We start from the raw sequence: 111511 nt of genomic DNA, 5'->3' as shown, positions 1-111511 counted from the left end.
CCGTCCACGCACAGTGCCGTAGCTCCCGCCGGCGAGGCCTGCTGCTGCTGAGCTGCCTGCTGGGCGGCCGCTTGCGCGTCAGCAGCCGCCTGCGCGTCAGCACCAGCCTGCGCGTCAGCAGCAGCCTTGGCATCGGCTGCCGCCTTCGCATCAGCAGCAGCCTTGGCATCGGCCGCGGCCTTCGCGTCAGCTGCGGCCTTCTCCGCGGCGAGATCGGCAGTGAGCTTGTCGGCCTTGGACTTGGTCATCCACACGATCGAACCGTCGCGGTCCTTCGTGCAGGCCAGATCCGCCCCTGCCAGGGTGTACCGCTCCCCCACGTTGGTGCAGGCGTCACCGTCTGAGTAGAGCGCAGCCACCACGGTCGCGGTCGAAGTCGGGCAACCCAAGGACGTCGCTTCCGGAGTCGAGGTAGCCGAAGGCTCGACCGAGGAATCGGTTGAAGCCGGCGTGGCCTTGACCGTCACTGTGATGGTCGGCATCGGTGAAGGACATGCGGTCGTCGCGGTCGCGCTCGGACTCGCCGAGGCAGCGTTCCCGACCGAAGCGGTCGGGTGCGCCGAACATCCCGTCAAGGCCAATGCGCTCAGCGCGACGGCTGCCAGAACCTTTTTCATACTGCCCCTAAGATCGAACTTTCCGCATTCACTTCAGAAGGCCGCTGGGGGCTTGTGGGAATGCGTCTTGGGACAGCAGATCATATTGGTATTTGACATGTAAAATGACTTCGCCGCAGAAACCCTCGGGAGACGCCTGCTCGAGGTGAGGCTCGGTCTCAAGCTCCCTTGAGGAAGGCACCCAAGAGTGTCACGGGGCACTGGGAGTCCACGTATCCGGATTGATCCGGCCCTGGTACATCGGAAGCTCGATCGGCTGCTCGCCGGGCCGGAACTGGGACCACATGCGGTTTACCCCGGCAGTGCCGTGCGTCCGGACGCGGCCAACGGCGGCCAGATCCAGATCTACGGCCATCAGCGCGGGGGCTGCGTCCGGAGCTTCCGCGAGGACAATGCCTTCGGGATCGACCACGATGCTGCGGCCTTGGCCAGTGGGCCCGGCGCAGTTGACGCTCACGATGAATACCTGGTTGACGATCGCGTTGGCCCGGGCGAGAACCAGCTCCTGGGCCCGGTCCGGCGTTGTCGTCTTGACGACATTGAGGATCACCTCCGCACCCATCCACGCGAGCTGGCGCGAGGTCTCGGGGAACCAGGCGTCGTAGCAGATGTTCAGCCCGACCCGCCCAATACCCGGCAGGTCGACGACGACGAACCGGTCGCCGGGGTCGTAGGGCTCGTGCGGGCGCCACGGGAAGACCTTGCGGTAGCTTCCGGCGAGATGTCCCTCGGGTGAGAGGACGATCTGGGTGTTGTACAGCTGGCCGTGGGGGCCGAGCTCGCACACGCTGCCGGGGACGAGCCAGACACCGAGATCCTGCGCGAGCTGGCGCAGTGCGTGGACCCGCGGACCGCCGAGGGGCTCGGCCGCCGACCGCAGGACCTCGGTCCGCTGGAGGTCGGGTGTTCCGTCGCCGAAGAGATGGAGTTCGGGAAAGACCAGGAGCTTGGCCTCCGGGTGGAGCTCGAGCACGCTGCGGGCTTCGTCGGCGAAGCCCCCCAATGGGCTGCCGATCTGACGCGGGGGCGCCTGAACGGCCACCAGGGGAAGTTGTCGCGGCATGGCTGACCTCACTTTCGTCGCAGAGAACCCGCATCAAGGTGCGCTGCGTGACCCATGATGCCGACTTCGGGATCCACCGAGGTCCACCGACTGATCGACCGCCGCATGCTTCTCGAGACCTCGGTGGCACATTACACGGCGCTGAACGCGACACGGGCCAGCTCTCGGAGCTCGCCGCCCGGCAGCGCCGCCGTTCGCGCACGACGCGCACCGCTGAGATGAGTGGTGGTTCCTCGCCCTTCGGCTGGGAACCACCACTCATCACGCGGTCAGGAAGGAGGTCCGGGCACGCTGCGCCTACGCGCCGCTGAACCACCTCGTCGGCGGCCAGATGCGGTTCAGCAGGCCACGCTTCCCGCCGGTGCCGTCAGTCTCGCTGCGCCACCGTGCATCGTCACAGACGCGCAGGCCAATGACCTCCGCCGGACCGGCGAGGTCGCCGAGGAGCTCGACCACCCAGGGGGCGAAGCTCCAGGCGTCCTCAAAGGCCTCGGCATCCAGGCTGAAGCCGACGCCGATCTCAGGCATCTCGGAGTCAGGCGAGAAGCTGAACGTCTCAGCCCCAGCCTCCGTCAGCGGCCCCATGACGGCCATGACCCTCTCCACCGGGCTCGGCGAGGGATCGCCAGGAACGGGGAGGAGACGGATGTCCGCCGAGATGTGCCACACGCTGTTCATGCTGGTGTCCTTTCACGGTAGGACCGCCGGTCATCCGGGTGACTCCCGGACGCAGGGCGGTCGGCCGCCCGCGGCACCAGCACTGGGGACACAGCGTGAATTCCTCGTCATGGGCTCATCAGAGCACACCCCACCGACAGAACTGGCGAGCGGACGACGGCGGGGGCGCACCCGCCGTCGTCCGCGTCGCCTCACCCGAAGTACAGGTGCCGGTGCGCCGCGCACCGCTCGTTGAACAGAGCGCCGCAGCTCGGGCACGACGCGGTCGCCAGATAGTCCTCGATGGCCATCTCGCCCTTGCAGACCCCGCACAGAACTGCCGGCTCCGACCACTGCTCCGGCGGCCAAGTCAGCGCCTCGTGGTCCGCGTCCTCCGCGTGGCAGAGGTGGCACGGGTAGTACCGCCCGCAGCAGGCGAACTTCATCGCCACCACGTCCACCTCGGTGCGGTAGTGGACGCACCGGGTCTCATCGTCCACGGTGGCGCCGAACACCCGCACGCCCCGCACTCCCCCGCTCACTTCACTCGCCTCACTTGACCCGGCGCACGAGCACGTCCGGGAACGCCCGGTGCACGGCCACCGCGGCGACCGCCGCGACGGCGTCCTTGAGGAGGTCGCCCGGGTAGAAGACGAGGTCCGCGGCGAAGGCCGCCTGCCAGGAGAGCTTGAGGTTGAGCATCATGCCCAGCACGCCCGGCAGGTGCGAGGCGACCACGGTGACCACGGCCGCGGCGAGGAAGAACCACACCGCCCGGCGCTTGGCCGAGATGCGCCGGATGACCTGCTCGGCGGCGACACCCACGAGGAACGCGGCGAGGACGAACCCGACGATGTACCCGGCGGACCCGCCGGCCATGACCTGCAGCCCCGCCCGGCCGCCGGAGAAGATCGGCAGTCCGGCGAACGCCACGACGAGGTAGAGCCCCACCGCGGCGGCGCCGCGGGCCCCGCCGAGGACCAGGCCGGTGAGCATGATCGCAAAGGTCTGCAGCGTGATCGGCACCCCGAAGCTGCCCACCGGGATGCCCGGGACCACAGCCGAGGCCGCGATGAGCGCAGCGAACACGGAGACGAGGGCCAGTGACTGCGAGTCCCACATCCGGCGGGGCTTGCGGGGGCTCTCGGCCGGGCGGTGGGGCGCGGGGGCGGGCGTCGTCGGGTTGCTCATGGTTCCTCCAGCAGGTCCGGGAAAGCGTGCTGGAAGAAGGCTACGAAGCTCGGTCCGCGTCCGTTTTGTAGGGAATCCACCACGCGCGCTGCCGCTCTGTGGGCCGAACGCTACAACGTGACGTGGCGCACCGCTCCGACGTGCGACCCATGGCTAATTGGCGATGCCCTGGCAGCCGTGGCGGACTGCCCCCCGGCCACACGTAGCCGCCGCTGCAGATGATCGTTGCGTCCATTTTGTAGGGCGCAGGAGAGACGCCCCTCAGCGCCGCGCGCAGGTACGGTCCGCGATACTCGATTCATGGTCTTCAACATCAGGATCATCGAACGGCAGACTGCCGACAGCGATGACCCGCTCGGGCGTGACTGGTACGGCTACGACCCCGACGCAACACCTCAAGAACTCTGGGAGAACAATCGCGGCGACTGGGACCCGAACGGGGACCGCGTCTCAGAAGAAAAATGGGCAGCCTTGAGCTACCAGGGCCGCATCATCCTGGTCGCAGAACTCCACCGCCCCAACCACGAGATCCTCGCCGCGAACTCAAAAGGGCAACGAAAGAAGGCGCTCCTCGGCCACCCCCTATCACCCGGACACCCCGTCCACGAAGCATTGATCGGGAGCCCCGTTAAACCGGCCAGGCGGTTCACCTACGACCCGGACCCCGAGATTCCCGAGCCAGCAGACTCAGCAAACTCCGACTTGTCGGAGGTCTTGGATGAACCCGGTGCGCGAGGCCAAGGACTCCAGATGGACGCAGCAGTCCGCAAAGAGATCGAGAATGCCGCGCAGGACCGCCTGATGAGCGTCTACCGTGACGAAGGTTGGACCGTCACGGACACTCGGCAGAACCGTCCCTATGATGCCGTTGCTGTGAAGGGCGCGGAGAAGATCTACCTCGAGGCAAAGGGCACGCAGAGCCAAGGCAATTCCGTCATCGTCACTCGCAACGAAGTTGATCACGCCCGCCAGCATCCTGGGCAGTGCAGGATGGGCGTGTGGTCCGGTATGCGCCTAGTGAATGGGGAGGTAGACCTCGAAGCGGGCGAATTCGGCATCATTGATTTCGATCCCGAGGACAAGGACCTGCGCCCCCGGGACTTCGACTGGACTGTCCCTAGCACCCCTACCTGACGGGTCTTGGTCCCCGGCATCAGATGGGGCCACCGGGGGTCCGATCGGCGCCACCCGGCAACGCAAGCGGACGACGGCGGGCCCCCACCCGCCGTCGTCCGCCCCCCAACATGAGCGAGAACTCAGGCGAGCGAGCCCGCCCGCCGGCCGAACACGACCCCGGCCGCGAGGCCGGACCCGCCCGGGTAGTTGCCCGCGAACAGGCCGCCGAGCATCTCCCCGCACGCGAACAGGCCCTCGATCGGCTCGCCCGCGGGGTCCAGGACCCGGCCGTGGGTGTCCGACTTCAGCCCGCCGAACGTGAACGTGATGCCGCACGTGACCGGGTAGGCGTAGAACGGGCCCTCAGTGAGCGGTGTGGCCCAGTTGCTCTTGACCGGGGTGGTGCGGGCGCGGCGGCCGTCCTTGACGTTGGGGTCGAAGGGGACGGAGAGGTCGATCGAGGTGTTGTAGTCGTTGACCGTCTTGGCCAGCGACTCCGGGTCCACCCCGATCCGCTCCGCGAGCGCCTCGAGCGTGGGAGCGGTCTCGACCGAGACGCCCGGCATGTCGTACTCCTCGGAGCGCAGCATGGGCCGCAGGGCCGCGTCGAAGATCTGGTAAGCCACCGAGCCCGGCTGCTCGAGCACCGCTCTGCCCAGCTTGGCGTAGGTGTAGTTGCGGAAGTCCTCCCCCTCGTCCACGAACCGCTCCCCCTGGGCGTTGACGATAATGCCCAGCGGGTAGCTCTGGCGCGTGAGCCGGTTGGTCAGCTCGCGGTTGGACTCGTTGCCGGGCGTGAACGCGTCCCACTGGGTGGAGTGGCACGTGGCCCAGTCCCCCGCCCGGCCCGCGCCGAGCTCGAGGGCCGCGGTGAGCATCTGGCCGGTGTTGAACGGGGTGCCGCGCACCTTGGCGTTCTCCCAGCCGGGCCCGAGGTGCTCGGCGCGCAGCTCCCGGCTGGCCTCGAAGCCGCCCGCGCCGAGGACCACCGAGTCGGCGCGCAGCTGCACCTCAGTGCCGTCCGCCTCGCGGACGGTCACGCCTACCACGGCGCCGCCCTCGCTCACGAGCCCCACCACGTCCTGCCCGAACCGCACCTCGGCGCCGAGCCGCTGCGCGACCGCGAGGTGGTCCTGCATGAGGCCCTCGCCGCCGCCCACGTTGCCCACGTGCAGCCCGCCCCAGAAGAGGTACGTGCCGTCGGCGCGCTCGTAGGCCTGCCGCTCGTACATGAGCCGGTACTTCAGGCCCAGGGAGTGCAGCCAGCGCAGGCCGGGCGCGGCCTCGGCGGCGAGCACCTCGGTCAGGGCCGGGTCGTTGCGCCCATCGGTGACCTTCTCCATGTCCTGCACGTAGTCGGCCTCGCTGTACGGGGGGACCTCGGTGACCGCGTGCCGACCGTCCGGCTCGATGAAGTCCACCAGGTCCGGCAGCCCAGCGTGGGCGATCCGGGTGGCACCGGCGGTGTAGTAGCTGTTGCCGCCGAAGAGCTCGCGGGGCGCCTTCTCGAGCAGGAGGACCTTTCGGCCCCGCATGGCGGCGGCGTGGGCCGCGGTGAAGGCGGCGTTGCCGCCCCCGACCACGATCACGTCCGCTGCCTTGGCCTGGGTGCGGGGCAGGTTCGACTCAGTCACAGAGATGTTCCGTTCTATCCGGGTGGGGCGGTGCTTTCGGGTGGGGGCGGGGGTGCCTGGCCCTAGGCGGGCGAGGACTCCGCGCGAACGGGGGCCGCGGAGCCGGGGAGGCCCACGCCCTCCTCGGAGACCTCCTCGAGCGGCCGCCGGCCGGTGCGCGGGCCGAAGACGGCCACGGCCACCGCGACGATCAGCCAGCACGCGGCGATGTAGACGAACACCGCCTGGTAGCCGAAGGAGGAGAAGATCGCGGCCACGATCATCGGCCCGAAGATGTTCGCCAGGCGCCCGGTGCCGTACACGAGGCCGTGCCCGGCGTTGCGGAGGGCGGTGGGGAACAGCTCGGGGCTGTAGGTGTAGAGCAGGGTCGCGAAGGTCTGGATGAGCAGGTTCACGCAGAAGCCGAACACCACGATGGCCACGGGGTTGAACGTCAGCCCGTAGGCGAGGCCGCTCGCCGCGGTGGCGAGGCTGACGACGACGATCGGCAGCTTCCGCCCGAACCTGTCCGTCACCGGCCACGCCAGCAGGGCACCGGGGACGGCGCCGATGGTGGTCAGCGCGGAGAACCCGAGCGACTCGGCCACGCTGAAGCCGTGCTGGGCCAGCAGCGTCGGCACCCAGGCCACGAACCCGTAGAAGCCCAGGGTCTGGAAGATCCACACCACGGCGAGGAAGAGCGTGGTCCGGCCCGTCTTGCCGGTGAACAGCGCGCGGTAGCTGGACGCGCCCGCGGCACCGGCCGGCGTCGTCCGCTCCGGGACGGCGGCGAGCGGCGGGAGCTGCCCGGCGCCGGCCTCGAGCCGGGCGAGCGAGGCCTCGGCGGCGTCGAGGCGGTTGCGGTGGACGAGCCAGCGCGGGCTCTCGGGGAGGACGAGGAGCGCGGGGACCGCGAACAGGGCCAGGCTGCCGAGCACGAACACCCAGCGCCACGTGTCGTGGCCGAGCGGGACGATGGCGCGGGCGAAGAAGGACATCGCCGGGATGCCGGCCAGCCCCACGGCCATGACGGCGGCCTGCATGCGGCCGCGGCGCGCCCCCGGCATCACCTCGGAGATGTAGGTGGTGGCGGCCACGACCATGGCGGAGAGGCCCACGCCGGTGAGGAAGCGGAAGAGGAAGAACGTGGGCACGTTGATCCCGGCGGCGTTGACGAGCGAGAACGTCGAGAACATCAGCGTCGAGAAGAGAAGGGCCCGCTTGCGGCCGATCAGGTCGGAGATGCGGCCGCCGAAGATCGCGCCGATGGCCATGCCGAGGAAGGCCGCCGAGGTGACCGTGGCGACGTCCTGGACGGAGAACGCGAGGTGCTTGACGAGGGCCGGGGCCACGTAGGCGAAGGTGTTCAGGTCCCCGAACTCGAAGAGGAACACGAAGGCCAGGGTGACGAGCGCAATCTTGTGCGCTCTGGTGATGGGCAGGCGGTCCACGCGGGCGGCCGCCGAAGATGCGGTGAGCAACTCTATCCTCCTTGATAGAAGCGTTCAGTTTGATGGAAGCAGCCCGGGGTGGGCTGCGCCAGTGGTGCGGGTCAGGAAGGCCGGTCAGGCCGGGACGGCGAGGGGCGCCGCGGCGGGGCGGTGCTGGGCTCCTTCCGCTGGGGCTACCGGCTGGCCGGCGGCGCCGGCGGTCGGCACGTGCAGCACCGCCGTGGCGAGGCGGCGGGCGGCGCGGTGGAGCGACACGGCCTCGACCGTCCCGTCCGGAGCGGTGGTCCACGAGGCCTCGACGACGCCGGACGCCGTGCCGATCCGCACCGTGCGGGTGTCCGCCGGCAGGTAGCGGCTGACCACCGTCCCCGGGGTCGCGGCGGCGACGGCCACCGCGACGGCGGAGGTGAGGCCGATCGCCGGGTGCGGGGCGTGCATGGAGAGCATGCGCACGGAGACGTCGTACTCCCCCGCGGCCACGGCGGATCCGTCCGAGGCGACGTAGTCGCGGGCGGGGCCCACGACGCCGGTCTTCGGCACCGCGTTCGGCGCCGGCTCCCCGGGGGCGATGATGCCGTGGAGCACGGCGCCCTCGGCGCGGAAGGGGGTGAGCATCGGCACGCGCTCGGTGAGCTCCGCGATGACCTCGGCCCCGGTGAGGCCGAGGCCCGCGGCGTCGAGGAGCAGGGCGGGCGCGCCGGCGCTGACAATGGTGGCCTCGCCGGTGCGGCCGCCCGCCCGGACGGCCTCGGACGTGCGGCCGGTGGGGAACGCGCGGTCCCGGGTGAACGGGCCCTCGAAGGTGAGGTCCACGGGGATCCCGCCGGAGGCGACGCCGGGCACGTGCGCGTCGCCGCGCTCGGGGGCACGGCCTCCGGGCGTGGGGACGGAGGTGCGCAGGATGGCGCCGGTGTTGACGTTGCGGAGCCGGACGGTGGTCTGCTCGGCGCCGAGCGGGACCAGACCCTCCTGGACCGCGTAGAGCCCCACCGCGGTGGCGCAGTTGCCGCAGTTGCTGCCCCACTCCACCACGCGGTCAGCGATGCCGACCTGGCCGAAGAGGTAGTCCACATCCGCCCCAGCGTGCTCCGAGCGGGCGACCACCGCGATCTTGGACGTGGTGGACGTCGCCCCGCCCACGCCGTCGATCTGCCGCGCGTCGCCCGCGCCGAGCGCGTTCTCCAGCAGCGTCTCCAGGGCCAGCGGCGCGGCGTCGACGGCCTCGGCGGCGAAGATCCAGCACTTGCTGGTCCCTCCGCGCACCCACGCCGCCGCGACCTCGACGGTCCCGTTCAGTTCCTCCACCGGTGTACTCCTTCAGGCTCTTGGGCTGTTCCTCACTTCATCGTGGGACCGCGGCTGAATCCGCACCAGCTAAAGTTTCTGAAGGCTCTTTAAGCACTGCTGTAGGCTGAACGCATGGCGATGGACATCCGGCGGATGCTGGTGCTGGTCGAGGTCGCGCGGGCCGGGTCGCTCACGGCCGCGGCCGCGCGGCTGAACTACACGGTCTCGGCGGTCTCACAGCAGATCGGCCAGCTCGAGGACGAAGCGGGCCAGCCGCTCGTGGAGCGCCGCCCCCGCGGGGTGACGCTCACCGAGTCCGGGCGCGCAGTGGTGCGCCACGCGGAGCAGATCGAGCGGGCGGTGCAGGCCGCGCACGAGGAGCTCGAGGAGATCGCCGGCCTGCGCACCGGGACGCTGCGCCTGGGCACGATCCCCACGGTCACGGAGTCCTTCCTGCCCGCGGCCATCGCCGCGTTCCGCGAGCGCCACCCGCGCGTGGACCTGCGGATCCACAGCGCCCAGCGCTCCGGGATCGGGCACCTGCTCGAGGCGCGCGAGATCGACCTCGCGATCACGTGGATGCGGGAGGTGCAGGACACCTCGGACACCGCCGGGACGAGCACCGAGCTGATCTTCCGCGAGCCCAACGTGCTCCTGGTGCCCGCGGGCCACGAGCTCGCGCAGCGGCGCACTGTGCAGATGGAGGACCTCCGGCACGAGCCCTGGATCATCCGCACCTCCCCCAACGTCCTGGCGGTGCTCGAGGAGGCGTGCGAGGCCGCAGGCTTCGCACCGCTCGTCTCCTTCGAGGCGCGCAGCTACCAGGAGGCGCAGGCCATGGTGGCCGTCGGCATGGGCATCGCGCTCGTCCCGCAGCTGTCCCTCTACAGCCTGCGCGAGGACATCGCGGTGATCACCGCCGTCTCCCCCCGCCCGCCGACGCGCCGGATCGTCCTCGCCCGCCGGCGCGGCGAGCGCCTCTCCCCCGCGGGGGCGGCCATGGGGCAGATCCTCATGGAGGCCGGGCGCGCGTGGAAGGCCGCGCAGGGCTGAGGCCCTAGGCGGACGCTCGGCCCATCCCCCGCCGGACTCCGTGTGGCGCGGCTCGGGCCGGGTAATCCTCAGGAGGACGCCGTGGCACGGCGCCCGAGGTACGTCCGATCCCAAGGGTGAGAAGCAGTGCTGACGGCGCGTATGGACCTGTGGCAGATGATCCTCTGCCTCGCGGCCGCGCTGGTGCTCTCCACCGCGGTGGGCCTCGAGCGCGAGATCCGGCAGAAGTCGGCCGGCCTGCGCACCCACACCCTGGTCGGAGCCGGCGCGGCCCTGTTCACGATCGTGAGCAAGTACGGATTCTCGGATGTGCTCCAGCCCGGGCTCGTCGGCCTGGACCCGTCCCGCATGGCCGCCCAGATCGTCTCCGGCATCGGCTTCGTCGGGGCCGGAGTGGTCTTCGTCCAGCGGAACAAGGTGCGCGGGCTCACCACGGCGGCGTCGATCTGGCTCGCCGCGGCCATCGGGTCCTCCGCCGGCGCGGGCCTGCTGGTGCCGGCGGCCGCCACCACCGTCGCCTACTTCGTGGTGGTGCTCGGCTACCCGCTGGTGCTGCAGCGGACCGCCCTCACGGCCGGCCGGGAGCACCTGGTCCGGGTGCGCTACGAGGACCGCACGGGCGCGCTGCGCCGGATCCTGACCGCGTGCACCCAGCTGTCCCTGGCCGTCCACGGGTTCGAGGTGCGGCCCGTGGCCGGCACGAAGGGCACTCCCCTCCACCGGCTCGCCCCGGGCGAGGAGCCGGAAGAAGGCGGGGCGCCGGTCGTCGAGGTCGAGCTCGAACTGGTGGGTGCCGTCGCGCCGTCGCGGATCGTGCAGACCCTCGGGGCCGTCGAGGGCGTCTACTCGGTGGCCACGGACGAGGCGGACTGACCGCCGGCCGGGACGCTTCCCGGCCACCCCCGGCGGCGGGCGGACGACGGCGGGTGCGCGCCCGCCGTCGTCCGCCCGCCTCCCCGGGAGGGAGCCTCAGCCGCGCAGGCTCGCCTCGGCCTGGTGCCGCGGGCTGTCCGGGTTCATGAGCGAGTGCTTGCGCCCGTAGGTGAAGTAGATGACCAGCCCGATCGCGAGCCAGACCACGAAGCGCAGCCAGGTCTCCCAGTGCAGCTGGGAGATGAGGAACAGCGAGGCCAGCACGCCGAAGGCGGGCACCACCGGCATCCACGGCAGGCGGAAGGTGCGCGGGGCGTGGGGCTTGGTGCGGCGGAACACGATCACGGAGACGCAGACCACCACGAAGGCGGCGAGGATGCCGATGTTGGTCAGGTCGGCGACGGCGCGGATCGGGAAGACTCCGGCGAGGAACGCGGAGCCCAGGCCCGCGATCCACGTGACGCGCTGCGGGGTGCCGCCGCGGTCCACCTTGGAGAACCACTTCGGCAGGAGGCCGTCGCGGCTCATGGAGAACCAGACGCGGGTCACGCCGAGGAGGAAGGTCAGCATGACGGTGAGGATGGAGAGCACCGCGAAGACCGAGATGATGCTCGCGATCACCGGCAGGCCCACCCCGGCGAAGGCGGAGGCGAAGCCGGCCTTGGGGTCGATGTCCTTGTAGTTCTGCATGCCGGTCAGCACGAGGGTCGCGGCGACGTAGAGGAGCATCGCGATGATGAGGGACAGGATGATCGCCTTGGGCATGTGCTTCTTGCCCTCGGTGGCTTCCTCGGCGGCGGTGCTCATCGCGTCGTAGCCGAACACGGCGAAGAAGACCGTGGCGGCGCCGCTCATCACCGGGCCGAAGCCGCTGGGCATGAACGGGGTGTAGTTGTTGGTGTTGATGTAGAAGATGCCCAGGCCCACGATGAACAGGATCAGGACCACCTTGATGGCCACGACCGCGAGCTCGAAGCGGCCGAACGCCTTGGTGCCGCGGCTGAGGATCAGCGTCACGAGCAGGCAGATGAGGATGGCCGGCAGGTTGATGAGGCCGCCCTTGCCCTCATCCACGGTCGAGGCCATCCACGCCGGCAGGTGCACGCCGAAGCCGCCCAGGAACGCGTCCAGGTAGCCCGAGATGCCGATGGCCACGACCGCCACGATGGCGATGTACTCGAGCAGCAGGTCCCAGCCGATGAACCAGCCGGTGATCTCCCCCAGCGCCACGTAGCCGTAGGTGTACGCCGACCCGGCGCGCGGGATCATGCCGGCGAACTCCGCGTAGGAGAGCGCCGCCGCGGCCGAGGCCAGGCCCGCGACGAGGAACGAGATCAGCACCGCCGGGCCCACCCCGGGGTTGTCGGCGTCGCCGTGCGCCACGAGCCCGGCGAGGGAGAAGATGCCGACGCCGATGATCCCGCCCACGCCGATCGCCGTGAGCTGCCAGAGCCCCAGGCTCCTGAACAGCCCGCTCTTGCCGGTCTCGTCTTCCATCTCCTCCAGCGGCTTGCGGCGCCACACTGATTGAGGATTGTGCCCACTCATCGAGAACTCCCACCTGTGCTCCGGGCCCGCGGTTCGGACCCTTACGAACTACGCGGTCTGCGCGGGCGGCGGCTTCCCCATTGAACGTGACGCCGGCCACATCGACCCCGAACAGTATCCGGAGATCCATCCCATCAGGTAAAGCAACTTTTTCCGAACACTATCGGTCGGTTTTGCTGACGGGTGCCCTGCGGGCGGTGGAAGACCCTTGACGCGTGTGGCGCGCATCACCATACTGAGCTGAGTGAATGAATCTTCATTCACTCTGAACGGCAATTCACACGGAGGACTCCTGTGCAGACCAGCGATGCCGCGGTGGCGGCCCGCACCGCCCTCGTCGACACCCGGAGGAGGCAGCTGCTCAATGCCGCGGCCCGGCTCCTGGGCCGCGCCGGATCCCACTCGGTGTCGATGCAGAACGTCGCGGACGAGGCTGGCGTGAGCGTCGGGCTCATCTACCGCTACTTCGGCAACAAGCAGGAGCTCGTGCAGGCCGTCATCGAGGATGTGCTGAACGAGTTCAGCCTCCGCGTCGCCGAGCCCGTCCAGGAGGAGGCCGACCCGGTCCGCCGCCTCGCCGCGGCGTTCGCCGGCTACTGCTCAGTGGTGCAGGAGCTGCGGGATGCGGCCGTTCTCGCCTACCAGGAGTCCAAGACGCTCGAGCCCGAGGGCCGCGAGAGGATCAAGGCCCTGGAGGTGGAGAGCGCCGAGCCGCTCATCGCCGCCGCCCGGGAGGCCATCGACGCGGGGCTCCTCGGCGACGTGGACCCGAGGGTCCTGGCCTACGGCCTCCTGACGACGGCCCATCTCTGGGCGCTCAAGCACTGGTACTTCAGCCGCTTCATGACCCACGAGCAGTACGTGGCCGAGCACACGGCCCTCGCCCTCTCCTCCGTGGTCCGGCCCGAACACCGGGCCGCCTACTCCGACCTCCTCGGCCCCCTCGCCTGAAAGGACAGTTCCATGACCGGCCAGACCACCGCCCCCAGCAGCACGACCGCCCCCGCGGTCCCCGCCTTCGAGGACATCCTCTACGAACGCCGCAACGCCGCCGCGATCATCACCATCAACCGGCCCGAGCGCTACAACGCCTTCCGTGGCAGGACGGTCGAGGAGCTCATCAAGGCCTTCCGCCTCGCGTGGGCCGACCACGGCGTCCAGGCCGTGATCCTCACCGGCACCGGGGAGAAGGCGTTCTGCACGGGCGGCGACGTCAAGCAGCGGGCCGAGACCGGCGACTACGGGCCGACCGAGTCCGGGATGTTCGAGATCGGGAACCTCCACAAGCTCATCCGCGACATCCCGAAGCCCGTCATCGCCGCCGTCAACGGCGTCGCGGTGGGTGGCGGACACGTGCTGCACGTCCTGTGCGACCTGACGATCGCCTCCTCGACGGCCCGGTTCGGACAGGCCGGCCCGCGCGTCGGATCGTTCGACGCCGGGTTCGGCTCGGCGTACCTCGCCCGCGTCGTCGGGGAGAAGCGGGCCCGCGAGATCTGGTACCTGTGCCGCCAGTACGACGCCGCCACCGCCGAACGCTGGGGCCTCGCCAACACGGTGGTCGAGCCGGAACGGCTCATGGACGAGGCGATGGCCTGGGCCGACGAGATCGCCGCGAAGAGCCCCACGGCGCTCCGCTTCCTCAAGCAGTCCTTCAATGCCGACACCGACCACCAGGCCGGGCTGAGCAACCTCGCGATGTCCGCCCTCGACCTGTTCGTCGCCTCGCCCGAGGGCGCCGAGGGCGCCGCCGCCTTCGCCGAGAAGCGCACGCCCGACTTCGCCAGCAAGGTCCAGTACCACTAGCAGCCCCCACCGCTTCCGCCCCACCTCAGCGTCGAGAGAAGAGCAGCGATCCATGGACTTCACGGTCACGGAATCCCAGCAGCAGTACATCAAGGAAGCCCGCGAGGTCGCCGGGCAGATCGCCCCCGGCTACCGGCAGCGCGAGGCCGAGCGCCGCATCGAGCCGGAGGTGCGCCGCGAGATGGGCGCCCGGGGCCTCATCGCCCCCGAGCTGCCGGAGGAGCTGGGCGGACGCGGCGAGCAGCGCCTCACCTCCGGCCTCATCACGGAGGAGATCGCCCGCGGCGACTTCAATGTCGCCTACGTCCAGGTGGTCGGCTCCCTCGTGGGCCAGATCCTCGCAGCCAATGCGGCGCCCCAGGTCGCGGCGCACTGGGTCCCGCGGATCACGAGCGGCGAGGGGATCGTGGCGATCGGGCTCTCCGAGCCCAACGCCGGCTCCGATGCCGGCAGCCCCTCCCTCACCGCCCGGCGGGAACGCGGCGGCTGGGTGCTCAACGGGACGAAGTCGATGTCCTTCGCCCTCCAGGCGGACGCCGCGGTGGTCTTCGCGAAGACGAACCCCGAGCAGGGCCGCGGCCGGGGCATCAGCGCCTTCGTCACCGACCTGGCCGCCGACGGCGTGGAGCTCGAGGCCGTCGACGACATGGGCACGAAGGCCGTGACCCGAGGGTACGCGCACTACACGGAGGCGTGGATCCCCGACGAGCACCTGCTCGGCGCCGAGGGCCAGGGCTTCACCCAGGTCATGCAGGGCTTCGACTTCTCCCGGGCGCTCATCGGACTGCAGTGCATCGGCACCGCGGCCGTCACGCTCGAGGAGACGTGGGAGTACGTCAAGGGCCGGGCCGCCTTCGACCGTCCGCTGAGCACCTTCCAAGGGGTCGCCTTCCCGCTCGCCGAGAACGAGACCCTCCTGGCCGCGGCCCGACTCCTGTGCCACCAGACACTCTGGCTCAAGGACAACGGGCTGCCCCACACCGCCCAGGCCGCCATGTGCAAGTGGTGGGCGCCCAAGACCGCCTACGACGTCATCAACGCGTGCCTCCTCCTCCACGGCCAGTTCGGCTACCGGACGGACAAGCCGATCGAGCAGCGCCTCCGGGACGTCCTCGGCCTGCAGATCGGCGACGGAACCGCCCAGATCATGAAGATGATCATCGCCAGGAACATCGCGGGCCGCGCCTACGCGCCCTGACCTGCCCCCTCTTCGAAGGAGAATCATGGGAAAGCTCGAGAACAAGATCGCCATCGTCACCGGCGGAGCCTCCGGCATCGGCAAGGGCATCGCCACCAAGCTCGCCGCCGAGCGCGCGACCGTGGTGGTGAGCGACCTCAACGAGCCCGCGGCGAAGGAGACCGCCGCCGCGCTCGGGAACCAGTCCATCGGCGTGCGGACCGACGTCACCTCCCGCGAGTCGGTCGACGAGATGGTCCGTGCCGTCCACGCCGAGTTCGGCCGGATCGATGTGCTGGTCAACAACGCCGGCTGGGACAAGGTCGGCCCGTTCGTGGACAGCGACGTCGCGGACTGGGACCGCGTCGTCGCCATCAACCTGTACGGCACCCTGCACTGCAGCCAGGCCTTCCTGCGCGCGGTCGCGGACCAGGAGCGCGCCACGATCGTGAACATCGCCTCCGACGCCGGCCGGGTCGGGTCCTCGGGAGAAGCCGTCTACTCCGCGGCGAAGGGCGGCATCATCTCCTTCAGCAAGACCCTCGCCCGCGAGACCGCCCGCCAGGGGTTCACCGTGAACTGCGTGTCCCCGGGTCCCGCGGACACCCCCCTCTTCGCCGGGATCAGCGCCGACAACCCCAAGCTGCGCTCGGCGCTGGAGAAGGCCATCCCCCTGCGCCGCCTGGCCCAGCCCGAGGACCTCGCCAACGCCGTCGCCTTCCTCGCCTCGGACGAGGCGGCGTACATCACCGGCCAGACCCTCTCGGTCTCCGGTGGACTCACGATGGCCTGAGCCGCACCCCCGCCTCCACTAGCCGAACGGACACCACCATGAGCTCGCCCTTCGAGATGCTTCCGCTGCCACAGGGTGCGGCCGACTTCCGCGCCAAGGGGTACTGGAAGAACCGTCTCCTCCTCGACTACTTCGACGACGCCGTCGCGGCAGACCCGGACAAGATCGCCTCAATCGACGCCGCCGGCCCCACCACGTACCGGGAGATGGCTGCCGAGGTCGAGGCCATCGCCGCGGGCCTGATCTCCCTGGGCGTCGAGGCGGGTGACACGGTCTCGATCCAGCTGCCCAACCGGCACGAGTGGATCGTCGCCCACCTCGCCGCAGAGCGGGTCGGTGCGGTGACCAACGCGCTTATCCCCATCTACCGGGACCGCGAGATCGAGTACATGGCGAGCAAGGCCCGGGCCAAGGTCATCTTCATCCCGGACACGTTCCGGAACTTCGACTACGTGGCGATGATCGGACGGCTGCGCGGCTCGCTGCCCCAGCTGCGCCACGCCGTCGTCCTCGGAACGGGCCCCGCGGCGCCGGCCGCGGACGGCTTCCTCTCCTGGGCCGACCTGGCCGAGCGCGGCAGGGTCCGCGGCCTCACCGCCGCGGAGGCCGCCGGCCGCCGGCCCGACCCGGACGACCTGGCGCTGGTCATGTTCACCTCCGGGACCACCGGCCGGCCCAAGGGCGCCATGCACAGCCACAACACCGTGCTCTCCGGCGCCCTGCCCTGGCCGGACCGGCTCGGGATGGACAGCACCTCGGTGATCCACATGGCCTCGACGTTTGGCCACCTCACCGGCTACCTGTTCGGCGTCGCGCTCCCGATCATGCTCGGCGCCACGGGGGTCTTCCAGGAGGTCTGGCAGCCCGCGGAGTTCGTCGAACTCGTCGAGGAGCACGGCATCCAGCACACCTCCGGCGCCACGCCGTTCCTCCAGGACATCCTCACCGCGCCCAACCTTGCCGACCACGACGTCTCGAGCCTCGCCCGGTTCTGCTGCATGGGAGCGCCGATCCCCCGCGCTGTGGTCCACGCCGCCAAGGAGAAGCTCCCCGGCCTGAACGTCTTCGGCGGATGGGGCCAGACCGAGTGCTGCCTCGTCACCATGGGCAGCCCGGAGGACCCGGTCGAGAAGGTCCTCGACTCCGACGGGCGCGTGCTCCCCGGCATGGAGCTGCGCCTCGTCGACTACGCCGGCGAGCCCGTGCCCACGGGCTCCGAGGGCCGCATCCAGATCCGCGGCTCCTTCCTCTTCCGCGGCTACCTCGAGCAGCTCGACACCACGCTCAGCGAGTTCGACGGCGAGTGGTTCGACACCGGCGACCTGGGCACCCAGGACGAGGACTCGTACGTCCGGCTCGCAGGGCGCACCAAGGACATCATCATGCGCGGCGGCGAGAACGTCCCCGTCGCCTACGTGGAGAACGTCCTCTACGAGCACCCGCGCGTCGCCGCCGTGGCACTCGTCGCCGTCCCGCACCCGCGCCTCCAGGAGATCGGCGGCGCCGTCGTCCAGCTCAACGACTCCGACCCGTTCACGCTCGAGGACCTCAGGGCCTTCCTCGAGGCCAAGGGGCTCGCCAAGCCGTACTGGCCCGAGATCCTCAAGGTCGTCCCCGAGCTGCCCCGGACCCCGAGCGGCAAGATCCAGAAGTACAAGATCCGGCAGGAGCTGTCGGAAGAGTTCAGCCAGGAGGCCACGGCGTGACCACCATGACCACCCTCAGTTCCGTGTTCGGCCCCGCCGACCTCACCGGCCTCGACGGCCAGCTCAGCACCGAGGAGAAGGACCTCGCCCTCGCGGTCCGGGGGCTCGTCGACGAACACATCCGCCCCAACATCGCCGGGTGGTACGAGCAGGCGGTCTTCCCCCGGGAGATCATCCCCGAGCTCGCCAGGCTCGGCCTCCTCGGCATGCACCTCACCGGCTACGGCTGCGCGGGGCGCTCCGCGGTGATGTACGGCCTCGCCGCCTCCGAGCTCGAGGCCGGCGACTCGGGGCTGCGCACGTTCGTCTCGGTCCAGGGCTCGCTCGCCATGTCCGCGATCCACAAGCACGGATCCGAGGAGCAGAAGCAGCGCTGGCTGCCCGAGATGGCGGCCGGCCGCGCCGTGGGCTGCTTCGGGCTCACCGAGCCCACGGCGGGCTCGGACCCGGCCTCGATGCGCACCACGGCGGTCCAGCAGCCCGGCGGGGACTGGGTGCTCAACGGCGCCAAGCGGTGGATCGGGCTCGCCACGATCGCCGACGTCGCCATCATCTGGGCGCAGACGGGCGAGCACGGCGACGCCCGCGGCGTGCGCGGGTTCGTGGTCCCCACCGGCACCCCGGGGTTCACGGCCACGGCGATCGAGCCCAAGCTCTCGATGCGCGCGTCCGTGCAGTGCGACATCACGCTCGAGGACGTGCGCCTGCCCGCGGACGCGGTCCTCCCGGCGGACAGCGCGATCGGCCTCAAGGGCCCCTTCTCGTGCCTCAACGAGGCCCGCTACGGGATCATCTGGGGCGTCATGGGCGCCGCGCGGGACAGCTTCGAGGAGGTGCTGCGGTACAGCTCCGAGCGCACCCAGTTCGGCCAGCCGCTGGCCGCCTTCCAGCTGACCCAGGCCAAGCTCGCGGACATGGCCGTGGAGATCACCAAGGGCTACCTCCTCGCGCTGCAGATCGGCCGCGCGAAGGACGCCGGGACCCTCTCCCCCACCATGATCTCGGTGGGCAAGCTCAACAACTGCCGCGAGGCCATCCAGATCGCCCGCGAGGCGCGCGAGATGCTCGGCGGCAACGGCATCACCCTCGACTACTCGCCGCTGCGGCACGCCAACAACCTCGAGTCGGTGCGCACGTACGAGGGCACCGACGAGGTCCACCAGCTCATCCTCGGCCGCGCGCTGACCGGCCTCGGTGCCTTCCAGGCAGCGGGGAGGTAGGCCCGTGGAAACCCTGGAGACCGTCACCGCCTCGCTCGACGGCGCCGTCGGCACCATCACGGTCAATCGGCCAGAGGTGCGCAACGCCCTCTCCAAGGCCGTGCTCTCCGAGATCGGAGCCGTCCTGGACGCGTGGGAGGACGACGGCGCGGTCGGCGCGGTCGTGTTCACCGGCGCCGGCGAGAAGGCCTTCGTGGCCGGCGCCGACATCGGCCAGCTCGCCGGCTACGACCTCGCCTACGGGCTCGCCGCCCAGATGCAGAAGCTCTTCGACCGCATCGAGGAGTATCCCAAGCCGACCATCGCCGCGATCAACGGCGTCGCGATGGGCGGGGGCCTCGAGCTCGCCATGAGCTGCGACATCCGCATCGCCGCCGACGGCGCAAAGATGGGGCTGCCCGAGGCCACCCTCGGCGTCCTCCCGGGCGCCGGCGGGACCCAGCGCCTCACCCGGCTCGTCGGGACGGGCCGCGCCGTCGAGATGATCCTCACGAGCCGGGCACTGACGGCGGCCGAGGCCGAGCGCTACGGGCTCGTGACCGCCGTCGTGCCCCGCGAGGAGCTCGCGGCGACTGCCGCCGCGACCGCCGCCACGATCCTGTCCAAGGGCCCGCTCGCGGTGCGGCTGGGCAAGCTGGTGATCCGCCAGGGCGCCCAGACGGACCAGAAGACCGGCCTGCTGCTCGAGCGGCTCGCGCAGACGCTGCTGTACACGACCGAGGACAAGGCCGAGGGCGCCGCGGCGTTCCTTGCCAAGCGCCGGCCGGAATTCGTGGGGCGGTGACCGCGGTGGACGTGCGGAAGATCCTCGTGGTCGGGTCGGGGGCGATGGGCCGCCAGATCGGCATGGCAGCGGCCGTCGCGGGATTCACGACGGCGGTGCGGGACGTGAGGGCCGACGCCGCCGCGGCAGCGGAGGCGGACATGCGCCGCTGGCTCGACGGGCGGGTCGCGAAGGGCCGGCTCACGGCGGCCGACGCCGCGGACGCGTGGGAGCGGCTCACGTTCACCACCGATCTGGCCGGTGCGGCCCTGGACGCGGACCTCGTGATCGAGGCGGCGACCGAGCGGCTCGACGTCAAGCGGTCCATCTTCGCCGAGCTCGACGCCCTTGCGCCGGCGCACGCTGTCCTCGCGACCAACTCCTCGACGCTGGCCTCATCGACGGTCGCCGACGCGACGGGACGCCCCGACAAAATCTGCAACCTGCACTTCTTCAACCCGGCCCTCATCATGAAGGCCGTGGAGATCGTGCGGAACCCGCAGACCTCGGACGAGACCGTCGCGACCGTCACCGAGGTGGCCCGGGCCATGGGCAAGTCCCCAGTGCTGCTCAACCGCGAGATCCCGGGGTTCGTGGCGAACCGGCTCATGGGCGCGGTGCGGGACGAGGCGCTCGCCCTGTACGCCGGCGGCGTCGCCTCCCTCGAGGACATCGACATCGCGGCGAAGGACGCGCTCGGCTACCCGATGGGCCCCTTCGAGCTCATGGACCTCGTGGGCCTCGACGTCACCTACCTGATCCGCCAGGCCGCCTACGCGCAGACCGGGGACGAGAAGGACCTCCCCCATCCGCTCGTGGCTGCCAAGTACGAGGCCGGCGAGTTCGGCCGCAAGACCGGGAAGGGCTGGTACACGTATGGATGAGCTGCTCGACGCCGGGCCGAGGGCCGGCTTCGCCGAGACGGACGAGTACCTCGCGGCGCTCCGCGAGCGCCTCACGGTCCCGCGGGACACGGACTACCTCCTCCTCGCCGAGGACCTGCCGGACGACGCCGCGGCCGCCCGGGCCCGCATGCGCGACTTCGTCGACGCGAAGGTGCTGCCCGTGATCAACGGCTACTGGGAGCGCGCGGAGTTCCCGTGGGAGCTCCTGCCCGACCTCGCCGCGACTGGCCTCGTGGGCGGGGTGATCCACGGGCATGGCGCCGCAGGCCTCTCCCGGCTGGCCGCCGGTCTCGCCACCGTGGAGCTCGCCCGCGGCGACGGGTCGATGAACACGTTCCTCGGCGTCCAGGCCAACCTGACCATGGGCACCATCAACCTGCTCGGCTCCGAGGAGCAGAAGGAGCGCTGGCTCCCCGGCATGGTCCGGCTCGAGAAGATCGGCGCGTTCGCGCTCACCGAGCCGCGCCACGGCTCCGACTCGGCGCAGCTCGAGACCACCGCGCGCCGCGACGGGGACTCCTGGATCCTCAACGGAGCCAAGCGCTGGATCGGCAACGGCTCGATGGCGCACGTGACGGTCGTCTGGGCCCGCGACGAGGCCGACGGCGAGGTGAAGGCCTTCGTCCTCGAGCGCGAGGATCCGCGCGATCCGCAGAACCTGCCCGCGGGGTTCTCGGCCCGGACCATCGACGGCAAGATCGGCAAGCGCGCCATCCTCCAGGCGGACCTCGCCTTCGAGAACGTGCGCGTCCCGGAGGCGAACCGGCTCCCCGGGGCGAACAGCTTCCGCGATACGTCCCGGGTGCTCGCCACGACCCGTGGCGGCGCGAGCTGGGAGGCCCTGGGCCACGCGGTCGCCTGCTTCGAGGCCGCCGTGGCCTACACCGAGGTCCGCGAGCAGTTCGGGCACCCCATCGCGAACTACCAGCTCGTCCAGTCCACCCTGGCCTCGATGCTCTCCGAGCTCACCGCGATGCAGCTGATCTGCTTCCGCATGGCGGAGCTCCAGGAGGCCGGGACGTGGAGCGGAACCATGGCCTCGATCGCGAAGATGCACACCTCGAACAAGGCCCGCACCATCGCCCAGCAGGCCCGTGACCTCCTCGGCGGCAACGGCCTCCTCCTCGACTTCCACGTGGCCCGCCACCTCACGGACATGGAGGTGGTCCACACCTACGAGGGCACCGAGTTCATCCAGTCGCTCCTCATCGGGCGGAAGGTCACGGGGAGGTCGGCGTTCTGATGCCGCGCGAGGATCCAGCCTTCGCGGACCGGAGGGTCCTGCTCGTGGGCACGGGCGGCATCGGGGCCGCGGTCGCCGCTCGGCTGGCGGGCGAGGGCGCCCGCATCTTCGGGACCTACCGCCGCGACCACGAGGGGGCGGCGGCCCTCGGCGCACGGCTCCCGGCCGGCACCTGGGCCGGAACCGCGCCGCTCGACGCGGCGGATCCAGCGTCCGTGGCCGACGTCGTCGGGCCGGGCGGGAGCGCGGCCGCCGCCCTGGGCGGCATCGACACCCTCGTGGTCACCGCCGGGCACCGCCACCCGCTGGCACCCCTGACGGCGACGGACGCGGCGACCCTCGAGGAGATCGTCCGCACCGAGCTCGTGGGCCCGATGCTCCTCGTCCGCGCGGTCCTGCCCGTCATGCTCGAGGCCGGGTTCGGCCGGATCGTGCTGGTGGGGTCGGACAGCGGCAAGGCCGGCACCCTCGGCGACGCCGCGTCGTCCGCGGCGCGCGCGGGCCTCCACGGCCTCGCCCGGTCAGTGGCCCGCGAGACGGCCAGGACCGACGTCACCATCAACGTCGTCTCCCCCGGCCCCACCGACACCGGGCTCCTCGCCGGCATGCTCGGGGCCGACGGCCTCACCGGCAAGGTCATGGCCGGGACCGTCAGGGCCGTGCCCAAGGGCAGGGCCGCACGCGCCGAGGAGGTCGCGGCCGCCGTCGCCTACCTCGCCTCCCGGGATGCAGGCTTCACCACCGGCCAGGTGCTCTCCGTATCGGGCGGCCTCACCATGTAGCGCCCGGCGACGCGCTGACCACCCGAGGACACCACCAGGAGGAGACCCATGGACCAGGCCCCGTTCGATCCAGACCACGTGGCGGTCTTCCGCAAGACCGTCACCGAGACGGACCTCGTGCTGTTCGCCGGGATCACCGGCGACTTCGCGAGCAACCACACCGACGAGGAGTACATGCGGGCCACGCCCTTCGGCACGCGGCAGATCCACGGCGCGCTCCTCGTCGGATTCATGTCCGCCGTCGCGGCCCGTGCCCTCGAGGATGCACGTCCGGAAGGGCTCACGCCCGTCTCCCTCGGCTACGACCGCATCCGCTTCATCCGGCCGGTGTTCCCTGGGCAGACCCTCTCCTTCCGCCACGAATGGGACAGCTACGACCCTGAGTCCCGCCGTGCCGTCGCCGCCGTGCAGGCGTACCGGCAGGACGAGCTCGTGGCGGTCGCCCGCCACGTGGTCACCTGGGTGCGCGACCGCGATCGTCCGGCCGGGGTTCCGACTCCGCTCAGCCACCGTCGCGATTCCGCTCCACCGCCCGCGTGAGGTAGGCGGTCTCCGCCGCGTTGCCCGGCAGCTGGAGGGCCGACTCGTACGCCGCGCGCGCCTCGGCAGTCCGGCCCAGGCGGCGCAGCAGCTCGGCGCGGGCAGCGTGGTAGGTCCGGTACCCGGCCAAGGCGTCCCCCAGCGGCCCGAGGAGCGCGAGCCCCAGCTGGGGTCCGTCCAGCTCGGCGACCGCCACGGCCCGGTTGAGCGCGACCACCGGGGAGGGGTCGAGCCGGACGAGCTGGTCATAGAGGGCCACGATCTGCCGCCAGTCCGTGTCCGCCGCGGTGCGGGCCGAGGTGTGCACGGCGTTGACGGCCGCGAGGAGCTGGTACCGGCCCGGCGCCGCGCCCGAGGCCAGTCGCTCCCGCACCAGCCGGTGCCCCTCGGCGATGAGCGCCGCATCCCACGCGGAGCGGTCCTGCTCGCCCAAGGGGACCAGCGCGCCGTCGGCCGCCACCCGCGCGGGGCGGCGCGCCTCCGTCAGGAGCATGAGCGCGAGCAGGCCGGCCGCCTCACCGTGGTCCGGAAGGAGCTCCCGGACGAGGCGGGCGAGCCGGATCGCCTCGGCAGTGAGCGCCGGGCGCACGGGATCGGCGTCGGGCCCGGTGGCGAGGTAGCCCTCGTTGAAGACGAGGAACAGGACCGAGAGCACGCCGGAGACGCGGGCCGGGAGGTCCTCGGCGGAGGGCACGCGGTACGGGATGCGCGCGTCGGCGATCTTGGTCTTCGCGCGCGTGATCCGGCGCGCCATCGCGCCCTCCTGCACGAGGAACGCGCGGGCGATCTCGGGCACCGTCAGGCCGCCGACCAGCCGCAGCGTGAGCGCCACCCGGGCCTCCATCGCCAGCGCCGGGTGGCAGCAGGTGAAGACGAGCCGGAGCCTGTCGTCGCCCACCGCGCCGAGCGGGTCGGGCGGCCTGTCGTCGAGCAGGCGGCTTCGGCTCCGCTCGACCAGCGGGCGCTTCTTCTCGCGGCGGATCCGGTCGATCGCCTTGCGGTTCGCGGTGGTCGTGAGCCACGCGCCGGGGTTGGGCGGCACGCCGTCGGCCCTCCAGCGTTCGACGGCGGTCGCGAACGCCTCGGCGGCCGCGTCCTCGGCGAGGTCGAGGTCGCCGAAGCGCCGGGCCAGCGAGGCGACCACCCGGGCCCACTCCTCGCGGTGGGCCCGGGCGAGCGCCTCCCCCGGGTCGCGTCCGCCGGCGGCGCTCACAGGAACGGCCGGACCTCGATCCTGCGGTTGCAGGCCTTGGAGCCCTCGGCGGCGAGCCTGAGCGCCACGTCCAGGTCAGGGGCCTCCATGATCCAGAAGCCCACGATCCACTCCTTGGTCTCCACGAACGGTCCGTCGGTCATCACGGCCTCGCCGTTGCGGTTGTCGATGACGATGGCCGAGGCGGGCGCGCTGAGGCCGCCGGCCAAGACCCAGTGCCCCTCGGCCTGAAGCCGGTCGTTGAAGACGTCGATCGCGGCTGCCTCCTCGTCGGTGGCGAGGTCGCTGGTGTCGTTGAGGACGGATACCAGGTACTGCATGAGGATCATCTCCTGTGGTTCGGTGGCGCCCGGCGCGGGCGGCCGCTCACCCCTGCAACGAACGGGCCTGCCCCTATCGGACACCGGAGGCCGGACGGGTTCAAGCCGCCGCACGGGGCGCGGCGCCGCGGGACCTTGGGCACTTCAGCCCGGGGGCCCGGCGGCGCACGATGAGGGGTAACGCAGCCCGAGGAGGAGCCGGCATGAGCAAGGTCCTGGTGGCCTACAGCACGCACGAAGGGCAGACGGCGAAGATCGCCGACTTCATCGCCGGGGTCCTGCGCGGCAGGGGCCTCGACGTCGACACCTGCGACGTCAAGGAGAGCGCCGACCCCGCGCTCATCGACTACGACGGCGTGATCGTAGGCGGATCGGTCCACGTGGGCAAGCACGACAAGCACGTGGTCGACTACGTCCGCGGCAACCGCCACGCGCTGACCGGGCTGCCCTCGGCGTTCTTCTCCGTCAGCCTCTCCTCCGCCAGCGGCGACACGCAGGAGGCGGAGGGCTACGTCGAGAAGTTCGAGGAGGAGACGGGCTGGCTCCCCAAGAGGATCGCCCTGTTCGGCGGCGGGCTGCCGTACAAGCACCTCAACTTCGTCAGCCGGCACATGATGAAGCGGATCGTGGAGGGCAAGCCGGGGAACCTGGGCACCGACCTCTCGCGCGACTACGTGTACACCGAGTGGGACGGCGTGCGCCGGTTCGCCGAGGACTTCGCGGCAGAGCTGGAGGCGGCGCACCGGTAGGGACGCCGCCTCCTGCCCGGCGTCAGTCGACGGTCAGGACCACTCGGAAGCGGGCCTTGCCGGACATCATGCGCTCGAACCCGTCCGCCGCCTTCTCGAGCGGGTACGTCTCGATGAGCGGGCGCACGCCGGTCAGGGCCGCGAACCTGAGGGTGTCCTCGGAGTCCTTGGCCGACCCGGACGCGTGCCCGGCCACGGCCTGGCTGCCGCCGATGATCGCCCCGGCGTGGACGGCGAGGGGCTCCTGCGGGACGCCGAGCACCACGAGCTTCCCGCGCGGCGCGAGGCCGCCGATCGTGGCGGTCATCGCCTCCGCGTCCGTCACGGTGGCGAGCACCACCTTCGCGCCGCCGAGCGCCGCGAGCGAGCCCGCGACGTCGTCCGCCGTGCTGTCGATGTAGTGGTGCGCGCCGAGCTCGCGGGCGAACTTCTCCTTCTCCGCGCCACGGGCGATCGCGACCGTCTCGAAGCCCATGCGGGCCGCGAACTGCACGCCGAGGTGGCCGAGTCCGCCGAGGCCCAGGACCGCCACGACGTCGCCGGGGCGGGCGCCGCTCTCGCGGAGCCCGTTGAACGTGGTGACGCCGGCGCACATGAGCGGGGCGGCCTCGGCGTCGCTGAGCCCGTCCGGGACGGCGGCGAGCGCGTCCGCGGGGGCGACGACGAACTCGGCGTACCCGCCGTCCGAGGTCAGCCCGGTGACCTTGCCGACGCGGCAGGAGATGAAGTCGCCGTCGCGGCAGGCGTCGCACACGAAGCACGCGCCGCCGAACCAGCCCACGCCCACGCGCTGGCCCGGCTCCCACTGCTCCACGCCCTCGCCGACGGTCTCGACGGTGCCGGCCACCCCGTGGCCGGGGATCCGCGGGTAGGACGAGGCCAGGCCGGCGCCCGCCATCACGTCGCTGTGGCAGACGCCGCACGCCGAGACGCGCACGAGGACGTGTCCGCGCGGGACCTCGGGGACGTCGCGGTCCACGGCTTCGAGGGACTCGCCGGCGGCGGCGATCTGGATGGCTCGCATGGTGACACCTTTCGTCGAAGGGCTTGCTTGACCGCGGCACAAGCTAGCAGCGGCGCCTTGGCGCCAACTGGGGAAAGCCGAGAGATTCATCTCGACAACCGTACTGCTAGATGGTCGAGACAAATTATTGCCTCCGGCCCAACAGGGCCGCAACCCGCTCCCCTTACCCGCGCACGACGCCGGTGACGCACCCCGCGCGGCGCGCGTCACCGGCGTCGTGGTTCCGGCCCGTTCAGCCACCGGAGGTTTCGACTCCGCTCAACCGCCGTGGGCGCGGAGGCGGCAGGTGAACTCCCACGGCCGCAGGTCCAGCCCCGGGCTGTCGGGGTAGTTGCCGAGCAGCACCTCGGCAGCGGTCCAGGTCGGGTCGCCCACGTCCACCCGCTGGGGCTCGCCGGAGAAGTTGCCGAGGACGAGCAGCTCGGTCCCGTCGAGGCGGCGGGTGAAGGCGTAGACCGCCTCGTGGTCGGGCAGGAGCATGGTGAAGTCGCCGTCCGCGATGACCGGCAGCCCGTGGCGGAGCCGGATGAGCTGCCGGTAGAAGGCGAAGACGGAGTCGTCGCGGTCCACCTGGTCGGCGGCGTTGATCGCCGCGGCGTTCGGGTTGACCGCGATCCACGGCGTGCCCGTGGTGAAGCCTGCGTTGGGGCCCGCGTCCCACTGGACGGGGGTGCGGGCATTGTCCCGGTTGAGCGGGGCGATGGCCTCGAGGACCTGGACCGGATCGAGGCCGAGCGCGCCGGTGGCCTCGCGGTAGTGGTTGAGGACCTCGATGTCCCGGTGCGCGTCGATCCCGGGGAAGGCCATGTTGGTCATGCCGAGCTCTTCGCCCTGGTAGACGTACGGGGTGCCGCGGTGCAGGTGCAGGACGCCGGCGAGCATCTTCGCCGAGAGCTCCCGGTACTCGCCGTCGTCGCCGAAGCGGGAGACAATCCGCGGCTGGTCGTGGTTGCCCCAGTAGAGGCTGTTCCAGCCCCGCTCCTCCAGGCCCTCCTGCCACCGGTTGAACGAGGCCTTGAGGTCGGTGAGGCGGAGCATGCCCGGCTGCCACTTGCTGCCGTTGCCGTGGTCCAGGTTCACGTGCTCGAACTGGAAGACCATGTCCAGCTCGGCGCGGGCAGGGTCGGTGAAGAGGACCGCGTCCTCGACCGTGACGTTGGGCATCTCGCCGACCGTCAGCAGGCCGGCGTCCCGGTGGGCGAAGACCTCACCGTGCATCTCCTGGAGGAACTCGTGGATGCGCGGGCCGCAGACGTAGCCGCTGCGGTCGTGGCTGTAGAGCTCGCCCTCGCCGAGGGGCTTGTCCGCGAGCACGGGGTCCTTAGAGATGAAGTTGATGACGTCCATGCGGAAGCCGTCCACGCCGCGGTCCAGCCACCAGTTCATCATCGCGTAGACGGCCTGGCGGACCTCGGGGTTCTCCCAGTTCAGGTCGGGCTGCTTCTTCGAGAAGAGGTGGAGGTAGTACTCGCCGGTGGCCTCCTCGAACTGCCAGGCGGGGCCGGAGAAGAAGGAGGCCCAGTTGTTCGGCTCCGCGCCCGGGGTGCCGGGTTCGTGGCCGGGCCGGGCGGGTCGCCACCAGTACCAGTCGCGCTTGGGCGAGTCCTTCGAGGCGCGGGACTCGGCGAACCAGGGGTGCTCGTCGGAGGTGTGGTTGACCACGAGGTCCATGACGAGTTTCCTCCCGCGGGCGTGCAGGCCCTCGATCAGCTCGTCGAGGTCGGCGAGGGAGCCGAAGAGCGGGTCGATGTCCCGGTAGTCGCTGATGTCGTAGCCGTTGTCGTCCTGCGGGGAACGGTAGACGGGGGAGAGCCACACGACGTCGATCCCGAGGCGCTCGAGGTAGTCCAGCCGGCCGATGATGCCGCGGAGGTCTCCCACCCCGTCCCCGTCGGAGTCCGCGAAGCTGCGCGGGTAGATCTGGTAGACGACGGCGCTGCGGAACCACTCGGGGTCGGCGGCGGGATCGGCGTGGGGGCTGGCGGGGCCGGGGGCGGTCATGGCTTCTCCTTGGCGGCGTTCGCACTTCGTTGCTGACGGGATCCTGCTCGTGGGCTCGACGCCTATGCTGCCAAGCGGCTGCCTCGCAATCCAGCGGTTCCGCTCAGGCGGGCAGCGCGTCGCACTCGGATCCCCGGGCTGACCCAGCCAGCTCGGGATCCGCCGCGAGCAGCCCGGAGATGACGGCCGGCTCGACGGGCCTGGAGAAGTAGTAGCCCTGCGCGAAGTCGCACCCCAAGGTCTTCAGCTCCTCGACATGCTCGTACGTCTCGGCCCCCTCGGCGATGACCCGGATCTTCAGGTCGCGGGCCAGGTTCATGATGGTCCCCACGATCTGCCGGCCCTGCTCGCCGCGGTCGAGCTGGGCGACGAAGGACCTGTCGATCTTGAGGGTGTCCATCGGGAAGCTGTGCAGGTAGGCGAGCGACGAGTACCCGGTGCCGAAGTCGTCGATGCTGACGCAGACGCCGAGGCGCTGGAGCTGGGTGAGGATCTCGACCGTGTATTCGGTGTCCATCATCGACACGCTCTCGGTGATCTCGAGCTTGACCGTGCCGGGGCGGATGCCGGTCTCCGCGAGGACCCGGCTGACCTGCTCGACGAAGTCGTGCTGGGCGAACTGGCGGGCGGAGACGTTGACGGCCACCGTGAGGGCGGGGTCGCGGGGGAACTCCTGCTGCCAGCGGACCATCGTGCGGCACGCCTCGCGCAGCACCCACAGGCCGAGGAAGACGATGATGCCGGTCTCCTCCGCCACGGGGATGAACTGGTCCGGGTAGACCAGCTCCGACTCCGACCGGCGCCACCGGACCAGCGCCTCGACCCCGACCATCGCCCCGTCGTCGAGGGAGACGATCGGCTGGTAGTGCAGGACGAACTCCTCCTCGTGCAGGGCCCGCCGCAGCCTGGATTCGAGCGAGAGGCGGCCCACGGCGAGCTCGTGCATCACGGGGTCGTAGATCTCGTACCGGCCCTTGCCCAGCACCTTCGCCCGGTACATGGCGAGGTCCGCGTGGCGGAGGATCTCGTCCGCCGAGTCGTAGCCCATGGTGCTGGTGGCGATGCCGATGCTCGCGCTGACGAACAGCTGCTGGCCGCCGATGAGGACCGGCCCGGCGAGGGCCTCCATCATGGCCGCCGCCGTCCGCACGGCGTCGTTGACGTCCTCGATCCCGTCCAGCAGCACCGTGAACTCGTCGCCGCCGATCCGCGCGAGCGTGTCGCCGGGGCGCAGAGACTGGCCCCAGCGGCGGGCGACCTCGGTGATGAGGGCGTCCCCCACCGGGTGGCCGAGGCTGTCGTTGAAGAGCTTGAACCGGTCCAGGTCGGCGAAGAGGACGGCGAAGGAGGTCCCCTTCTCGCGTGCGGTGCGGGCCACGGCGTGGGCGAGCCGGTCGGCGAGCAGGGCGCGGTTGGGCAGCCCGGTGAGGGCGTCGTGCAGGGCATCGTGCAGGAGGCGGTCCCGGGCGCGCTCGCGCTCCGCGACCCTGCCCAGCTGCGCGCCGATCTTCGCCAGCAGCCGGAGCAGGGTCTCGTCGGGTTCCAGCGTGTGGGCGGCGAAGAACTCCAGGACGGCGATGACCTCCGTGCCGAGCAGGATCGGGAACGCCACCGCCGACCGGAGCCCGTCGTGCAGGGCCGCGGCCGCCCGGGGGAACTCGGTGTCGGCGGCGATGTCGGGGATCCAGGCCGGCGCCCCGCTGGCCAGCACGCGGCCCGGCAGCCCGCGCCCCACCTCGAAGCCGGTGGCCACCGTGGCCCCGTAGAAGTCCCCGAACCGGCCCTCGTCGACGCCGTGCCAGATGGAGGTGGGCCTCATGCTCTCGCCGGCCTCGTCCAGCAGGTAGGCGTGGCCGATCTGCCAGTCGGTGAACTCGCACACCGTCCGCACGCCGTACTGCAGGGCCTCGGCCACGGTGCTGGACTGGTTGGCGGCGTCGGCGACGGCCTCGAGCAGGCCCAGCTGCTGCTGCCGGTCGTAGAGCTCGCGCAGTCCCCGCTCCGCGATCGCCTCGGCCGCGAGCCGGGTCCGCCGCTCGCGGTCGAGGCGGCGCTGGAGGGCACCGACCTGCGCCCCGTCCGGCCCGGCCGTACCGCTCACGCCCCCTCCGCGCCGCGGAAGGTGACCCGACGCAGGCACGCGCTGTCGCCCCGGTGCATGCACTCGAGGTGCTCCACCTCCGCCGTCTGGCCGAAGTGGTCGGCGGCGCCGTCGATGAATCCGTGGGCGAGGGCGCAGAGGCGCCGCGGGGAGTCGTAGGTCATCAGCAGCGCTCCCGAGGGTTCGGTCCGGAACCCGAAGGTGGGCACCTCGGCACCCGGATAGACCTTGCGGACCTCGGGATGGATCATGCTGTTGACGCTGAGCAGGAACGGAAGCGCCGTGGTGTGGGCGGAGAAGTAGGCCGGATACCGCCCCGCCATGAGGGCCAGGGCCTCGCGGCCGAACCAGCGCAGCGTCTCGGCCGTGCTCCTGCTGTCGAGGACGGCGGCGCCCTCGACGATCCGGTAGACCTCCGCGTCCGGATAGCTGCCGAGCGAGGTGTAGACCCCGTCCAGGCCGAGGCCGTCGAGCAGCCCGTCCCACGCGTCGGCGCCGTGGCGCTCCACGATGGCTTCCTCGAGCAGGTTGAAGATGATCCCCTTCATCCTCTCCCCTATCGGCAGGTCCGGCACCGCCGTCAGCAACTCAGAGCCGGCACTCACAAAAGGGCGGGCAGGGCCGGGATCAGCATGCCGGCGGCCCCCGTGCCCGGGTTCCGGACCGGCCGGGGAATAGGGCCCGGCGCCCATCCCGTTGCCGAGGAGGTGCGCCCGCCGGACCGCGCCGCACTCAGGACCACTGAGAGGGAGAGCCATGACCGCCCAGCAGCAGACCCCGCCGCAGACCTCCCTCCCGAGATCGCTCAGCCTCCGCCAGCTCATCGGCAACGGACTCGTGTTCATCGGTCCCGCCGCGCCGGTGGGGATCTTCGGCACCATCTACGCCAAGAGCCAGGGCGCGAGCCTGTCCGTCTACCTCGTCGCGACCCTCGTCATGGCGCTCACGGCCGTCTCCTACGCCCAGATGTCCGCCGCGGTGCCGCGGGCCGGATCGGTCTACTCGTACGCCTCGGCGGGGCTGAGTGCGCCGGCGGGCTTCATCGCCGGCTGGATGGTGCTCCTGGACTACCTCCTCATCCCGAGCGTCGCGTTCCTCTTCACCGGCTACGCCCTCCATTCGTTCCTGCCCGCCGTGCCCGCGTGGGCGTTCACGGCGCTCGCCGTGCTCCTCACCACGGCGGTGAACCTCGCCGGCGGCAGGACGATCGCGCGGGCGGCGGCCGCCGTCGTCCTCGCCGAGGTGGCGGTGCTCGCCGTCGTGCTCGTCGGCGCGCTCGCCGTGCTCGCCACGTCGGGGGCGCGGCAGAGCCTCGCGGCCCCGTTCGCCGGGGTGGGCGGCTTCTCCGCCACGGCCATCGTCGGCACCGTCTCGGTCGCGGCCATGGCGTACCTGGGCTTCGACGCGATCGCGACCTTCGCCGAGGAGACCGCCGGCGCGGCCAAGGTCGTGGGCAAGGCGATGCTCGCGTGCCTCGTGGTGGCCGGCGTCCTGTTCTTCCTCCAGAGCTACGTGATCCAGCTCCTCACCACCGCCACCCCGGCCGACCTCGCCGCCGACCCGTCCTCGGAGGGCACGCTGTTCTACGACGTGGTCCGCTCCCAGGTGGCGCCGTGGCTCGCGACGCTGCTGGCGGTCGCGAAGGCGATCGGCGCGAGCTTCGCCGGCATGATGGGGCTGGCCGCCGGGTCGCGGGTGGTCATGACCATGGCCCGCGACGGCCGCTTCCCCCGCGCCTTCTCGCGCGTGGGCAGCCGCTCCGGTTCGCCCATGCTCGCCACGGCGCTCGTCACCGCCGTCACCCTCGTCCTCGCCGTGTGGGCGGCCTACGAGCCGGACGGGCTGGACCTGCTCGCCTCGACCGTCTCGATCGGCGCACTGAGCGCGTTCCTGCTCCTGCACGCCTCCGTGATCGGCTACTTCGCCGTGCGCCGCCGCAGCACCCGCCGGCTCGTGCACGTGGCCGTGCCCGCGCTCGCGATCGTCGTGCTGGCCGTGATCGTCGTGTTCGCGAACCAGAATGCGCTCCTCGTCGGCGCGGGCTGGCTCGTGGTCGGCGCTGCCGCCGCATCGGTGCAGTACGCGCGCGGACGACGGCGCGGCCTCACCCGCTGAGCCTCCCCCGCCTCCCCTCCCACTCACCCCGCCCCGCCCCGCCCACCGAAGGGAACCTCCCCATGGCCGATTCCTACACCGCCACCGCGACCCGCACCGGGACCGAGCAGTTCACGGTGTCCACGGGCAGTGCCACGGTCGTCTCGGACGCGAGCCTGCGGCCGAGCGAGCTGCTGCTGGCCTCGCTGAGCTCGTGCATCCTGTGGACGGTGGTGGACTATGCCGAGCGCAACGGGATCGGCCTCCCGGGCGAGGTCAGCGTGAGGGTCTCCGGCGCCATGGCGAACCGGCCGCGCCGCGTGGGCGAGATCCGCGCGGAGCTCCTCCTCCCCGAGGGCCTCAGCGACAAGCACCGGGAGGCGCTCCTGCGCGCGGGCCAGCACTGCCCGGTCCACGCCACCCTCACCCACTCCCCGGAGCTCGGGGTCGCCCTCGGCTGAGGATCCCGACCGAGGGCGCCGGCCGGCTGGGAGGCGACCGGCCGCCGTCGTCCGTGCGCCGGCCGCGATCGGCGGAAGGTGGCGGCCCCACCCCCAAGAAGTAACCCATCCAGCACCCCTGGATGGGTTACTTTCCCGCGGGCAACCACCGAATCCCGTGCCGCGCGGATTGCCGCGGGGCACTGCGGGGCAGGATGGAGGCATGAGTGATGAGACGGAGATGATCCAGCGCGGCATCGGTGTCCTCACGGCGGCCCTGTCCTGGGAGCCGGAAGACCCCGCGGCAACGGAGATGTTCAAGGAGTCCCTCAAGACCCTGGCCCGAGTGGACGACGCGGTCTCCGTGACCTTCAGGGGCGGCTCGCCCGAGCAGGCGGCGGCACTCCGCGAGGTCCTCCCCCAAGTGATCCGCCAGATCATCGAGGCCCTCGCCCCCGACTACACGCGCCTCGTTCTGGGGATGGCGATCGGCTTCAAGTCCGTAGCCGAGGCCTACCGGCAGGACGCGCCGGACGCGGACGTCGCGGCGATCCTGCAGGCGGCCTCCCTCAACCTCGCCGAAGCGGACGACGAGGACGACGACGGGGAGGACGAGGACTGAGGTCCATGCCTAGGCGAGGCGGTGCTGCCGCCTTGGCGCCCGGAGCGGCGCCGCGGCCCGTGGGCGCCACTCGGCGCGCAGAAGGAGCCCCATGCCCACGAGCATGACCGCCGCGTAGTACGTCAGGAACCACGAGAAGAACACCCCGAGCCCCACGTGGAACGCGATCGCGGCCACGAGGCCGGCCCGGGCAGGGCGGCCGCCGGAGAGGATCAGGATCCCGGCCACGGCCTCGAACGCGATGAGCAGCCCGATCCAGAGGGCGTAGTCCCCGGGCACCACCGCCCGCCAGGCATCGGTCACCCAGGCGAACTTCGCGTCGTCGGCGAAGTCGGCGTAGGTGGCGCCCCCGATCAGGAACGAGGCGTTCACGGCTGCCCCGCCGAGCAGCATGGTCAGGCCCGTCCCCACGCGGCCTACCCATCTGGCCCAGGGGAACCGGGCCGCGAGGACGCTCCCGAGGAACGCGGGGACGGCGAAGACGAAGAACACCACCATCTGGACCAGCGGATTCATGGCAATCACTCCCGGACGCTGCGCGGACCTGGCCTCAAGGCTAGGCCGGCCCGGGCGCCCGGTTCAGAGCACCAAGTCCCGCCGCCGCGCCCACGGGCCCCGAGCCGGGCCCTTCGCCCCCAGCAGGACGCGGCCGCCGGCCCTAGCCTGAAGAGCATGACGGCGACCACCGGGCCCGGCACCCGCGCCTGGGCCTCCCTGAGCTGGACTCCCCTGTACCGGGTTGCGGGGGCAGCGGCGCTCCTGTTCGTCCTCTTCGATGTGGCCGCGCTGGCGCTCTACGCTGTGGACGCGCCCCCGGCCTCGGGCGGCGAGGCGACGCTGCAGTTCATCGCGGGGCACAAGGCCTCCTATATCGCCCAGCAGCTCCTGTGGCTCGTCCCGTCCCTGTTCGGCCTCGTGGTCTTCACAGCCCTCCTGGTCGCCCTGCTGCCCACGAACGCGCCCCTCGCGCTGCTCGGCTTCGTGGTCGGGGCCGCCTCGTGGACGGCGCTGCTCGCGGTGCCCACCTCGAGCGTGGGCACCCTCTCGCTCGTCACGCTCAGCGATGCGTGGTCCGCCGCGGACGACGCCGCGCGGCCGGCTTTCGTCGCGGCTGCGGAGGCGCTCGTGGCAGAGAACAACACCGCCACCCTCGCGGGCGCGCTCACGCCGCTGGGTGTCCTCCTCATCAGCGTGCCCATGGTCCGCGGCCCGCTCCCGCACTGGATGGGCTGGCTCGGGATCGCCACCGGGGCCCTCGGCCTGGCGAGCGAGGTGCTGAGGTTCGCCGTCACCGCCCTCTACACGGTCTACGGGCCGCTCCTGTGGGTCTGGATCGCGGCCGTTGGCATCGCCCTCCTGGGGCTGGCGGGACACAGGGCCCGGAAGCCTGTAGAGTGATACAAACACCAGCTGTCAGAAAAGCGGCTGGTCACCGCCCCTCAGATTGAGGGCGCCTCTCAGACTTCTTGCCGCAAGGCCTTCGACCGCCGGGCCGCGACCACGCTTTGGCCGCCCGCACCGCGCACCGCCTCGCACATCATTCCCCCACCACCACAGCTGTCCGCGTCGACGTCGTCGGCCCGGCAACCGGCCCCTGCACGGGGGTCACATCCACACAGAAGGAAAGCAACATGGCCACTGGCACCGTGAAATGGTTCAACTCCGAAAAGGGCTTCGGCTTCATCGCGCCTGAGGACGGCACCCCCGACGTCTTCGCCCACTACAGCGCCATCAGCTCGTCCGGCTACCGCTCCCTCGAAGAGGGCCAGCGCGTCGAGTTCGATTCCGAGCGCGGCCCCAAGGGCCCCCAGGCTGCGAACATCCGCGCCCTCTGACATGAGCGACGCCGCGGGCGGGCCGCCACCGGCGCCCCGCCCGCAGGCATCGTTTTTGCTCCAAGCACCCTCCCAGACCTGAAAGTCGCCTGATAACCACAGTCTCCAGCCCCGCAGTCCCCTCGACTCGTCAGCCGCATGCAGGAACCGAGACGTTCCCGCCGCTGACCAAGGCCTACCTCCACGTGGCGCAGATGGTGCGCGACGACGGGCTGCTGCGGCGCACACCGTGGTTCTACTCGCTCCTCGGCGGGGCACTGCTGGCCGTTCTGGGCGGCTTCCTCACCGGCTCCGTCCTCCTCGGCGAGAGCTGGTTCCAGCTCCTCATCGCCGCGGGGCTGGGCATCCTCTTCACCCAGGTCGCCTTCATGGCCCACGAGGCCGCCCACCGGCAGATCCTCTCCACCGGCCCCGCGAACGACAGGCTGGCCCGCGCCCTCGCCGCCGTCGTCGGGATGAGCTACTCGTGGTGGGACTCCAAGCACTCCCGGCACCACGCCAACCCGAACCGGGTGGGCCGCGACCCGGACATCGAGGTGGACACCATCTCGTTCATCGAGGAGGACGCGTCCCAGGCCCGTGGCCTGCGCAGGCTCATCACGCGGCACCAGGGCTGGCTGTTCTTCCCGCTGCTGACGCTTGAGGGCCTCAACCTGCACTACCTGAGCTTCCGCCATCTCTTCTCCCGCGGACCGGTCCGCGGCCGATGGACCGAGCTCGGCCTCCTCACGCTCCGGTTCGGCCTCCTCCTGGTCCCGCTCTTCTGGCTCCTCCCCGTCGGCATGGCGTTCGCGTTCCTCGGGGTCCAGGTCGCCGTCTTCGGCCTCTACATGGGGGCCACGTTCGCCCCCAACCACAAGGGGATGCCGGTGATCGCCCGGGACGCGAGGCTCGACTTCTTCAGCAAGCAGGTCCGCACCTCCCGCAACATCGCCGGCGGCTGGTGGGCCACCTGGCTCATGGGCGGCCTGAACTACCAGGTCGAGCACCACCTCTTCCCCAGCATGCCCCGGCCCCACCTGGGCCGTGCCCGCAGGCTCGTGCGCGAACAGTGCCGCGCCCTCGCGGTCCCCTATACGGAGACGACCCTGTGGCGCTCCTACGGGATCGTCATCGCCTACCTCAACCGGGTCGGGCTCGCCGCGCGCGACCCGTTCGAGTGCCCCATCACCGCCCAGTACCGGCGCGCGTGATGTCCCACCCTGCAGCGCGCAGACCGCATTCCAGCGCGGTGCCGACTGTGCAGGCTGCGACATCGCCGCCCGGAACCTGGGCCGGCCCTCGGGAGCACTCCGCGCCATGAGAAGCAACTACATCCGCGGGGCCTCCGTCACCTGCTCGGCTTCCCAGGCAGAGATCCAGACGATGCTCGCCGCCGCCGGGGCCACCGGGATCCGGTTCGCCTCCGAGCGCGGGAAGACCAGGATCACCTTCCGCTCCGGCGGCCACCACTTCCTCCTGGCCCTCCCGGCCGCAATGTCCGACCTGCCCCACGCCCAGGAGGGTGCCCGGCGCGGCTGGCGCCAGCTCTCCGCGCTCGTCCAGGCCAAGCTCGATGCCGTCGATGCGGGCATCACCACCTTCGACGAGGAGTTCCTGGCCTACATGGTCATGCCCGGCGGCGCCACCGTCTTCCAGGCGGTCGCCCCCGGGGTTGCCGCCGCCTACGCGGCAGCAGCCCCGCCCCCCGCGGTCCCGCCCGGTGCGCTGCCCACCGGGCCCCCGTAGGCTGGGCCCATGGCCGGCAAGGACGCCCTCGAGGTGGAACGCAAGTACAGCGTCGACGCGGACACGCCTGTCCCCTCCCTCGCAGGACTCCCCGGCGTGGAGCGGATCGGCACGCCCCAGACGCGCCTGCTCGACGCGGTGTACTTCGACACCCAGGACTTCGCCCTCGCCCGGCACCGCATCACGCTGCGCCGCCGCACCGGCGGCCCGGACGCCGGCTGGCACCTCAAGCTCCCCGCGGGCTCGGGCGCCCGGCAGGAGCTCCACGAGCCCCTCCGTCTGGACACTGCAACGGTGCCGGACAGGTTCCGCGGGCTGGTGGGCGCCCACACCCGCGGCGCCGACCTCGTGCCGATCGCCCGCCTGTCCACCCGCCGCACCGCAACCGAGCTCTTCGACGCCGCCGGCCGGGTCCTCGCCGAGTTCAGCGACGACCACGTCGAGTCCCAGGCCCCGCCGGGCATCGGCCCGGGCCAGCGGTGGCGCGAATGGGAGCTCGAGCTCGTCGCGGGCAGCGAGGACCTGCTCGAGGCGGCCGACGAGCTGCTCGCCGCCGCCGGGATCCATCCCGCCGCACTCCCCTCCAAGCTCGTCCGCGCCCTCGGGCCCGCGCTCCAGCACCCGTCCGAGCAGCAGGCGGGGCCCGAGCGGAAGGGGGAGGCCGGCGTCGTGCTCCTGGCCTACGTGCGCCGGCACGCCGAGGAGCTCCTGGCCCACGACCCCGGCGTCCGGCTCGACGCGCCCGACGCCGTGCACCAGCTCCGCGTCAGCGCACGGCGCATGCGCTCGGCCCTCGCATCGTTCAGGAAATTCGTCGACGCGGCCGCCGCGAACCGGCTCCGCGACGAGCTCCAGTGGCTCGCGGGCACGGTCGGGCAGGCGCGCGACGTCGAGGTCATGCGCGGGCGGCTGACCGCCCTCGCCGGCGACCAGCCGCACGGCCTGCTGCTCGGGCCGGTGGTGCGCCGGATCGAGGAGGAGTCGGACTTCCGCTACCGGCAGGCGCACGACGTCGGCCTGGTCGCCTTGGGCAGCGAGCGCTACTTCCGCCTCCTGGACTCGCTCGACGCCTTCCTCGACGCGCCCCCGCTCATCGACCGCGGCCGGAAGCCGGCGCGGAAGGCGGTGGCGCGCCGTCTCGCGAAGGACGTCGGGCGGCTGCGGGACGCCGTCCGGGCGGCCGAGGAGCTCGAGGACGCCGACTCCCTCGATGTGGATGCCCTCGACGAGGCCCTGCACGAGGTGCGCAAGAGTGCCAAGCGGCTGCGGTACGCGGGAGAGGCGGCTGAACCGGTGCTCGGCAAGCGCGCGAAGAAGCTCGCGGCGTCCGCCGAGCGCCTGCAGGACACCCTCGGGGAGCTGCAGGACACGGTGGTGAGCCGGGCCCACCTGCTCGAGCTCGCGGCCGCCGCGCAGGCCGACGGGGAGAGCGCGTTCAGCTTCGGCCGGCTCCACGCCCTCGAGGAGCAGCGCGCTGCCGAGGCCCGCGCCGGATTCCGGCGCGCCTGGGCCCGCTTCCTCGACGACCACGCGTGAGCCCCGGGAGGCAGCGCGGAGGCGAGGTCGGCGCGGCGGCCGCTACACGCCGTCGAACGTCACGACCTGGCGGATCACCGAGCCCGAGGCGAGCGCGTCCATGCCCTCGTTGATCTCCTCGAGGCCGATCCGGCGCGAGACCAGCCGCTCGAGCGGGAGGCGGCCCTCGCGCCAGAGCCGCTCGAACGCGGGCACGTCCCGCTTGGGCACCGCCGAGCCGAGGTAGCTGCCCACTATGGTCTGGGCCTTCGCTGTCAGCTGCAGCGGCTCAATCTGAGCGGTCGCGCCCGGGGCGGGCAGCCCGACGGTCACGAGCGTGCCGCCGAGGCCGAGCAGCCGGTACGCGGTCTCGAACGCCCGCGGGTGGCCCACCGCCTCGAGGACCACGTCAGCCTGCACGCCCCGCTCGAGCGCCTGGGCCGGAGTGAGCGCCTCCGCTGCGCCCCACGCGAGGGCGGTCTCGAGCTTGGACTCCTGCGCGTCCACCGCCACGACCCGGCACCCGGTGGCGAGCGCCGTGAGCAGCCCCGCCATGCCCACGCCCCCGAGGCCCACCACGGCGACCGCGGTCTCGAGAGTGATCCTGCCCGCGTTCAGCAGCGCCCCGCCGCCGGTGAGCACCGCGCAGCCGAGCAGGGCCGCGACGTCGGGCGGGACGTCGTCGCCGACCGGGACCACAGACCTCTCGTCCACCACAGCGTGGGTCGCGAACCCGGAGACCCCCAGGTGGTGCTGGACCGTCTCCCCGGAACGGCGCAGCCGCCGGGCGCCGGTGAGGAGCGTCCCGGCCGTGTTCGCCGCGCTCCCCCGCTCGCACGGCAGCCGGCCGTCCGTGGCGCACGCGGCGCATTCGCCGCAGCGGGGCAGGAAGGTCATCACGACGCGCTGTCCGGGGCGCACGGACTCCACGCCCTCGCCGACCTCCTCGACGATGCCGGCGGCCTCGTGCCCCAGGAGCATGGGCAGCGGGCGGGGGCGGGAGCCGTTGACCACCGAGAGGTCGGAGTGGCACAGCCCCGCCGCCTCGATGCGGACCATCAGCTCGCCGTGCCCGGGGCCCTCCAGCTCGAGCTCGTCCACCGTGATGGGGCGGGAGTCCGCATAGGGCGGCTCGGCGCCCAGGGTGTTCAGGACGGCGCCGCGGATGGTGCGGGAGGCGGGCATGCGGACTCCTTCAGGGGATCGGGTGTGCTGGTGGCAGTCAAGCAGGCGGAGCGCGCCGCGCCAAGCACCTCGGTGCCCAGCGTGACGCGCCCGGCCCCGGCACTCAGCTGGCGGCGCCGCGCCCGAGGGCGTCGATCACCTCTCGGGCCACCGAGGCGCTCGACTGGGGGTTCTGGCCCGAGATGAGGTTCCCGTCCACCACGACGTGGTCGCTCCAGGCCGGCGCCGTCTCGACCTCGAGGCCCGCGTCGCGCAGCGCGGACTCGACCCACCAGGGCGTCTTCTCGCCGGTGCCGCCGGTACGCTCCTCCTCGTCCGTGAAGGCCGTCACCCTGCGCCCGGCGAACACGTTCGTGCCGTCCTCGGCCTTGGCGGCCAGGAGCGCGGCGGGGCCGTGGCAGAACGGCGCGATGACCGTGCCGGCGGCGTTCGCCGCCGCGAGCACGCGGCCGGTCTGGGCGTCGAACGCGAGGTCGGTCATGGGGCCGTGGCCGCCAGGGAGCACCACCGCGTCGAACTCGGAGACGTCCACCGAGGAGATGGGCACGGCGGCCTCGAGCTCCCCGGAGATCTCGCGCAGGTAGGCGGCGAGCTCGTCGGCCTTCTCCTGGGAGCCGACCTGCTCGGCGTCGAGGCTGACTGCGTCCGGGGTGGGGGTCACGCCGTCCGGCGTCGCGATGACGACGGAGTGCCCGGCGCGGATCAGTTCACGGTGGGCCGTGGCGAGTTCCTCGGCCCAGAAGCCGGTGGGATGCGAGGTGCCGTCGGCGAGGCGGAGCTCCGTGGCGCCGGTGACGATCATCAGGATCCTGCTCATACTTCCTCCAAGTGCCGATTGCTGGGATGCGGGTGGGTATTACCCAGACGGCGGCCGGGTGACCCACCGGCTCCCGCTGCACCGCTGACCCAGAGAGGGACGTTGCCATGGCCCACCGTCTGACCACCTACTTCGGACGCCTCTTCGCCGCCGGCTTCGGCGCCGTGAAGGCGCTCCGGCCGGACCGCCCGATCCACCCGCAGGGCGTCCTGATGAACGGGACCTTCGAGATCACCGGCGGGTCCTCGGGCATCCCGTTCCTCGACACCCCCTCCTCGCGGACGGTGGCGGCCCGGCTCTCCCGCTCGCTCGGCCTGCCGTCGGGCTGGCCGGACATCCTCGGGCTCGCGCTGCGCTTCCCCACGGACGACGGCGCCGCGGACCTCCTGCTCGCCTCCACCGGATGGCGGGTGCCCGGCCGCTTCTGCCTGACCGCGCACCGCACGGCCGGGGCCGCCCGGCTGACCTCGCTCATGCCCTACCGCGGTTCACGGGGGCCGGTGCTCCTCGGGGCGCGGACGCTCGGCCCCGACCCGGGGGCGCCGGGCCGCCTCCGGGACAGCGCGACGTGGACCCTCGCGCTGTCCTGGGCCACACCGCTGGGCCGGTGGCACCGCTTCGGTGCGCTGCACCTGACGCCCGCGCTCGGGGACGACGGTGCCGTGCGGGACAGCGCGCTGCGCTTCGACCCGCTGCTCAACCCACTGCCCACGGCCGGGACCTACGGCTGGACCCGCCGGCTGCGGGAGTATTCCTACCGCCGGGCGCGGTCCTGACGGCCGGCCCCGGTCCTGAGGATCGGCCCCGCGCCGGCGGCGGCGCCCCGGGGGCGCGCCCTACTCCCTGAACGCCTCCACGACGGAGGCCATGTCCTCGCCTCCGTGGCCGGCGGCGATGCCCGCCTCGAAGCGGCCGCGCAGCGCGTCCATGAGCTCGGCGCTCACCCCGGCGGCGCGCAGGGCGTCGGCGATGAGCCCGGCGTCCTTCGCGGCGCCGTCGAGCGGGAACGCGGGCGGGAACTCGCCGGCGATCATGGCCTTGCCCTTCAGCTGGGCGTAGGGGCTGTCCGTCCCGCCGCCCGCGATCGAGTCAAGGAAGAGCTGCGGGTCGATCCCCAGCCCGCGGGCGAGGCTGATCGCCTGGGCCGTGCCGCCCACGATCGTGAGGACCCAGGAGTTCATCACGAGCTTGAGCCGCTGCCCGTCGCCGGGCTGGTCCCCGACCCACACCGTCTTCGCCCCGACCGCGTCGAAGACGGGGCTGACGGCCTCGCGCAGTCCCGCCGGGCAGCCGGCCACGACCACGAGCTTCCCCTCCTCGGCGGGCTGGCGCGTGCCCACGACCGGGGCATCGACGAAGTCGACCCCGGCGGCCCGGGCCTGCTCGGCGAGCCGCTGCACCCCGTCGACGCCCACGGTGGCGCTCTGCACCCACACCGCGCCGTCCTTCATGGCGGGCAGTGCCTCGCCCATGACCTGAGCGACCGCGTCCTCGTTGAAGAGCATCGTCACCACGATGTCCGCTCCCGAGACCGCGTCCGCGGGGCTCTCGGCGACGCGCGAGACGCTGTCCGCGAGCGCCGCGGCCTTGTCGTGGCTGCGGTTCCAGACGACGACGTCGAAGCCGGCCTTCGCCAGGTTCTTCGCCATCCCCGCGCCCATGATGCCGGTCCCGAGCACTGCTGCCGTGGTTGCCATGTAGTCCTCCTGTGTCGCCTCGTCCAGACGCTGGTTCTCGTACCCGGGAACCGCCGCGGTCACCCATTGTCCGCGGACGGCACCGCTGCGACCATGGGCCCGTGGTGTACTGCAACGAGCTGGCGGACCGCATCCGCGCTGTCCTGGCCGGCATCGACGGCGCCCGCTGCGCCACGGAGCAGCAGATGTTCGGCGGGCTCGCCTTCCTCGTCGGCGGGAACATGGCCGTCAGCGCGGCGGCGCAGGGCGGCCTGCTCCTGCGCGCCGACCCGGCGGCGAGCGGTGCGCTGTGCGCCCATCCGGGCGTGGAGCGCGCGGTGATGCGCGGCAGGCCCATGGACGGCTGGCTGCGCGTGGACGACGCAGCGGTCGCCAAAGACGAGGACCTCGCCCGCTGGGTGCGGATCGGAGTCGACTACGCGGCGTCGCTGCCCCCAAAGCAGGGGCCCCCGAAGTAGCGGCCCGCGAGCCGCCGGGCGCGGAACCTTCAGCCGGCGAGCGTGAGGAGGGCGGCGCCGTCGTCCGCCCGTTCGAGGGTGACGGCCGTCAGGTCCGGAACCCAGTAGGTCGGCGCGTAGGACGCCGCGCGGCCGCCGACGCCGAGCACGCTCGCCCCTGCGGCGAGCCCGGCCATGATCCCGGCCTCCGAGTCCTCGAGGACGAGGCACTCGCCCGGGAGCGCCCCGAGCTGCGAGGCGGCGAGGAGGAAGCCCTCGGGGTCGGGCTTGCTCGCGGCGACCATCTCGGCGGTCACGGCCAGCTCCGGGAAGGGCAGCCCGGCGGCCGCCATGCGGCGGCGCGCGAGGTCGTCGTCCGCGGAGGTGACGAGGGCGTGCGGGATGCCCGCGAGCGCCGCGAGGAGGTCCGCGGCGCCCGGGACCGGCACCACGCCGGCGGTGTCCTCGCGGGAGGCATCGAGCATGCGCGCCTCGTCGGCGACGTTCGCGGCGTGCGGCCGCTCCGGCAGCAGCAGCGACATGGTCAGCCACCCCTGCCGGCCGTGGATGAGCGGCTCCACGGCGTCCCAGGCGAGACCCTGCTCGGCGGCCCACTCGGCCCAGAGGCGCACCACCACGGCGTCGGAGTTCACCAGGGTGCCGTCCATGTCCAGCAGGACGGCACGGGCGGCGATGGTTTCAGCGGTCACGGATCCTCCTCCTACGCCTCCACCGTACATGGCATAATCCCCGTAGTGGTCCTATCTGGATCGAACCACGAGGAGCGAACCACGAGTGAGGAGGCCCCGGTGCCAGCGACTCCGTCTGACGCGCGGACCACGGGCAGCGCGATCAACAACTCGAGCGTGCCCAAGCACGAGCAGCTCCGCTCGATCATCCTCAGGCTGGCCAAGGAGGAGCTCGAACCCGGCGATCGCCTGCCCAGCGAGCGGGCCCTCATGGACGCCTACGGGGTCTCGCGCATCACCGTCCGCGCCGCGATCGGCAGGCTCGTCACCGAGGGGCACCTGGTGCGCGCACCCGGCAAGGGCACCTTCGTGGCCGACTCCGCGATCCAGTCCACCCTCCACCTCGCCTCCTTCACCCAGGAGATGGAAGGGCGCGGGCTCACCGCCAGCACCGTGGTGCTCACCGCCGAGCACGCGGCGGCGCCCGAGGACACCGCCGAGGCGCTCGGCCTCGCCCCGGGGACCGAGGCGATCCACCTCCGCCGCCTGCGCCTGGCCGACGGCCGCCCGGTGAGCGTCGACGACGCCTGGTACCACCCGGTGCACGCGGCCGGCCTGCTGGGCATCGACCTGACCGGCTCGGTCTACAAGGCGCTCGCCTCCGAGTTCGGCCACCAGATCGACCGCGCCCGCCAGACCGTCCGCGCCGAGGGCGCCCCCTCGGACATCGGCGTGCTCCTGGGCACCGGGACCGGTGCCCCGATCCTGTTCTTCGACCGCGTCTCCTACTCGGGCGAGCTGCCGATCGAGCACGCCCGCTCGTGGTACCGCTCCGACCGCTACGCGCTCAGCATGGAGGTGCGGCTGTAGGGCCCGGGCAGGACTCAGCCGGCGCCGTTGACGGAGAACAGCTCGGCCCCTGCGGCCACCTCGCCGGAGGCCAGCACGGTCGCGGTGTCCGGCTTCGTGTCGAGCACGACGACGGGGCTCACCATCGAGTACCCGGCGGCCACGGCGGCGGCCGGGTCGACGCGCATGACGGGGGCGCCGGCGTCGACCGCGTCCCCCTTGGCGGCGAGCAGCTCGAAGCCCTCGCCCTTGAGCTTCACGGTGTCGATCCCCACGTGGGTGAGGACGCCGCGCCCCGCGCCGTCGACCACGATGAACGCGTGCGGCAAGAGCTTGACGATCGTGCCGGCCACCGGGGAGACGACCTCGAACGGCGCGCCGGGAGGGGGCTCGACGGCCGCGCCGGAGCCGACCATCTGGGCCGCGAAGACTGGGTCCGGGACCTCGGCGAGCGGGAGGGAGCGGCCCGCGAGCGGGGCGAGGACCACGAGCGCCGGGGGCATCAGAGGAGGTCCTCGATGTCCTCGGCGAGCGTGTCTGCCTCGGGGCCCACGATGACCTGGACCGCGCTGCCGGCGGCGAGCACCCCGTGGGCGCCGGCCGCCTTGAGCGCGGCCTCATTCACTAGCGAGGCGTCCTTGACCTCGGTGCGCAGGCGCGTGATGCAGGCCTCCACTTCCACGATGTTGGCGGCGCCGCCCAGGCCCGCGACGATCTTCTCTGCCTTCGACATGGCATGTCCTCTCTGACTGTACTGCTGGTGTAACTGTGCTGCTGGTCTGACCCTGCTGCTGGGACCAGCCGGTCCCGTCTGGGACCAGTGTGGGCGGAACCTCCGGCGGGGTCACCCCCTTGACACCCCGTGGTGGCCCGTCTCACACTGAACTGGTCATAACCAGACAGTACCGGCAGAGACCGGCTCGCCACAAGACCCCTCGACCCGAACCCGCAAAGGTGCATCCCATGTCGACTGACACCTCGGCCCAGGCGCCGGAAAAGAAGCCCAACGTGGTCTTCGCGACCCTGCAGCGGCTCGGCCGCACGCTCATGCTGCCCATCGCGGTCCTGCCCGCCGCGGGCATCCTCCTGCGGCTCGGCCAGGCCGACCTCCTCGGCGCGATCCCGGGCTTCGGCCAGGGAGCCTCGGTCATCTCGGCCGCCGGCAACGCCGTGTTCCAGTGGCTCCCGCTCATCTTCGCCGTCGGCATCGCGATCGGCTGGGCGAAGAAGTCGGACGGCTCCACGGCGCTCGCCGCCGTGGTGGGCTACATGGTGATCGACGGCGTGTTCAAGGCCATGTCCCCGATCGTCCTCGCCGGGCAGGTGGACCCGACCGGCAAGCCGGCGGTCATCAACTACGGCGTCCTAGCGGGCATCATCGTCGGCCTCTTCTCGGCGAGCCTCTGGCAGAGGTTCTACCGGACCAAGCTGCCCGACTTCCTCGGCTTCTTCTCCGGACGCCGCCTCGTGCCCATCCTGACCTCCGTGACCAGCCTCGTGGCCGGCGTGGTGCTCTCCCTGCTCTACCCGATCTTCAACTCGGCCCTGGGCTGGGTGGGGCAGGCCGTGGCCTCGAACTCCGTGGTGGGCGGCGGCGTGTACGGGTTCGCCAACCGCATGCTCATCCCCGCCGGCCTGCACCACATCCTCAACTCCGTGGTCTGGTTCCTCATCGGCGACTACACCGACGCCTCCGGCCACCTCGTCCGCGGCGACCTCAACCGCTTCTTCGCCGGCGACCCCTCCGCGGGCGTGTTCATGACCGGATTCTTCCCGATCATGATGTTCGGCCTGCCCGCCGCCGCGCTGGCCATCTGGCGGCACGCGAAGCCGTCGCAGAAGAAGATCGTGGGCGGCATCATGCTCTCCACCGCCCTCACCGCGTTCCTCACGGGCATCACCGAGCCGCTCGAGTACTCATTCATGTTCGTCGCGTTCCCCCTCTACATCGTCCATGCCTTCCTCACCGGGACCTCGCTGGCCCTCGTCAACGCCCTCGGCATCCACGACGGCTTCACGTTCTCGGCTGGCCTGATCGACTACATCCTCAACTTCGGCAAGGCCCAGAACGCGTGGCTGCTCATCCCGATCGGCATCGGCTACGGCCTCGTGTACTACTTCCTCTTCTCGTTCGTGATCAAGCGCTGGAACCTGCGCACGCCGGGCCGCGAGGACGACGAGGTCACGGTCGACACCGAGGCGGCCAAGTAGGCATGGAGATCATCGTCCTTCCCGACCCCGACGCGGTGGCGCGCACGGCCGCGGACATCATCGAGGAGCGGGTGCGCCGCGGCCCGTCCGTCCTGGGCCTCGCGACCGGGTCCACCCCGCTGGGCACCTACCGGGAGCTCATCGACCGGCACCGGCACGGCCTGAGCTTCGCCGACGCCCAGGCGTTCCTGCTCGACGAGTACGTGGGCCTGCCCGCTGCGCACCCCGAGTCGTACCGTTCCGTGATCCGGCGCGAGTTCGCCGGGCACGTGGACTTCGCCGCGGACGCCGTGCACGGGCTCGACGGCGAGGCCGCCGACCCGGGCGCCGAGGCCGCCCGCTACGAGGCCTCGATCGCCGCCGCGGGCGGGGTGGACGTCCAGCTGCTCGGCATCGGCACCGACGGTCACGTCGGGTTCAACGAGCCCATGAGCTCCCTCGCCTCGCGCACCAGGATCAAGACCCTCACGGAGCAGACGCGGCGGGACAACGCGCGCTTCTTCGCCAGCCCGGACGAGGTCCCGGAGCACGTCCTCACCCAGGGCCTCGGCACCATCCTCGAGGCGCGGCACCTCCTGCTCCTCGGCCTCGGGGAGGCGAAGGCAGGGGCCGTCGCGGCCGCGGTCGAGGGACCCGTGGCCGCCCTCTGCCCCGCCTCGGCGCTCCAGCTGCACCCGCACGTGACGGTGCTCGTCGACGCGGCGGCGGCGTCCCGGCTAGCGCACACCGAGTACTACCAGTACACGTTCGGCCGGAAGCCGGCGTGGCAGGGCTTCTGATCACCCCGGCCCTCGAGTTCGCCGTGGAGTCCGCCGCCGGCGCCCGGGTGGCGGCCGCCGCGGGCGCCGCGCGCGTGGAGCTGTGCGCGGCGCTCGCGGCCACGGATGGGATCACGCCGAGCCAGGCCATGATCGAGGCCGCGTGCGCGGTGGGGATCCCCGTCCACGTGCTCGTCCGCCCCCGCCCCGGCGGCTTCGCCTACTCGGGCGAGGAGCTGCAGACCATCGAGCGGGACTGCGTGCTCGCGGTCCGGGCCGGCGCCGCGGGCGTGGTCGTGGGGATGCTGGCGTCGGACGGCGGCCCCGACGCCGAGGCGCTCCGGCGAGTGGCCGGCGTCGCGCGCGGGGCGGACCCGCGCGCGGAGGTGACCTTCCACCGCGCGTTCGACGCCGCGCTGGCCGCGGGCGCGGACCGCGCCGGGGCCCTTGCCCGGCTCGCGGCGGCCGGGGCGGACCGGGTGCTGACCAGCGCCGGCGCCCCGGACTGCCGCCAGGGCGCCGCAGGGCTGCGCGACCTCGTGGGGCTGGCGCGGGGGCACGCGCCGGGCCTGCAGATCATGGCCGGCGGCGGCGTGACCGCGGGCCTCGTGCCCGCTCTGGTCGACGCCGGGGTGCACGCGGTGCATGCCTCCGCCCGCGGCGCGGACGGCGTGATCGACCCGGGAGCCGCGGCGGGCATCGCGCGCGCGGTCGCTACTGGGCGGACGCCTCCCACGCATCCACGTCGGCCAGGAGCTCACGCCGGCGGCCCTCGGGCGCGAAGCTTCCGGTGACCGAGTTGCGGGCCAGCCGGGCGAGGTCCGCGCGTCCCAGGCCGAACTGCTCGGCCACGGCCGCGAGGTTCTCGCCCGCGTAGCCGCCGAAGTAGGCGGGATCGTCCGAGTTGACGGTCACGTGCAGGCCCGCGGCGAGCATGGCCGGCAGCGGGTGGTCGGCGAGCGTGTCCACGGCGCGGAGGCGCACGTTGGAGAACGGGCACACGGTCAGCGGCACGCGCTCCTCGGCGAGGTGGCGGACCAGCTCGGGGTCTTCGAGGGACCGGATGCCGTGGTCGATCCGCTCGGCGCCGAGCTCCCGCAGCGCCTCCCAGACGTAGTCCGCCCCGCCCTCCTCCCCCGCGTGCGCCACCGCGTGCAGGCCGAGCGCGCGGGCCTCGGCGAAGATGTGGGCGAAGGGCCCTGCCCGGTGGCCCACCTCGGCGGAGTCCAGGCCCACCCCGAGCAGCTCCTCCGGGCGCTGCTTCGCCTTGGCCCAGACCGCCTCGGCCTCGGCGACCGGGGCGTCACGGAGGAAGCAGAGGATGAGGCCGCCGGTCACGCCCTGGCGCGCGGCGTCGTCGAGCGCGTCCCGCAACCCCGCCACGACGTCCGCGTAGGCGACCCCGCGGGCGGTGTGCGCCTGGGCGTCGAAGAACAGCTCGGCGTGCCGCACCCCCTCCGCCGCGGCCCGGCGGAGGTAGGCGGCCGCGAGGTCGCGGAAGTCCTCCCGGGTGCGCAGCACGTCCATGCACGCGTAGTACAGGTCGAGGAAGGACTGCAGGTCGGCGAACCGGTACGCGGACCGCAGCTCCTCGACGGAGCCGAACGGGAGCCGCACGCCGTTGCGGGCGGCGAGCTCGAAGGCGAGCTCGGGCTCGAGCGTGCCCTCGATGTGCAGGTGGAGCTCGGCCTTGGGGAGGGTCAGGGCGGGGGACGTCATGCGCACCACCTTCGCATACGCCACGGGCCGGAAACCCTTGCGGATCCTTTGCGCTGCTGAACATTCACAAGATTGTGAAACAGGCGCAGACTGCAGGCATGGACACCGTCATCGCCACCTCCGGGCTCCACAAGCACTTCGGCCGGGTGCACGCCCTCGACGGCCTCGACCTCGAGGTCGCGCGCGGAGAGATCCACGGCTTCCTGGGCCCCAACGGCGCCGGCAAGTCCACCACCCTGCGCATCCTCCTCGGGCTCGCGCGGGCCACCTCGGGCACGGCCACGGTCCTCGGCGGGGACCCGTGGACCGACGCCGTCGAGCTCCACCGCCGCATCGCGAGCATCCCCGGCGACGTGAGCATCTGGCCCAACCTCTCCGGCGGCGAGGCGGTCGACCTCATCTCCCGGCTCCGCGGCGGCACGGCGGACCCTGCGAAGTACCGGGCGCGCAAGAAGGAGCTGTGCGAGACCTTCGACTTCGACCCCACCAAGAAGGGCCGCGCCTACTCGAAGGGCAACCGCCAGAAGGTCGCCCTCATCGCGGCCCTCGCGACCGACGCCGAGCTGTACCTCTTCGACGAGCCCACGAGCGGCCTCGACCCGCTCATGGAGGCCGTCTTCACCCGGGAGGTCCGCACCCTCGCCCAGAACGGGGCCACCGTGCTCCTCTCGAGCCACATCCTCTCCGAGGTCGAGAGGCTCGCCGACCGTGTGAGCATCATCCGCTCCGGGAGGATCGTCGACGGCGGCACCCTCGACTCGCTGCGCCACCTCACCCGCACGGAGATCTCCTTTGCGGCGGACCACATCGACACCGCGGCGCTCGCGCTCCGCCCCGAGGTCCACGACCTCACCGCGGCGGAGGGCCGGGTCAAGTTCGGCGCAGACTCCGACCGCGTCGCCGAGGTCCTCCCCCTGCTGGGGAGCCTGGGCGTCCAGGGCCTGCTCGTCGCGCCGGCCTCGCTCGAGGAGCTCTTCCTGCGCCACTACGGCGACACGGCCGCCCGGTCGGAGAACGGGAAGCACGACGACGTCCACCGCCGCCGGCGCCGCGCGGCCGAGAAGGCCCCGGCCAGCACCAGCACGGGGGCCTGAGATGGGCCCCCTCTTGACCCTCTACCGCCAGCGGCTGCGCCGTGACCGGTGGCAGCTCGCGGGATGGATCCTCGGCATCGCCCTCATGGCCATGTTCTCTGTCGCCGCGGTCGCCAAGACCTACGGCGACTACGCCACCCAGGCCGAGATCCTCAAGGTCGCCCTCGCGACGCCCGCGATCCTGGTCTTCCGCGGCCTGGCGCGCGGACCCGGGCTCGGCTCCTTCACCTTCTTCGAGATCTTCACGTTCCTCTCGCTGCTCGCGGGCTGGATGAGCACCTTCATGGCCGTGCGCCACTCCAGGGCCGAGGAGGAGGCCGGCCGCGCCGAGATGATCTCCTCGACGCCCGCCGGCCGGATGCTTCCCCTCGCCGCCACCGTGCTGCACGGTGTGGTTGCCAATGTTCTGGCCTCAGCCGTCATTGCCCTCGCCTTCATCGCGGAGAACCTCGACCCGGGCGGGTCTGTGCTCGCTGGCGCCGCCACCGGCGCTGTGGGGATCTCGTTCCTCGGGATCGGGCTGCTCGCGGGCGAGTTCATGAGCACCTCGCGCGGCGCGAACGCGGTCTCGGCCTCCCTCGTGCTCGTCGCCTATCTCCTCCGCGGCTTCGGCGACGCCGCCGGCACCCCGGGCGCCGACGGGATGTCGATGTCGGCGGCGTGGCCGAGCTGGATTTCGCCGATCGGGTGGGGCCAGCAGACCTTCGCCTACACGGGGGACCGCTGGTGGCCTCTGCTCCTCCCACTGGGCCTCGGTGCCCTGTGCCTCGCGGTGACCGCCCTGATCATGGACCGGCGAGACGTCGGCGCCGCGCTCGTGGCCGGGCGCACGGGACGCGCGGACGCCCGGCCGGCGCTGAACGGCTCGTTCGCCCTCGCAGCGCGGCTCCAGATGGGCTCGATCATCGGCTGGTGCGTCGGCGGCCTGGCCACAGGCCTTCTCACGGGCGGCCTCGGCACGGCGGTCGATGCGGTGACCCAGACCAACCCGGAGGCCACCAAGGCCCTCCGCAGGATGGTCGAGGCCCAGGGCGTGTCGACGTCGCAGCTCCTTGTCTCGGTCTTCTTCCTGCTCGCAGGTGTCCTCGCGGCGGCCTGCGCGCTCCAGGCCGTGATCCGGGCGCGCCAGGAGGAAGCGGCCGGAACCGGTCCGTGGCTCGTGTCCCAGCCGCTCGGCCGGATCCGGTGGTTCGCGGACTACCTTGCTCTCGGTGCGCTCACGATCGTCGCCGTCATGCTCCTCACCGCGGCCGGCGCGTGGGTCTCGCTCATTGCCTCCGGAGACACCTCGGCGGCGGTGGGCGATGTCTGGATCTCGGCGATCGACCAGATCCCGGCCGCGCTCATCTTCCTGGCGGTCCCGGCGCTCGTCTTTGTCGTGTGGCCGCAGGCCACCATCCCCGTCGGGTGGACCGTCCTGGCAGTCGCCGTGCTGCTGGGGGTCTTCGGCGGGCTGATCGGCGTCGACCAGTCGATGACCGACGTCTCGCCGTTCTCGCATACACCGGTTCCCGGCCCGGGCGGCCGCGACTGGACGGGCGGGTTCTGGATGCTAGGCATCTCCGTGGCGGCGGCGGCCGCGGCGCTCGCCCTCATGCGGCGGCGCGAGGTCGGGTCGGCGTGAGCGCGGGCCCGGACCAGCAGCCGCGCCTCCCCGACGCGGCCGAGGCCTCCGCAGCGGTCATGGCGGCCGCGGGCTTCCCCAGGATGCCCGCGCGGGCATTACTGGCCCTCGTGGCCTCCGACGAGGGCGCGCTGACCGCGGCTGAGCTCGCCCAGGCCCTCGGGGCGAGCGCGGCCGCGGTCTCCGGTGCCGTCCGCTACCTGCAGACGGTCGGGTTCGTCCACCGGGTCTCGCAGCCCGGCAGCCGCCGAGACCGCTACGCCCTCCCTGACGACCCCTGGTACGTGGCCACACTGCGCCAGAACCCCGTCTACGAGCGGCTCGCGGGCCTCGCGGGCGCCCTGGGCGACGAGCTCCCCGACGGTCCGGCGCGGGCCCGGGCGAGGGAGACCGCGGACTTCTACCGCTTCCTGACGCGGCGGATGCCGGGGCTCCTGGACGAGTGGGAGGCCGAACGCCGGGGCTAGGGGTCCTCGGCGCTGCGGGCCCCGGAAGTGGGCGGAAGGGCCCGGCCGTGGCAAGGTGGGACGTGGTCTTGAGCCCACCGGCAAGAAGGAGCAGCGCATGTCACGCATCGCCATCATCGGAGGCCACGGCAAGGTGGCCCTCCTCCTCGCACCCCTGCTCGTCCAGCGCGGAGACGAGGTCACCTCGATCGTCCGCAACGCCGAGCACGTGGCCGACATCGAGGCAACGGGAGCCACGGCGGTCGTCGCGGACGTCGAGTCGCTGGACGAGAAGGGCCTGGCCGAGGTCCTCGCCGGCCACAACGCGGTGGTGTGGTCCGCCGGCGCCGGCGGCGGCAGCCCCGAGCGCACGCGCGCCGTGGACCGCGACGCCGCGATCCGCTCCATGCGCGCAGCCTCGGCCGCGGACGTGCCGCGCTACATCATGGTCTCCTACCTCGGCGCCCGGCCCGATCACGGCGTCCCGGAGTCGAACCCGTTCTTCCACTACGCGGAGGCCAAGGCGGCAGCGGACGAGCACCTGCGCGGGACCTCGCTGGACTGGACGATCCTCGGCCCGTCGACGCTCACCTCCGATCCCGGCAGCGGCAGGATCGACCTCGCGGATTCCTCCGACTCGCGCAGCGTGAGCCGTGCGGACGTCGCCGCGGTCGTGGCAGCCGCCCTGCGCGAGCCGCGCACGGTGCGCCAGTTCGTCGGCTTCAACCAGGGCCAGACCCCGATCGCGGACGCCCTCGGGTCGCTCTGACCCGCGGGCGGGGCCGCCTCGCGCGGCCCGTGCGCGGCGCCGGGTACGGTGGCCACATCAGGTCATCCTTGAGGAGGGGCACATCATGACTGGACCGATCGTGGTCGGCGTGGACGGGAGCGAGACTGCCGAGCGCGCTGCCGCGCAGGCCAAGCAGCTCGCTCTCGCGCTGGGGGCGCGGCTGCACATCGTCTCCGCGTTCGACACCGACCGCACCGAGGTCCTCGGCAGCGGCAGCGACACGTGGATCGTCTCGGACGCCGACACGACCGTCGCGATCGCGAAGGAGACGGCCCGCGCGCTCGAGGCGCCGGGCCTGACCGTCACGTACGCCGCCGCGCGCGGCAAGCCGGCCGAGGCGATCGTCGCCGAGGCGGAGCGGATCGACGCGCAGATGATCGTGGTCGGCAACCGCGGGATGCAGGGGCTCGGGCGGCTGCTGGGCAGCGTCGCCAACAAGGTGGCGCACTCCGCCCCGTGCGACGTCTACATCGTCAAGACCGTCGGCGCCTAGCAGTCCGGCACGCACGACGGCGGGCGGGCGGCACGCGCGGCCCCGCCGCCCGCCGCCGGGGGAAAGTCTGTGATAGTCGTTGAGGCATGCAGACGTGGGAGAACGACTATGAGCGCGTGGTGGCCTCGCAGCCGGTGACCGAGTCCGACCGCAACTCCGAGGTCCTGCGGATCCCGGGCAGCGCGCTGACGGCGTTCCCGACCGCGCCCTCGGTCGTCACCGTCTCGGTCGACGGCACCGAGCGCTCCGTGCTGTGGAGCCCGCGCAGCGACGAGCGCCGCTCGGGGACGCTCGCGGTGGGGATCGACGTCATGAGCGGGCTCCCCGTGCGCGAACCGGTGCGCATCGGCGTGCGCGGGGACGTGTACGTCCTCTCCCCGGAGTCGGCTGCCGCCTGAGTCATAAAGATCCCGTAAAACACCGGGTCTGCGGGCCTGTAGACGGGGTACGTTTTCGGCTGTCGCACTAGCGGCGCAAGCAGGAAGGTACCCCGGTGACCACGTTGAGCCGCCCACCCGCCGAACCCCGATTCGGGCGGGAGACCCGGGCCCACTCGTTCCGCGCCTGGCTGCTGCACGACCTGCAGCAGCCGCAGGCAGTCCACCAAGGGCCCCACGCGATACCGCAGGGCCATGAGAAGAAGCACCGGTGGTGGCAGGTCATGTGCCTCACCGGCGTCGACTACTTCTCGTCCCTCGGCTACGCGCCCGCCATCGCGGTGGTCGCGGCGGGGGTGCTGTCCCCGCTGGCCACCGTGGTGCTCGTGATCGTCACCCTCTTCGGCGCGCTCCCGGTCTACCGGCGGGTCTCGGTCGAGAGCCACAGCGGCTCCGGGTCGATCGCGATGCTCGAGCGGCTCCTCCCCCGCTGGGGCGGGAAGTTCTTCGTGCTCGCGCTGCTGGGCTTCGCGGCGACCGACTTCATGATCACCATGACGCTCTCCGCCGCTGACGCCTCCGCGCACCTCATCGCGAACCCGCTCATGCCCGGGTGGCTCCAGGACCAGAACCTGGTGGTCACCCTCGTGCTGCTCGCACTGCTCGCGGCCGTGTTCCTGCGCGGGTTCAAGGAGGCGATCGGGGTCGCCGTCGTCCTCGTCGGGGCCTACCTCATCCTCAACGCCGTCCTCGTGGTCGTCACCTTCGGCCAGGCCCTGGCCCATCCCCTCCTCGTCGGCGACTGGTGGCACGCGCTCACCACCTCGCACGGCAGCCCCGTCCTCATGGTCGCCGTGGCCCTCCTCGTCTTCCCCAAGCTGGCGCTGGGCATGTCCGGCTTCGAGACCGGCGTGGCCGTCATGCCCCAGATCCGCGGGGACGAGAGCGACACCGAGGAGAACCCCGCCGGGCGCATCCGCGGGACCAAGCGGCTCCTGACCACGGCGGCACTGATCATGAGCACGTTCCTCATCACGAGCAGCTTCACGTCCGTGGTGCTGATCCCGCAGAAGGAGTTCGAGCCCGGCGGAGCGGCGGACGGGCGCGCCCTGGCGCTCCTCGCCCACGAGTACATGGGCGTGGGCTTCGGCAGCGTCTACGACATCAGCACGATCGCCATCCTCTGGTTCGCCGGGGCCTCGGCCATGGCCGGCCTGCTCAACCTCGTGCCCCGCTACCTGCCGCGCTACGGCATGGCACCCCAGTGGACGCGCGCCACGCGGCCCCTCGTCCTGGTGTTCACGTTCGTCGCGTTCCTGGTCACGCTCATCTTCCGGGCGAGCGTCGAGGCCCAGGGCGGCGCCTACGCCACCGGGGTCCTCGTCCTCATGACCTCCGCGGCCATCGCCGTCACCCTCTCCGCGCGGCACCGCGGGCAGCGGAAGCTGACGGTCGGCTTCGGGATCATCGCCGCCGTGTTCGTCTACACCACCGCGGCGAACATGATCGAGCGGCCCGAGGGCATCCAGATCGCCGCGATCTTCATCGCCGCGATCATCGTCATCTCCTTCATCTCGAGGGCGCGCCGCTCCTTCGAGCTGCACGCGACCCGCATCCACTTCGACGAGAAGGCCATCGAGTTCATCGCCTCGGCGGAATCCGGGCCCATCCAGATCATCGCCCACGAGCCCCTCAGGCTCACGAGCCAGGCGTACCGCGACAAGCTCGCCTCCGCGAGCGAGGTCAGCCACCTCCCGCTCGACGAGAACGTCATCTTCCTCGAGGTGATCGTGGACGACTCCTCCGACTTCGAGACCGAGCTCGAGGTCCACGGCATCATGCGCCACGGCTACCGCGTCCTCGAGGTCCACGGGCCCGTCATCCCCAACACCATCGCCTCGGTGCTGCTCCACATCCGCGACGTCACCGGGCTCATGCCGCACATCTACTTCCGCTGGACCGAGGGCAACCCCGTGCGCAACCTGCTCCGCTTCATGTTCTTCGGCGAGGGCGAGATCGCCCCGGTCACGCGCGAGGTGCTCCGCCAGGCCGTCCCGGACGTCACCCAGCGGCCCTGGGTCCACGTGGGCTGAGCGCGCGGGCCCTTGCCGGGGCGCGCAGCCGGAGCCGAGAGTGGACGCATGGGCCGGCTCCTGTACATGAACCTCGCGTCCCTCGACGGCTACATCGCAGACCGCGGCGGCAGCTTCGACTGGGCCGCGCCGGACGAGGACGTCCACGCCGCGGTGAACGAGATCCTCCGGCCCGTCGGCACCTACCTGTACGGCCGGCGGGTCTACGAGGTGATGCGCGCCTGGGCGGACCCGGTCATCGATGCCGGCCCGGCCGGCGTCGTCCGCGACTTCGCCCAGATCTGGCGCGCCGCGGAGAAGGTGGTCTACTCGCGCACGCTGCCGGAGGTCACGACGGCGCGCACCCGGCTCGAGCGCAGCTTCGACCCCGCCGCGGTGCGCGCCCTCAAGGAGAACACGGACCTCGAGGTCGGCGGCGCGGGGCTGGCTGCGGAGGCCTTCGGGGCGCGGCTCGTGGACGACGTCCGGCTGTTCATCGCCCCGGTCGCGGTGGGCGGCGGGACGCCCGCGCTGCCCGAGGCGAGGATCGACCTCGAGCTCGTCGACGAGCGCCGGATCGGCCGCTTCGTGTACGTCCACTACACCGTCCGCGCCTAGCCGGGAGGGCCCGGCGGGGGGCCCGCAGCGCCCCCGGATCCCGGGCGCGTCGTCCAGCAGAACGTGATCTAATGCTCTGGGTGCCGTGGACGCGGCATGGATCTGAAGGCAGGGCAGTCAATGGTGGAAGCGGGCGTTCCCGAGGGTCAGTACTGGTTCGTCGGGGCCTCCGGCGCCGACCAGGAGTCCCAGGCCCAGGCCGAGCGGTTCATCTCGCAGGGCATCTGGGAGAACGGCTTCGAGGACCGCTACCTGGACACGGTCAAGTCGATGAAGGTCGGCGACAGGATCGCCCTCAAGTCCACCTACGTCCGCCGCTCCGGGCTCCCCTTCGAGGCCCACGGGCACGCTGTCCCCGTCCTCGCCGTCCGCGCCGTCGGAGTCATCACCGCCAATCCGGGCGACGGCCGCAAGATCGGGGTCGACTGGACCCGTGCGGGGCGGCCGCGCGAGTGGTACCTCTACACCGGCCGGCACACCATCTGGAAGGTCACCCCCGGGCACTGGATGCGCGAGGCCCTCCTGCGCTTCACCTTCCTCGGCGAGCCCCAGGACACCGACCGCTTCCGCAACGACCCGGCCTGGGCGAAGCGCTTCGGCGACGTCGACCCCACGCCGGAGCAGCGCTTCGAGTGGACCGCCTTCTACGAGGCGATGGCGACGGCGCTGCTCGGCTTCCGCCGCCGCCGCGGCGAGCTGCTCGCGCACCTGCGCGCGATGCAGGAGCGGCACGAGGAGCTCGGCTTCCTCATGGACCGCGACTGGCGGGACAACCCCGTGCCGCTGAAGGACATCTGTCCGTTCACCGTCATGGGCACGTTCAACCGCGGCGCGAGCCCGGCCAAGCGCACCGAGATCGCCGCCGACTGGGCGGCCTTCCTCGGGATCAGCGCCCCTGCCCCGACGGGGTTCGACGGCATCCCGCTGCTGAACAACCAGAACTCGTGGTTCTTCCCGCCCGCGGGCACCCGCCAGAAGGACGACATCGACAGCCTCTGGGACGTGTTCGAGGCCGCCCTCGCCGCCGCCGACTCGAGCGAGGACCACGAGCGCTTCCGCCTCGCAGCCGCGTACGACCGCGCCCGGGACATCTACCGCGTGGGCACCAAGCTCACCATGGGCCTGTTCTGGGTGCGCCCCTGGAACTACCTGCCGCTCGACGGCCGCTCGCGCCAGTACCTCAAGACCGAGCTCATGCTCGACCAGGACTTCTTCACGGCCGACGGCGCCGCGTACGTGACGCTGCTGGACACCCTCGCCTCCAAGTTCGAGGATCCGCAGTTCGCCGTCCACTCCTTCCCGGAGCTGTCCTGGACGGCCTACCTCGAGCGCTACGGGCACGGCGCGCACGCCGACTCGGGCAGCGCCGGGGACGCCCCGGAGCCCGAGGACGACCCGACGCCCATGTCCCCGCAGGCCAGCTACACGGTGCGCGACATCGTGGCGGACGGCTGCTTCGTCGACGAGTCCGACCTCAACGGGTACCTGGCCCGGTGGCGGTCCAAGAAGAACCTCATCCTGCAGGGCCCTCCGGGCACCGGCAAGACGTGGCTCGCGCGCCGCCTCGCCTACGCGCTCATCGGCACCCGGGACAACAAGTCCGCCCTGCGCGCCACCCAGTTCCACCCCAACTCCAGCTACGAGGACTTCGTGCGCGGCTGGCGCCCCGGCTCGGACGGGAAGCTCACGCTCGTGGACGGGCCATTCCTCGAGATGGTCGAACGGGCCAACGCGAACCCGGACGTCCCCCACGTGATGCTCATCGAGGAGATCAACCGCGGCAACCCGGTCCAGGTCTTCGGCGAGCTCCTGACCCTGATCGAGGCCGGGAAGCGCTCCCCGCGCGAGTCCCTCCAGCTCGCCTACCCCCGCTCGGGCACCGAGAGCGTGCACGTGCCGAGCAACCTGTACATCATCGGCACGATGAACCTCGCGGACCGGTCGCTGGCGATCATGGACCTCGCGTTCCGCCGCCGCTTCGCGTTCGTCTCGCTCGAGCCGAGCGTGAACGACGCGTGGCAGGCGTGGATGTCCGCCCGGCACGGTGTGGACCCCAAGGAGCTCGAGCTCGTGCGCTTCCGCTTCGAGGCGCTCAACGACCGCATCGCCGACGACCCGGCGCTCGGCTCCGAGTTCCGCCTCGGGCACTCGTTCGTCACGCCCCCGGCCGAGGAGCGCGTCGCCTCCTTCGCGGACTGGTTCCGCGGGGTCGTCGACACCGAGATCGTGCCGACCCTCGAGGAGTACTGGTTCGACGACGCGGCGAAGGCCGAGTCGGCGTCGGCCGCCCTCCTCGAGGGCCTCGCGTGACGCCTGCGCGCCCCTCCGGTCCGGAGCGCACGACGGCGGCCGCCGACGGTTCCGTGGTCGTCGCCGGCGGGGTGCGCATCCCCGTCCGCAACGTCTGGCTCCTGCTGCTGTACGCGTCGGAGTTCTACCAGTCCGGGCCCGAGGCCTTCGACGGGATCGAGGACTACCCCGAGAAGCTGCCCGAGCTCCTCGCCGAGCTGCTCGTCGCGAGCGCCGAGGACCGCCTCCGGCGGCCGCTCACGCCGTCGTTCAGGAAGACCTCGCGCGACCTCGCGCGGGTGCGCGGCGGCATCGACACGCTGCGCACCGAGTCCCACCAGCTGCTCTCGCGCGGGCTCGTGGCGTGCCGGTTCGAGGAGCTGACGGTGGACACGCCCCGCAACCGGCTCATCCGCACGGCGCTGGCCTCGATCGCGCGCCTGTGCGGTGACGAGGAGCTCGTGCGCCGCTGCCAGGGGCAGTCGCAGCGCCTCGCCCAGCTCGGCGTCGGCATCCTCGACGACCGCGCGGGCCAGCGCGACCAGTCCGCGTCGGTCGCGGCACGGCTGACCCGGAACGACCAGCAGGACCGCTCCGTGCTGCTCGCGGCCCGGCTCGCCCTGCAGCTCTCGTTGCCCTTCGGCCGCACCAATCCCGGCCACGGCCGCGGAACCCTCGACGAGCGCCAGTTCCGCCACCTGTTCGAGCGCGCGGTGGGCGGCTTCTACGCCGTGCACGGGCGCGGCCGGGGCTGGTCCGTCCAGCGCGGGCGCAAGGTCGGGTGGAAGGCCAGCGGCGCCACCCTCGGCATGGCCGCCGTCCTCCCGCACATGGTCACCGACGTGTGGATCGACGCGCCCGCGTCCGGGCGCCGCCTCATCGTGGACACGCGGTTCGCCGCAGCGATCCGGCCCGGGCGGTTCGCGCGCGAGACCCTCGATTCCGGGCACCTCTACCAGCTCTACACCTATGTGCGGGAGCAGGAGTCCGCCGCCGACCCGGCATCGCTCGAGGCCGGCGGGCTGCTCCTGTACCCCTCCGCGGGCAGCCCGCTCACCGAATCCTTCGTCTCCTCGGGCCACCGCCTCGGCGCGGCGACCGTGGACCTCTCCGTCGCCTCGGTGTGCGTGCGGGAGCAGCTCATCGCGGCGGCGGCACCCTACCTCTCGGCGAAGCCCGGGGCCTGAAGCCACTGGCCCGGCCGTCCCCGACGGGGCACGATGGGGGCATGGGCGAGGTCACCGACTATCTCACCGGCCTGGACGGGCCGGACGGCGCGGCGCTCGGGCACGTGTACGCCGTAGCCCTCGAGGTCTCCCCCGAGGCTGCCGAGGGGCACAGCTACGGAATGCCCGCCCTGCTCCTCCACGGCAAGGGCTATGCGAGCGCCCGGCAGGCCAAGGACCACCTCTCTGTCTTCCCCTTCAGCGGCCGGGTACTGGCTGCCCTCGGCGACCGCCTGGAGGGCTTCGACTGGTCCAAGGGCACCCTCCGGTTCACTGCCGCGCGCCCGGTGCCGGACGACGTGCTGCGCGCCATCTTCGCCGCGCGCGCCGCCGAGATCGAGGGGACGGCGGGGCCCTGCGGGAAGGGCATTTAGACCCGGCACTTTCACCCCCCGCCGGGGTTAGCCTAATGCTTGTACAAATGAGCATCTCGCGGGGGTGTGCGGATGGCCTTCGGAACGCGCACCGCCGGGGCCTTCCTGGCGGCGCTGGAGTCGCTGAGCTCCGGCGACGAACTGAGGAAGTACAAGCGTGCGTTCCCGCTCGCGAGGCGCGGCGGAGACCGGTTCCTCGGGGTCCCGATGGGATCCGTGTTCGAGCTCGCGCGGGCTTCCGCGGACATGCCGCTCGACGAGGTCGAGGCGCTCCTCGACAGCCCGTGGCACGAGGCCCGCGCAGGGGCAGTGAGCATCATGGACTTCCAGGCGCGCAGCCCCAGCACGCCGCCGCCCCGGCGGCGGGAGCTCTATGAGCTGTACCTGCGCCGCCACGACCGGATCGACTCGTGGGACCTCGTGGACCGCGCGGCCGTGCACGTGGTGGGCAGCTATCTGGCCGACAAGCCGCGGGAGCCGCTGTACGGACTCGCCCGATCGCCCCGGCCGAACGAGCGGCGGACCGCGATAGTCGCGGCGACGTACTTCGTGGGGCTCGGCGATCCCCACGACCTGTTCGAGATCGCCACCCTGCTAGCGGACGACCCGGACGAGTCCGTGCAGAAGGCCACCGGCTGGGCGCTGCGGGCCGTCGGGACGCCGGGGCTCGAGGCGTTCCTGGACCGGTGCGCGCCGCGGATGGCCCGGGTGGCCCTCAGGTATGCGGTCGAGAAGCTGCCGCGGGGCGCGCGCGAACGGTACCTCAAGGCCTCCTGAGCGCCGGCCCGTTCACTCGGCCCGGCAGGCACCGAGCAGCTCCGCGGCCTTGTCATGCTCGGCCTGGGTCATCCACAGTCCGTAGCCGGCCTTGACCTCGACGACGTTCACCGCGTACTCGCAGCGGAACGACCGGTTCGGCGGCAGCCAGGTCGCGAGGTCGCCGTCGCTCTTCTGCTGATTCGCCGGGCCGTCCACCGCGCGCAGGTTGGCGGGGTCGTTGGCGAAGCCGAGGCGCTTCTGCGGCGTCCACTGCTGCGCGCCCTTCTGCCACGCATCCGAGAGTGGCACGAGGTGGTCGATCTGGACGTCCGCCGACCGCTCGCCGCGCTGGAACGCGATCGTGCTGCCGGTATAGGGGTCGTCGAGGCTGCCGGAGAGGACCACGCAGTCCCGCGTCCCGGCCTTGAACACCGGGGCGCGGAGATCGCGCGCGAGGATGTCGTTGCGGGTGTCGCAGCCGTTGTGGTCGGTGTCCGACCATGCCTGGCCGAACTCCGTCCGGCTGTACCCGGTCTTCGGCGCGCGCCCCTTCACGGGGATCGCCGCGAGCGAGGCCTTCGCCGCCGAGAGCTGCGCGGCGGGGACCCCGCCGATCTGGGTCTGGGCGGTCAGCGGCGATTCGAGGCCGGGGACCTGGAGGAAGCCGGCGAACCAGCCGAGCACCGCCGCCAGGACTGTCCCGGCGGCCACGACGCCCACGGTCCTGGAGCGCTGCCCGCGGCGCGGGAGGCGCCGGGTTGAACGCTGAAGCATGGACGGCCCCCCGCCGGTGGTTGACGTGACTGTTCCACCGTACGGGAGGCCGCCGACAATGCTCGCCTCGGGCGCCCCTATGTGGACAGGCGCGCCGGTTGGATCAGGAGTAGGCGATGTCCTTGGTGGCGTGGTCGTACGCGATGGTGAGCGGGCCGCCGTCGTGCGTCAGCTCGTGGTTGGGGCCGTCGAAGGCGCCGAACGCTCCGTAGTTCTCGTCCCAGGAGCGGTTGATCGCGATCTTGAAGGCGTAGTGGCCCGCCGGGAGGTCCACGGTGCGCACCCAGCGGCGGGAGGCCGCATCGAGGCCCATCTGGACGGCGTCCGCGCTGGGCTCCCAGTCGGCGGGGCCGCCCAGGTGGGAGGCGAAGTCGCCGGCGATGGCCACGGACTCCGGCTGGTCGAGGTCGACGACGAGCGGTTCGTCGGAGGCCGCCGCGGCCTCGGTGGCCACGGTCGCCTCGGCCACGGGCGCAGCCAGCTCCTCCTCGGCGGCGGCCGTGTTCGCCGTGGGCGCCTTCTTGGCGGCGGCCTTGCGGGCCGGCTTCTTCTTCGCGGAGGCAGCGGGGACCGGGGTGTCAGCAGGCACCGGCGTGCCGTCCGCGAGCGCGGCCGCGAGGGCCTGCGCCGTCGGGAAGGCGACCGTGGCGCGGAGGCCGTCCTCGGTGATCGCCCAGCCGCTGCGTCCCTTGACCATCCAGCCCGCCTTGACGAGCTTGGCCGTGGCGGTGGTGAGCGCCTTGTGGCCGCGCGGGATGCCGCCGGAGAGAAGGGTCGCCTCGTGCTCGTCGAACGGCACTGCCGCGACCGCCGCGGTCAGGACCTCGCGGGCGTCGGCCGTCTGATCAGTGAATGCCGCCTCCGCCAGCCCGTCCAGCACCGCCTTGAGACGGAGGTCGAGCTTCTCTGCCGCGTTCGCGTTCCTCGCCATTGCTTCCCCTTGTTCCTTGCGTTTCCGGCGGAGCCCATGCCGCACTCCATGTCCATGCTGGCCGGTTACTCCTGGGTCGCCTTGTCGGTGACCGAGTGTGACGCGCCGTACAGCAGCTGCGCCCCACCGTGGCATGTTCTGGTTTCGCCGGGGTTACGTCCATGCGTCCTGCGCGTGGCCCGCCGGCTCGAGTCTGCCGGTGCAAGTCTACCGGGGCGCTGCCCGCCCGCCGGACAGCAGCCGGGGGGCGGGCAGCGCGGGTGGTCAGCGGGCGCTGCCGGAGCAGTAGGCCGAAGCGTAAGCCCCCGCCTCGCTCTTCTTCGAGACGGTCTTGCCGTCGATGAGGATCTCGCACGCGACCTGTGCGGTGTCGGCACCGCCGTCGGCCATCACCGAGACCGAGGCGAGCACGAATCCGCTGTCCTTGTAGTCCTTGGTCCACGGCGCTGCGATGTCCTCGTCGCTCGTGCCCGCGGCATCCGAGTAGCTGACCTTGGCCTTGCCATTGGTCGTGACCTTGTACTGGACGGTGTGCTCGGCGTTGGCCGCGGCGCTCGCCGACGCGAGCGAGGACTGGAGCTCGCCGAGGCTCTTGCCGGAGGTCTTCTCCACAGACGACACAAAGGCCATCGCGACGATGAAGACGACCAGCGCGATGACCGTACCCACCGCGCCGAGGATGATACCGGCAATCGACAGGCCCCTGCCGCCGCCCTTCTTCACGAGCGCGATGATCCCGCACACGATCGCCGCCGCGGCCAGCGGCCAGGCGAGGAACGGAATGAGGCTGAACAGCACGGCGAGGCCGCCCGCCACGATCGAGATGATCGCCAGCGTCTTGCTCGGCTGCGGGTACGGCTGGCCCTGCTGGCCATACGGCTGCGGGTAGGGCCGGTCGGCGGTGCCCGGTCCCGGCTCGCCGAGCGGGGCCGATCCGGTCTGCGGGTGCGAGCCCTGGGCCGACGGCTGCTCGGGTGACTGAGGATGAGTCATGGAATCCCCCCTGGATTCAGGCTGCGCTGTCCCAACCCCTCGCTAGGACATCAAGGCGCGCCGCGATGAGTATTCCATGGCGGCTGGGCCCGGCCCATGCACCGCGGCGCCGGGGACGCCACGGACTGCCGAACGTCCTCCGGGAAGGAGTCTGCGCCTACCTGAAGAGCCCGGCACCCACGTACGGTTCGAGGCGCCGGCGCTGGTCCTCCGTGAGCCGCAGGAGGCGGCCGGTGACCTCCTCCACGAAGGCGAGCTGCGTCGTCGCCCGTACGCATTCGTGCCCATCCACGGGGTCGTGCACGAGGTAGTCGAGGGTCAGCGCGGCGGCCTTGAGCCCGCTCACCCACACGTCGACCTCGGCGGGGACGTTGCGGTAGTCGAGCGGGCGCACGTAGCGGACGCGGTGTTCGACCACGAGCGCGAGCGTCCCGTCCGGGACCGCCGAGAACAGCGGCACGAGCGGCTCGACACCTGCCGCTCCCGTGCCCCCCGGCGGTCCGAAGGCGGCGATCCGCGCCTCCTCGAGCATGCGGACGATCTGGACGTTGTTGATGTGCCCGTACGCGTCCATGTCGCCCCATCGCATGGGGACCAGGACCCGAAGCCGCTCGCTGCTCACTCCTCGGGTCTACCACATTGCCTCCGGTATCCCGGGGGCGTGCCCTGCTCTGCCGCGGGCGGCGTCCGGGGCGCTCCGTGCCCCGCCGACGCCGTCCCCGCGGCTGGTTCCAGCCTAGGGAGGCGATCTTGCGCGGGGGTGACGCGTGCGTTTAATCGCGGTTACGTGCGCCCGTCCCCGCCGAGGGGGCGCGTGGCTAGGATGGAGTCAGCTCCCGATGGATGCAGGGCGCCTCGTTCGACCGCTTCAGCGAGGCGCCAGGCTCGATCAAGCGACGGTGTCCGGCCATCCGGCCGGGGAGAGAGGGAACGCGATGCTGTTCGACCACCACGATGATGAGCCGATCCGCGTCCTGACGGATGCTGAGAGCTGGGAGCTCCTCGACAACGCCCGCCACGGCCGGCTCGCCACGGCGGCTGCGGGCGAGCTGGACATCGTCCCGATCAACTTCAGGTCCTACGGCGGCAAGCTGTACCTCAAGACGACTCCGGGCACCAAGCTCGCAGAGCTGACCATCCACCCGCAGGTCGCCTTCGAGGCGGACGGCATCATGCAGGACGAGGCCTGGAGCGTGGTCATCAAGGGCACCGCCCGCGTGCTCGAGCACTCCGGCGAGATCGCCGAGGCCGAGGCCGCGAACATCGAGACCTGGCTGCCCACGTCCAAGAGCGTGTACGTGGAGATCGCACCCACCTCCATCGAGGGCCGCCACTTCCAGCTCGGCGCGGAGCCCGAGGAGACCACCGCGCGGGACTACTGATCCGGCCTGCGGGCTCTGGGGCACTATGGCGAACTCCGCGTCCGGCGACTCGATGGTCCACCGTCTGGTGCGCGTCATCGCGGCCTTCGACAGCGAGCATCCGACCCTCAGCGGGGCCGATCTCGCCCGCAGGGCAGCTCTGCCGAGCAGCACGGCGTACCGGATCGTCGACGAGCTGCTCGCCGAGTCCCTGCTGGACCGGGATGGGCAACGGCTGCGCCTCGGGACCCGGCTATGGGAACTCGTCTCCCGCGGCTCCAAGGTCTTGGGGCTCCGGGAGGCCGCCCTGCCGTTCATGGAGGACGTCCAGGCGGTCGTGGGGCATCACACGACCCTCGGCGTCATCGACCAGCAGGACGTGCTGTACATCGAGCGGATCGGTTCGAACAACTCAACCATCAACATCACGCGCGTCGCGGGGCGCCTGCCGATCCACGCGACATCCACCGGCCTGATCCTGACGGCTTTCGGCCCCACTGAGGCGCAGGAGACGTTCCTCCGCCGCCGCCTGCCGAAGCTCACGGACACCACCGTCACGGACCCGGACGAGCTGCGGCGGATGCTCGCGGAGATGCGCCATTCCGGGTACTGCGTCATGCCCGGGACGATCGTGCCCGAGTCGACGGGCGTCGCGGTGCCGGTCTTCTCGGCGGACGGGACGGCGATCGCTGGCCTGAGCGTGGTGATCCCCCGTGAGAATGGTCCCGTCCAAGCGTCGATCACCGCTCTCCGGACGGCTGCGCGGGGCATCTCGCGCGCCCTCGGCTGGGACGGCACACTGAGGGACGCCATCCGCCGCAGCCTCTGATACACACCGCCTTCCCGATGATCGGGAAAGTGTGATGTGAAATACATCGCGCGCAGGGACTCTCGTGAGTAGCCAATCCACCGGCTCGAAGGAGAGTCCCATGAAGTACCTCACCGGCAGCCCGCGGGGCGCGTACGACGTCGTCGTGCTCGGCTCAGGCGCGGGAGCCCTCACCGCAGCGGCCACGGCGGCGCGCGCCGGCAAGTCCGTCGTGGTGCTCGAGAAGGCGAGCCTCCTCGGCGGCACGAGCGCCATCTCGGGCGGCATGCTCTGGATCGCCGCGAACCACCATGCCCGCGAGGCGGGCTTCGAGGACTCCACGGACACCGCGCTCGACTACGTCCGCGCCGTCTCCCGGGGCCGCGGCCGCGAGGAGCTCCTGGCCGCCGCCGTGACCCAGGGCGATACGATGCTCACCTTCGTCGAGCGGGAGCTCGGCGTGAAGTTCCTCTACCTCGACAACTTCCCGGACTACCGGCAGGACCTCCCAGGCTCCGTGGACGGCGGGCGGACCATCGAACCGCAGCTGGCCAACATCACCGACCTGCTCGGCGACCTCGCCGCGCACGTGCGCTCCGACGGCCGCGCGCCGTTCACGATGCAGGAGTACGAGGACTGGGGCGCATTCACGCGCTTCCCGTGGGACGAGCTCGACGCCCGGTCGAAGGCCGGGCTCGTCGCGAAGGGCCGCGCGCTGGTCGCCATGCTCCTTGCGGCCGCTGTCCGCGAAGGCGTGCATGTGGCCGTCGAGGCCCGGGGCGAACGACTCGTCCACAGCGGGAGGCGGGCGCACGACGGCGGCCGGGTCACCGGCGTCGTGCTGGCCACCGGGGAAGAGATCACCGCCACCGAGGCCGTGGTGATCGGCACGGGCGGGTTCGAGTGGGACCGCGGCCTGGCCGACTCCATGCTCGCGAGCCGCCTCCACACGATGTGCTCGCCGCCCACCAACGAGGGCGACGGGCTGAGGATGGCCCAGCGCCTCGGTGCCGGGACCCGGGGCACACGCGAGGCGTGGTGGGCGCCGATGTCCATCACGGGCGACACCCGCGACAGCGAGCCGATCGGCACGCTCCTGCGCTTCGAGCGCCAGGGCCCCGGCTCGATCATGGTCAACCGCCACGGCAAGCGCTTCGCGAACGAGTCGCAGAACTACAACGACCTCGCGCGCTGCCTCCAGTCCTGGGACTCGCCGAACAACACGACGCTGAACACCCCGGCACACGTGGTCTTCGACCAGGCCTACCTCGAGCGGTACGGCATCCTCGCCCACCGTGCGGGCAAGCCGACCCCCGACTACCTCATCGAGGGCGCGACCCTGCCGGAGCTCGCTGCAAGGATCGGCGTTCCGGCGGACACCCTCGTCGCCACTGTCGAGCGGTTCAACGCCTCCGCCGTGAAGGGCGAGGATCCCGACTTCCACCGGGGCGAGACGGCCTACGACAGGTACTGGGGAGACGCCGAGAACGCGTGGCCGAACCCGTCGCTCGGCCCCCTCGAGCGCGGCCCGTACTACGCCCTCGAGGTGGTCAACGGCGGCTTCGGCACGAACGGTGGGATCGTGACGGACGGCTCCGCACGGGTGCTCGACGTGGACGGTGTCCCGATCCGGGGCCTGTTCGCCGTCGGCAACGTGACCGAGAGCGCCTACGCCGCGGGCTACCCCGGCGCGGGCGCGACGCTCGGTCCCCTCATGACCATGGGCTACCTCGCCGGCCGCACCATTGCCGGGAAGCCTGCCGCGCACGACGCCGGCGCTGCCGCCGAGTCCGCGGACGAACTCGCCGACGCCGTCCTCGAGGGGGCGGCCCGATGATCCGCCACACTGTCCTGTTCAAGTTCAAGCCGGACTTCCCGGCCGACCAGCGCGAGGCATGGACCGCCGGGCTCGACCGGATGCGCGGGAACATCCCAGGCCTCATCGCACTCACGCACGGGCCCGACGTGATCCGCTCCGAGCGGGCCTTCGACTACGCGATCGTCGCGGACTTCGAGTCCGTGGCCGACATCGAGGTGTACAACACCCATCCCCTGCACGAACCGCTGAAGGAGTACTCCTTCCCGAACAGCGAGCAGATCCTCTCCGTCGACTTCGAGACCCCCAAGGACACCCCATGAGCAGTGTCGCTCCCCGCACCCAGGCCAGCCACGCGGCGTCGTCCGCCGACTCCGCCGGTGCCGGCAACCACCGCAAGACCCCGGGCAAGGCGGCCCTCGCCTCCTTCCTCGGCTCCACGCTCGAGTACTACGACTTCTTCATCTACGGCACCGCGGCCGCCCTCGTGTTCCCGGCCCTGTTCTTCCCGGCCGACAACCCGACCGCGGGCCTCGTCGCGGCGTTCGCCACGTTCGGCGTCGCCTACGTGGCCCGCCCGCTCGGCGGGATGGTCATGGGCCACTTCGGCGACCGCCTCGGGCGCCGCAACGTGCTGCTCGTGACGCTCTCGCTCATGGGGCTAGCCTCCCTCGGCATCGGCTTCCTCCCGACGTACAACTCGGTGGGAATCCTCGCCCCGGTGCTCCTGACCCTCGGCCGCCTCCTGCAGGGCTTCTCGGCGGGAGCGGAATCGGCGGGTGCCTCGACGCTCACGCTCGAGCACTCCCCGGAGGGCCGCCGGGGCTTCTTCACCTCGTTCGTCATGACCGGCTATGCGTCCGGCATGGTGCTCGCCACCCTCGTGTTCGTCCCGATCACGGCGCTGCCCAAGGCCGACCTCATGTCATGGGGCTGGCGCGTCCCGTTCTGGTGCTCGATCGTGGTCCTCGCGATCGCCTACTGGGTCCGTACCCACTTGGATGAGACGCCGGTCTTCGAGGAGACGAAGGACGAAGGAGAAGTCCGCAAGCTGCCACTCGGCCAGGTGCTGCGCTACCAGGCCGCGGACGTGGTCCGGGTCCTGTTCATGTCCATCTTCTCGGTCATGCAGACCATCTTCACGGTCTTCGGGCTCTCGTACGCGACCACCCACGGCGGCCTCGACAAGGGTGCGATCCTCACGATCAACGCGGTGACGATCGGGCTGTCCATGCTCGTCATGCCGGCCGTCGCCGCCCTCTCGGATCGCATCGGCCGCAAGCCACTCATGATCACCGCAATGCTCGGGGGCACGGCGGCACTGTTCGCATACTTCTGGGCGCTCGGCACAGGCGACCTCGTCCTCGTGTTCATCGTGAGCTTCGCGTTCATGACCGTGCTCTACTCGGGCTTCAACGGGATCTGGCCCGGCTTCTTCGCCGAACTGTTCGCGGCCCCGGTCCGCTACTCCGGCATGGCGCTGGGCAACCAGCTCGGACTCCTCGTGGCCGGCTTCGGGCCGATGATCGGCGGCCTGCTCATGACCTCGGGCCCCGCCGGCTGGGTTCCCGTGGCCATCTTCGGCGCGGTCTGCGCGCTCGCCGCGGTGATCGCCGCTGTGAGCTCCCGCGAGACCGCCCGCACCCCGATCGACGAGCTCGGCGAGCCGTACCTGGCCGCGACGAAGCCCGGCAACTGAAACGAAATGGAAAGCACCGTGATGCAGAACAAGACCATCGCCTGCGATGTCCTCGTCGTCGGGTCCGGCGCCGCCGGCATGGCGGCAGCGCTCAAGGCGGCCAGCCAGGGCCTGAGCGTGATCGTTGCCGAGAAGGAGGAGTACTTCGGCGGCACGACGGCGATCTCGGCGGGCTGGGCCTGGGTGCCCGGGAACCGCGCCGGCGCGGCCGCGGGCGACACGCGCGAGGAGGTCGAGACCTACCTCAAGAACCTCGCCCCCGACACCTACAACGCCGACGGCGTCGCGCAGTTCCTGGACACCGTGCCCGAGGCGCTGGACTTCTTCGAGCGGGAGACCGACGTCGAGTTCGTCTACCCGGAGAAGGCACCCGACTACCAGATGGACCTCCCGGGCGCGCGGCTCGGCGGCCGCGCCATCCTGCCGAAGGACACGGACGCCCGCATCCTCGGTGACAAGCGCCTGCTCATGCAGCCGTACATGTCCTCCTACACGGTGTTCGGGTACATGCCGCAGGTGGGCCCGGACATCAACGAGTTCTTCCACGTGAACCAGTCGGTGAAGTCGTTCGTGTACGTCGCGAAGAAGCTCCTGCGCACCTGGTTCGACGCCGCCCGCTACCGCCGCCCCGTGCTCCGCTCGAACGGCAACGCCCTCATGACGCTCATGGTCAAGAGCGCCTACGACGCCGGCGTGCGGATGTGGAAGTCCTCGCCCGTCACCGAACTCACGAGGGGGGACGACGGCGCAGTCACCGGCGCGGTCCTCGGCGGCGAGCACCCGGTGCGCGTCGAGGCCAAGGTCGGCGTCATCCTCGCCGCCGGCGGCTTCTCGGGCAACACCGAGCTGCGCAAGAAGTACTTCCCGCACGACGCCGCCGGGGACGACCACTTCACGCCGACCGTGGGACACGGCGGCGACGCCGCCACGATGGCCCTCGCCGCAGGCGGCCGCATCGACGACGCCGTCTCCTCCGTGGGCTCGTGGGCGCCCGTGACCGTGTTCCGCTTCCGCGATGGCCGCGAGCGGCTCTTCCCGCACCTGCGGGCGATCGGCCTGCCGGGCCTCATCGCGGTGGACCGCCACGGGAGGCGGTTCGGCAACGAGGCCCTCAGCTACCACGACTTCGGCGGACGGATGATCGCCCACAACGCCGGAGAGGAGAAGACGTTCGGCTGGGTCATCGCGGACGAGAAGACGATGCACAAGTACGGCATCGGCTACGCGAAGCCGTGGCCCATGCCGCGCGGCTACTTCTACAAGATGGGATACCTGGTCAAGGGGAACACCCTCGAGGAACTCGCGGGCAAGATCGGCGTCGACGCCGCGGGCCTGACGCAGACCGTGGCCGAGTTCAACGTGGGCGCGAGGGCCGGCGAGGACCCGGCTTTCGGGCGGGGCTCGACCGAGTACAACCACTTCCGCGGAGACATGGAGCACAAGCCCAACCCCAACCTCGCTCCCCTGGAGGCGGGCCCGTACTACGCGGCCAAGATCCAGATGGGCGATCTGGGCACGTTCGCGGGCATCGCCGTCGACTCCGACAACGTCGTCGTCACCGAGGAGGGCACCCCGATCCCCGGCCTCTTCGCGGTCGGCGCCGCCGCGCGCAGCGTGTTCGGGGGCGGGTACCCGGGATACGGCTCGCACATCGGCGCCGCTCTGGTGTTCGGATACCGGGCCGGGCGGGACGTGGCCCGGCTCGCCGCCTCGCGGGGCGTCAAGCGCGGGCTCGAGATCATCGAGGAGGCCCCCCGATGAGCACCGTGTCGGCCCGGGTCGCCGGCAAGGTGGCGCTCATCTCCGGTGCGGCACGCGGCATGGGCGCCTCGCACGCGCGCACCCTCGCGGCGCACGGCGCGAAGGTGGTCATCGGAGACCTGCTCGACGACGAGGGGAAGCTGCTCGCGGAGCAGATCAACACGGAGTTCGGCGCTGCGGCCGGCGACGACGTTGCCCTCTCAGTCCACCTCGACGTCGCCGACTACGAGAGCTGGCAGCGCGCGGTGGAGGACGCCGTCGAGCGCTTCGGGAGGCTCGACATCCTGGTCAACAACGCCGGCATCTTCACGCGGGGCAGCGTCGAGGACGCCGACGTCGACGAGTGGCGCAGGACGATCGACATCGACCTGACGGGGAACTTCCTCGGCATGAAGGCGGCGGTGCCCGTGATGAAGGCCGCGGGCGGGTCGATCATCAACATCTCATCGATCGCGGGGCTCGTCGGGTTCAGGAACCGCGCGGCGTACGCCGCCGCGAAGTGGGGCGTCCAGGGGCTCACGAAGACGAGCGCCCTGGACCTCGGCCCGCATGGCATCCGGGTCAACTCGGTGCACCCGGGCTCGGTCAACACGCCCATGACCGCCGGCCTCAAGCGCGGCTTCGGCCAGATTCCGCTCGGGCGCGCCGCCGAGGTCGACGAGATCTCGGAGCTCATCCTGTTCCTCGCCTCGGACGAGTCGCGCTTCATGACCGGGGCGAACCTCGCGATCGACGGCGGCGAGACCGCCGGCAACAACCTCCGCCAGGACGCGTAGGTGGACGGCACTTTCGTCGGGAGGACGGCGGTTGTGACCGGCGCGGCGTCGGGCATCGGGGAGGCGACGGCACGCCTGCTCGCCGAGCGGGGCGCCGCCGTCGTGATCGGCGACGTCGCGGAGGGAGCGGACGACGTCGCGCGCTCCCTTCGCGACGGCGGTCACCGCGCGCTGTGGGTGCGCACGGACGTGACGGACGAGGATTCGGTGGCCGCGCTCATGGACCGGGCGGCCGCCGAGTTCGGCTCGCTCGACGTGTTGGTAGCCAACGCGGGGATCGCCGAGCCGAAGGCGCCGCTGCACGAGCTCGACGTCGCCGCGTGGCGCCGCGTGATCGAGATCGACCTGACCGGCGTGGCGCTGTGCGGCAAGCACGCTCTGCGGCACATGGCCGCTGCCGGGCGAGGGGCGATCGTGAACGTTTCCTCGATCCTGGGAACCGTGGGGCAGCCCAACAGTTCGTCCTACTCCGCCGCCAAGGCGGCCGTGGCGAACCTGACCCGATCCGCGGCCGTGACGTACGCGGCGAGCGGGATCCGGGTAAACGCCGTCGCACCGGGATACGCCGACACGCCACTCGTGGCCGGGCTGCCCGAGGACGTTCGCGCGGGGATGGCCGCGAAGCAGCCGATCGGGCGGCTGGCGCGGCCCGAGGAGGTCGCGGAGGCCATCGCGTTCCTCGCCTCGGACTCGGCGTCCTTCGTGGTGGGTGCCGTGCTCGCGGTCGACGGCGGCTACACCGCGGTGTAGGGAAACCCGGGCACTGCACCGAGCGCCACCGGGCCGCGGGTGTGCTTGTGCACGGGTTCCTCCTGCGGGACCGGGCTCTGGGCCGTTCTCGCTGTTGTCCTAGAGTGCGTCTCTTGCCGTGAAGTTCCCGGAACGGGCACTTCGCGGCGACAAGTCCCCTTTGGGTGCGCCCCCGCGCAGCGCGGGGGTTCGTACGGTCACCCACGGGGCGCGGTACTGTCCCCCGTTTGCCCCGGCGCTCACGGCCCATCCCGGCCATCCCGTCACCCGCCCTGGGCATCGGCACCCGCCCTGCTCTCGGGTACGCATCTCGTCGCCGAAAACCCCTTTCGGGTACGCACGCTCGTACCCGGAAGGGCAAAAGGGCGACGAGATGCGTACCCGAAACGGGAGTGGCGGGAACGGATGCTGAGCTGTCAGGTGCGGGGGGCTGCTCCGGCCGAGGCCGCCGCCTCCTCCGCCTCGACGTCGATCCCACCGGCGAACTGGCTCATGTAGAGCCGGTGGAACGCCCCGCCGCGCTCGAGCAGCTCCTCGTGCCGGCCCTGCTCGACGATCTTGCCGTTCTCCATGACCAGGATCGTGTCGGCGTCGCGGATCGTGGAGAGCCGGTGCGCGATCACGAACGAGGTCCGGTCCGTCCTCAGGGCCGCCATGGCCTTCTGCACGAGCAGCTCGGTGCGGGTGTCCACCGAGGAGGTGGCCTCGTCGAGGATGAGCAGCGACGGGTTGGCCACGAAGGCGCGGGCGATCGTGATGAGCTGCTTCTCGCCCGCGGCGATGTTAGTGCCCTCCTCGTCGATCACGGTGTTGTAGCCCTCCGGCAGGGACCGCACGAACCGGTCCACGTACGTGGCCTTCGCCGCGGCCATGACCTGCTCCTCGGTCGCCTCGAGGTTGCCGTAGCGGATGTTGTCGTAGATCGTGCCGCCGAACAGCCACGCGTCCTGGAGCACCATGCCCACCTTGGAGCGCAGCTCGTCCCGTGACAGGTCGCGGATGTCCACGCCGTCGAAGAGGATCCGGCCGGCGGAGATCTCGTAGAACCGCATGACGAGGTTCACGAGCGTGGTCTTGCCGGCGCCGGTCGGGCCGACGATCGCCACCGTGTGGCCGGGCTCCGCGGTCAAGGACAGGTCCTCGATGAGCGGCCTGTCCGGCGAGTAGGAGAACGAGACGTGCTCGAAGTCCACGTGCCCGTCCGTCGCAGCCCGCAGATGGCGCGTGGCCGTCTCGGGCTCCTGCTCCTCGGCGTCGAGCAGCTCGAACACGCGCTCGGCGGAGGCCACCCCGGACTGCAGCATGTTCGCCATGCCCGCGATCTGGCCGAGGGGCTGGGTGAACTGGCGCGAGTACTGGATGAACGCCGTCGCGTCGCCGAGGGTCATCTGCCCGGCCGCCACCCGCAGGCCGCCGACCACGGCGATCCCCACGTAGGCGAGGTAGCTGATCCAGTTCATGATCGGGAACATCATGCCGGAGACGAACTGGGCACCGAAGGATGCACGGTAGAGGTCCTCGTTCTTGCCGTCGAAGCCCTCGACCATCTCCTTCTCGCGGCCGAACAGGATCGCCAGCTCGTGGCCGGAGAAGGACTCCTCGATGTGCCCGTTGAGGATGCCCGTGTCCCTCCACTGCGCCTTGAAGAGCTTCTGGCTGCGCGTGCCGATCACGCCCGTCACGACCGCGGAGAGCGGCAGCGCCACGAGGGCGATGAGGGCCAGCTCCCACGAGACGATGAACATCATCACGATGATGCCCAGCACCTGGAGGATCGAGGAGAGCAGCTGCGAGAACGCCTGCTGGAGCGCCTGCTGGACGTTGTCGACGTCGTTCGTGACCCGGGAGAGCAGGTCCCCGCGCTGCCGGGTGTCGAAGTACCCCAGGGGCAGCCGGTTGAGCTTGGCCTCGACGTCCCGGCGCAGGCGGTACACGATCCGCATCACCACGCGGTTGAGGATGAACCCCTGCGCCCACATGAACAGGCTCGCCACGAAGTACATGACGAGGATGACGGCGATGAGGAGCGTCAGCTCGTTGAAGTCGATCCCCTGCCCCGGCACGAGGTTCATGGCCGAGAGCATGTCCGCGAAGTTGTTCTGCCCCTGCGCGTGCAGGCCCTGGATCACCTGGTCCTTCGTCACCCCGGCCGGCATCCGCTTGCCGATCACGCCAGCGAAGATGACGTCCATGGCCCTGCCGAGGATCTTCGGGGCGATCACGGACAGGACCACGGAGACGATGATGAAGACGACCACCACGGCCATCCAGCCCATCTCCGAGCGGATCAGGCCGAGGAGCCGCTGGGCCGTCCCGCGGAAGTCCTTGGCCTTCTGCGTGGGCATCTGCTGGCCGAAGCCGCCGCCCCCGTGGCCGCTGGCGGGGGCGGCGGTCTCCTCTGCCTCCGTCTCCTCCGGATCGACGGCCGGCGCAGCCGCCCCCGTGCTGTCCTCGCTCATGCCTGCTCCCCCGTGGCTCCCGCGGCTCCCGCGGCTCCCGCGACGCTCTCGACTTCCTCGGCGCTGATCTGCGACTGGACGATCTCCTGGTACGTCGGCGAGGTCTCCAGCAGCTCCTCGTGCGTTCCGCGGTCCACGATCTTCCCGCCGTCGAGGACCAGGATCTGGTCGGCGCCCATGATGGTGGAGACCCGCTGGGCGACGACGATCATGGTCGCCCCGTGCATCCGCTCCTTGAGCGCGCGCCGCAGCCGCGCCTCGGTCGCGACGTCCAGGGCCGAGAACGAGTCGTCGAAGAGGTACACGTTGGGCTGGGCCACGAGCGCGCGGGCGATGCAGAGCCGCTGCCGCTGGCCGCCGGAGACGTTCGTGCCGCCCTGCGAGATCGGCGACTCGAGCCCCTTCGCCTTGGCGCGGACGAACTCCGCCCCCTGCGCGACCTCGAGCGCCTGCCAGAGCTCGTCGTCGGACGCCGTCTCCTTGCCGAAGCGCAGGTTGTGCGCGATGGTGCCGGAGAACAGGTAGGGCCGCTGCGGGACCATCGCCACGCGGGAGGTGATCTCGCGCCGCGGCATCCGGGCCAGCGGCACGCCGTCGAGCAGGACCTCGCCCTCGGCCGCGTCGTACAGGCGCGGGATGAGGTTCAGCAGGGTCGTCTTGCCCGAGCCCGTCGACCCGATGACCGCCACCGTCTGTCCCGGACGGGCGGTGAACGAGATCCCGCTGAGCACGGGGGCCTCGGCGCCGGGGTAGGCGAAGGAGACATTGCGGAACTCGACGACGCCCTCGGCCTTCGCGGGCACGGTCGCCTCGGCCGGCTCGGCCATGGAGGGCTCGACGCCGAGGACCTCGCCGATGCGGTCGGCGCACACCGAGGCGCGGGGAATCATCATGGCCATGAAGGTGCCCATCATCACCGCCATGAGGATCTGCAGCAGGTACTGCATGAAGGCCGTGAGCGAGCCGATCTGCATGTCTCCGGAGTCGACGCGGTGGCCGCCGAAGAACAGGACCGCGGCGGTGGCCGCCTGGAGCAGCAGCATGATGATCGGGAACATCAGCACGAAGATCTGGCCGACCTTGAGCGAGATGTCCGTCAGGGCCCGGTTGGCCTCCGCGAACCGCTCCTCCTCGAACCGCTCGCGCACGAACGCACGGACCACGCGGATGCCGATGATCTGCTCGCGCAGCACGCCGTTGATCGAGTCGATCCGGGACTGCATCTTCCGGAAGAGCGGCATGAGCAGGTAGACGAGGAATCCGACGACCGCGAACAGCACGCCCACCGAGACCCACACGAGCCAGGACAGGCCGGCGTCCTCGTTGAGGGCCATGATGATGCCGCCCACGCATATGATCGGAGCCGAGACCATGAAGTTCAGGCCCATGAGCATGACCATCTGGACCTGCTGGACGTCATTGGTGCCGCGCGTGATGAGGGTGGGGGCGCCGAAGCGCTGGAGGTCCTGGGCTGAGTACGAGGTCACCCTGCGGAAGACGCCCCGGCGCAGGTCGCGGCCGAACGCCATGGCGGTCCTGGAGCCGAAGTACACCGCGGCGATGGCGGCGAGGACCTGGACGAAGGCGATGCCCAGCATGAGGGCACCCTGGCGCCAGATGTAGTCCGTGTCTCCCTTGGCGACGCCCTGGTCGATGATCTGGGCGTTGATGCTGGGCAGGTACAGCGTGGCCATCGTCGTCGCGAGCTGGAAGACGACCACGGCGGCGATCGAGGGCCAGTAGCGGGCGCCGTAGCGCCGGATGAGGGTGAGGAGCATCGAGGTCCTTGCGGTCGGGCCCCGCCGGTGCCGGGCGGGGCGTGTCCAGAGTAGGCCTCGCGCGCGCCCGCGGGCATCCACCTTGAGGACTAATCAGGCAGCCTGCGGACAGAGGGTGTCCGCAGGCTGCCTGAGGTGTTCCGGCGCCGGTCAGTTGGCGCTGTGGCGCCCCCGCGTGGCGAGGTAGAGCGCCGCTTCCTTCTGCAGCTCCCGCTCGGCGGCGAGCTCCTGCTGGAGCTGGGCGAGCTGGGCCGCGGTCTCCCCCTGCGCCTTCGCGGTCGCGCCCTGCTCGGCGGCGAGCCGCTGCTGCTCGTCGAGCTGGTCGGCGAGGCGCTCCATGAGCGAGGCGAGCTGGGCCTGCTGGCGCGCCAGGATGCGCTGGGTCTCCTGCAGCGCCTCGAGCGTTCCGGCCGCGGCCGGCGCGGCGGCCTGGCCCGTGGCGGGGACGGCCTCCGCGAGCAGCAGCTGCAGCTCGGTGTCGAGGGCTGCGCCCTCCCCCTCGGCGCCCGCGAGGACCTCGCGGATCGCGGCGCGGCGGGCCGCGGAGGCGGGCGGCCGGCCCGCTTCCACGGGCTCGCCCCCTTCTGCGGCGGGGACGGACGACGGCGAGCCGGTCGCCTCGGGCGAGGCCGCGGCGTCGTGCGCTCCGATCGGGGCGACGGACGGGAGCGCGGCGGTGGCCGGATCCGTTCCGGGGGCGGCGCCGGCCTGGGAGGGCTTGACGATGTCCACGGTGCGGCGCAGCGGGACCTCCTTGATGAAGAGGATCGCGATGAACGCCACGATGCCGATGATCCCGGCGATGAGGAACGACCGGGCGGAGGCGTCGCCGAACGCGCCGCGGACGATGTCCGCGATCGGGGCCGGCATGTCGGTCAGGTCCAGGCTCGTGCCGCCGCCCCCGGCGGGGGCGTGGATGCCCTTCGCCGCGAGGCCGCCGGTGATGAGCTCCTCCGAGCGGTTGTTGAGCACGGCGCCGAGCACCGAGACGCCCACCGCGCCGAAGACGGAGCGGAAGAACGCGACCGTGGCGCTCGCGGTGCCGATGTCCTTGGCCTGGACGGTGTTCTGGACGCCGAGGACGAGGTTCTGCATGGTCATGCCCAGGCCGAGGCCGAGGACGAACGTGTACACGCCGGCGCGCCACAGGTCCGTGGTGTGGTCGATCGTGCCGAGCATGCCCATGCCGGCGACGATGAGCAGCGAGCCGAGGATCAGGAAGCGCTTCCACTTGCCGAAGCGGGAGATGAGCTGGCCCGAGACCACGGAGCCGAGGAAGTTGCCGGCGATCATGGGCAGGGTCAGCAGGCCGGCCTCGGTCGGGGTGGCGCCGCGGGCCACCTGGTAGTACTGGCCGATGAACGAGGACGAGGCGAACATCGAGACGCCGATCGCGGCGGAGGCGATGATGCTCAGCGCGGTGGTGCGGTTGGCCACGATCTTGAGCGGGATGATCGGCATCGACACGCGGGACTCCACGACGACCAGGAGGATGAGCCCGAGCAGGGAGCCGCCCACCATGACGGCCGTCTGCCAGCTCCACCAGTCGTAGTAGTCCGGCTGGCCGGCGAACGAGACCCAGACGAGCAGGGTGCTCACCGAGGCGGTCAGGAGCAGCGTGCCGAGCCAGTCGATCTTCGCCACCCGCTTGACGTGCGTGATCTTCAGCGTGGCCTGGATCAGGAACAGGGCGATGACGGCGAGCGGGACGCACACGAAGAACGTCCACCGCCAGCCGAGCGAGGAGTCGACGATGAAGCCGCCCAGGAGCGGGCCGCCCGCGGTGCCGACGGCCATGACCGCGCCCATGTAGCCGTTGTACTTGCCGCGGTCGCGCGGCGGGATCATGGTGCCGATGATCGCCATGGCCATGGCGGTAAGGCCGCCCATGCCGATGCCCTGGATCACGCGGGCCGAAAGGAGCCACGGGATGTTCTGGGAGAAGCCGGCCATGACGGAGCCGGCCACGAACACCACGATGTTCAGCTGGGTCAGGAGCTTCTTGTTGAACAGGTCCGCGAGCTTGCCCCAGATCGGGGTGGTGACCGCGTTGGCGAGCAGCGCCGCCGTGATCACCCAGGCGAAGTCGGTCTGCGTGCCCTTGAGGTCCGCCATGATGGTCGGCAGAGCGTTCGCCACGATCGTCGAGGAGAGGATCGCGGTGAAGAATGCTGCCAGGAGGCCGGTGAGGGCCTCGAGGATCTGCTTGTGGCTCATCTGCGGAGCCGCCGCGTCAGCGGGCTGCAAGGGCTTCCTCCTTGTCCGTAGGTGTGGTGGTCGGGGCGGGGCGGTGGCCGGAGCCGGAGCGCAGGGCGTCGGAGAGCTGGCCGATGGCAGCGACGGCGGCCGCGGCGCGGCCCTCGTCCCAGTCGGCGAGGTAGCTCTGGAGCCGCTCGATGCGGTGCTCCTCGATCTCCTCGAGGACCTCGCAACCGTGCTCCGTGAGCCCGACGAGCTGCGCGCGACGGTCCTCCGGGTCGCGGCGCCGCTCGACCAGGCCCAGGCCCTCGAGCTCGGCGAGGTGCCGGCTGAGCACCGGGGCGCTCACGCCGAGCTTCCCGGCGAGGTCCACGGCGCGGCCGCCGTGCTCGCCGATCACGCGCAGGACGCCCTGCGAGGCGACGCCGAGCTCTCCGTGCTTGAGCTCGGAGATCGACAGGCAGCGGACCACCCGCTGCAGGTCGAAGACGCGGTGGATGAGTTCTCGCGCCGTTCCGGGATCGACAGGCATGGGCCGCCCCTCCTCAATTGGTTGCTTGCAACAACTATACGCTCGATGGTTGCTTGTGCAAACTAATTCGGTAGGTGACCTTAGTAACACGGGGCGGCCGGGCGGCGTCGTGCGCCGGGGAGACGCATCTGGGGGTCAGGTTCTGGGAGTCACTCGAGGTGACTCCCAGAACCTGACCCCCAGAAGGTGACTTCCAGAAGGTGACTCCCAGACGGGAGACGGGGCGGGACGGGCGGGGTCGGCGGACGCTCCCCCGCTAGCCGAGGTGGGTCGGGGCGAACATCTTCAGGAGCGTCTCGACCACGACGACGTTGGGCCCGTCCGCGGCGAGGCTCTCCTCGAGCGCCTCCCGCACGCCCTCCACGGGCACGCGCCGGGCGGGCACGCCGAACGACTCGGCGAGCGCCACGAAGTCGGGGCGGACGAGCTCGGTCGCGGTGGCCTTGCCGAACGCGTCGACCATGTACTCGCGCAGGATCCCGTAGCCGCCGTCGTCCACGATGAGCCAGGTGACGGGCACGTGGTGCTGGCGCGCGGTGGCCAGCTCGGCGATCGAGTACATCGCGGAGCCGTCCCCGGATACGGCCAGGACCCGGGCGGGCCGCCCGAGCGTGGCCAGGCCCACGGCCCCGCCGATCGCCGCGGGGAAGCCGAACCCGAGCCCGCCGGCGCCCTGGGCGGAGTGGAACTGCCCGGCGCGGGAGTCCCAGCAGCTCCAGGCCCAGTAGGCGGAGATCGTCATGTCCCAGAACGTCTGCATCTCATCCGGCACGGCGGCGCGGACGTCCGCCATGAAGGCCAGCTCCTTGGCCAGGTCCTGCGACTCGAGCCGCACCCGGACCTTGCCGAGCACCTCGGCCACGACCTCCTCCGGCGCCCTCCCGTGCCAGTCCGGCGCCGGGCTGCCCCCGGCGGCGGCGCCGGCCGCGGGCGCGGCGAGCGCGGTCTCGAGCGCGGCGAGTGCCTGCCCGGCGTCGGCGCGGATGCCCAGGCCCGGCCGGTTGGACTCGAGCACCCGCGGCTCGGCGTCGATCTGGATGATCCGGCCGCGGGGCTCGAACGTGAAGTAGTTGGAGGTGACCTCGCCGAGGGAGGAGCCGACCACCACGAGCACGTCCGCGTCCTCGAGGACCTCGGTCATGTGCCGGTCCTCGATCCACGACTGGAGCGAGAGCGGGTGCTCCCAGGGGAAGGCGCCCTTGCCGCCCGGTGTGCAGATCACGGGCGCGCGCAGCTGCTCGGCGAGGCGGCGCAGGGACGCCTCGGCGTGCCCGCGGCGGGTCCCGCCTCCGGCGATGATCGCGGGCCGGCGCGCCCCGCGGAGCCACGCGACGGCCTCGCGGACCAGCTCGACCCGGGGCGGGTTGTCCGCGGCCTCGGCGAGGGCGTCCTCGACGGGCGGGACCATGACCGGATCGAGGAGCACGTTCTGCGGGATCTCGACCCACACGGGCCCCTGCGGGGAGGAGATCGCGTCCGTCCAGGCGTCCTGGATGGCCGAGGGTATGCCGGAGGCGTGCTGGATGAGGCGCTGGCTCTTGGTGACGTTCGCGGCCGAGGCCTTCTGGTCGTCGAGCTGGTGGAGCATGCCCTTGCGGCGGGCGCCGAGGCCCTCGAGCGGGATCTGGCTGGCGATGACGACCATCGGCACGCCGGTCGCGTAGGCCTCCTGCAGGCCCGCGAGGGAGGTCAGGGCGCCCGGGCCGGTCGAGAGGAACAGGACCCCGACCTCGCCCGTGGCGCGCGAGTAGCCGTCCGCCGCGAACGCCGAGTTGTTCTCCACCCGACTGGAGACGAACGAGAGGTTCCCCCGGCCCATCGCGTCGAACAGTCCGAGCGCGTGCTGGCCGGGGATGCCGAACACGGTCTTCGCGCCGAGCGCCTCGAGCGTCTCGACCACGAGGTCGCCGCCGTTGCGGGGCCCGGCACCGCGCACGACGCCGGCCCCCTCGCCCTCCGACTCCGCCGCGCCGCCCGATTCCCGGGCCTGCAGTTCCCGGGCCTGCAGTTCCCGCGCCCCGGCGGCCTGCAGCGCCTGCGCCTCGCCCGTCCAGGGCGACTCGACGGGGCTCACCGGGCACCGCCGGCGGGGAGCTCGCTCATGAGGGTCACCAGGTCGTAGGCGACGTGGCTCGCAGCCACGGCGGTCATCTCGGCGTGGTCGTAGGCGGGGGCGACCTCGACGACGTCGGCGCCGACGAGGTTGAGCCCGCGCAGCCCGCGCAGGATCTCGAGCAGCTCGCGGCTCGTGATCCCGCCGGCCTCGGGGGTGCCGGTGCCGGGGGCATGGGCCGGGTCGAGGACGTCGATGTCCACGGAGACGTAGAGCGGGCGGCCGCCGATGCGCTCGCGCAGCTTCGCGACGACCTCGCGCACGCCCTGGTAGTAGACGTCCGAGGAGGTGACGATCCCGAAGCCGAAGCGGCGGTCGTCCTCGAGGTCGCGCTTGCCGTACAGCGGGCCGCGGGTGCCGACGTGGGAGATCGCCTCGGTGTCGAGGATGCCCTCCTCGACCGCGCGGCGGAACGGGGTGCCGTGCGTGTACTCGGCGCCGAAGTAGGTGTCCCACGTGTCGAGGTGGGCATCGAAGTGCAGGAGCGCCACGGGCTCCCCCGCCCGCTCGGACGCGGCCCGCAGGAGCGGGAGGGCGATCGTGTGGTCGCCGCCGAGCGTGAGGAGGCGCGCGCCGTCGGCCGTCAGGTCCAGCGCGTCCTGCTGGATCGATTCGATCGCCTCGTGGATGTTGAACGGGTTCACCGCCATGTCCCCGGCGTCGGCCACCTGGGCGTTGGCGAACGGCGAGGCGTCCAGCGCCGGGTTGTACGGGCGCAGCAGCCGGCTCGCCTCGCGCACGTGGTTGGCCCCGAAGCGGGCCCCCGGGCGGTAGGAGACGCCGGCGTCGAACGGCACGCCCACGACGGCGACGTCCGCGCGGGCCACCTGGTCGAGGCGGGGCAGGCGGGCGAACGTCGCCGCGCCGGCGAAGCGTGGGACGCGGGACGAATCGATGGGACCGAGGTTGCCGTTCTCCTCGATGCGCAGCTCTTCCAAGGCAGGCCTTCCATAGTGGGTGAACCGTGGCCCCACACTACCGCACAAGTTGCCTCATATGCACCCGATGTTTACGCGAACACCCCCGGACAGAGCCCTCCCCCGGCGCGGCCCTGGCCGCTCCGGGTGTTTCTTAGATTCGTCTTAGACGCCCGGGGGAAGGATCGGGCCATGACAGGGAACCGGCAGACCCTTCCGGAGCGCCGCGGCGCGTCGCGCGGACCCGGCCGGCACCTCGCGGTGGCGGCCACAATGATCGTGCTGATGGCGGCCTGCTTCTACGCGGTGCGCACCCTCTCGCTGTTCATCTCCCCCATGCTCTTCCTCGCGGCGGTCTTCCTCGAGGTGGTCTTCGCGGCCGTCTTCGTGCTCGCGATCGTCCGCGCGCTCGCCGCGCCGTCGGCCGTGATGCGCTCCCTCGCCGCGTCGGCGTGGTCGGGGCTGCGCACCAACGAGTACGTGGTGCGGGCCCTCACCTCCGAGGCGCGGCCGCTGCCGTGGCTGCGGGACAGGTTCCGGCTGGACCGGGCCTCGGGCCTGTGGCTCACGGCGACCGCAGTGATCGCCGCCGTGCCGCTCGCCGAGTTCCTGGGACTGGCCGTCACCGTCGCGGCCCGCGGGCCGCTCACGCAGGTCGACGCACGGATCGCCCACCTCATGCCGGCTGTCCGCACGCCGGGCGAGACCGCCGTGTTCACCGTCGCCACCGCGCTCGGGAGCTTCCAGTCGGTCCTCGTGATGACCGTCATCGCCGTGGCCATCCTGTGGTGGCGGCGCGAGCGGCTCCTCGCGGCGGCCGTGGTGGCCACCGTGGCGGCGCAGGAGCTCCTGTTCACCGTCGCAAAGGACATCGGCGGCCGGCCGCGCCCGGCCACGGCGCTCGCGCTCGTGACCGAGACCTCACCGAGCTTCCCGAGCGGGCACGCGGTGCGGGCCACGGTCGTGTTCGGGATCATCGCCTACCTCGTGTTCAAGTCCCTCCGCTCGGCCTGGGCGCGGACCCTCACGGTCGCCGCCTACCTCCTCGCGGTCCTGCTCGTGACCATGAGCCGGGTGTACCTCGGGGTGCACTACGTCTCCGACGTCTGGGGCGGGATGCTCCTGGGAGCGGCCCTGCTCGCCGCCGTCGTCGGCGCCCTCGAGATCGCCGCCCGCTTCCCCCTCCGGAGGGTCCGGCACCGCCCCGGCATCCCGGGCCGCGCCGTCGCCGTGGCCCCGGCGGCCGCCCTCGTCTTCGCCATCGGGCTGGGGCCGGCCCTCGTCCACCCGCAGGAGCACACGGTGCGCGAGCCCACCCAGGCGCTCCCGTCCCTGGATGCCGCGGCGTTCTCCCGGCTGCCCCTCTACAGCGAGACGCTCACGGGGGGACGCATGGAGCCGGCCAGCTTCGTCTTCGTCGGCTCTGAGGAGCAGGTGGCACGGGCCTTCACCCGGGCGGGGTGGCAGCAGGCCGACCCCTCGACCCTCGCGAACACGCTGCGGGCCTTCGCCGTCGGCTTCCAGGGGGGCCAGTACGCCTCGGCCCCCGTCACGCCGGCGTTCATGGATGCCCAGCCCGAGACCGTCGCGTTCCAGAAGGCCACGGCGGCGAACTCCCTGCGGCAGCGCCACCACATCCGCATCTGGCGGACCGGGTTCACCGCGCCGGACGGCCGGGACGTGTGGGAGGCAACGGCCAGCTTCGACGACGGCATCGAGCTGGCCGGCTCCGCGAAGCTGCCCACCCACCACATCGATCCCCAGGTCGACGCCGAGCGGGCCTACATCACCGGTTCCCTCGGGCTGCCCGGCACCCTCTTCCAGCGCACCGACCCCCAGATGGGGCACAACGCGAGCGGCGACGAGTTCTTCACCGACGGCAAGGCCGAACTCGTGGTCCTGCCCGCTGGCGCCGCGAGGTAGGGACGGGGACGCCGCCCCTCCCCTCCTCGGGCGGCGCCAGAACACGGCGCCAGCACCGCGCTAGTACACGGTCAGGCTCATCAGGACGGCCTTCAGCCGCTGCCCGTCCTCCGAGCCGAGCCAGCGGAGCGCCTCGGCCGCGTCGCCGAACGTCATGAGGTCTGCGCTCGCATCGGCGCCGACCGAGTACCCCGCGGCGATCCGGACGGTGCTGTCGAACGGGCCGCCGTGCCGCTGGCCCGGGCCGTCCAGCGGCCGCCCCGGGGAGAGGGTCATCGAGTACGTGACCGCGGGGCGCCCGCTCCGGTCCAGAGCCCCCGCCTCGGTCTCCGCGTAGAAGGCGTAGTAGCCGGGGTGCACGGCCGCCGAGCCGAGTCCGGGCACGGGCTCCGCGTCGAGGACGGCGCGCGTGACCTCCGGGCCCACGTCCTGCGGGGCCCAGTTGACGAAGACGTCGAGGAGCCGGCGGCCGCCGCCGTCGAGCACGGTCGCCGTCTCCCGCACCTCGCCGGCCGGACCGATCGGGCGCACCTCGGCCGCGACGGACCAGTCGGAGGGGTAACGGAAGGAGAGCGGGTGGGAGGTGAAGCGGTGGATCGCCGGCGCCGCCTCCGAGGTCGCCCTGCTTGGCGACGCCCCGCTCGGTGACGCCGACGACGGCGCGGGGCCGGCCGCCGTCGTCCGCGGCCGGGCGACGGGCGGTCCGGCGGAGCACCCGACGAGGACGCCGGCGGCGAGCAGCGCCACGACGGTGTGGGCCGCGGCAGGCCACCGGCGCCCCCGAAGAGGTGCGGAGTGCATCGAGTCATCCCCCTGAGCGCGATGGATGCCGAGCGCTCGAGGCCCACTGTTCCACCCGCGCCACCGTTTGGCCAGAGGCCGGAGGCGCCGTTCCCGAAGCGATACACACACGTGCCTCACTTTGCCCGGACGCTCAGCAGCACATCCCGCACCGCGCGCCCCTCGGCCGAGGAATACCAGGCCCGGGCGGCCTCGTCGGAGGCGAAGGGCGCCCGCGAGTCCCACACGGCCGCTGCCGCCAAGATGCCGTCCCGGGTCCGGACCAGGCCCTCCGGCGCGCTCCCGGGCGCGTTCTCGCCGGGGGTGACCGCCCCTGCGGTGAGCTCGAGCGCGAACTGGGCGCCCCCGTCTGCCCCGACGCGGTAGAACGAGGCGTGCGCCGGGGCTCCCGGCAGCCCGGCGAGCCCGGGGACGGCGACTGACTCGAAGACGGTGCGCGGGCCCGCGTGGCCCACGACGTCGCCGATCGCTGCGATGGACACGGTGGCCATCTTCCGGCCGTCCGCGTCCTGGAGGGTCGCCGTCGCCGTGGGCACGGATGCGGAGGCGGCATGGAACAGCTCGACCGTCCAGCGGCGGGGGTAGTCGAAGGACACCGCCCCGCCGGGGAGCTTGTAGGTCGCCAGCGCCGGGCGCGCCGCGGTGCTGGTGCTGCTGCTGGTGCCGGCCGATGGCGGCAGCCGGCTCGGCGACGCGGTGGCGCTCGGCGCCGGCTGGGAGGGGGCCGGCGCGGCGGTGCTTGCCATGCTGGCGCACCCGGACAGGGCGAGGGAGAGGGCGGCGGCCGAGAGGGCAGCGGAGCTGATCGCGGCAAGCCGGCGCGGGCGGACGGTGGAGGGCATGGCGGTGTACCTCGGGGGCGGTGGGGTGCGGAGGACGGTATGGATCAGGGGTGCGGATGACGGATGCGGGAGCGCGTCCGCACAGCCCACGGTGACACCGCCCGGGTTCGGGCAACAGGGCCTTGCCGATAAATCCATTCAGTTGAAATATCCCCGTGACCCGGCAGCCCTGCCGGACGGACACCGTGAGGGAACTGTGACCCGCGGCCGGCAGCGCGGCCATCCCTACCGTCCCTCTCGCACCTTCCGGCCCTCTCCGCCGTCTGTCTGCCATTTCGGGTACGCATCTCGTCGCGTTCTAGCCGTTTCGGGTACGCATCTCGTCGCCTTCTCGACATTCCGGGTACAGGGCCCGCCCGGGGTCCTGGTGCCGCGCACGGCGCTGGCCCCGCCGGCGGCGCCCGGCGACCGGCCGGCGTCGTCCATTTGCTGGCTGCGAGGCGCTGGTGCGGCCGGCGGCGTGTACCCGAAACGGGCATCATGCGACGAGATGCGTACCCGAAACCCGAGGCAGGGCGGGGCCGGCGGGCAGGCCCCGGTCAGCGGGAGGCGGCGGGCACGAGGACCCAGAGGAGCCGCGCTGGCTCGTCCGAGGGGTTGACCCAGGTGTGCGGCTCGCGCCCGGGGAAGGTCAGGGTGTCCCCGGCGGCCAGGGAGTAGCGCTCGTTGGCCATGATCAGGTCGATCCGGCCGCGCACCACGTGGAGCACGTCCACGTCGCAGTCCACCGCGTACAGCTCCGACTCACCGGCACCGCGCGGCTCGATGTCCGCCTGGAGGACCTGCACGCGCCGCTCGGAGCGGCCCGTGAGCAGCCTCTCGACGATGCCCTCCCCACCGAGCGAGATCCGCGGGGCCTCGGCGGCCCGCGTCAGGTGGGTCTCCGGCTGGGCGAAGAGGTCCCCGATCGAGAGCGAGAGGACCTGGCACAGCGTCACGAGCGACGCGACCGACGGCGAGGTCAGGTCCCGTTCCACGCGCGAGAGGAAGCCCTTGGTCAGGCCGGTCGCGTCTGCCACCTGCTCGATGGTCATGCGCTGGGACTGCCGGGCCGCGCGGATGCGGGAGCCGATCGCCACCGGGGCGTTGCTCGGCTCGACGGGCAGTGCTTTCATCGGCTCTCTCTCCTGCGCGGCAGGTCCCCGCGGCGGTGGCGGGGCTGCATTCCGGTACCTCAGCATAGAGCAACTTCTGTTGCCCGCCAGGCACCTCCGCCGCGGGGCGGCGCGCACGACGGCGCCGCCGCCCCTCGCGGGCGACAGCACCGCCCGGCGTCGTTCTCGCCACCAGATTGCGGTGCACCGAACTCCCGGATGCCGGGCCACCGGCCGAAAACCCGGGCCGGAAAGGTCTACAGTGGCGGGGGCAACGGGGCCACGAGCATCCGTCCACGCAGGAGTACCCATGCACACCACCACCCCCCAGGAGCCCGGCCACCGCCCGGAGCCCACCCCGGCCGACATCCGCCGCTGGCGCCAGTACCTGGCCGATGAGAAGGCCGAGGCGGCGATCTACCGCTCGCTCGCCAGCCGGCGCATGGGCGAGGAGCGCGACATCCTCCTCGGCCTGGCCGAAGCCGAGCGCCGGCACGAGGCGCACTGGCTGGCCCTGCTCGGCGACAAGGTGGGCAGGCCGCGTCCGGCCTCGCTCCGCAGCCAGTTCCTGGGCTTCCTGGCCCGGCACTTCGGCAGCGTGTTCGTCCTCGCGATGGCCCAGCGCGCCGAGGGCCGCTCCCCCTACGCCACCGACCCCTCGGCGACCCCCGCCATGGCGGCAGACGAGCGCATCCACGAAGAGGTGGTCCGCGGCCTCGCGGTCCGCGGCCGCACACGCCTGTCCGGCATGTTCCGCGCCGCGGTGTTCGGCGCCAACGACGGCCTCGTCAGCAACCTCTCCCTCGTGGCGGGCATGGCCGCGTCCGGGGTCGCGAGCCACGTGGTGCTGCTCTCCGGCGTGGCCGGCCTGCTCGCGGGCGCGCTGTCGATGGGCGCCGGCGAGTTCATCTCCGTGCGGTCCCAGCGCGAGCTCCTCTCCGCGTCCAGGCCCACCCAGGTCACGCTCGCGGCCGCGCCCGACCTCGACCTGACCGCCAACGAGCTCGTCCTCGTCTACAAGGCGCGCGGCATGAGCCAGGAGGCCGCCGAGCACCGCGCCGCCGAGCGCCTCGGCTACTACGCGTGCGACTGCGATCCGAGCCTGTCCCTGCACCCCGAGGCCGAGACCGCCGAGGACGAGCACGAGGCCATCGGCTCCGCCTGGGGCGCGGCGGGCGCGAGCTTCTGCTTCTTCGCCTCCGGCGCCGTCGTGCCGATCCTGCCGTTCCTGTTCGGCATGGTGGGGATTCCGGCCCTGGTGGTGGCGGGCGCCCTCGTGGGCCTCGCGCTCCTGGGCACGGGCGCCGTGGTGGGCCTGCTCGCCGGCGCCTCCCCGCTCACCCGAGCCCTCCGCCAGCTCGCGATCGGCTTCGGCGCTGCCGCGGTGACGTACGTCCTCGGGTTCCTCTTCGGCGTCGGCATCGGCTAGCGGCTCGGAGGCCGCGCACGACGTCGCGTGGTCGCCGGGCCCGCTGCCCGGCCCTTGCGTGACCACTCACCACAGGGACATGACCCCTCAACGCCAGCACGGGTTGAGGGGTCATGTCCCTACGCGATGGTCGCGATCACCGACCCCTCGGCGACCTCGGCCTCCTCGTCCACGGCGCGCGTCACCGTCCCCGCTACGGGCGCGGTGACCTCGGCGTCGACCTTCTCCACCGCCACGTCGGCGAGCACCTGCCCCTCGGACACCTGCTCCCCGTCCTCGACGTACCAGGTCGCAAGCACCCCGGAGGAGTCGCCGGCGTCCGTCATCTTCGGGAACCGGACCTCCGTGCTCATCCAGCCACCGCCGCCCTGACGGCCGCCTCGATCCGGGCCGGGGTCGGCAGGACCGCGTACTCGAGGTCGCGCGCATACGGGATCGGGACGTCCGGCACGCAGACCCGGGAGAACGCGGCCCCGCGGCTCGAGGGGTCCTCGGCAAGCGTGGCGGCGATCTCGCCCGAGAGGCCGAACGACTGGTAGTCCTCGTCCACCACGATCACCCGGCCCGTCTTGGCCGCGGTCGCGGCAATGGCCTCGCGGTCCAGCGGCACGACCGAGCGCAGGTCCAGCACCTCGACGCTGATCCCCTCGCCGGCGAGCTTCTCAGCGACGTCCAGGCTGTGGTGCACGGACAGCGAGAGGGTCACGATGCTCACGTCCGTGCCCTCGCGCGCCACCCTGGCCTTCCCGATCGGCACGACGTAGTCCTGCTCGGGCACCGCGCCGATGCTCCGCTTGTTCTTGGCCATCCACGGCAGGCCCATGACGCCCTTGTGGAACATGTAGACGACCGGATCGTCGGAGCGGATGGCGGCGGTCATGAGGCCCTTGGCGTCATACGGCGTGGACGGGACCACGACCTTCATTCCCGGCAGGTGGGCGAACGTGCCCCACAGCGACTGGGAGTGCTGGGCGCCGTCCGAATAGCCGCCGCCGGTTGCCGTCATGAGCACCATCGGAACCCTGACGTTGCCGCCGGACTCGAAGTGGATCTTGGCCATGTGGTTGTAGATCTGGTCCATGCACACGCCGAAGAAGTCGACGAACATGAGCTCCACGATCGGCCGCATGCCCTCCACGGCCGCGCCGATGCCCAGGCCGATGAACGCGGTCTCCGAAATCGGCGTGTCGATGACGCGCTGGGGGCCGAACTTGTCGAGGAGGCCGGTGGTGGAGGAGAAGATGCCGCCGTAGGCTCCGACGTCCTCCCCCATGACGAACACCTCGGGGTCGGCCTCCATCTGGGACGCAATCGCCTCCTGCAGGGCCTTCGCAGTGTTGAGGCGGCGCGTTCCGGCCTCAGGCTCGACCGGGAGGGACGACGCCGCGTGCGCGCCGGCCGCTGCCGGGTTCTCTGCCGTGACGCTCATGTCAGGCTCCTTCCACGAAGGCGTAGCGGAGGGCTTCCTCCGGCTTGGGGGTGGGCGAGGACTTGGCGAACTCGAGCGCTGCCTCCACCCGCTGGCCCGCCTCGGCCCGGAACTGGTCGGCACGGCCTGCGGTGAGCGCGCCCTCGGCCGTCAGCGCCTGCTCGTAGGCGGGGATGGGATCACGCCCGGGAACCTCGGCAAGCTCGGGCCGGTACCCCTGGGCGTCGCCCTCGAAGTGACCCCACAGACGCAGCGTGTGGATCTCGAGCAGGCTCGGTCCCTCGCCCGCGCGCGCCCGCGCCACGGCGCCGCCGGCGGCGGCGTGGATGGCCTCGACGTCGTTGCCCTCGACGCGCACGCCCGGAATTCCATAGCCGGCGGCGCGGTCCGCATTGTTGGGCACCGAGGTGGAGGACCCCCGCGGGACGGAGATCGCCCAGTCGTTGTCCTCGACGACGAAGACGACCGGCAGCTTCCACAGGGCCGCGAGGTTGAGGGACTCGTGGAACGCTCCCTGGTTCGCCGCACCCTCGCCCGTCACGGCGACCGCGATCCGGTCCGTTCCGCGGCGCTGGAACGCGAACGCCTGCCCGAGCGCAGGCGGGTACCCCTCCGCGATGATCCCGGAGCAGGAGAAGTGGGTGTCGGGGTCGAACAGGTGCATGTGCCCGCCGCGGCCGCGGCCGAGTCCGGTCTCGCGGCCGTAGATCTCGGCGGCGAGCCTGTTCAGATCCATGCCATGGGCGATGGCGAGGTGGTGCGGGCGGTGGGTGGCCGTCACGGCATCCTCCGCGGTGAGGTGCGCACAGATCCCGGCTGCGACCGGCTCCTGCCCGGCGGAGAGGTGCATCTCCCCCGGGATCAGGCCAGCTCCGATGTCCCAGGCGGGCTTCTTGTCCGCGTGGTAGTCCCGCAGGATGGCCTCCTCGAAGGCACGGATCAGGATCATGGTTCGGAGCAGTTCGACGCGCTCCGTGGCCGCGAGCCCCGTGGGGGCTGCGGCATGCTGGACTGTCATGGTTCCTCCATCACGCTCGGCCGCGGCCTCGCTGCCGCGGCGTGCCGGTGCCTTGAGCGTAGGAGCGGGCGGAGGCAGTGGGTATGGGCGGAATTTCAGATGGTGAACTCGGTCCCGATGGTCACCGAGAGCCGCTCCGCGGCGGTGCCGAGCTGGCAGGCGAGGTCCTCGGCCGAGGCCCTCGAGGCCACCGGCAGGGACACCGCGAGGGAGCCGATGAACCCGCGGGCGGCCACCGGGACCGCCAGGCACTTGCTGCCCAGCGCGTACTCCTGCTGGTCCACCGAGAGGCCGGGGCTGAGGACCGCACGCCGCTCGAGCTCCCCCGAGGTGCGGACGGTGTAGGGCGTCAGGGACACGAGCGGGTGCCGCGCGAGGTAGTCCGCGCGCTCGGAGCCCGGCAGCGATGCGAGGATCTGCTTGCCGAACGCAGTGGCGTGGCCGCTCTCCTGCACCCCCACCCACAGCTCCACCCGCGGCGCGGTGGGGCCGTCCACGATGTCCACGATCTCGATCTCCCCGTCCGCGTACCGGCTCAGGTAGGCGGCCGCATTGAGGTGGTCGCGGAGGCCGGTGAGGGCAGCGCGTGCTCGGGCGAGGAGGGCGCCGGGACCCAGACCGGCCTGGCTGGGATGCGCTGGACCGAGCACGAACCCGTCGGGCTCCTGGGCGAGGTACTCCTCATGGACGAGCGTGCGGAGGAGGTTGTACGTGGTCCCCAGGCTCAGCCCGGTGGCCCGGGAGAGCTGCTTGGCCGGCACCGGGCGCGAGGAGCGGGCGACGGCGTCGGCCAGCTCGAGCGCTCGGCTCACCGAGGCGATGAGGGTTGGCGCTGCGGCCGGCTTCATCGTCACGACTCCCCTGGACTGCACGGCCCGTCCCCGCCCACGAGGAACGGCCAGCCGTGACATGGATCACATCACGTTGAGTGTACCCGGGGATGCGACCGTGCGGGCAGCGCCGAGGACGGCGTCGACCCTGCGCGGCCGGCGCAGCCCGGGCGGGACGGCGGCGACCACCGCGTTGTGCGGCGTCGGGTCCGCCACGGGCACGAGCACCACACCGCTGGCACGGAACAGCTCCTCGACACCCTCCCAGACGTTGGTCACCGAGTAGCCGAGTCCGCTCGCGACGATCGCGCGGATCGTCTCCGACACGACGCTGCGCCACCGCACCCGCGGCGCCACCCCAGCGGACTCGAACATGGCGAGGACCCGCTCGGCGCTCGGGGGGACATCGAAGAGGACTGCGTCGTACTCGGCGAGGTCCGCGAAACGCAGCGACGCACGCCCCGCGAGCGGATGGCCCTCGGCCAGCTGGAAGTGCGGACGCGACTCGGCGAGGGTCACGAGGTCGACGCCGGGCACCGCCTGCAGCGAGTAGACGACCGCGGCGTCGAGCTCGCCCCCGGCGACCGCACGCTGGAGCTCCTCCGCGGCGCCCTCGACGAACTCCACCTCGATCTCCGGCCACCGGCGTGCGGTCTCGGCCAGGAGCTTGGGCATGAGGCGCGGGCTGATCGCGATCATGCACCCGAGCCGCACCCGTCCCCGCAGTTCCTCCCACCCGGCCCGCACGGTCGCGGGGATCTCGGAGGCCTCGTCGAGCACCCGGCGCGCGCGCAGGCCGAGCGCCGTCCCCGCCTCCGTGGGCACGAGCCGCTTGGACCGGGCCCGCACGAACAGGTCCACGCCGAGGGCGCGCTCGAGCTGGCCGATCGCCATCGACGCCGCGGCCTGGGAGATGCTGCTGCGCCGGGCCGCCTCGGTGACGGAACCGGCGTCGAGCACCGCCACGAAGTACTCGAGCTGGCGGAGGGTGAACTCGGGTGACATAAGGATTCCTGATCGTTCTGTACGAATTGATTGATTATACAAAAGCTGTGGCGCTGGCCACACTGGATCCCAGACCCAGTCGTCCAGCCCCACAGGAGTTCTGTCCATGGCCCCGAGCCTCGCACCCCGCATCATCACCCTCGGCACCGCGGGCGGCCCGCGCTGGTGGGCGGCCGCCGACTCCGGCGAGCGCACCGGCATCGCCACCGCCGTGGTGGTCGGGGACGCGTTCTACCTCGTCGACGCCGGCCAGGGCGCCGGCCGCCGGCTCGCGCAGTCCGGGCTCGACCTCGCCGGGATGCGGGCCCTGTTCATCACCCACCTCCACTCCGACCACGTCTACGACCTCGCCGGAATCGGCATCTTCGGCCTCTACGCCCTCCAGCACCGGGCCGGGACGGACCCGGTGCGCATCATCGGCCCCGGCAACCGCGGCGAGCTGCCCCCGGTGTCGCCGCGCGCCGTCGTGCCTCCGGCCACGCTCGCCCCGCACAACCCAACTCCCGGGACGCGGGAGATGTTCGAGGCGCTCATGGCCGCGCACGCGACGGACCTGAACGACCGCATCCTCGACTCGCTCAAGCCCAGCCCGCTCGAGGTGTTCCGCGCCGAGGACATCGAGATCCCGTCCGGCATCGGCTACCACCCGAACACCAATGCCACCCCCGAGATGGCCCCGTTCGAGGTCTACCGCGACGAGCTGGTGACCGTCACCGCGATCCTCGTCGAGCACCCGCCCATCGCACCGGCGTTCGCGTTCCGCTTCGACACCGCCGAGGGCTCCGTGACGATCTCCGGGGACACGTGCTTCACCCCCAACCTCATCACCCTCGCGCAGGGCACGGACCTGCTCCTGCACGAGGCCATCGACTTCGACTGGGTCGAGTCCCTCTACGGGGACCGGACCGACGAGGCCTCCCGCGCCGCCCGGGACCACCACTACAAGTCCCACACGAGCGTGCGGGAGGCGGCCAAGGCCGCCGAGGCCGCCGGCGCCGCGGCACTCGCCCTGCACCATCTCGTCCCCGGCCACGCGCCGGAGAGCGTGTGGACCGAGGCGGCCGAGCACTTCTCCGGCCGCTTCGTGCTCCCGAAGGACCTCGACGTCATCCCGTTCGGCCGTCAGCGCTGACGCCGCCAGCAGCCCATCATTGGAATGAGGATTCCCCTGTGACCACTGAAAGCACCACGATGGCCTCCCAGACCGCCGCGCCCGTCGGGACGCTCAACACCAAGGACATGCGCCGCATCCTGGCCTCGTCCTTCATCGGCAGCGCCATCGAGTACTACGACTTCATGCTCTACGCGACCGCCGCCTCGCTCGTGTTCGACAAGGTGTTCTTCGCGAACCTCGGCCCCGGCTTCGCGCTGTTCGCCTCCTTCGTGACGCTCGCCGTCGGCTACGTGGCGCGCCCGCTCGGCGGCCTGGTCTTCGGCCACTTCGGCGACCTCGTGGGCCGCAAGAAGGTGCTCGTGCTCTCGATGGTCGTCATGGGCGCGGGCACGGTGGCCATCGGCCTGCTCCCCACGACCGCCCAGGTCGGCATGGCCGCCCCCATCACGCTCGTGGTGCTGCGCCTCATCCAGGGCGTCGCGGTGGGCGGCGAATGGGGCGGCGCCGCGCTGATGGCGATCGAGCACGCGCCGAAGAAGCACCGCGGCTTCGCCGCCTCCTTCGCCAACGCGGGCGGCCCGGCCGGCGCGATCCTGGGCACGCTGGGCCTCTCCCTCTTCGCCGCCCTCTCCGGCAGCCAGTTCCTCGTCTGGGGCTGGCGGGTGCCGTTCCTGCTCTCCGCCGTCCTGATCGGCGTGGGCCTCGTGATCCGCCTCAAGGTCTCGGAGACCCCGGCCTTCCAGCGACTCGAGGCAGCCAGCGAGAAGCGCCGCGTGCCGATCGTGGAGGTGCTCCGCCACTCCAAGCGCGCCGTGCTGCTCGGCCTCGCCGCGACCACCGCCTTCTACGTCTGCCAGGCCATGACCACGGTGTGGGGCGTCTCCGTGGCGGTCGAGTCGGGCGCCGACAAGAACGGCGTGCTCAACATCAAGGCCGCCGCGGCGGTGCTGACCCTCGTGATGTGCTTCGTCTCGGCGCGCCTCTCCGACCGCCTCGGACGACGCCGCGTGCTCGCCTTCGGCGCGCTGCTCGGCATCGTCGCGGCCTACCCGACGGTGCTGCTGATGACCAACGGCACCCTCTGGGGCTTCGCCCTCGCGATCGTGCTCGGCAACGGCCTCGTCCAGGGCGTCCTCTACGGCCCCATCGCCGCGTACGTCGCCGAGCAGTTCCCCACCCGGTACCGCTACACGGGCGCCTCGCTGGCCTACCACAGCGCCTCGATGCTCGGCGCCGGCTTCACGCCGATGGTCATCACGGGCCTGATCCTCGCCGCCGGCGGCGCCCTGTGGCCGGTCGCGGTGTTCTGGGTCGCGATCCTGCTCATCGCCTTCGTGGCCGTGCTGTCCACCCCGGAGGGGACCCGGCGCGAGCTCGACTGACCCCTCAACCTAGGGACATGACCCCTCAACCTAGGGACATGACCCCTCAACCGGTCTACCGGGTGAGGGGTCATGTCCCTGCGCTGAGGGGTCATGTCCCTGCGTCCGGCGGCGGTCAGCGCAAGACCGCGACCGCCTCCTCGACTGAGTCGACCAGGTGCACGCGCCCGGCCATGCCGCGGCCCCGGGCCAGGCTCTCGAGCAGCGGCCACGCGGGCAGCTCCTCGGTCCAGTGCCGCACCCCGACGAGGACCATCGGGGTGATCGTGCCGTCCGCGCCGTAGTAGTTCTCGCACGCGTCCTGGAAGACCTCCTGCACGGTCCCCGCCGCGCCCGGGAGGAAGACCACCCCGCCGGTGCACTTCTCCAGGAGCACCGCCTCGCGGACGGAGTTCGCGAAGTACTTGGCGATGTGGGTCGCGAACATGTTCGGCGGCTCGTGGCCGTAGAACCACGTCGGCACCCCGAGGTTCTCGGCACCGCCGGGGAACCCGCCGAGGACGCCGAGGGCCGCCCGCGCCCACGCGCTCACGGACGGGCGGAACAGGGGCACGACGGCGATCTGCCGCAGCGCCGCGTCCAGCGCACCCTCCGGGAAGGCCGAGAGGTAGGCGCCGAGGTTCGCGGCCTCCATCGCGCCGGGCCCTCCCCCGGTGGCGACCACGAGCCCCGCCGCAGCGAGCCCGCGCCCGAGGCGGGCGGCGTCGTCGTACGTCCGGCTTCCCCGCGGGGCGACGTGCCCGCCCATGACGCCCACGATCCGGCGCCCTGCGAACTTGCCCTCGAGGGCGTCCTGGAGGGCGTCGCCGATGTGGTGGTCGTGGAGGGCGGCCGAGATGGCGGACTCGACGCCGGCCCTCCCCTGCCGCTTGGTCCATGCGTAGATGAGCGCGTCCGGGGTCTGCTCGTAGGGCAGGGCGGTGACCCCCTCGTACAGCTCGGGCCCGGTGTAGAGGGTGGGCCGGTAGGGGTCGAACGGCACGCCGGGCAGGATGGGGAACACGAGGGCCCCGCGAGTGCGCAGCGACTGCTCCATCCCGTCCTGGAGGCGGCACCCCAGGAACATCGCCCCCGAGGGGTCCAGGCGCTTGAGGATGTCCGAGCGCCCCGTGAGGTCCACGGACTGGACGTGCCACCCGGCGAGCGCCGTCGGGCCGGCCGCCACGAGCGCGTCGAAGCGCTCAAGGGACTCGACCTCGAGCGTCCGGGGCATCGGGCCCAGCGCGGGCGTGGCGTTCATGGGGCCAGACTATCCACCCGCGGTGTTCAGGCCCCGGCCCTCCCCGCGTTGCCTACCGTTAAGTACGGGCCACCACGATGTCGCGGGTGACTTCCCCCTGCAAGGCCCACAGCGGCGACACCCCTGCCCCCCTCTCCCCCTCGCGCCGGGGCTTCCTGGCGGCCGCGCTCACCGGCGCGGCGCTGACCCTGGCACCCATGAGCTTCGCGGCCGCGGACAGCGGCACACAGAAGACCAAGACGATCACCGGCCACCTGGATCCGGGCGCGGCCGACTTCGTCTACCTGCCCGTGGAGGTCCCCGCGGGCGTGAACAAGATCAGCGTCTCCTACACGTACAGCAGGCCCACGGTGGCCCCGGGCCTGCTCTCCAACTCCTGCGACATCGGCATCTTCGACGAGCAGGGCACCCGCCTCCAGGGCAAGGGCTTCCGGGGCTGGTCCGGCGGCTTCCGGACCGAGTTCTTCATCAGCGCCGCCGAGGCCACGCCCGGCTACCTGCCCGGGCCGGTCGGCAAGGGCACCTGGAACATTGCCCTCGGCCCCTACCAGGTCGCCGAGGGCGGACTCGACTACTCGGTCACCGTCACCCTGGACTACGGCCCGGACGGCGCGCCCTTCCAGCCGAAGTACCCGGCCCAGGCCGTGGCCGGCAAGGGCGCGGGCTGGTACCGCGGCGACGCCCACCTGCACACCGTCTACTCGGACGGCAAGCGGACCCCGGAGGAGGTGGCCGCCGGTGCCCGGGCCGCCCGCCTCGACTTCATGATCTCCACCGACCACAACACGCCCGCCTCCCACGGGGTGTGGGGCCCGCTGGCCGGCAACGACCTCCTCATCCTCACCGGCGAGGAGGTCACCACCCGCAACGGCCACTACCTCGCGCTCGGCCTCCCGCCCGGGGACTGGATCGACTGGCGCTACCGCGCCCGGGACAAGGGCTTCGAGGACGCCGCCCAGCTCATCCGCTCACGCGGCGGCCTCGTGGTCCCGGCCCACCCGTACTGCCCCTACGTCGCGTGCCGGTGGAAGTTCGGCTACGACGACGCGGACGCGGTCGAGGTCTGGACGGGCCCCTGGACCCATGACGACGAGATGTCGATCAGCACGTGGGACTCGATGCTCGTCCACTCCGTCCGGACCAACGGCCGCTGGCTGCCGGCCATGGGCAACTCCGACGCGCACAGCTCCCCGCAGGTCATCGGCTGGCCGCACAACGTGGTCAACGCCGCGGCCCTCTCGCACGACGCGATCCTCGAGGGCATCCGCAGCGGCCGGTCCTGGATTGCCCAGTCGGCGGACATCACCCTCGACCTCGCCGTGAAGTCCGGCGGCCGGAGCGCGGGCATCGGCGAGCGGCTCGACGTCGCCCCGGACGCGCCGGTCACCGTGACGGCGACCGTCGGCGGGGTCCCGAACGGCGTGGTCCGCTTCATCACGGACGAGGGCCAGACGCAGCAGGTCACCCTGCCGGCCTCGGGCCAGGGCACGGTCACGTGGGTCACGACCCCGCAGCTCGCCGCCTACCTGCGCGTCGAGGTCCGCCACCCGAAGGGCGACGGCACCTCGGGCAGCGGCACCGAGATGGGCCCGGACCTCCCGCTCGGGCCGATGGCCGCGCTGACGAACCCGATCTTCCTCGGGTCGAAGTAGCACCACCGGAAGCACGACGTCGGCGGGCCGCCTCGCGCGAGGCGGCCCGCCGACGTCGTGCTCGCCGACAGCGGCGCCCGGCGGCGACAGGAGCCCGGGACAGGAGTACCCTGCGGAGCATCCGAGGATCGACAGCCAACCACCAGGAGGCCGCGATGTCAGGGAAGAACCAGTCCATCCTCCGGCGCAAGCCAATCGATGACATCGAGGAGGAGCCCGGGATCGGGCACCTGTCCCGGACCCTCGGCCTCTGGCAGCTGACCGCGATCGGCGTCGGCGGGATCATCGGGGCCGGCATCTTCTCCCTCGCCGGAGCCGTGGCGCACCAGACCGCCGGTCCGGCCGTGCTCGTCTCCTTCCTCGTCGCGGGCGTCGCGAGCGCGGCCGCCGCGCTCTCCTACGCCGAGTTCGCCGGCATGATCCCCAAGGCCGGCTCCGCCTACACCTACGGGTACACGGCCCTCGGCGAGGTGGTGGGGTGGTTCATCGGCTGGGACCTCCTGCTCGAGTACACGGCCATCGTCGCCGTGGTCGCGATCGGCATCTCCGGGTACTTCGGCTTCCTCGTGGGCCAGCTCGGCGTCGACCTGCCCGCGTGGATGCTCGGCGCCCCCGGCACGGGGCCCGGGCACGTGGTGGACGTCTTCGCGATCATCCTGTGCCTGCTCACGGCGTGGATCCTGACCCGCGGCATCCAGAGCACGGGCCGGTTCGAGCTGCTGGTCGTGGCCCTGAAGGTGCTGCTCGTCGTGGTGATCGTGGTCCTCGGCGTGTTCCACATCAACAGCGCCAACTACCACCCCTACTTCCCCTTCGGCTTCGGCGGGGTGATGACCGGCGCGGCCACGGTGTTCTTCGCCGTGTTCGGCTACGACGCGATGAGCACCGCCGCCGAGGAGTCGCGCGATGCCACCCGGCACATGCCCAAGGCCATCATCTACTCGCTCGTGATCGCCATGGTCCTCTACGTCCTCGCGACCCTGGTGCTCACGGGGATGCAGAACTACACGCAGATCGATCCGAAGTCCGGCTTCGCGAGCGCGTTCGCCGCGGTGGGGCTCCCCGGGGTTGCGGACGTGATCGCCGTCGGCGCGATCATCTCGATCCTGACGGTGATGCTCACGTTCATGCTCGGCGTCACGCGCGTGTGGTTCTCGATGAGCCGCGACGGGCTGCTGCCGAAGTGGTTCGCCTGGACCGACCCCAAGCGGCACGTCCCCACCCGGGTCACGTGGATCGTGGGCGTCGGCTCGGCCATCCTCGCCGGCGTCCTGCCCATCAACACCGTCGCCGAGCTGACCAACATCGGCATCCTGTCCGCGTTCGTGGTGGTGTGCCTGGCCGTGATCGTGCTGCGCTACCGCAGCCCCGAGATCCCACGGTCCTTCCGCACGCCGCTCATGCCGGTGGTGCCCGCGATCGGCGTCCTGTTCTCCCTCTGGCTCATCATCTCCCTGCCGTGGGAGACGTGGGTACGGTTCGCCGTGTGGCTCGTGGTGGGCCTCGCCATCTACTTCGGCTACTCCCGCCGGCACTCGCTGCTCAATCCGGACAGCCCGCGGCACGCCCAGGCGGGTGCCCCGGGCGGGCGGTGAGGGTCCGCGCACGACGGCGGGTGGCCGGCGTCGTGCGCGGGTGTCCTCCCCTAGCCGCGCACCTTCTCCACGAAGAGGCCGGCCCGCGCGCCCAGGCCCTCGATCCGCTTCGCCACGACGAGCGACGGATCGGGGTTGATGGGGTCCGCCGGCGGCTCGACGCGCACGTTGGCGCTGCACTCGAAGTCGGCGCAGATGAGGGTGCCGACCGTGTTGCCGTTGCGCCCCGAGGCCCCGGCGCGGCGGGCCACCCACAGCAGGACGTCGTTCGTGGCATCCACCGAGCGGCACAGCTCGCACAGCACCGCACGGTTCTTGCGTGCTCCGCCCTCCGGCGCGCGCAGCATGGCGGAGACGATCCGGCCGTCGGGCTGCGGGACCACGAGGTAGCCGCGCAGGGGCATCTTCGGGTCGCGCCAGCCGAGGACGTCGAGGGCGTCCCAGTCGAGCTCGTCGAAGTCCTTCGGCGGGGTGAGGCGGGCGGCCTCGGACCGGCTGGCGTTGATGAAGGAGGAACGGATCTGGTTCAGGGTGGTCTTCTGCATGGGAGGGCTCGCTTCGCGGCATCGCTTCGGGCCCGCGCTCGTCGGAGCGGGGCATGACGGGGCGGTGTCTGCCGTCCGGGTGCCGTGGGGTGCCCTCGTGAGATGGTCGGCACGCGGCAGCGCGCCGGGCACCTACGGGCTCGGGTTCAGGAAGCCTGGTCAGGCAGCGGAGGCAGACGGGCGCAGGGGTGCGCAGCAGGCCGTCACGGCCACCCCGCTCACTGCAGCGATCACGTCTGCTTCCCCTCATGGCGCCAGCCGGCGCGTCCTCGATGGGCCTGTTCGTCGCGGCCGGGACCCCGGCCGCGACGATGCTACCACGCGGCGTCTGGCCTCGCCCTACGAGGTCCGGGCCTTCGCGGCGGCCTTCTGCGCACGCTTGAACTCGCGCACCTTGGCCAGCGACTCCGGGGAGACGATGTCCGCGACGCTGCGGTGCGAGCCGTCCTCGCCGTAGGGGGCGGAGGCCTCGCGCCAGCCGGCCCCGGCGTAGCCGTACTGCTTGCCCAGCAGCGCCAGGAAGATCTTGGCCTTCTGCTCCCCGAAGCCCGGGAGCTTCTTCAGGCGCCTGAGCACCTCGGCGCCGTCGGGGGCGCCCTCGGTCCACAGGGCCGCCGCGTCCCCGCCCCAGTCCTGCTCGATCGCCGCGCACAGCGCCTGTACGCGGGCCGCCATCGAGCCGGGGAAGCGGTGCACGGCCGGGGTCTCCTTGAACAGCGCCGCGAACTCGTCGGGGTTCGTGTGGGCGAGCGCGGCGGCGTCAAGGGTGCCCGCGCGCTCGGCGATCTTGAGGGGACCGGCAAAGGCGGTCTCCATCGGAACCTGCTGGTCGAGCAGCATCCCGATCAGCAGCGCGAGCGGGTCCTCGGTGAGCAGGCGGTCGGCGGCGGCGTCGCCGGTGATGTTCAGGGTCATGGCGCCAGTCTCCCACCGGTCGCCCTCCCCCGTCGCGGCCCCGGACGGCCTGTGCACGGCGGTCCAACCCGCCGCACACAGCCGGGGGTGCGGTCGGGCGGAAACCAGCCCGGCCCTCACGCGCGGGCCGGGGCTCCTTCCCCGATCAGCCGTGCGGCCCCGAGCAGCACGCCGGCGGCGACCTCGAGGCCCTCGATCCGGCCGAGGGAGACGTCCTCGTGCTCGATGTTGACCATCATGTCCGGGTCCACCTCGCGGAGGGCGCGCAGGAATTCGGCCCAGTACGCGGCGTCGTGCCCGCGGCCGAGGGCCACGAAGTCCCACGCGGAGTCCTTGGGCCACTCGTTGGCCCACTCGTCGCCGCCCAGGTTGGTGCGCGGCTCGTCCGGGGAGAGCCGGCGGAAGCGGTTGTCCAGAACGCCGTAGAGCCTCGCGTTCTCGGGGTTGACGCGCACGTCCTTCGCCGCGGCGTGGAACACGAGGGGGCCGAGCTCGCGGACCACGGCGACCGGGTCCATCTGCTGCCAGAACAGGTGCGAGGCGTCCAGCTCCACCCCGACGTTGGTCGCGCCCGTCAGCTCGACCAGCCTGTAGACATCGGCGGTGTTGAACACGAGGTTCTGCGGGTGCAGCTCGAGGGCCACCTTGACGCCGTGGTCCGCGGCGAGGCGGTCTGTCGCGCGCCAGAAGTCCGCGGCGATGCCCCACTGGTAGTCGAGGACATCCAAGGCGGCGGAGTTCCACGCGTTGACGATCCAGTTCGTCACGCTCGCCCCGGGCTCTCCCCCGGGCACGCCGGACATGGTCACGACCCGGTTCTGGCCCAGGCGCTCGGCGAGGCGGATGGAGCGGCGGATGTCCTCGGCGTGCTTCTGCCCGATCTCGGGCTTGGGGTGGAGCGGGTTGCCGTTGCAGTTCAGCCCGGCGATGCCCACGCCGGAGCCCTCGAAGAGGCCGAGGTAGTCGTCCCGTGCCGTGTCGCTGGCCAGGATGTCGTCGAAGGTGGGCACGTGGACGGCGGGCAGGAAGCCGCCGGTGTTGATCTCGATGCCCGTGAGGCCGAGGCCTGCGATGACCTCGAGGGCCTCGGGCAGCGGGCGGTCGTGCAGGATCGCGTTGTAGACGCCGAGCTTCATGGTGGTCTCCTGGGGGAGGTCTGGTGGCGTCGGAATCAGCGCACGACGGCGGCGACGGGCTGACGCGCGGACGGCACCTCGACGCGGCGGCCGGCCTCGGCGGCGGAGGCGGCGACGGCACCGAGGATCTCCATGTTGCGCACGCCCTCGTCGAACGTCGCGCAGCGCGGCAGGGACTCGGCCTCGGCCACCCCTGCGACCTCCTCGAGGAAGGCACGGGCCTGGTAGCCGAAGGCGTCGTTCTGGCCGAAGCCGACGCCCGGGGCGTCCATGGCCAGGCCGCCGGCGATGTAGGGGTGGTCGGGGCCGAGGATGACCTGGCGGTAGCCGTTCTGGGCGGAGGGGCCCTCGTGGAGGAAGAGGCCGATCTCGGCGGGGCGGCGCTGGTCGAACGAGGCCGCGCCGTTCTCGCAGAAGACCTCGAAGACGAGCGAGTTGGGGTGGCCCGCGGCGACGCGGGAGACGGACAGCGACCCAGTGCACGAGGCGAACTCGGCAGAGAAGGAGGCGACGTCGTCGTTCTCCACCGGCTCGGACGTGTCCGAGACGGCCGCGTGGTCGTGGCCCATGACGGCCCCGATCGGGAGCGGGCGCTGCGTGATCGCCGTGGAGAGCTCCCCGCCGGAGACGGACCGGATGTCCCCGCAGAGGAACTCGCCCACATAGGCGAGGTGGCTGCCGATGTCCGCGAGCGCGCCCGAGCCGGGGCCGCCCTTGTAGCGCCAGCTCATGGGGGCCTGCGGACTGCAGCCGTAGTCGGTCCAGTAGCGGCCCGAGAAGTGCAGCGGACGCCCGAGCGTGCCGTCCTGGATGAGCTCACGGATGGCGGCGATGCCGGGCGTGCGGCGGAACGTGAAGCCGATGCGGCCCAGGACCCCGCGCTCCTCGGCAGCGCGGGCGGCGTCCGCCATGGCCCGGGCGTCGGCGAGGGCATCGGAGAGCGGCTTCTCGCACAGGATGTGCTTGCCTGCCGCGAGGAGGCCCTCGACCACCTCGCGGTGCAGCGAGTTGGCGATGACCACGCTCACCACGTCGATGTCGTCCGCCTCGGCGACGGCCTGCCAGGAGGAATCGTGCCGGGCGTAGCCGAAGCGGGTCGCGGCCGCCTGCCCGAACTCTGCGTTGACGTCGCCGATGGAGACGAGCCGGATCTGAGGGAGCGTGGGCCGGTAGAGGGTGCTCGCGGTGCGGTAGGCAGCGGCGTGGGCCTTGCCTGCCATGCCGGCGCCGATGACGGCGACGCCGAGGGGCTTGCTCATGGTTCTCTCCTTCGAGGGGTCCGGCGACGCCGGAAAGTCTGGTCTTTGGAGCGCTCCAAATTACGATACGGGGCCCGACTTTGTCCTGTCAATAGCCTCCTGCCCTCCGCCGGGCAATGCCATGATGGTGCCGTGCCGACTGATGCGACCCCACGCCCCACGATCTACGACGTGGCCCAGCGGGCAGGCGTGTCCAAGTCCCTCGTCTCGCTCGTCCTGCGCGGGGCGCCCCACGTCAGCGACGCGCGGCGGGAGGCCGTCGAGGCCGCCATCGACGAGCTCGGCTACCGCCCGTCCCGCGCCGCGAGCGCGCTCGCGAGCCAGCGCACCCGGACGGTCGGCGTCCTCATCGATGACTTCCACAACCCATGGTTCGTCGAACTGCTCGCAGGCCTCCGCTCGGTCCTCGACCCGGCCGGGTACACCGCGAGCGCTGCCGATCTCCAGCTCGACGCCGCGGGGCGCAGCCCCGTGGAGGGCTTCCTGGCCCAGCACGTCGACGCGCTCGTCATCGCGGCGGACCTCACGCCCGGCGCGCTCGACGGCGTGGGGGCGCCGATCGTCGTGGCCGGCACCCGAGCGCTCGGGGCCGGGGACGCCGGACAGCCCTTCGATGTCGTCCAGCCCTTCGATGTCGTCGCAGGCGACGACGAGCTCGGGGGGCGGCTGGCGACCGAGCACCTGCTCCGCCTGGGCCACGCCCGGGTGGCCCACCTTGCCGGGCACAGCGGCCCCGGCGATGCCCGGCGGCGCGGGTACGAGTCGGCCATGCGGGCCGCGGGGCTCGAGCCGGTCACCACGGGCGGGGGCGCGACCACGGAGGCCGCCGGGTACGCCGCGGCCTGCGCGCTCCTGGAGGCGCACCCCGGCGTGACCGGAATCGTCGCGGCGAACGACGTCATGGCCGTGGGTGCGCTCGCGGCGCTGCGCGAGCGGGGGCTCTCGGTGCCGGAGGACGTCTCGGTGGTCGGCCATGACGACTCGCCCCTGGCCGCCTATCGGTACCTCGCGCTCACCAGCGTGGACGGGCACTCCCGCGACGTCGGGGCCGCGGCCGGCCGGGCCCTCCTGGCGCGCCTCGCCGACCCTGCGGCACCGCCGCACCACGAACTCCTCTCCCCCGACCTCGTGGTCCGCGGCTCCACCGCCCCGGCCCGCCCCTGACCCACCCCCGTCTGGGAGTCACCTCCTGGGAGCCACCTCCTGAGGAGCGGGCAGATCGATACAACTCGCGCGGCCCGGGGCTCCACAATCCCCGAAGGTCAGGTCGGTTTGTCCTGACAAGCTTCCCCGCAGCGCGCGACCCCCGCGGCACCCTGTCCACGCACGATGCGCGGTGCTACGATCACTTCAATATTTTGTCCTATCAACCAAACATTCGGCCAGGGCTAGTCAGCCCCGCCGGGCCCAAGGAGGGGTCATGGCAGCCACCCTCAACATCCCGATCGACAGGTCCTCTCCCGTGCCGCTGTACCACCAGGTGGTCCAGGGAATCGAGGGCATGATCCGCAATGGCCTGCTCGAGCCGGGCTCCAAGCTCGAGAACGAGATTGAGCTCGCTGCCCAGCTCAACCTGTCCCGACCCACCATGCGCAAGGCGATGGATGAGCTCGTCCGGGCCGGCCTGCTCGTGCGCAAGCGCGGCGTCGGCACCCAGGTCGTGGCCAGCCAGGTGCGCCGCCATCTGGAGCTCTCGAGCCTGTTCGACGACCTGGCCCGCGGCGGCAAGCGCCCCAGCACCCGGGTGCTCAAGTTCAGCCACGGTCCCGCGGACGCGGAGGTGGCGCAGACGCTGCAGCTGCCCCAGGGCGTCGGCGTCTACCACTTCACGCGCCTGCGCTCGGTCGAGGGCAAGCCGCTCGCGCTCATGGAGAACTGGGTGCGGGACGACGTCGCCGAGCTCACGGAGGTGGGCCTGCGCGAGCAGGGCATGTACCAGATCCTGCGGGACGGGGGCGTGAACTTCCGCCTCGCCAACCAGCGCATCGGTGCCGCCGTCGCGGACGAGTACCAGGCCGGGCTGCTCGAGGTGGCGCCGGGCTCGGCGCTCGTGACCATGGAGCGCACCGCGGTCGACGACACGGGCCGCAGCGTCGAGACCGGCCGGCATGTCTACCGGGCCGACTCCTACAGCTTCGAGATGACGCTGGTCCAGCGGTAGGCCGCGCGCTCAGCCCGCTCCCGGATCAACAGCACCACTGAAAGGAATCAGATGGCACAGTGGGTCTTCCCCCTCGGTTCGGCGTCCGACGGCGACTGGCAGGTCTCGCTCGGCGCCCACGACAGCGCGCTCGCCGCCGACGGCTGGAGGCACACGGGGATCAAGGTCGCCGAGCTTGCTGCCGGCGCGAGCGTGTCGCTCGAGGCCGCCGGCGAGGAGCGGATCGTGGTCCCGCTCTCCGGCGCCTTCGAGGTCAGGGTCGACGGCGAGCCCCACCTCCTGCGCGGCCGCACCTCGGCCTTCGCGGGCCCGAGCGACGTGCTCTACACGGGGATCGGGAAAGCCGTCACCATCACATCGGCCGACGGCGGCAGGGTCGCCGTCGCGCTCGCCCCCGCCAAGGCGGAGTACCCGACCAGGCTGGTCCGCGCGGAGGAGACCCCCGTGGAGCTGCGCGGCGCCGGGAACTGCTCGCGCCAGGTGCACAACTTCGGCACCCCTGCCGCGCTCGAGGCGGACCGGTTCATCGTGTGCGAGGTCATCACCCCCGCCGGCAACTGGTCCTCCTATCCCCCGCACAAGCACGACGAGGAGAAGGACGGCGAGACGGCGCTCGAGGAGATCTACTACTTCGAGACGCGCCTCGCTCCCGGCTCCCCCGCCGCCGGCCGGGACGGCGCCGGCCAAGACCCGGTCGGGTACGCCCGCGTGTACGCCTCCGACGAGCGCCCCATCGACGTCCAGGCGGAGGTGCGCACCGGCGATGTGGTGCTCGTCCCCTACGGCTGGCACGGGCCCGCGATGGCGGCCCCCGGCTATGACCTGTACTACCTCAACGTGATGGCAGGCCCGGGCCGCGTCCGCGACTGGCTCATCAGCGACGACCCGCACCACGGCTGGGTGCGCTCGACGTGGGAGGGCCAGCAGGTGGACCCGCGCCTGCCGTTCGCGTCCTAGGCAGCGGCCGGGCTACGACGCCGAGGGGCTCGCGCTCGACGACGGGCTCGACGACATGCCCGAGGTCTCCGAGCTGCTGGACGAGCTCGAGGAGCTCGGGCTGCTGGACTCGGTGGACGTCGACGAGGAGCTCGTCATGCTCGAGGACGGGCTGGACGTCGAGGAGCCGGTGGCCTTGTGCAGGACGTCGTTCACGAGCCCCTCGAGCTCGTGCTGATCGGTGTCGCCGAGGTTGCCGCCGCTCTTGGTCGCGACGACCAGGAGCCGGCCCTGGGCGCCCGAGACCTGCATGAGCATGTCCGAGCTGTTGTCGCCGCGGGTGCTGACCGTGCCGAACGTCTCCGCGGCGTCTGTGGTGGCCTGCAGCTGCTTGCTCGCGACCGTGACCTTCTGGCCCAGCGCCGAGACCGTGAACTTCGCGCAGGCGCCCATCTTGCCCTCGATGTCCTTCAGGACCTGCTGCGAGTCGGGGCCCTCCGAGCCGGACTGCGCCGAGACCGTCCGCGGCTTCTGGCTGTCCGAGATGGCCACCGCCACGGAGCCGTTGTCCACGCTGTTGACCAGGCCGGCCGTCGCGATGGACTTGCAGTCGCTCGGATCCACCGTCGCCGTGCTGAGCAGCACCTTCCCGAGGTCCTTGCCGGCGTTGACCTGGTCCTTCGAGTAGGGCTTGAGGTCGTTGCCGTCCGAATCCTTCAGCCCCGAGACCAGGGACTGGAGGTCCGAGTCGCTGTAGACCTTCGCGCTCGGGCTCGCCGAGGAGCTCGCGCTCGGGCTCGAGGCCGTTCCACCGCCGCCCGTGCAGGCAGCCAGCGCCAGCGCTGTCACCCCGACGATCCCCGTGCCGAGAGCCTTCTTCTTCATGCCGTTCATGGTGGTCCTCCACTCGTTGCGCTCGATCACAGCGCCGTTACCCGACCACGAGCAGTCCCCAAACCACGGGGCGGAGAACGGAAGGGGCAGGCCCGGGGCGGTGCCCCGGGCCTGGCCCTTCGATCCGTGGGAGCGGCCTACGCGTGCGCGCGGGCCGGCTCCCCCGAGCGCGCGGCGCCGGCCCGCGCGGAACGCTCGGCCATCTGTGCGAGCTGGTAGCGGGAGACCTCCGCCGCGTTCTCGTTCTCGGCGAAGACGCTCGAGACCATGACGGTGTCCTCCCGGTCGAGGAAGCCGATCTCGGCGAGGCCGTCGAAGAACCCGTCCCAGTTGACGTCGCCGGCGCCGATCTTGAGGTGCTGGTGGACCCGCACGGCGTTGCCCGGCGGATTCGTGATGTACCGCAGGCCGTGGGAGGCGTGGTGGTCCATCGTGTCGGAGACGTGGACCACGCGGAGGCGCTCGCCGGCCGCGCGCATGATCTGCAGCGGTTCGTCCTCCATGTGGAAGGTGTGCGAGGCGACGTACACCATGCCGACGTTCGGCGAGTTGAGCCCGCGGATCACGCGAAGCGCCGCCAGCCCCTCCTCGACGAAGTCGTCCGGGTGCGGATCGATGGCCACGTGGATGCCCTCGCGCTCGAAGACCGGCAGAAGCTCCTCCATGGACCTGTAGAAGCAGGCCTCGGACTCCTCGGGCTTCTCCGGGCGCCCGGAGAACTCGGTGTTCATCTGGGTGCAGCCCAGGTCCGCGGTGATCCGGATCGCGCGCTTCCAGTACCTCACGGCCGCCTCGCGCAGCGCCTCGTCCGGGCCGGACCAGCGCAGCACCGGCAGGACCGAGGCCACCTGCACGCCTGCGTCGGCGCAGGCCCTGCGGAACTGGCGCACGAGCTCGTCGTCGGCCTTCGGATGCGTGAAGAAGGGGATGAAGTCCCGGTGGGGCGTCATCTGGAGGTACTCGTAGCCGAGCTCGGCGGCGAGGGCCGGGAACTCGAGCAGCGAGTGCGTCGAGTGGAACGGCGTGGGGTCGAGGGCGAGCTTCACTGCTCCGCCCCCGCATACAGCGCCGGCTTCTCGTTGAGGACGACGGCGACCCGCTCGCCGCTCTTCTGCGCCTCGACGCCCGCCTCGCAGCAGGCAGCCGTCGCGTAGCCGTCCCAGGCCGAGGGGCCGCCGATCTCACCCCGGAGGGCGGCGTCGACCCACGACTGCACCTCGACGTCGTACGCCGTGCCGAAGCGCTCGATGAAGCTCGGCGTGACCTCGCCGCCCCACCGGCCGGCGCGGCGGAGGTACGGCCCGGCGTCGGCGCCGATGTCCACGATGCCGTCCTCGAAGGCGGCCTGCGTGGCCACCTCGTAGCCGAACTGGGCGTTGACGAAGATCTCGACGTCGACCAGGACGCCGGAGGCGGTGTCGATCAGGACGTGCTGCGGGTCGTGCTGGCCCGCGGGCGCCTTCGACGTGGCCTTGCCCAGGCGCACCTGGACGGAGGTGATCTCCTCGCCTGTGAGGTACCGGATCACGTCGAACTCGTGCACCACGGAGTCGTTGATGAGCATCTCGTTGGTGAAGCCTGGAGGGGTGTCGGGGTTGCGGTGCCGGCAGTGGAGCATGAGCAGTTCGCCGAGTTCCCCCGAGCGGACCAGGCCGCCGAGTGCCGCGTATTCGGCGTCGAAGCGGCGCATGAAGCCGACCTGGATGCGCTGGCGGCCCAGCTTCTGCTCGGCCTCGACGATCTTCCACGCCGAGGCGGCGTCCGGAGTCAGCGGCTTCTCGCACAGGATCGGGATGTCCCGCTCGAGCGCCTCGAGGAGGGCGGCCTCGTGGAGGAAGCCGGGGGTGGCAATGAGGACGGCATTGACGTCGCCGGACTCGTAGGCCTCGGCGGCGGTGGCGTAGGCCTTCGCCCCCGGGATCTCCGCGATCGCGGCCTTGGCCCGATCAAGGTCGATGTCGACGACGGCGCCCACGTCGGCGCCGTGGATGCGAGTGTGCAGGCGCTGGATGTGGTCCGCGCCCATACGGCCGGCGCCGATGACGGCGACACGCAGGTTCTCAGCCATGGTGTTGTGCCTTTCTCAGGAAACCCGCGTGCGGGAGCCGCACGAGAGGAGATAGTTGCGGGTGCGCTTGGCGATCGGGAGTGGGACGTCGAACGCGACGGGGTACATGTCCTGCTCGACGATGCCGAAGATCGGGCGATCGAGCGCCTCGACGGCCTCGATGACCTCGCGGAGGTCGGGCAGGCCCGACGGCGGCTCCGCCATGACGCCGGCGGTGTTGGCGGCGGCCCAGGTCATGTTCTCGGCGCGCACCTTCGCCAGGACGTCCGGGTCGATCTGCTTGAGGTGCAGGTAGCCGATGCGCTCCGGGTACTTGCGGATGAGGTCCACGCTGCTCGCGCCGCCGTATTCCGCGTGGCCCGTGTCGAGGCACAGGGTGAGCAGCTCGGGGTCGGTGTTCTCGAGCAGCCTCTCGATGTCCGCCTGCGCCTGGACGTGGGAGTCGGCGTGGGAGTGGAACTGCTGCCTGAGGCCGAACTGCTCGGCGAGGCGGCGCCCCAGCTCGTCGTGGCCTTTGAACAGGGAGTCCCACTGCTCAGGAGCGAGGATCTCATTCTCGACGGCCTCGCCCGTGACGTCGTCGCGCCACATGGCCGGGATGACGACGATGTGCTCGCCGCCCATCGCGGCCGTGAGCTCTGCGACCTGGCGGGCAGGCTGCCAGGCTTCCTCCCACTGGTCCCGTCCCCGATGGAAGGCGGTGAACACCGTGCCGGCGGAGACCTTCAGGTCGCGGGCCTTGAGCTCGTCGGCAAGCCGGGACGGGTCGGTGGGGAGGTAACCGTAGGGGCCGAGCTCGATCCAGCGGTAGCCGGCCTCGGCCACCTCGTCCAGGAAGCGCTCCCACGGGGTCTGCTTCGGGTCGTCGGCGAACCAGACGCCCCACGAGTCCGGGGCCGTGCCGATGATGAGCGTGTTCTCAGTCATGTCTCTCTCCGTGCGGCTGGGTCTAGTTGGAGGGGAAGTTGTAGGTGGCGTCGGAGGCGTGGGTGGGTTCGGGCCAGCG

General features: G+C 71.8%; 107 protein-coding genes and 1 pseudogene (1 of these 108 cut by a window edge). 58 read left to right on the top strand and 50 right to left on the bottom strand.

Translation table 11 applies throughout. The annotated features are described in order from the left end of the window. The 5 genes from ACYVKZ_RS12585 to ACYVKZ_RS12565 form a co-directional block, all read right to left on the bottom strand. Positions 1-482, bottom strand: the 5' portion of a protein-coding gene (locus ACYVKZ_RS12585; RefSeq protein ID WP_460992588.1) for a DUF3761 domain-containing protein. Its footprint begins 73 nt before the window's first position; the window shows 482 of its 555 coding nt (coding positions 1-482); the start codon lies at positions 480-482; its stop codon lies beyond the left edge, outside the window. A gap of 325 nt (positions 483-807) precedes the next feature. Beyond that, positions 808-1590, bottom strand: coding sequence for a carbon-nitrogen hydrolase family protein (locus ACYVKZ_RS12580; RefSeq protein WP_460992587.1), 783 nt, complete (start codon positions 1588-1590; stop codon positions 808-810). A 387-nt stretch (positions 1591-1977) separates the two neighbouring features. Further along, a complete protein-coding gene (locus ACYVKZ_RS12575) occupies positions 1978-2358 on the bottom strand; it encodes a hypothetical protein (RefSeq protein ID WP_460992586.1) in 381 nt (126 codons plus the stop codon). A 191-nt stretch (positions 2359-2549) separates the two neighbouring features. After that, complete coding sequence (locus ACYVKZ_RS12570) at positions 2550-2879, bottom strand: CHY zinc finger protein (protein ID WP_460992585.1); 330 nt, start codon at positions 2877-2879, stop codon at positions 2550-2552. Between the two features lie 10 nt (positions 2880-2889). Continuing rightward, a complete protein-coding gene (locus ACYVKZ_RS12565) occupies positions 2890-3528 on the bottom strand; it encodes a biotin transporter BioY (RefSeq protein WP_460992584.1) in 639 nt (212 codons plus the stop codon). Positions 3529-3828: 300 nt separating this feature from the next. On the opposite strand from ACYVKZ_RS12565, the gene ACYVKZ_RS12560 reads away from it, so the two are divergent. After that, a complete protein-coding gene (locus ACYVKZ_RS12560) occupies positions 3829-4662 on the top strand; it encodes a protein NO VEIN domain-containing protein (RefSeq protein ID WP_460992583.1) in 834 nt (277 codons plus the stop codon). 122 nt (positions 4663-4784) lie between these two features. On the opposite strand, the gene tcuA is transcribed toward ACYVKZ_RS12560, so the two are convergent. The 3 genes from tcuA to ACYVKZ_RS12545 all read right to left on the bottom strand — a co-directional run bounded on the left by tcuA (position 4785) and on the right by ACYVKZ_RS12545 (position 9013). Continuing rightward, positions 4785-6278, bottom strand: a complete 1494-nt coding sequence (gene tcuA, locus ACYVKZ_RS12555; RefSeq protein WP_460992582.1) for an FAD-dependent tricarballylate dehydrogenase TcuA — start codon at positions 6276-6278, stop codon at positions 4785-4787. Positions 6279-6340: 62 nt separating this feature from the next. After that, positions 6341-7738 carry an MFS transporter gene (locus ACYVKZ_RS12550; protein WP_460992581.1) on the bottom strand — a complete coding sequence of 466 codons (1398 nt, stop codon included), beginning with the start codon at positions 7736-7738 and terminating at the stop codon, positions 6341-6343. Between the two features lie 84 nt (positions 7739-7822). After that, entirely contained in the window at positions 7823-9013 is a 1191-nt protein-coding gene (locus ACYVKZ_RS12545) for a PrpF domain-containing protein (protein ID WP_460992580.1), read from the bottom strand. 114 nt (positions 9014-9127) lie between these two features. Here ACYVKZ_RS12545 and ACYVKZ_RS12540 point away from each other — a divergent pair, with 114 nt between their 5' ends. Then, positions 9128-10048, top strand: coding sequence for a LysR family transcriptional regulator (locus ACYVKZ_RS12540; protein WP_460992579.1), 921 nt, complete (start codon positions 9128-9130; stop codon positions 10046-10048). A gap of 126 nt (positions 10049-10174) precedes the next feature. After that, positions 10175-10921: an MgtC/SapB family protein gene (locus tag ACYVKZ_RS12535; protein WP_460992578.1), complete on the top strand. Its 747-nt coding sequence runs from the start codon at positions 10175-10177 to the stop codon at positions 10919-10921. Positions 10922-11017: 96 nt separating this feature from the next. On the opposite strand, the gene ACYVKZ_RS12530 is transcribed toward ACYVKZ_RS12535, so the two are convergent. Continuing rightward, entirely contained in the window at positions 11018-12469 is a 1452-nt protein-coding gene (locus ACYVKZ_RS12530; protein ID WP_460992577.1) for an amino acid permease, read from the bottom strand. A gap of 294 nt (positions 12470-12763) precedes the next feature. On the opposite strand from ACYVKZ_RS12530, the gene ACYVKZ_RS12525 reads away from it, so the two are divergent. Genes ACYVKZ_RS12525 through ACYVKZ_RS12475 form a run of 11 tightly spaced genes read left to right on the top strand, consistent with a single transcriptional unit; the run spans position 12764 to position 23404 of the window. Then, positions 12764-13420, top strand: a complete 657-nt coding sequence (locus ACYVKZ_RS12525; RefSeq protein WP_460992576.1) for a TetR/AcrR family transcriptional regulator — start codon at positions 12764-12766, stop codon at positions 13418-13420. Positions 13421-13432: 12 nt separating this feature from the next. Further along, positions 13433-14275, top strand: a complete 843-nt coding sequence (locus ACYVKZ_RS12520; protein ID WP_460992575.1) for an enoyl-CoA hydratase-related protein — start codon at positions 13433-13435, stop codon at positions 14273-14275. 52 nt (positions 14276-14327) lie between these two features. Next, on the top strand, positions 14328-15473 hold the full coding sequence (locus ACYVKZ_RS12515; protein WP_460992574.1) for an acyl-CoA dehydrogenase family protein: 1146 nt from the start codon (positions 14328-14330) through the stop codon (positions 15471-15473). 25 nt (positions 15474-15498) lie between these two features. Next, on the top strand, positions 15499-16245 hold the full coding sequence (locus tag ACYVKZ_RS12510; RefSeq protein ID WP_460992573.1) for an SDR family NAD(P)-dependent oxidoreductase: 747 nt from the start codon (positions 15499-15501) through the stop codon (positions 16243-16245). A gap of 38 nt (positions 16246-16283) precedes the next feature. After that, positions 16284-17951: an AMP-binding protein gene (locus ACYVKZ_RS12505; protein WP_460992572.1), complete on the top strand. Its 1668-nt coding sequence runs from the start codon at positions 16284-16286 to the stop codon at positions 17949-17951. Between the two features lie 5 nt (positions 17952-17956). Continuing rightward, positions 17957-19171 carry an acyl-CoA dehydrogenase family protein gene (locus ACYVKZ_RS12500; protein ID WP_460992729.1) on the top strand — a complete coding sequence of 405 codons (1215 nt, stop codon included), beginning with the start codon at positions 17957-17959 and terminating at the stop codon, positions 19169-19171. Between the two features lie 4 nt (positions 19172-19175). Next, entirely contained in the window at positions 19176-19955 is a 780-nt protein-coding gene (locus ACYVKZ_RS12495) for an enoyl-CoA hydratase/isomerase family protein (RefSeq protein WP_460992571.1), read from the top strand. Continuing rightward, positions 19952-20818, top strand: a complete 867-nt coding sequence (locus ACYVKZ_RS12490; protein WP_460992570.1) for a 3-hydroxyacyl-CoA dehydrogenase family protein — start codon at positions 19952-19954, stop codon at positions 20816-20818. Before ACYVKZ_RS12495 ends, ACYVKZ_RS12490 begins: the two co-directional genes overlap by 4 nt. Continuing rightward, entirely contained in the window at positions 20811-22082 is a 1272-nt protein-coding gene (locus tag ACYVKZ_RS12485) for an acyl-CoA dehydrogenase family protein (RefSeq protein WP_460992569.1), read from the top strand. The genes ACYVKZ_RS12490 and ACYVKZ_RS12485 overlap by 8 nt, the downstream gene beginning before the upstream one ends. After that, positions 22082-22864 (top strand): SDR family NAD(P)-dependent oxidoreductase, encoded by a 783-nt coding sequence (locus tag ACYVKZ_RS12480; RefSeq protein WP_460992568.1) that lies wholly within the window; start codon positions 22082-22084, stop codon positions 22862-22864. The genes ACYVKZ_RS12485 and ACYVKZ_RS12480 overlap by 1 nt, the downstream gene beginning before the upstream one ends. 48 nt (positions 22865-22912) lie before the next feature. Then, on the top strand, positions 22913-23404 hold the full coding sequence (locus ACYVKZ_RS12475) for a MaoC family dehydratase (protein ID WP_460992567.1): 492 nt from the start codon (positions 22913-22915) through the stop codon (positions 23402-23404). Here the strand turns inward: ACYVKZ_RS12475 and ACYVKZ_RS12470 are convergent. Both ACYVKZ_RS12470 and ACYVKZ_RS12465 read right to left on the bottom strand, forming a co-directional pair. Continuing rightward, a complete protein-coding gene (locus ACYVKZ_RS12470; RefSeq protein ID WP_460992566.1) occupies positions 23367-24617 on the bottom strand; it encodes an RNA polymerase sigma factor in 1251 nt (416 codons plus the stop codon). The genes ACYVKZ_RS12475 and ACYVKZ_RS12470 overlap by 38 nt on opposite strands. After that, positions 24614-24937: a YciI family protein gene (locus ACYVKZ_RS12465; RefSeq protein ID WP_460992565.1), complete on the bottom strand. Its 324-nt coding sequence runs from the start codon at positions 24935-24937 to the stop codon at positions 24614-24616. The genes ACYVKZ_RS12470 and ACYVKZ_RS12465 overlap by 4 nt, the downstream gene beginning before the upstream one ends. A 203-nt stretch (positions 24938-25140) precedes the next feature. On the opposite strand from ACYVKZ_RS12465, the gene ACYVKZ_RS12460 reads away from it, so the two are divergent. Beyond that, complete coding sequence (locus ACYVKZ_RS12460; protein WP_460992564.1) at positions 25141-25686, top strand: flavodoxin domain-containing protein; 546 nt, start codon at positions 25141-25143, stop codon at positions 25684-25686. A 22-nt stretch (positions 25687-25708) separates the two neighbouring features. Here the strand turns inward: ACYVKZ_RS12460 and ACYVKZ_RS12455 are convergent, their stop codons facing one another. The 4 genes from ACYVKZ_RS12455 to ACYVKZ_RS12440 form a co-directional block, all read right to left on the bottom strand. Continuing rightward, positions 25709-26710 (bottom strand): alcohol dehydrogenase catalytic domain-containing protein, encoded by a 1002-nt coding sequence (locus ACYVKZ_RS12455; protein ID WP_460992563.1) that lies wholly within the window; start codon positions 26708-26710, stop codon positions 25709-25711. A gap of 258 nt (positions 26711-26968) precedes the next feature. Then, the gene (locus ACYVKZ_RS12450; RefSeq protein WP_460992562.1) at positions 26969-28711 is read right to left on the bottom strand and encodes a glycoside hydrolase family 13 protein; all 1743 of its coding nucleotides are present in this window, start codon (positions 28709-28711) and stop codon (positions 26969-26971) included. A gap of 103 nt (positions 28712-28814) precedes the next feature. Next, positions 28815-30812 carry a putative bifunctional diguanylate cyclase/phosphodiesterase gene (locus tag ACYVKZ_RS12445; protein WP_460992561.1) on the bottom strand — a complete coding sequence of 666 codons (1998 nt, stop codon included), beginning with the start codon at positions 30810-30812 and terminating at the stop codon, positions 28815-28817. Beyond that, a complete protein-coding gene (locus ACYVKZ_RS12440) occupies positions 30809-31360 on the bottom strand; it encodes a heme NO-binding domain-containing protein (RefSeq protein ID WP_460992560.1) in 552 nt (183 codons plus the stop codon). The genes ACYVKZ_RS12445 and ACYVKZ_RS12440 overlap by 4 nt, the downstream gene beginning before the upstream one ends. A 208-nt stretch (positions 31361-31568) precedes the next feature. Between ACYVKZ_RS12440 and ACYVKZ_RS12435 the strand changes: the two genes are divergently transcribed. The 3 genes from ACYVKZ_RS12435 (at position 31569) to ACYVKZ_RS12425 (ending at position 33968) form a co-directional block, all read left to right on the top strand. Further along, on the top strand, positions 31569-32927 hold the full coding sequence (locus ACYVKZ_RS12435; RefSeq protein ID WP_460992559.1) for an APC family permease: 1359 nt from the start codon (positions 31569-31571) through the stop codon (positions 32925-32927). A gap of 62 nt (positions 32928-32989) precedes the next feature. Further along, the gene (locus ACYVKZ_RS12430; protein ID WP_460992558.1) at positions 32990-33367 is read left to right on the top strand and encodes an OsmC family protein; all 378 of its coding nucleotides are present in this window, start codon (positions 32990-32992) and stop codon (positions 33365-33367) included. A 202-nt stretch (positions 33368-33569) separates the two neighbouring features. Beyond that, a complete protein-coding gene (locus ACYVKZ_RS12425; RefSeq protein ID WP_460992557.1) occupies positions 33570-33968 on the top strand; it encodes a hypothetical protein in 399 nt (132 codons plus the stop codon). A 9-nt stretch (positions 33969-33977) separates the two neighbouring features. Here ACYVKZ_RS12425 and ACYVKZ_RS12420 read toward each other — a convergent pair whose 3' ends face one another. Then, positions 33978-34484, bottom strand: coding sequence for a hypothetical protein (locus ACYVKZ_RS12420; RefSeq protein WP_460992556.1), 507 nt, complete (start codon positions 34482-34484; stop codon positions 33978-33980). Positions 34485-34640: 156 nt separating this feature from the next. Between ACYVKZ_RS12420 and ACYVKZ_RS12415 the strand changes: the two genes are divergently transcribed. The 5 genes from ACYVKZ_RS12415 (at position 34641) to ACYVKZ_RS12395 (ending at position 39067) form a co-directional block, all read left to right on the top strand. After that, on the top strand, positions 34641-35366 hold the full coding sequence (locus ACYVKZ_RS12415) for a DUF4386 family protein (protein WP_460992555.1): 726 nt from the start codon (positions 34641-34643) through the stop codon (positions 35364-35366). A gap of 233 nt (positions 35367-35599) precedes the next feature. After that, a complete protein-coding gene (locus tag ACYVKZ_RS12410; protein WP_460992554.1) occupies positions 35600-35803 on the top strand; it encodes a cold-shock protein in 204 nt (67 codons plus the stop codon). Positions 35804-35892: 89 nt separating this feature from the next. Next, entirely contained in the window at positions 35893-36996 is a 1104-nt protein-coding gene (locus tag ACYVKZ_RS12405) for a fatty acid desaturase family protein (RefSeq protein ID WP_460992728.1), read from the top strand. Positions 36997-37102: 106 nt separating this feature from the next. Next, positions 37103-37531: a hypothetical protein gene (locus tag ACYVKZ_RS12400; protein WP_460992553.1), complete on the top strand. Its 429-nt coding sequence runs from the start codon at positions 37103-37105 to the stop codon at positions 37529-37531. A gap of 9 nt (positions 37532-37540) precedes the next feature. Beyond that, entirely contained in the window at positions 37541-39067 is a 1527-nt protein-coding gene (locus tag ACYVKZ_RS12395; protein WP_460992552.1) for a CYTH and CHAD domain-containing protein, read from the top strand. A 42-nt stretch (positions 39068-39109) separates the two neighbouring features. Here the strand turns inward: ACYVKZ_RS12395 and ACYVKZ_RS12390 are convergent, their stop codons facing one another. Beyond that, positions 39110-40231, bottom strand: a complete 1122-nt coding sequence (locus ACYVKZ_RS12390; protein ID WP_460992551.1) for an alcohol dehydrogenase catalytic domain-containing protein — start codon at positions 40229-40231, stop codon at positions 39110-39112. A gap of 103 nt (positions 40232-40334) precedes the next feature. Continuing rightward, the gene (locus tag ACYVKZ_RS12385; RefSeq protein ID WP_460992550.1) at positions 40335-41048 is read right to left on the bottom strand and encodes a type 1 glutamine amidotransferase domain-containing protein; all 714 of its coding nucleotides are present in this window, start codon (positions 41046-41048) and stop codon (positions 40335-40337) included. Positions 41049-41155: 107 nt separating this feature from the next. Between ACYVKZ_RS12385 and ACYVKZ_RS12380 the strand changes: the two genes are divergently transcribed. Next, a complete protein-coding gene (locus ACYVKZ_RS12380) occupies positions 41156-41824 on the top strand; it encodes a hypothetical protein (RefSeq protein WP_460992549.1) in 669 nt (222 codons plus the stop codon). Between the two features lie 60 nt (positions 41825-41884). Here ACYVKZ_RS12380 and ACYVKZ_RS12375 read toward each other — a convergent pair whose 3' ends face one another. Continuing rightward, complete coding sequence (locus ACYVKZ_RS12375) at positions 41885-42808, bottom strand: NAD(P)-dependent oxidoreductase (protein ID WP_460992548.1); 924 nt, start codon at positions 42806-42808, stop codon at positions 41885-41887. A gap of 38 nt (positions 42809-42846) precedes the next feature. Here ACYVKZ_RS12375 and ACYVKZ_RS12370 point away from each other — a divergent pair, with 38 nt between their 5' ends. After that, on the top strand, positions 42847-43203 hold the full coding sequence (locus tag ACYVKZ_RS12370; protein WP_460992547.1) for a TfoX/Sxy family protein: 357 nt from the start codon (positions 42847-42849) through the stop codon (positions 43201-43203). A gap of 29 nt (positions 43204-43232) precedes the next feature. On the opposite strand, the gene ACYVKZ_RS12365 is transcribed toward ACYVKZ_RS12370, so the two are convergent. Next, positions 43233-43892, bottom strand: a complete 660-nt coding sequence (locus tag ACYVKZ_RS12365; RefSeq protein WP_460992546.1) for an HAD-IA family hydrolase — start codon at positions 43890-43892, stop codon at positions 43233-43235. Between the two features lie 99 nt (positions 43893-43991). Between ACYVKZ_RS12365 and ACYVKZ_RS12360 the strand changes: the two genes are divergently transcribed. After that, positions 43992-44741 (top strand): GntR family transcriptional regulator, encoded by a 750-nt coding sequence (locus tag ACYVKZ_RS12360; protein WP_460992545.1) that lies wholly within the window; start codon positions 43992-43994, stop codon positions 44739-44741. Between the two features lie 14 nt (positions 44742-44755). Here the strand turns inward: ACYVKZ_RS12360 and ACYVKZ_RS12355 are convergent, their stop codons facing one another. Further along, positions 44756-45223, bottom strand: coding sequence for a PTS sugar transporter subunit IIA (locus tag ACYVKZ_RS12355; protein WP_460992544.1), 468 nt, complete (start codon positions 45221-45223; stop codon positions 44756-44758). Then, positions 45223-45459, bottom strand: a pseudogene (locus ACYVKZ_RS12350) (glucose PTS transporter subunit EIIB); the annotation flags it as partial. The pseudogene ACYVKZ_RS12350 and the gene ACYVKZ_RS12355, both read right to left, overlap by 1 nt. Before the next feature lie 224 nt (positions 45460-45683). Here ACYVKZ_RS12350 and ACYVKZ_RS12345 point away from each other — a divergent pair. Genes ACYVKZ_RS12345 through ACYVKZ_RS12335 form a run of 3 tightly spaced genes read left to right on the top strand, consistent with a single transcriptional unit; the run spans position 45684 to position 48483 of the window. After that, positions 45684-46931, top strand: coding sequence for a PTS transporter subunit EIIC (locus ACYVKZ_RS12345; protein ID WP_307006705.1), 1248 nt, complete (start codon positions 45684-45686; stop codon positions 46929-46931). Positions 46932-46933: 2 nt separating this feature from the next. After that, a complete protein-coding gene (gene nagB / locus ACYVKZ_RS12340) occupies positions 46934-47710 on the top strand; it encodes a glucosamine-6-phosphate deaminase (RefSeq protein ID WP_460992543.1) in 777 nt (258 codons plus the stop codon). Beyond that, positions 47695-48483, top strand: coding sequence for a copper homeostasis protein CutC (locus ACYVKZ_RS12335; RefSeq protein WP_460992542.1), 789 nt, complete (start codon positions 47695-47697; stop codon positions 48481-48483). Before nagB ends, ACYVKZ_RS12335 begins: the two co-directional genes overlap by 16 nt. Here ACYVKZ_RS12335 and ACYVKZ_RS12330 read toward each other — a convergent pair. Next, the gene (locus tag ACYVKZ_RS12330) at positions 48404-49408 is read right to left on the bottom strand and encodes an adenosine deaminase (RefSeq protein WP_460992541.1); all 1005 of its coding nucleotides are present in this window, start codon (positions 49406-49408) and stop codon (positions 48404-48406) included. The two genes, ACYVKZ_RS12335 and ACYVKZ_RS12330, sit on opposite strands and share 80 nt — an antisense overlap. A 98-nt stretch (positions 49409-49506) precedes the next feature. Between ACYVKZ_RS12330 and ACYVKZ_RS12325 the strand changes: the two genes are divergently transcribed. The 12 genes from ACYVKZ_RS12325 (at position 49507) to ACYVKZ_RS12270 (ending at position 61588) form a co-directional block, all read left to right on the top strand. Next, on the top strand, positions 49507-50502 hold the full coding sequence (locus tag ACYVKZ_RS12325; RefSeq protein WP_460992540.1) for an ABC transporter ATP-binding protein: 996 nt from the start codon (positions 49507-49509) through the stop codon (positions 50500-50502). Position 50503: 1 nt separating this feature from the next. Next, positions 50504-52126 (top strand): ABC transporter permease, encoded by a 1623-nt coding sequence (locus tag ACYVKZ_RS12320; RefSeq protein WP_460992539.1) that lies wholly within the window; start codon positions 50504-50506, stop codon positions 52124-52126. After that, positions 52123-52593, top strand: coding sequence for a GbsR/MarR family transcriptional regulator (locus ACYVKZ_RS12315; RefSeq protein ID WP_460992538.1), 471 nt, complete (start codon positions 52123-52125; stop codon positions 52591-52593). The genes ACYVKZ_RS12320 and ACYVKZ_RS12315 overlap by 4 nt, the downstream gene beginning before the upstream one ends. Before the next feature lie 97 nt (positions 52594-52690). Then, entirely contained in the window at positions 52691-53341 is a 651-nt protein-coding gene (locus tag ACYVKZ_RS12310; RefSeq protein WP_460992537.1) for an NAD(P)H-binding protein, read from the top strand. 85 nt (positions 53342-53426) lie between these two features. Then, a complete protein-coding gene (locus ACYVKZ_RS12305) occupies positions 53427-53855 on the top strand; it encodes a universal stress protein (protein WP_307006695.1) in 429 nt (142 codons plus the stop codon). A gap of 86 nt (positions 53856-53941) precedes the next feature. Then, a complete protein-coding gene (locus ACYVKZ_RS12300) occupies positions 53942-54253 on the top strand; it encodes a hypothetical protein (protein WP_460992536.1) in 312 nt (103 codons plus the stop codon). A 95-nt stretch (positions 54254-54348) separates the two neighbouring features. Continuing rightward, entirely contained in the window at positions 54349-56325 is a 1977-nt protein-coding gene (locus ACYVKZ_RS12295; RefSeq protein ID WP_460992535.1) for an APC family permease, read from the top strand. Between the two features lie 48 nt (positions 56326-56373). Then, the gene (locus ACYVKZ_RS12290; RefSeq protein WP_460992534.1) at positions 56374-56922 is read left to right on the top strand and encodes a dihydrofolate reductase family protein; all 549 of its coding nucleotides are present in this window, start codon (positions 56374-56376) and stop codon (positions 56920-56922) included. Between the two features lie 96 nt (positions 56923-57018). Next, positions 57019-59232, top strand: a complete 2214-nt coding sequence (locus ACYVKZ_RS12285) for an McrB family protein (protein ID WP_460992533.1) — start codon at positions 57019-57021, stop codon at positions 59230-59232. Next, a complete protein-coding gene (locus ACYVKZ_RS12280) occupies positions 59229-60398 on the top strand; it encodes a 5-methylcytosine restriction system specificity protein McrC (protein ID WP_460992532.1) in 1170 nt (389 codons plus the stop codon). Before ACYVKZ_RS12285 ends, ACYVKZ_RS12280 begins: the two co-directional genes overlap by 4 nt. A gap of 41 nt (positions 60399-60439) precedes the next feature. Beyond that, the gene (locus ACYVKZ_RS12275) at positions 60440-60811 is read left to right on the top strand and encodes an iron chaperone (RefSeq protein ID WP_460992531.1); all 372 of its coding nucleotides are present in this window, start codon (positions 60440-60442) and stop codon (positions 60809-60811) included. A 72-nt stretch (positions 60812-60883) separates the two neighbouring features. Further along, positions 60884-61588, top strand: a complete 705-nt coding sequence (locus ACYVKZ_RS12270) for a DNA alkylation repair protein (RefSeq protein ID WP_460992530.1) — start codon at positions 60884-60886, stop codon at positions 61586-61588. A gap of 12 nt (positions 61589-61600) precedes the next feature. Here the strand turns inward: ACYVKZ_RS12270 and ACYVKZ_RS12265 are convergent, their stop codons facing one another. The 4 genes from ACYVKZ_RS12265 to ACYVKZ_RS12250 form a co-directional block, all read right to left on the bottom strand. Next, positions 61601-62344, bottom strand: a complete 744-nt coding sequence (locus tag ACYVKZ_RS12265) for an HNH endonuclease family protein (RefSeq protein WP_460992529.1) — start codon at positions 62342-62344, stop codon at positions 61601-61603. Positions 62345-62447: 103 nt separating this feature from the next. Further along, entirely contained in the window at positions 62448-63275 is an 828-nt protein-coding gene (locus ACYVKZ_RS12260) for a pullulanase X25 domain-containing protein (protein ID WP_460992528.1), read from the bottom strand. Positions 63276-63539: 264 nt separating this feature from the next. Then, positions 63540-64268 (bottom strand): DUF4190 domain-containing protein, encoded by a 729-nt coding sequence (locus ACYVKZ_RS12255; protein ID WP_460992527.1) that lies wholly within the window; start codon positions 64266-64268, stop codon positions 63540-63542. A 157-nt stretch (positions 64269-64425) separates the two neighbouring features. Continuing rightward, positions 64426-64890, bottom strand: a complete 465-nt coding sequence (locus ACYVKZ_RS12250; RefSeq protein WP_460992526.1) for an acyl-CoA thioesterase — start codon at positions 64888-64890, stop codon at positions 64426-64428. Positions 64891-65203: 313 nt separating this feature from the next. Here ACYVKZ_RS12250 and ACYVKZ_RS12245 point away from each other — a divergent pair, with 313 nt between their 5' ends. The 8 genes from ACYVKZ_RS12245 to ACYVKZ_RS12210 all read left to right on the top strand — a co-directional run bounded on the left by ACYVKZ_RS12245 (position 65204) and on the right by ACYVKZ_RS12210 (position 73239). Continuing rightward, positions 65204-65650, top strand: coding sequence for a pyridoxamine 5'-phosphate oxidase family protein (locus ACYVKZ_RS12245; protein WP_460992525.1), 447 nt, complete (start codon positions 65204-65206; stop codon positions 65648-65650). A 25-nt stretch (positions 65651-65675) separates the two neighbouring features. Next, positions 65676-66458, top strand: a complete 783-nt coding sequence (locus ACYVKZ_RS12240) for an IclR family transcriptional regulator (RefSeq protein WP_460992524.1) — start codon at positions 65676-65678, stop codon at positions 66456-66458. Positions 66459-66558: 100 nt separating this feature from the next. Further along, positions 66559-68274, top strand: coding sequence for an FAD-binding protein (locus ACYVKZ_RS12235; RefSeq protein ID WP_460992523.1), 1716 nt, complete (start codon positions 66559-66561; stop codon positions 68272-68274). Then, complete coding sequence (locus ACYVKZ_RS12230; RefSeq protein ID WP_460992522.1) at positions 68271-68576, top strand: Dabb family protein; 306 nt, start codon at positions 68271-68273, stop codon at positions 68574-68576. Before ACYVKZ_RS12235 ends, ACYVKZ_RS12230 begins: the two co-directional genes overlap by 4 nt. Beyond that, entirely contained in the window at positions 68573-69952 is a 1380-nt protein-coding gene (locus ACYVKZ_RS12225; RefSeq protein WP_460992521.1) for an MFS transporter, read from the top strand. Before ACYVKZ_RS12230 ends, ACYVKZ_RS12225 begins: the two co-directional genes overlap by 4 nt. Before the next feature lie 21 nt (positions 69953-69973). Then, positions 69974-71713: an FAD-dependent oxidoreductase gene (locus ACYVKZ_RS12220; RefSeq protein WP_460992727.1), complete on the top strand. Its 1740-nt coding sequence runs from the start codon at positions 69974-69976 to the stop codon at positions 71711-71713. After that, a complete protein-coding gene (locus ACYVKZ_RS12215; protein ID WP_460992520.1) occupies positions 71710-72489 on the top strand; it encodes an SDR family oxidoreductase in 780 nt (259 codons plus the stop codon). Before ACYVKZ_RS12220 ends, ACYVKZ_RS12215 begins: the two co-directional genes overlap by 4 nt. After that, positions 72490-73239 (top strand): SDR family NAD(P)-dependent oxidoreductase, encoded by a 750-nt coding sequence (locus tag ACYVKZ_RS12210; protein ID WP_460992519.1) that lies wholly within the window; start codon positions 72490-72492, stop codon positions 73237-73239. It begins immediately after the preceding gene. 416 nt (positions 73240-73655) lie between these two features. On the opposite strand, the gene ACYVKZ_RS12205 is transcribed toward ACYVKZ_RS12210, so the two are convergent. From ACYVKZ_RS12205 to speB, 6 genes are all read right to left on the bottom strand, one after another. After that, the gene (locus tag ACYVKZ_RS12205) at positions 73656-75698 is read right to left on the bottom strand and encodes an ABC transporter ATP-binding protein (protein ID WP_460992518.1); all 2043 of its coding nucleotides are present in this window, start codon (positions 75696-75698) and stop codon (positions 73656-73658) included. Beyond that, positions 75695-77476 carry an ABC transporter ATP-binding protein gene (locus ACYVKZ_RS12200; RefSeq protein WP_460992517.1) on the bottom strand — a complete coding sequence of 594 codons (1782 nt, stop codon included), beginning with the start codon at positions 77474-77476 and terminating at the stop codon, positions 75695-75697. Before ACYVKZ_RS12200 ends, ACYVKZ_RS12205 begins: the two co-directional genes overlap by 4 nt. Positions 77477-77626: 150 nt before the next feature. Continuing rightward, positions 77627-79693 (bottom strand): MDR family MFS transporter, encoded by a 2067-nt coding sequence (locus tag ACYVKZ_RS12195; protein WP_460992726.1) that lies wholly within the window; start codon positions 79691-79693, stop codon positions 77627-77629. 16 nt (positions 79694-79709) lie between these two features. Continuing rightward, a complete protein-coding gene (locus ACYVKZ_RS12190; protein ID WP_460992516.1) occupies positions 79710-80207 on the bottom strand; it encodes a MarR family winged helix-turn-helix transcriptional regulator in 498 nt (165 codons plus the stop codon). A 256-nt stretch (positions 80208-80463) separates the two neighbouring features. Next, a complete protein-coding gene (locus ACYVKZ_RS12185; protein ID WP_460992725.1) occupies positions 80464-82143 on the bottom strand; it encodes a thiamine pyrophosphate-binding protein in 1680 nt (559 codons plus the stop codon). A 134-nt stretch (positions 82144-82277) separates the two neighbouring features. Next, positions 82278-83258, bottom strand: coding sequence for an agmatinase (speB, locus tag ACYVKZ_RS12180; RefSeq protein ID WP_460992515.1), 981 nt, complete (start codon positions 83256-83258; stop codon positions 82278-82280). A 171-nt stretch (positions 83259-83429) separates the two neighbouring features. Between speB and ACYVKZ_RS12175 the strand changes: the two genes are divergently transcribed. Next, entirely contained in the window at positions 83430-85160 is a 1731-nt protein-coding gene (locus ACYVKZ_RS12175; protein ID WP_460992514.1) for an LssY C-terminal domain-containing protein, read from the top strand. 60 nt (positions 85161-85220) lie between these two features. Here the strand turns inward: ACYVKZ_RS12175 and ACYVKZ_RS12170 are convergent, their stop codons facing one another. The 3 genes from ACYVKZ_RS12170 to ACYVKZ_RS12160 all read right to left on the bottom strand — a co-directional run bounded on the left by ACYVKZ_RS12170 (position 85221) and on the right by ACYVKZ_RS12160 (position 87918). Continuing rightward, complete coding sequence (locus ACYVKZ_RS12170) at positions 85221-85961, bottom strand: hypothetical protein (RefSeq protein ID WP_460992513.1); 741 nt, start codon at positions 85959-85961, stop codon at positions 85221-85223. Positions 85962-86077: 116 nt separating this feature from the next. Beyond that, positions 86078-86803, bottom strand: a complete 726-nt coding sequence (locus ACYVKZ_RS12165; RefSeq protein ID WP_460992512.1) for a hypothetical protein — start codon at positions 86801-86803, stop codon at positions 86078-86080. A gap of 539 nt (positions 86804-87342) precedes the next feature. Continuing rightward, positions 87343-87918, bottom strand: a complete 576-nt coding sequence (locus ACYVKZ_RS12160; protein ID WP_460992511.1) for a cupin domain-containing protein — start codon at positions 87916-87918, stop codon at positions 87343-87345. Positions 87919-88207: 289 nt separating this feature from the next. Between ACYVKZ_RS12160 and ACYVKZ_RS12155 the strand changes: the two genes are divergently transcribed. Next, positions 88208-89326, top strand: a complete 1119-nt coding sequence (locus ACYVKZ_RS12155) for a VIT1/CCC1 transporter family protein (RefSeq protein ID WP_460992510.1) — start codon at positions 88208-88210, stop codon at positions 89324-89326. 119 nt (positions 89327-89445) lie between these two features. Here ACYVKZ_RS12155 and ACYVKZ_RS12150 read toward each other — a convergent pair whose 3' ends face one another. The 5 genes from ACYVKZ_RS12150 to ACYVKZ_RS12130 all read right to left on the bottom strand — a co-directional run bounded on the left by ACYVKZ_RS12150 (position 89446) and on the right by ACYVKZ_RS12130 (position 93608). Continuing rightward, a complete protein-coding gene (locus ACYVKZ_RS12150; RefSeq protein WP_066496443.1) occupies positions 89446-89679 on the bottom strand; it encodes a biotin/lipoyl-containing protein in 234 nt (77 codons plus the stop codon). Continuing rightward, positions 89676-90755 (bottom strand): alpha-ketoacid dehydrogenase subunit beta, encoded by a 1080-nt coding sequence (locus ACYVKZ_RS12145; RefSeq protein WP_460992509.1) that lies wholly within the window; start codon positions 90753-90755, stop codon positions 89676-89678. Before ACYVKZ_RS12145 ends, ACYVKZ_RS12150 begins: the two co-directional genes overlap by 4 nt. Before the next feature lies 1 nt (position 90756). Then, a complete protein-coding gene (locus ACYVKZ_RS12140; protein ID WP_460992508.1) occupies positions 90757-91773 on the bottom strand; it encodes a thiamine pyrophosphate-dependent dehydrogenase E1 component subunit alpha in 1017 nt (338 codons plus the stop codon). A gap of 95 nt (positions 91774-91868) precedes the next feature. Then, positions 91869-92621, bottom strand: coding sequence for an IclR family transcriptional regulator (locus ACYVKZ_RS12135; protein WP_460992724.1), 753 nt, complete (start codon positions 92619-92621; stop codon positions 91869-91871). Positions 92622-92687: 66 nt separating this feature from the next. Beyond that, the gene (locus ACYVKZ_RS12130) at positions 92688-93608 is read right to left on the bottom strand and encodes a LysR family transcriptional regulator (protein ID WP_460992507.1); all 921 of its coding nucleotides are present in this window, start codon (positions 93606-93608) and stop codon (positions 92688-92690) included. A gap of 106 nt (positions 93609-93714) precedes the next feature. Here ACYVKZ_RS12130 and ACYVKZ_RS12125 point away from each other — a divergent pair, with 106 nt between their 5' ends. Both ACYVKZ_RS12125 and ACYVKZ_RS12120 read left to right on the top strand, forming a co-directional pair. Further along, positions 93715-94740: an MBL fold metallo-hydrolase gene (locus ACYVKZ_RS12125; RefSeq protein WP_460992506.1), complete on the top strand. Its 1026-nt coding sequence runs from the start codon at positions 93715-93717 to the stop codon at positions 94738-94740. A gap of 38 nt (positions 94741-94778) precedes the next feature. Next, positions 94779-96104, top strand: a complete 1326-nt coding sequence (locus tag ACYVKZ_RS12120; RefSeq protein WP_460992505.1) for an MFS transporter — start codon at positions 94779-94781, stop codon at positions 96102-96104. 115 nt (positions 96105-96219) lie between these two features. Here ACYVKZ_RS12120 and ACYVKZ_RS12115 read toward each other — a convergent pair whose 3' ends face one another. Beyond that, positions 96220-97344: an LOG family protein gene (locus ACYVKZ_RS12115; RefSeq protein WP_460992504.1), complete on the bottom strand. Its 1125-nt coding sequence runs from the start codon at positions 97342-97344 to the stop codon at positions 96220-96222. Positions 97345-97430: 86 nt separating this feature from the next. On the opposite strand from ACYVKZ_RS12115, the gene ACYVKZ_RS12110 reads away from it, so the two are divergent. Continuing rightward, entirely contained in the window at positions 97431-98996 is a 1566-nt protein-coding gene (locus ACYVKZ_RS12110; protein ID WP_460992503.1) for a CehA/McbA family metallohydrolase, read from the top strand. 155 nt (positions 98997-99151) lie between these two features. Further along, complete coding sequence (locus ACYVKZ_RS12105) at positions 99152-100591, top strand: amino acid permease (RefSeq protein WP_460992502.1); 1440 nt, start codon at positions 99152-99154, stop codon at positions 100589-100591. Positions 100592-100641: 50 nt separating this feature from the next. Here the strand turns inward: ACYVKZ_RS12105 and ACYVKZ_RS12100 are convergent, their stop codons facing one another. The 4 genes from ACYVKZ_RS12100 to ACYVKZ_RS12085 form a co-directional block, all read right to left on the bottom strand. Beyond that, positions 100642-101136: an FBP domain-containing protein gene (locus tag ACYVKZ_RS12100; protein WP_460992501.1), complete on the bottom strand. Its 495-nt coding sequence runs from the start codon at positions 101134-101136 to the stop codon at positions 100642-100644. A gap of 339 nt (positions 101137-101475) precedes the next feature. Continuing rightward, positions 101476-102051, bottom strand: coding sequence for an HhH-GPD-type base excision DNA repair protein (locus ACYVKZ_RS12095; protein ID WP_460992500.1), 576 nt, complete (start codon positions 102049-102051; stop codon positions 101476-101478). A 116-nt stretch (positions 102052-102167) separates the two neighbouring features. After that, complete coding sequence (locus tag ACYVKZ_RS12090) at positions 102168-103187, bottom strand: sugar phosphate isomerase/epimerase family protein (RefSeq protein ID WP_460992499.1); 1020 nt, start codon at positions 103185-103187, stop codon at positions 102168-102170. Positions 103188-103222: 35 nt separating this feature from the next. Beyond that, positions 103223-104446 (bottom strand): Gfo/Idh/MocA family protein, encoded by a 1224-nt coding sequence (locus ACYVKZ_RS12085; protein ID WP_460992498.1) that lies wholly within the window; start codon positions 104444-104446, stop codon positions 103223-103225. A gap of 132 nt (positions 104447-104578) precedes the next feature. On the opposite strand from ACYVKZ_RS12085, the gene ACYVKZ_RS12080 reads away from it, so the two are divergent. The 3 genes from ACYVKZ_RS12080 to iolB all read left to right on the top strand — a co-directional run bounded on the left by ACYVKZ_RS12080 (position 104579) and on the right by iolB (position 107564). Beyond that, positions 104579-105610, top strand: a complete 1032-nt coding sequence (locus ACYVKZ_RS12080; RefSeq protein WP_460992497.1) for a LacI family DNA-binding transcriptional regulator — start codon at positions 104579-104581, stop codon at positions 105608-105610. A gap of 256 nt (positions 105611-105866) precedes the next feature. Next, positions 105867-106607 (top strand): GntR family transcriptional regulator, encoded by a 741-nt coding sequence (locus ACYVKZ_RS12075; protein WP_460992496.1) that lies wholly within the window; start codon positions 105867-105869, stop codon positions 106605-106607. Between the two features lie 51 nt (positions 106608-106658). Further along, a complete protein-coding gene (gene iolB / locus ACYVKZ_RS12070) occupies positions 106659-107564 on the top strand; it encodes a 5-deoxy-glucuronate isomerase (RefSeq protein ID WP_460992495.1) in 906 nt (301 codons plus the stop codon). A 12-nt stretch (positions 107565-107576) separates the two neighbouring features. Here iolB and ACYVKZ_RS12065 read toward each other — a convergent pair whose 3' ends face one another. The 4 genes from ACYVKZ_RS12065 to ACYVKZ_RS12050 form a co-directional block, all read right to left on the bottom strand. After that, a complete protein-coding gene (locus ACYVKZ_RS12065; RefSeq protein WP_460992494.1) occupies positions 107577-108428 on the bottom strand; it encodes a hypothetical protein in 852 nt (283 codons plus the stop codon). Positions 108429-108574: 146 nt separating this feature from the next. Then, complete coding sequence (locus tag ACYVKZ_RS12060) at positions 108575-109483, bottom strand: sugar phosphate isomerase/epimerase family protein (RefSeq protein ID WP_460992493.1); 909 nt, start codon at positions 109481-109483, stop codon at positions 108575-108577. Further along, a complete protein-coding gene (locus tag ACYVKZ_RS12055) occupies positions 109480-110505 on the bottom strand; it encodes a Gfo/Idh/MocA family protein (RefSeq protein ID WP_460992492.1) in 1026 nt (341 codons plus the stop codon). Before ACYVKZ_RS12055 ends, ACYVKZ_RS12060 begins: the two co-directional genes overlap by 4 nt. Before the next feature lie 15 nt (positions 110506-110520). Beyond that, positions 110521-111432, bottom strand: coding sequence for a sugar phosphate isomerase/epimerase family protein (locus ACYVKZ_RS12050; RefSeq protein ID WP_460992491.1), 912 nt, complete (start codon positions 111430-111432; stop codon positions 110521-110523). Between the last annotated feature and the right edge of the window lie 79 nt (positions 111433-111511).

The organism is Sinomonas soli (assembly GCF_054782415.1).
This window is presented reverse-complemented; position numbering and strand designations above follow the sequence as displayed.

Excerpts from the sequence above, each read along its gene's own strand:
- ACYVKZ_RS12575 (WP_460992586.1), bottom strand. The coding sequence starts at position 2,358 with ATGAACAGCGTGTGGCACATCTCGGCGGACATCCGTCTCCTCCCCGTT.
- ACYVKZ_RS12565 (WP_460992584.1), bottom strand. The coding sequence starts at position 3,528 with ATGAGCAACCCGACGACGCCCGCCCCCGCGCCCCACCGCCCGGCCGAG.
- ACYVKZ_RS12560 (WP_460992583.1), top strand. The coding sequence starts at position 3,829 with ATGGTCTTCAACATCAGGATCATCGAACGGCAGACTGCCGACAGCGAT.
- ACYVKZ_RS12540 (WP_460992579.1), top strand. The coding sequence starts at position 9,128 with ATGGCGATGGACATCCGGCGGATGCTGGTGCTGGTCGAGGTCGCGCGG.
- ACYVKZ_RS12530 (WP_460992577.1), bottom strand. The coding sequence starts at position 12,469 with ATGAGTGGGCACAATCCTCAATCAGTGTGGCGCCGCAAGCCGCTGGAG.
- ACYVKZ_RS12520 (WP_460992575.1), top strand. The coding sequence starts at position 13,433 with ATGACCGGCCAGACCACCGCCCCCAGCAGCACGACCGCCCCCGCGGTC.
- ACYVKZ_RS12515 (WP_460992574.1), top strand. The coding sequence starts at position 14,328 with ATGGACTTCACGGTCACGGAATCCCAGCAGCAGTACATCAAGGAAGCC.
- ACYVKZ_RS12510 (WP_460992573.1), top strand. The coding sequence starts at position 15,499 with ATGGGAAAGCTCGAGAACAAGATCGCCATCGTCACCGGCGGAGCCTCC.
- ACYVKZ_RS12505 (WP_460992572.1), top strand. The coding sequence starts at position 16,284 with ATGAGCTCGCCCTTCGAGATGCTTCCGCTGCCACAGGGTGCGGCCGAC.
- ACYVKZ_RS12500 (WP_460992729.1), top strand. The coding sequence starts at position 17,957 with ATGACCACCCTCAGTTCCGTGTTCGGCCCCGCCGACCTCACCGGCCTC.
- ACYVKZ_RS12485 (WP_460992569.1), top strand. The coding sequence starts at position 20,811 with ATGGATGAGCTGCTCGACGCCGGGCCGAGGGCCGGCTTCGCCGAGACG.
- ACYVKZ_RS12480 (WP_460992568.1), top strand. The coding sequence starts at position 22,082 with ATGCCGCGCGAGGATCCAGCCTTCGCGGACCGGAGGGTCCTGCTCGTG.
- ACYVKZ_RS12475 (WP_460992567.1), top strand. The coding sequence starts at position 22,913 with ATGGACCAGGCCCCGTTCGATCCAGACCACGTGGCGGTCTTCCGCAAG.
- ACYVKZ_RS12465 (WP_460992565.1), bottom strand. The coding sequence starts at position 24,937 with ATGCAGTACCTGGTATCCGTCCTCAACGACACCAGCGACCTCGCCACC.
- ACYVKZ_RS12460 (WP_460992564.1), top strand. The coding sequence starts at position 25,141 with ATGAGCAAGGTCCTGGTGGCCTACAGCACGCACGAAGGGCAGACGGCG.
- ACYVKZ_RS12455 (WP_460992563.1), bottom strand. The coding sequence starts at position 26,710 with ATGCGAGCCATCCAGATCGCCGCCGCCGGCGAGTCCCTCGAAGCCGTG.
- ACYVKZ_RS12450 (WP_460992562.1), bottom strand. The coding sequence starts at position 28,711 with ATGACCGCCCCCGGCCCCGCCAGCCCCCACGCCGATCCCGCCGCCGAC.
- ACYVKZ_RS12440 (WP_460992560.1), bottom strand. The coding sequence starts at position 31,360 with ATGAAGGGGATCATCTTCAACCTGCTCGAGGAAGCCATCGTGGAGCGC.
- ACYVKZ_RS12435 (WP_460992559.1), top strand. The coding sequence starts at position 31,569 with ATGACCGCCCAGCAGCAGACCCCGCCGCAGACCTCCCTCCCGAGATCG.
- ACYVKZ_RS12430 (WP_460992558.1), top strand. The coding sequence starts at position 32,990 with ATGGCCGATTCCTACACCGCCACCGCGACCCGCACCGGGACCGAGCAG.
- ACYVKZ_RS12425 (WP_460992557.1), top strand. The coding sequence starts at position 33,570 with ATGAGTGATGAGACGGAGATGATCCAGCGCGGCATCGGTGTCCTCACG.
- ACYVKZ_RS12420 (WP_460992556.1), bottom strand. The coding sequence starts at position 34,484 with ATGAATCCGCTGGTCCAGATGGTGGTGTTCTTCGTCTTCGCCGTCCCC.
- ACYVKZ_RS12415 (WP_460992555.1), top strand. The coding sequence starts at position 34,641 with ATGACGGCGACCACCGGGCCCGGCACCCGCGCCTGGGCCTCCCTGAGC.
- ACYVKZ_RS12410 (WP_460992554.1), top strand. The coding sequence starts at position 35,600 with ATGGCCACTGGCACCGTGAAATGGTTCAACTCCGAAAAGGGCTTCGGC.
- ACYVKZ_RS12400 (WP_460992553.1), top strand. The coding sequence starts at position 37,103 with ATGAGAAGCAACTACATCCGCGGGGCCTCCGTCACCTGCTCGGCTTCC.
- ACYVKZ_RS12395 (WP_460992552.1), top strand. The coding sequence starts at position 37,541 with ATGGCCGGCAAGGACGCCCTCGAGGTGGAACGCAAGTACAGCGTCGAC.
- ACYVKZ_RS12390 (WP_460992551.1), bottom strand. The coding sequence starts at position 40,231 with ATGCCCGCCTCCCGCACCATCCGCGGCGCCGTCCTGAACACCCTGGGC.
- ACYVKZ_RS12385 (WP_460992550.1), bottom strand. The coding sequence starts at position 41,048 with ATGAGCAGGATCCTGATGATCGTCACCGGCGCCACGGAGCTCCGCCTC.
- ACYVKZ_RS12380 (WP_460992549.1), top strand. The coding sequence starts at position 41,156 with ATGGCCCACCGTCTGACCACCTACTTCGGACGCCTCTTCGCCGCCGGC.
- ACYVKZ_RS12355 (WP_460992544.1), bottom strand. The coding sequence starts at position 45,223 with ATGCCCCCGGCGCTCGTGGTCCTCGCCCCGCTCGCGGGCCGCTCCCTC.
- ACYVKZ_RS12345 (WP_307006705.1), top strand. The coding sequence starts at position 45,684 with ATGTCGACTGACACCTCGGCCCAGGCGCCGGAAAAGAAGCCCAACGTG.
- nagB (WP_460992543.1), top strand. The coding sequence starts at position 46,934 with ATGGAGATCATCGTCCTTCCCGACCCCGACGCGGTGGCGCGCACGGCC.
- ACYVKZ_RS12330 (WP_460992541.1), bottom strand. The coding sequence starts at position 49,408 with ATGACGTCCCCCGCCCTGACCCTCCCCAAGGCCGAGCTCCACCTGCAC.
- ACYVKZ_RS12325 (WP_460992540.1), top strand. The coding sequence starts at position 49,507 with ATGGACACCGTCATCGCCACCTCCGGGCTCCACAAGCACTTCGGCCGG.
- ACYVKZ_RS12320 (WP_460992539.1), top strand. The coding sequence starts at position 50,504 with ATGGGCCCCCTCTTGACCCTCTACCGCCAGCGGCTGCGCCGTGACCGG.
- ACYVKZ_RS12310 (WP_460992537.1), top strand. The coding sequence starts at position 52,691 with ATGTCACGCATCGCCATCATCGGAGGCCACGGCAAGGTGGCCCTCCTC.
- ACYVKZ_RS12305 (WP_307006695.1), top strand. The coding sequence starts at position 53,427 with ATGACTGGACCGATCGTGGTCGGCGTGGACGGGAGCGAGACTGCCGAG.
- ACYVKZ_RS12300 (WP_460992536.1), top strand. The coding sequence starts at position 53,942 with ATGCAGACGTGGGAGAACGACTATGAGCGCGTGGTGGCCTCGCAGCCG.
- ACYVKZ_RS12290 (WP_460992534.1), top strand. The coding sequence starts at position 56,374 with ATGGGCCGGCTCCTGTACATGAACCTCGCGTCCCTCGACGGCTACATC.
- ACYVKZ_RS12285 (WP_460992533.1), top strand. The coding sequence starts at position 57,019 with ATGGATCTGAAGGCAGGGCAGTCAATGGTGGAAGCGGGCGTTCCCGAG.
- ACYVKZ_RS12275 (WP_460992531.1), top strand. The coding sequence starts at position 60,440 with ATGGGCGAGGTCACCGACTATCTCACCGGCCTGGACGGGCCGGACGGC.
- ACYVKZ_RS12270 (WP_460992530.1), top strand. The coding sequence starts at position 60,884 with ATGGCCTTCGGAACGCGCACCGCCGGGGCCTTCCTGGCGGCGCTGGAG.
- ACYVKZ_RS12265 (WP_460992529.1), bottom strand. The coding sequence starts at position 62,344 with ATGCTTCAGCGTTCAACCCGGCGCCTCCCGCGCCGCGGGCAGCGCTCC.
- ACYVKZ_RS12260 (WP_460992528.1), bottom strand. The coding sequence starts at position 63,275 with ATGGCGAGGAACGCGAACGCGGCAGAGAAGCTCGACCTCCGTCTCAAG.
- ACYVKZ_RS12255 (WP_460992527.1), bottom strand. The coding sequence starts at position 64,268 with ATGACTCATCCTCAGTCACCCGAGCAGCCGTCGGCCCAGGGCTCGCAC.
- ACYVKZ_RS12245 (WP_460992525.1), top strand. The coding sequence starts at position 65,204 with ATGCTGTTCGACCACCACGATGATGAGCCGATCCGCGTCCTGACGGAT.
- ACYVKZ_RS12240 (WP_460992524.1), top strand. The coding sequence starts at position 65,676 with ATGGCGAACTCCGCGTCCGGCGACTCGATGGTCCACCGTCTGGTGCGC.
- ACYVKZ_RS12235 (WP_460992523.1), top strand. The coding sequence starts at position 66,559 with ATGAAGTACCTCACCGGCAGCCCGCGGGGCGCGTACGACGTCGTCGTG.
- ACYVKZ_RS12230 (WP_460992522.1), top strand. The coding sequence starts at position 68,271 with ATGATCCGCCACACTGTCCTGTTCAAGTTCAAGCCGGACTTCCCGGCC.
- ACYVKZ_RS12225 (WP_460992521.1), top strand. The coding sequence starts at position 68,573 with ATGAGCAGTGTCGCTCCCCGCACCCAGGCCAGCCACGCGGCGTCGTCC.
- ACYVKZ_RS12220 (WP_460992727.1), top strand. The coding sequence starts at position 69,974 with ATGCAGAACAAGACCATCGCCTGCGATGTCCTCGTCGTCGGGTCCGGC.
- ACYVKZ_RS12215 (WP_460992520.1), top strand. The coding sequence starts at position 71,710 with ATGAGCACCGTGTCGGCCCGGGTCGCCGGCAAGGTGGCGCTCATCTCC.
- ACYVKZ_RS12205 (WP_460992518.1), bottom strand. The coding sequence starts at position 75,698 with ATGAGCGAGGACAGCACGGGGGCGGCTGCGCCGGCCGTCGATCCGGAG.
- ACYVKZ_RS12200 (WP_460992517.1), bottom strand. The coding sequence starts at position 77,476 with ATGCTCCTCACCCTCATCCGGCGCTACGGCGCCCGCTACTGGCCCTCG.
- ACYVKZ_RS12195 (WP_460992726.1), bottom strand. The coding sequence starts at position 79,693 with ATGAGCCACAAGCAGATCCTCGAGGCCCTCACCGGCCTCCTGGCAGCA.
- ACYVKZ_RS12190 (WP_460992516.1), bottom strand. The coding sequence starts at position 80,207 with ATGCCTGTCGATCCCGGAACGGCGCGAGAACTCATCCACCGCGTCTTC.
- ACYVKZ_RS12175 (WP_460992514.1), top strand. The coding sequence starts at position 83,430 with ATGACAGGGAACCGGCAGACCCTTCCGGAGCGCCGCGGCGCGTCGCGC.
- ACYVKZ_RS12170 (WP_460992513.1), bottom strand. The coding sequence starts at position 85,961 with ATGCACTCCGCACCTCTTCGGGGGCGCCGGTGGCCTGCCGCGGCCCAC.
- ACYVKZ_RS12165 (WP_460992512.1), bottom strand. The coding sequence starts at position 86,803 with ATGCCCTCCACCGTCCGCCCGCGCCGGCTTGCCGCGATCAGCTCCGCT.
- ACYVKZ_RS12160 (WP_460992511.1), bottom strand. The coding sequence starts at position 87,918 with ATGAAAGCACTGCCCGTCGAGCCGAGCAACGCCCCGGTGGCGATCGGC.
- ACYVKZ_RS12155 (WP_460992510.1), top strand. The coding sequence starts at position 88,208 with ATGCACACCACCACCCCCCAGGAGCCCGGCCACCGCCCGGAGCCCACC.
- ACYVKZ_RS12150 (WP_066496443.1), bottom strand. The coding sequence starts at position 89,679 with ATGAGCACGGAGGTCCGGTTCCCGAAGATGACGGACGCCGGCGACTCC.
- ACYVKZ_RS12145 (WP_460992509.1), bottom strand. The coding sequence starts at position 90,755 with ATGAGCGTCACGGCAGAGAACCCGGCAGCGGCCGGCGCGCACGCGGCG.
- ACYVKZ_RS12140 (WP_460992508.1), bottom strand. The coding sequence starts at position 91,773 with ATGACAGTCCAGCATGCCGCAGCCCCCACGGGGCTCGCGGCCACGGAG.
- ACYVKZ_RS12135 (WP_460992724.1), bottom strand. The coding sequence starts at position 92,621 with ATGAAGCCGGCCGCAGCGCCAACCCTCATCGCCTCGGTGAGCCGAGCG.
- ACYVKZ_RS12130 (WP_460992507.1), bottom strand. The coding sequence starts at position 93,608 with ATGTCACCCGAGTTCACCCTCCGCCAGCTCGAGTACTTCGTGGCGGTG.
- ACYVKZ_RS12125 (WP_460992506.1), top strand. The coding sequence starts at position 93,715 with ATGGCCCCGAGCCTCGCACCCCGCATCATCACCCTCGGCACCGCGGGC.
- ACYVKZ_RS12115 (WP_460992504.1), bottom strand. The coding sequence starts at position 97,344 with ATGAACGCCACGCCCGCGCTGGGCCCGATGCCCCGGACGCTCGAGGTC.
- ACYVKZ_RS12105 (WP_460992502.1), top strand. The coding sequence starts at position 99,152 with ATGTCAGGGAAGAACCAGTCCATCCTCCGGCGCAAGCCAATCGATGAC.
- ACYVKZ_RS12100 (WP_460992501.1), bottom strand. The coding sequence starts at position 101,136 with ATGCAGAAGACCACCCTGAACCAGATCCGTTCCTCCTTCATCAACGCC.
- ACYVKZ_RS12095 (WP_460992500.1), bottom strand. The coding sequence starts at position 102,051 with ATGACCCTGAACATCACCGGCGACGCCGCCGCCGACCGCCTGCTCACC.
- ACYVKZ_RS12090 (WP_460992499.1), bottom strand. The coding sequence starts at position 103,187 with ATGAAGCTCGGCGTCTACAACGCGATCCTGCACGACCGCCCGCTGCCC.
- ACYVKZ_RS12085 (WP_460992498.1), bottom strand. The coding sequence starts at position 104,446 with ATGAGCAAGCCCCTCGGCGTCGCCGTCATCGGCGCCGGCATGGCAGGC.
- ACYVKZ_RS12075 (WP_460992496.1), top strand. The coding sequence starts at position 105,867 with ATGGCAGCCACCCTCAACATCCCGATCGACAGGTCCTCTCCCGTGCCG.
- iolB (WP_460992495.1), top strand. The coding sequence starts at position 106,659 with ATGGCACAGTGGGTCTTCCCCCTCGGTTCGGCGTCCGACGGCGACTGG.
- ACYVKZ_RS12065 (WP_460992494.1), bottom strand. The coding sequence starts at position 108,428 with ATGAAGAAGAAGGCTCTCGGCACGGGGATCGTCGGGGTGACAGCGCTG.
- ACYVKZ_RS12055 (WP_460992492.1), bottom strand. The coding sequence starts at position 110,505 with ATGGCTGAGAACCTGCGTGTCGCCGTCATCGGCGCCGGCCGTATGGGC.
- ACYVKZ_RS12050 (WP_460992491.1), bottom strand. The coding sequence starts at position 111,432 with ATGACTGAGAACACGCTCATCATCGGCACGGCCCCGGACTCGTGGGGC.